We start from the raw sequence: 115,343 nt of genomic DNA, 5'->3' as shown, positions 1-115,343 counted from the left end.
CTCTGTGGATAGCTATTATAACAGCAAAGGTAGTGTGAATAGAATGAGCATAAAAAAAGAACTAAAGTAGAAAATTTTACTTTAGCTCAATTGCACTTATAACGATTATATTAACATTTCTTGTAATTCTGCCCACTCATCCATGACTTGTTCTAATTTTTGTTCGGCTATTTCTTTTTCAATTGCTAAATCATTTGCTTTTTCTGGATTAGAATAGACATCAGGCTGTGTGAGTTGTTCGTTTATATTGTTTATTTCTTGTTCGTATATTTCAATATTTGTTTCACATTGTTCTATTTTACGTTCAACTTGACGTTGCTCTCGTTTTTGTTGTTTTTGGTCAACGTAATTATGATTTTGTGATGCACTTACTTCTGTTTTTGTAGGGTTATCCAATTCTCTTTTCGCTTGAATTGCTGCTTTTTCTTCTAATTTTTCAATGTAATACTGATAATCACCTAAATACATTGTCCCACCAGTAGTGTCCAAGTCATAAACTTTATTTGCAAGTTCGTTTATAAAATAGCGATCATGTGACACAAATAAGATTGTGCCTTTAAAATCTGACAACGCTTGTTCAAGCATCTCTTTAGAGTCTATGTCTAGATGGTTAGTTGGTTCATCTAAAATAAGCACATTATTGCGCTCTAGCATCAGTAGAGCAAGTTGAAGACGCGCTTTTTCTCCACCAGACAAGTCATTGATGATTTTTTTGACGTCATCTTGTACAAATAAGAAACGACCTAAGACAGCGCGAATATCTTTTTCATTCATTGTTGGATATTGGTCCCATAAATAATCAAGGATTGTTTTGTTTGATTTAAATTCAGCTTGTTTTTGATCGTAATAACCAACTTTTAAATTTGCACCTGTAGTAATTTCTCCACTGATCTTTTGTTGGAGACCGACGACTGTTTTGATTAAAGTAGACTTTCCAATACCATTAGGACCAATGATTGCAATATGGTCTCCTTTGGTGGCTTCGATATTAATGCCTTTTGTTATGGCTTCTTCATATCCAATTTCTAGATTTTTAATATGAAATACATCGTTTCCAGTATTTCTATCAAAATCGAATTGAATATTGGCGCTTTTAGCATCAATCATAGGTTTGTTAACTCTTTCCATTTTTTCCAACATTTTCCTTCGACTTTTTGCCATGCCCGTAGTTGAAGCACGAGCGATGTTTTTTTCTACGAATGTTTCAAGTTTTTTAATTTCAGCTTGTTGACTTTCATATTCTTGCATACGTTTTTCATAATATTTATCTCTTTGCGCTATGAATTGTCCATAGTTACCTACGTAATGTTGTACATCGCCGAGCGCAACGTCATAAATTTGATTGACAATTTTATCTAAGAAATATCTATCGTGACTAATAATAACGATAGCGCCTTTGAAATAATTAAGGTAACTTTCCAACCATTGAGTTGTTTCCATATCTAAATGGTTTGTAGGTTCATCAAGTAATAGCAAATCAGGTTCGCTAAGTAACATCTGGGCTAAAGATAACCTGGTCTTTTGACCGCCACTAAAATCATTAATAGGACGATTAAAATCCGCTTCACTAAAATTCAAACCGTGCAGTACAGTTTTAATTTTACTTTCATATTGGTAACCTTCTTGTTGTTCAAATTGATTAGATAAAGATTCATAGCGATCGATGTGTGTCTTATATGACTCAGTATCATATTCATCAGCATGTTGCGCTAACCAATCTGTCTCAAATTTCATTTCTGATTCTAATTTTTTCATACTTTCAAATGGTTTCGACATTTCATCAAAAACAGTTTGATTCGTATTTAAAGTCATTTGTTGTGTTAGATAACCAAGCTTGAGATTTTTGCTTTTTGAAACTTGACCGCTATCATATGTCTCGACGCCAGCAATGATTTTCATTAAAGTAGATTTTCCGGCACCATTACGTCCTACGATACCAATACGTTCACCAGTTTTAACTTCAAAATCTACATTATTAAAAATATCTTCTCCGTCGAATGATTTAGTTAAGTCATTGAGTTGTAATAATATCATCCAATTTGCACCTCTCTATTCATTATCATTCTACAGTATTCAACGCGTGGTTAAAACTATCATTGTTTATTTTTATTATTCAATAATGTATAATGTTGTAGTGATTATAAGATAAATCAGCAATAGATAATGAAATAGGGGGACATGATCTTGGCTAATCAAAGCGAAAAGATTCCTCGTGCCACATTGAAACGTTTACCGTTGTATTATAGATTCGTCAATACTTTGAAATCTAAAGGCATAGATAGAGTTAATTCAAAAACTATAAGTGAGGGCTTGAACATTGATTCTGCAACGATTCGTCGTGATTTTTCATATTTTGGTGAATTAGGCAAGAAAGGCTATGGCTATAATATAGATAGCTTATTACATTTTTTTAAAAATGAGATAAGTGAAAATGACGAGATAAAAATTGCAATTGTAGGTGTTGGGAATTTAGGGAAAGCATTATTAACATACAATTTCTCAATACATGATGAGATGACAATAACGGAAGCTTTTGATATACGAGATGAAATTATAGGGACGCAAATAGGGAAAGTAACAGTCAGTCCGTTTGATAAAATTACGGATATATTAGCACAAGAACATATTGATGTAGTGATTTTAACTACACCTGAAGAAGTAGCGCAAGACGTTGCTGACACTTTAGTAAAAACAGGTGTAAAAGGTATTTTAAACTTTACACCAAGTCGTGTTCTGACACCATCGGATGTTCAGGTACATCATATTGATTTAGGTATTGAATTACAATCTTTACTCTTCTTTATGAAAAATTATAGTAACAAATAAAGCGTATGAAAATAGGCTAGCTTTTTTATTTACACGAGACACACGTTAGGTGGTGAGTGTTTAAAAAAGCTAGTTTTTGTATTTAGTTATATGATTACTACCAACTACAGTTATTTTGACAATTAACACTTTATAAAATATGAGCAAACGGGCTTGATATTTAATGGAAAGTTTAATATGATAAATCATATTGATTTTATCGGGAAAGAGGTAATAATATGACGTGGTTAGTAATCAGTGGACTGATTGTTGGTGCGCTTTTAGGCTTTGTTATGCAAAGAACGCGATTTTGTTTAGTCGGTGGATTTAGAGATATGTACGTTCAAAAAAGCAATAAAATGTTTTATGCATTATTAATTGCAATTTCCGTACAAAGTATTGGGTTATTAATTTTAACATCAACAGGCTTAGTAGAAATTCCAGAATCTACGTATCCAATTATCGGAACAGTAATAGGTTCATTTATTTTTGGTATTGGTATTATTTTATCTGGAGGTTGTGCTACAGGTACGTGGTATAGAGCTGGAGAAGGTTTAATAGGAAGCTGGATGGCACTTATTGCTTATGGCTTCACTGCGGCGGCAACAAAATATGGTTTGTTGTTACCATTAATGAATGGTGTGAACAAACCAACAAATGTTAATGCAAGTATGTCACAAACGACTGGTATACCAACATGGATTTGGGTCGCGTTACTTACAATCATCACAATTCTTCTTGTTGTAAAAACGTTACGTAAACCAAAACCTAAATTTGCTATACCAAAATTAAAGCAAAAATATACAGGTATAAGACACTATTTATTCGAGAAAAAATATCACCCGTTTGTTGCAGCAATTGCTGTTGGGCTAATTGCATTACTCGCATGGCCTGTAAGTGAATCAACAGGTAGAATGTCTGGTCTTGGTATTACAACACCATCTGCAAATATAGTTCAATTCTTTGTAACTGGTGACTTGAAATTGATAGACTGGGGTGTATTCCTTGTTCTAGGTATATTCGTTGGTTCTTATATTGTCGCGAAAGGTGCTAAAGAATTCAAATGGAGAATGCCTGATAAAAAGACAATACGCAATAGCGTTATCGGTGGCGTATGTATGGGATTTGGCGCTTCTGTAGCTGGCGGTTGTTCAATAGGTAACGGTTTAGTAGAAACTGCGCCGATGTCATGGAAAGGTTGGATTGCACTTGCGTCTATGATTTTGGGAGCTTGGTTTATGAGTTACTTTATATTTATAAAACCTATGAAAAAAGCGCAACGCCAACAAGCTAGTGAAAATACGGTCTCAACACAAACTCAAACGACTTAAATATATTAGGGAGGAATTTAATTATGGTACATGAATTAGGTACGGTAGGAATGGTTTGTCCATTTCCACTAATAGAAGCACAAAAGAAAATGGAAACAATGGATAACGGTGAAGAATTGAAAATAGACTTTGACTGTACTCAGGCAACAGAGGCACTACCTAATTGGGCAGCTGAAAAAGGATATCGGATAACAAACTATGAACAATTAGATGATGCTTCTTGGACAATTACAATTCAAAAAGCTGAATAAATGAAAGATCAACCAACTTGCTATTATTAGGTTAAAACACCTAAGGTATCAGGTTGGTTTTTATTTTAAATAGTATTTAAAGCGATTGCAATATGATAGAATTAATCATATTGAGAATAGCTTATTGATGAGAGTGAGAGAATATGAAAAATATATCTGATATTGCAAAAATTGTCGGCGTATCGAAGAGTACAGTTTCAAGATATCTTAATAATGGCTCGGTAAGTTTAAAAACTAAGCAGAAGTTGGATAAAATTATTCAAGAAAATGATTACCAACCAAATCAGTTTGCACAAAGTCTACGAGCGCATAGAACCAATATGATAGGGGCAATCATACCTAGAATGAACTCTTACGCTGTAGATGAAACAATCAAAGGTGTGAAGACAGTTTGTGATGATTTGAACTATAGATTATTGCTAAATTATACAAATATCGATACAGAACTGGAAATTGATGCTCTAGAAACGTTTTATAGAAGTAAAGTCGATGGCATTATTTTAATGGCTACAGAAATTACAGATAGACATATGGAAGTGATTAATAAAATTGATGTTCCTGTTATCATTGTCGGTCAAGAACATAAGGACTTGCACAGTATCATTCATAATGATTTTCATGCAGGTTATATGGTAGGGGAGGCGCTCGGATTAAAGGGATTTAAAAGTATCCAATTTTTTGGAGTTACAGAAACTGATATAGCTGTTGGTATACATAGAAAAAAAGGCTTGATCAGTGGCTTAGCGAAATATAATGTCAAACCACATATTTCGCAAACCTCATTTAATTACAATGAAGCAATGATCGATGTATCAAAAATATTGCAAGCTCAAGCTAATTATGACGCAGTTGTGGGAGCCACAGATTCTATCGCATTAGCTGCACATAAAGTGATCTCAGAAGATGCTACGCAAAATGAGGACAAGTTTATCGTAGGCTTTGGTGGTGATCCAGTTACGGAAATTGTCTCGCCTTCAATTCATACAGTTAATTATCATTTTGAATTTGCTGGTGAAGTAGCAATGAGTAAACTCAATCAACTGATTCAACATCAATCAATAGAGCAACGTATCATTATTGATGTGAGTCTTTCATTTAAAAATTGAGTGAAGCATGATATTATATAATGAAATGTAATGGAACCGGTACCATTATGTAAAATAAAGTTTGAATATTGATAGTAGGAGGAACACAGTAATGGCTGAGTGGACAAGAGATGAACGTTATCAAAGATATGAAGACGTTGATCAGCAAACATTAGATGATTTAACACTTCAAGTTAATCAATCTAAGTATAGACAAACGTTTCATTTACAACCTAAAACAGGATTATTAAACGATCCTAACGGACTGATATATTACGATGGAACTTATTATATATCACATCAATGGTTTCCGTTAGGACCTGTTCATGGTTTGAAATATTGGTATACATATACAAGTAAAGATTTAGTACATTTTGAAGATATGGGCGCATCATTAAAGCCAGATACGAAAGATGATAGCCATGGCGTTTATAGTGGTAGTGCATTTGAATATAATAACCATATGTATTATATGTACACTGCAAATCATCGTGATGAGGATTGGAATAGAATTTCCACTCAACATATTGCAAAAGTAAATGCACAAGGTGAAGTTAAAAAGTTTCCTAAAGCCGTCATTGCTGAACCGCCATTTGGCTATACTCAGCATTTCAGAGATCCTAAAGTATTTTCAAATGATGGTATCTATTATGCTGTCATTGGAGCTCAAAATGAACAAGGTCAAGGTAGAGTGATTCAATATCGTTCAACGGATATTGTGAATTGGGAATTTCAAGGCGAAGTTCATACGAATCTAGATTCATTTGGTTATATGTGGGAATGTCCGGATTACTTTAATTTGGATGGATATGACATGTTGTTATTTTGTCCACAAGGTATTGATGAAGAAGGTGAACGCTTTAAAAATATCTATCAATCAGGGTATATTATGGGACAATACGACATTGATAATTTAACAATGAATCATGGCGACTTTTTTGAACTTGACCACGGATTTGATTTTTATGCGCCACAAACATTTATAGATGAACATGGACAGCGGGTATTAATTGGTCGGATGGGGTTGCCGGAAATTAATTATCCATCTGATGTTGACGGATGGGCACATTGTCTAACTATTCCACGTGTACTATCGATTGAAGCAGGTAATTTAAAACAACGACCTGCAAAATCCCTTGAACAATTAAGAACAAATAAAGAAACAGCACTAGGATATGCGAATAAATTCACGAGACAATTGTATCCATATGAAGGAAGACAATATGAATTGATTATCGATATTTTAGAAAACGATTCAACTGAAGTATATTTTGAAGTGCGTACGTCTAAAACACAAACAACACTGATTACTTATAATAAGAAAGAACAAAAGTTAACGTTAGATCGTAGTGAAAGTGGTTTGTTACCAGACCCAGTCGACAGTACAACAAGAACAACCTATCTGGATACGCCATTGACACAGTTACAATTATTTATAGATACATCGAGTGTCGAAATATTCTGCAACGATGGTGAACGTGTCATGACTTCTAGAATTTTTACAGATGATGAAGCTACAGGAATTAAAACATCAACAGAATCTGGTCAAGTATATTTAAAATTCACAAAATATGATTTAAAGGATGAGGAAGTATGAAACGACTACTTGCTATAGGTGAAGCGTTAATCGATTTTATACCTAATACGACAGACTCTAAATTAAAAGATGTTGAAGGGTTTTCGCGCCAAGTGGGAGGCGCACCCTGTAACGTTGCATGTACGACCACTAAATTAGGTGGCAAAGCTGAAATGATTACTCAATTAGGGAATGATGCATTTGGTGATTTAATAGTTGAAACGTTAGAAAATTTAGATGTCGGTACACAGTATTTAAAACGTACAGACGAGGCTAATACGGCATTAGCTTTTGTAAGCTTAACCAAAGACGGTGAAAGAGACTTTTCCTTTTATCGTAAACCTTCTGCTGATATGCTGTACCAAACTGAAGCAGTAGCAGGAATTGATGTAATGGAAAACGATGTGCTACATTTTTGTTCGGTGGATTTAGTAGAAAGTCCTATGAAATATGCACACAAAGCATTGATTGATAAAGTTAAAGTAGCAGGGGGAACAGTTGTATTTGATCCCAATGTTCGCTTGCCATTGTGGGATAGTGAAGATGCATGTAAAGAAGCAATACAATCATTTATTCCGTTAGCAAATATTGTTAAAATTTCTGATGAAGAATTGACGTTTGTTACAGGTCAGAGTGACGAAGCACAAGCAATTCAATGGTTATTTCAAGGTGATGTAGAAGCGGTTATTTATACTAAAGGTGCTTGCCGGAGCTATGATATATTTGAAGGACGGTACAGTTATTACGCATCAAGGGTTTAAAGTACAGCCGATTGATACGACAGGTGCCGGAGATGCTTTTATTGGAGCTTTGATTAGTAGAATCGTAACCTCGAATACAAATGATATAAATCAATTGTTGAAAAATGAAGGTCAAAGTATTTTAGAATTTAGTAATTATGTAGCGACAATGGTTACTACAAAATATGGCGCTATAGAGAGTATTCCAAATTTAAGTGAAGTAAATAAAGCGTTAACTAAACAGTAAAAAAAAGACTTAGCATAATTTGCTAAGTCTCAGAGTGTCGACAAAGTCTCCGACTTTGTTGGCACTTTTTTGTGCACGCTTTCCGCGGGCACAGCCTCAGCCTGTAGTCTTCGGCTAGTGCTTTTCCCGCAGGAGTCGGCACAAATTACTGCCATTTTTTAAACAAAAATAATATAATATATTTAAATTAAACAGTGGTGGTGTTTGTAATGTTGAATAAATCAATCGATAAAAGAGATCAATATGAAATGATTTCAATATCGGAATTAGTTCCTAGTAATCACTTATTACGTAGAGTAGATAGTATATTAGGTTTAAATTTCATTTATGAACTTGTCGAAGACAAGTATTGTCTTGATAATGGAAGACCATCAATTGATCCTGTAATTTTAGTTAAGATATTACTTATTCAAAGATTATTTGGAATAAAGTCAATGAGACAAACGATAAAAGAAATAGAAACGAACGTAGCTTACCGTTGGTATTTAGGTTATAGCTTTTTAGATAAAGTACCTCATTTCGGTACATTTAGTAAAAACTATACACGTCGTTTTCATGATACAGATTTATTTGAACAAATATTTGAAAGAATTCTTAAAATCGCAATCAAATATAATTTAATAGATCATTCATCTTTATTCATTGATTCAACACATATAAAGGCAAACGCAAATAAAAATAAATATATAACTGAATTAGTGAAAAAAGATTCTCTTCATTTCCAAGAAGAATTAGATAATGAAATTAATGAACAAAGATTATCTCAAGGAAAAAAGCCTATAAAAAAGAAAAAGAAGGAGGAATACAAAAGTAAAAAAGTAAGTACGACTGATCCAGACTCTGGTTACTATGTAAAAGGAGAACGCGAAAAACAATTTGCTTATAGCTTACATGCTTGCGTAGATAGAAACGGCTTTATCATCGATAAACACGTGACACCTGGTAATGTTCATGATAGTACACAACTCAAAACAATGATTGAAAGATTAGAAGTGAAAAATATGTTGCCCATCACATTAGCTGTTGATTCTGGATATAAAACACCTTTTAACGCGCATTACTTACTTGAAAAAACGATTATCCCAACAATGCCTTACACGAGACCTAAAGGAAAACCAGGTTATTTTAGAACTAAGGATTTCATCTACGATGAATACTATGATAATTATATTTGTCCTAACGATGAAACATTGATATTTAAACGAACAATGCCAACAGGTCACAGATTGTATGTATCCAACCCTAATAAATGCCGTCATTATCCTTTGTTAAATCAATGTACAGAGAGTAAAGATGCTATCAAACAAATAAGACGACACGTATGGCAAAATGATTTAGATATAGTTGAAGATTTGAGATTTGTTGATACTATAAAAACTCAATATAAATTGCGAAGCCAAACAATTGAAAGAAGATTTGGAGATGCAAAAGAGCAAGCATGGTATGAGATGGACACGATATAGAGGTATCAAAAAAGTTTCCATGGATACCACGCTGATTTGTGCTCGCCATGAATCTTAAGAAAATGGCAATGTGGCTCATAAAAGGGCCAGAAATGGTCTGAAAGACCACTTTTTTATTTTTAAAAATAAGTTATATTTATAAAAAATAAACCAAATGCTTTTACAGCAAATGGTTTGTCTACGTTCTGAGACTTAGCATAATTTGCTAAGTCTTTTTATTATATTTTTTTAACATTTCTTACTGAAGCAAAGCAATGTTCTTGGTTTTTGAAATATACAATGCGAGATTTTGAGTCAATAGATTCAATGTTATGTCTGTTAACAACGAAACTGTTATGACATCTAAAAAATCTGTCATCGAGCTGATTAAGTTCTTTAAGATTACCATAGAATTCAATTTGTCTATTGTCTAAGTGCGCAATCAATCGATGAGATTTAGAAGAGGACTCAAAAAACATAACATCATCATATTGGACATATACCGAATTACTTCCACGTTTTAATTCAATTGTTTCGACAGTGCGTTCTTTAGAAAGTAATTTTAACCTAGATTCTGAAGTTTCTAAACAATCAATGATTCTAGACTTTAATTCATCTGGGTCATCTTTAAAAATAAAGTCCATCGTCGCTACTTTATAAACAAAAGTAAGGTATGTAAGCTCGCTATGACTTGTAACAAAAATGATATTACCTACAGGATCGTGCTTACGAATTTCACTGGCAAGCTTGATACCGTTAATGTCAGCTTCCAATTGTATATCTAAAAAGTAACATCCTATATCACTTAAATCTTTTGAACGTTCTAAAACTTCATAAGGATCGGCAGTTGCAATTTCAATTTCCATCGGCTTCTCTTCAATCATGATGTAGTTGTTGATAATTGAAATCATATTCTCACGTTGTCTTTCATCATCTTCACATATGAATATTTTCATATCTTCACACCCTTATGAATCAGTATTTAATATTTCTACTTTTTGAATAAAATAGTTATTATCAATCGTTGTATCTAATAAAACATTAGAAGTCGTATCAGTCAATTCTTTTAATGTTGAAAGTCCGAGTCCACGATTTTTACCTTTTGTAGAGAAATTCTCTTGGAATAGGGTATGTACTCGAGGCATATCAGTATCACATTTATTCATAACTATAAACATCACTGAATCATCTTCATTTTTGATAAAAGCAATTCGAATCAGTGGGTCCTCCACTATTTTTTCAGAAGCTTCAATTGCATTATCAAGTAAAATGCCAATAACTCTACTCAAATTAATAATAGGCATTTCGATTTTTTCGATTATTTCAGGTACTTCTATGCTAATTCTAATATTTTTTTCTTGAGCTTGTAAAATTTTTGTTGTTAATAATCCTTTGATTTCACGAACCTTTAGATTTTCAATACCATTAATTTTAATGGCGTTCATTTGCATACTGTCTTGCATAGGTAAAATCTCTTCATGGAAGTATTGATCTAAACCTTTCATATCATTTTCTCTAATAAAATCCGACATCGTTGATAATATATTGACGTAGTCATGTCTGAATTTACGCATTTCATGATTAATTTTTTCTATTTGTAAAGTGTACTTATAGTAATTCTCGATTTCACGCATATTACGTTTGTACTGAATTTGACGAATAATACTAAAAGAAATCGTAACGATAAGTACAGCTATCGTAATGATTAATACGGCATACATTACGACTAAAAATTTTATATCTCCAAAAGAAAGAACACGATCAGGTAAATAAAAATAAATTAATAACAATACGGTCAATAGAAAAACACAAACAATGATTAAATAGATTTTATTTAATGATAAACCAGAAGTGGTTAATAGTTTAAAAAGAAATCTACCAAGTATTGAAAAAACAATTATTATAGAAACGAAAATTACATAGTATATTAAATTAAATATATAATTCCCTGAAATTAAATCTTGCAAGGATGTTGCTAACCAAATTGAAAGAAAGTTGGCCATATAAAGGATGAAAAAGCTAACAAGTACAGATACAACACCCATGAAGCGATTTTTAAAATACATAAAGACAACACTTGCTAACAATAAAAATAACATCGATTTTGTGTCAAAATAAAAGAATAAAATGGTTGAAGGGATTATAATCCCAATAATGGTAATATAATCCCTCAAAGTATAAGTTACATTTGTTAAAATTTTAATAATTATGAAAAGCAAAAATGCTTGAAATATTGATAACATTATTGTGTTTAAAATAGCCATACTCTACACACTCTCTAGGACAATTATTCGTATAAATCTGTAATTTCTTTAGGTACTTCCGTCTCATCAAAATATCCATAACAAGGTCTTGCCCCACCTACTGCACCTAGTACTGTGAAAAACTTCGCGATTATACTAAAAATAGATTCAAAGATATGCATAATTAAACATCCTCCTTAGGGAAAAATATAGGTAGTTGAGCGATAGCAATCAAAATAATGCCTAAAAGTACTAATTGTTGATAAGGCTCACTGAAAAACATTGATATTACTACTAATAATAAAGTTACAATGACTGTCTTTATTTTTTTACCTTTTACTAATCGTTGTGGTATAGGCTGCTTTTTCGTAGCAAGCAGGTGCGTATATCATTAATATAATGAAACCAATTATTGCTAATGGATACATAATTAATGAAGACACTCCAATATACCCGATTAGCCAAGGTAGTAAAACAAATAAAGATAAATTCTGCACATGACATGCAAAAGAAGATTTTGCATGTGCACCGTGTGCATATTGCCTAATTAAAAAGTACGATAAATGGACAGTTAGTGTGTAAAAAAAGAGTTGGAAAAGGATTGAAACGCCATAAGTTATAATTGTTTTAGTTATATTGCCTACAAATACTTGCATACCTAAACGCATCTTTAAATAATCAATATGTTCTAAGTTGTTACGTTGTTGTAGATATTTAGCAAAACGGTCAATTTTGCTATCTATAGACTTTAACATTGGGCTTCTCTCCTCAGACGTATTATACAATTTTAATTAAGTTTTATGCGTCTTATTGCTTAACTGTATATTTTGTGTTCCTAACTGTTGCTAATCTTTATCTCTTTAATTTTAACATAAAAAAGTGAACATTTAGGAATGAAATATGACGAGTTAGGGATTTTTTAACGAATAAGCTCAAAATCATGGTTAAATGTACTTGTATCACAAAGAAGTGATAGCATTTTACAAATCATTTAATCAATTTTTGTTTGAATTTTGATTTGAATGATGAAGTTAATTAAGCTTTTGAGCAGGAGCTTAATTGACACGCTGATATTGTAACTGTACTTTCTTCGTATAGTTGTTATAGTTACAAAAATTAGTTATCGTTTTTCAATTTTAATACAAACAAGAGGAGGCTGATGTAGTGACAAAAGATATCTCAGCAGCAATTAGTGATTTCGTAAAATAGTACTTACTGAGTACACAACGCGCTTATTAATTTAAGCATTCCCAATTTAGATTTGCAGAACCTTCCCAGTCTCGAATCTAATATTATTTTAACATTGTCTATAACAGAGACAATTTAAAGTATTAACATGTAAGCTATCGTAAACATCATTCAATTTATCATTAAAATCGGTAAATTCACTAATTTTTTTCATAATTAATAACATCCCCAAAAATAGATAGAGAAATAACTGTAAAAACATTCCCTTAATAATAAGTTACAAAAACCGTGAGCCCCTCCCAAGCTCACGGTTTTTATTATGAAATCATTTATATAGATGTGGTCTTAAATTTTTGAATACTGGAATAGTATTGCGTTGATTCGTTACTTCATCTAAATCAATGTCACAAGTTAAATGATCTGGTTTTTCTTTTAATTCTGCTATAACTTCACCATTAGGGTTAATCACGATAGAATGACCTGCATATTCAGTCTTGCCATCATCTCCACAAGCATTACAACCAACTACAAATATATCATTTTCAATGGCACGCGCTTTTAAGAGGGCAGTCCAATGATTCAATCTTACCGCTGGCCATTGTGCAACATAAAAAGCGATTTGTGCATCTTTACGCGCTGGATAGCGAAGTAATTCAGGAAAGCGTAAATCGTAACAAGTAATATGTGCAACTTTAGCTCCATCTGATAGAGTGAAGGGTTCTGGAACTGCATTACCGGGTGTTAAAAATGAAGGTTCATCCAACATCGGCACAAGATGTACCTTGTCATAACTGTTTATTAAATAACCATTTTTTGAAACGGCAAAAGCAGTATTGTAGATGTTATCTTTCATACTATTTGAAACAGAACCTGCAATTACATCAACTTTATATTGGATTGCTAATTTTGATATAAACTCAAAACTTCTTGATAATTGATTATCAGCAAGTTCTTTTAGTTGAGGTAGGGCATAACCGTTGTTCCACATTTCCGGTAAAACTACGATATCTGTCTCTGCTGTCACATACTCGGCAAACCAATTCGTAATTATTTCTTCATTTAATGCAACATTCGCTGGTTCCACTTTAAATTGAAAGATTTCTATATTCATCTCGATCGCCCCTTAAATTGTTGTTAGCATAAATATACTAGATATATTCAGAAAATTCAAAATTGCGGGCAGTTTTCAATGAAGTTACAAAATGCGTACGTGAGAAGTGTGCATACTCAAAATCGAAATATTTAAATAAAAAAACCAATTCATTTTATGAACTGACCCCAAATTGTGGGAATAAAATAAAAACACTTTCGTTGAATTCATACTAAAATGAATTTATACGGAGGTGTTTTTCTATGAAAAGAGTTACTTATTCACTAGAAACCAAAAATAAAGCTATTGAAATGAAAATTGAGGGATATAGTGCAAAAGAAATTATGAATACATTAAACATTAGAAATAGATCACAAGTGAAAACTTGGTGGAAATGGTACCAAAATGGTGAACATTATAGATTTCATCAACAAGTTGGAAAACAATATTCCTACGGAAAGGGATTAGAAGAACTTTCAGAAATTGAACAATTAAAAATAGAAAATAAAAGAAAAAACGCAGAATTAGAAATTTTAAAAAAGTACAAGGAATTGGAAAGGGAGTGTCGCCCAAAATAATAATACAAGTGGTTGAAGCATTAGAATCAAAATATACAGTTTAAATGATATTAGAGGTATTTAACATACCCAAATCTACCTATTATCGCCGGAAATGTAAAAAACATGAAACAAATTCGGAATTAGAAGCAATTAAATCGATTTGTCATAAGCACAAATATACCTATGGTTATAGGAAAGTGACTGCTGAATTAAATAAATTTAGTAAGGAAAAAATTAATCACAAGAAAGTGCAAAGGCTTATGCAAGAAAACGAATTGAATTGTAGGGTTAAACCTAAAAAATCTAAAAAACCAGGTAATCCATTTTATAAAATAGGCAATTTGTTACAGAGGAATTTTAATGCAAATCGTCCATTAGAAGTACTTGTAACAGATATTACTTATTTACCTTTCGGTAATACAATGTTGTATCTATCGTCAATTATGGATGTCTATAACGGGGAAATAGTTGCTTATACTATAGATAATCATCAGAATCAAAATTTAGTAAACGAGACTTTGAACCAATTAGAAATTCCAGATAGTTGTATACTTCATAGCGATCAAGGAAGTGTTTACACATCGTATGAATATTATAAATTATGCGAAGAAAAAAGCATTACCAGAAGCATGTCCCGTAAGGGAACGCCAGCTGATAATGCCCCGATTGAATGTTTCCATTCCTCGCTAAAGTGTGAAACATTCTACTTAAACAAAGAGCTCAAGAGCTCTAATAACATTGTAATAGATATTGTCGAAAATTACATTGAAAACTATAATAAAGTTAGAATTCAACAAAAACTAGGCTACTTATCTCCTATAGAGTTCAGGAAATTAGCATCCTAGAAAATAGTGTTTTTATTAAGTTCCCATTTTAAGGGTTCAGTGCCGTTCAGTGCCTTAAACGAATTGGTTTTTATAAATTGGAAAGGGTTGATACCCTAAGCGCATGTATTATTGTTAATGTTTAAAAAATCCAACAAACTATTTTCTTACTAAGAAGCGTTTGCTTACATCATGAAATTCTTTTTCTCCGGCTTCATCACGCACGTTACCAAAAGGCATTTGAGCTACAAGATTCCAAGTAGCAGGAATATCGAACGCTTCAGTTACTGCTACGTCTACAAGTGGATTATAATGTTGTAATGATGCGCCAATACCTTTAGTACCTAATGCAGTCCAAATTGCAAATTGGTGCATTGCATTTGTTTGGTTTGACCAAATGGCAAAGTTCTCAGCATAGTTAGGCATTTGATTTTGCAATCCTTCGACAACTTCTTGATCTTCAAAGTATAGGATTGTACCATATGAATGTTTGAAGTTATCAATTTTGTCTGAAGTTGCTTGGAATTCACGATCAGGACCCATTGATTTTTTTAATTCTTCTTTTGTTATATCCCAAAATTTATTATGATTATCGCTTAATAACAATACAATACGAGTTGATTGAGCATTAAATGAAGATGGAACATGTTTAATTGCATGTTCAATGATACCTTCTACCTCTTTATCAGATATTGAAATTTCTTTTTCTAAACTATATATTGTACGTCTTGATTCTACTGCATTTTGAAATACATCAAGTGTATCTTCTTTTTTACTAAAAAGTCCCATTCGGAAAACTCCTTCACATTAATTTATTTTATATATCTAGTATAATAATTATACCTTTATTTGTAAATAGCTTTTTACAATTAATTTCAAATAGATTAATTTCTTCTTTCAAAAGCCTGATTTTAATGAAAAATAGTACGATTTCTAATATACTGATAAGGAATATAAGAAAATTTATTTGGAGGTGAGATTATGAAAAATTATATTTCACATAAATTTATTGTATCTAGCTTTGCAATTGCACTAAGTGCTACATTAATTTCTAAACCGACACAAGGGGCAGAGACAGGACTAGATGAATACAATAAGAATACGACTATGAATAATACTGATTTAGACCATAAGCGTATCAATGCATCAGATATAGATGGGAATGTGCAAAATAGCACTAAGCCAGTAAATAATTCAGGTGAGAATGAAATACCTTCAAATTCTGATCAAACTGATAATAAAACCAGTAGTGATGCTATAACGACTTCATCATCCGAACAACCAAATAGCAATGATTCAGACAATAGTGATTCAGACACTACTACTAATCCAGATAAGTCAGAGGAAGACAATCAATCATCAGATTCAAACAATACAGGAGATAGTGACAACGGAACTGAAGAGAAGCCATCATCGGAACAACCAAATGATAGTAACTCTAACAATAGTGATTCAGACGATGCTACTGAGCCAGATAAGTCAGAGGAAGACAATCAATCATCAGATTCAAACAATACAGGAGATAGTGACAACGGAACTGAAGAGAAGCCATCATCGGAACAACCAAATGATAGTAACTCTAACAATAGTGATTCAGACGATGCTACTGAGCCAGATAAGTCAGAGGAAGATGATCAATCATCGGGTTCAAACAATACAGGGGATAGTGACAACGATTCAGGAGAGAAACCTAAACCAGAACAGCCGAGTGAGGACGGAGACGATAATTCAACAGAACCATCAAACCCTGATAACCCACAAGGTGGCGGAGATGACTCAGAAGAGAAGCCTAAACCAGAACAGCCAAGTGAGGACGGAGACGATAATTCAACAGAACCGACAAACCCGAATAACCCACAAGGTGGCGGAGATGACTCAGAAGAGAAGCCAAAACCTGAACATCCAGGAGAAAGTGGCGAAGATAATTCAACAGAACCATCAAACCCTGATAACCCACAAGGTGGTGGAGATGACTCAGAAGAAACACCTAAACCAGAACAACCAAGTGAAGGTGGAGACGATAATTCAACAGAACCGTCAAATCCTGATAAACCACAAAATGATGGGGGAAGTTCAACAGAAACACCTAAACCAGAACAACCGAGTGAAGGCGGAGGAGATAACAATACCACAGAACCCCCGAAGCCTAATAAACCACTGCGCCCCAACATATCATCTGGATCAAATCATTATAACCAGGGTAGTAAAAATAATACATCAGACAGTTCAGTGAATCATTCAAACTCAGGAAGTTCTCAAAATGAACACACATCTTCAAACTTATATAATGGTAAGAATCAAAATGCAAATAAGCAATATGCACAATCAAATGAAAATATAGCAGGCAGTAACAATAATGTTGTGACTTATGGAGATTTGAGAACAGAGAAAAAAAGTCAAAATTCAAATCAAGGTGACAGCAGATTAGTTAATAGATTTAATCAAATGTCTCCAGGTTCTTTTAAATATAATCCTTTTATTTTGAACCAAGTTAAACAGCTTAATAATAATGTTGATAGTGTATCTGACAAAGATATTACTTCTATTGTAAGACGTCAAAGTTTTTCAGATAATGCGTTTTTAAATGAGTTACAAAAGGGAACAAATTATTTTAAATTTCAATATTTTAATCCATTAAAATCAAGAGATTACTATAAAAATTTAGATAAACAAGTTTTGGCATTGATTACTGGAGAAATAGGTTCTATGCCTGACTTAAAAACGCCAGAAAACAAAAGTGCCGCATCTGGTAAATACGAATATCATTCAAGTAGTGATGAAGAATCGACGCGTACAAACGACAAGAAATCGAAAGACACAATTGATATTAAATTCGAACGGACATTGTTTGCTTTAATCACTGCAATAACGATAATATTTATAGGTGTAGTGGTAGGATATTTCGTTTATCGCAGAAACAAAAACGAAAATGAATAGCTTTTGACATTTAACGTGTCATAGACAAATAAAAAATGGAAGGACTCATGTAATAAACATTGAGTTCTTCCATTTATTTTATATAACTTAAAATTTAATTAAAACATAAAATTAAATATAAATGATGCAGATTCTTGTAGTTCTTTTATTTTTTCAGGACCAAAGTAAATTTGTACAATAGCGACAAAGCCATTTTGCATTATGTGTACTAAGATAGGTACCCATATACGTTTTGTATATACATACAATGCTGAGAAAATAAAGCCCATACCAAAATAGATGATAAAGAATGATGGATCTGCATGTGCGACACTAAAGATAATTGAACTTACAATTCCGGCAATGAGAAATTTAAAAGTTTTATTACCTTTTAATATGTTGTATAACTCACCAAATATTACTTTTCTAAATACGAATTCTTCTAGTATAGGTCCTACAACTGAAATTAATATGATAAACATCGGGATTTCTTGTGCTATTTTCATCAATCTTTCCGTATTAGGGCTAGATTGAGGTGCGCCGAATACATACATATTTATCATTCCCGCAATGACTTGATAAATCATAACAATCATATAACCTACGATTGCCCAAAGGATAACATATCTTTTCTTTTCTTTAGGTTGTAACTCTAGTTGTGTAGGATTGGCAATGAAAAAGTTTATTAGTATGATTAGGAAAGCAACTATAATAAACAAAATTACCTGTGAATAAATATTAGCAAAGAGGATTTCTTTGCCACTTAAATTGTTAAATAAGCCAGCCATTTGTAAGAAAATCGGACCAAACTGTGCAAGGCCATAAATAACTAATGTCAAAATGGACACCCATATACGAGACATAATGAACCTCCAAAAATTAGAATATACTCTATTTTATCGTAAAATAGCTTTTCACACAAAATTTAGTGTAATGGTTTTAACTTGAAATATTGACCAACTTTGATTATTATAGAAAGTGTATTAGCACTCACAATGATTAAGTGCTAAAAATTTTAGTATTTTAAGGAGGAACAATCAATGTTAAAGCCATTAGGTAACCGAGTAATTATTCAAAAAACAGAACAAGAGCAAACAACTAAAAGTGGTATCGTTTTAACTGATAGCGCTAAAGAGAAATCAAATGAAGGTACGATAATTGCAGTAGGTGCAGGACGTATTTTAAAAGATGGTTCTCGAGTTGCTCCTGAAGTGAATGAAGGCGACAATGTTGTTTTCCAACAATTTGCTGGAACTGAAGTTAAGCGTGGAGACGACACATACTTAATCGTTAGCGAAGACGATATATTAGCAGTAATAGAAGAATAATCAAAATTAAAACTAAAAAATATACAAATAATACGAACATCATGGAGGTAAAGTAATATGGCGAAAGATTTAAAATTTTCCGAAGACGCACGTCAATCTATGTTGAGAGGTGTAGATAAATTAGCTAACGCCGTGAAAGTTACAATTGGACCAAAAGGGCGTAATGTTGTATTAGATAAAGAATATACATCACCATTAATCACAAATGACGGTGTTACGATTGCAAAAGAAATTGAATTAGAAGATCCATATGAAAATATGGGAGCGAAATTAGTACAAGAAGTTGCCAACAAAACGAATGAAATCGCAGGTGACGGAACAACTACAGCTACAGTATTAGCTCAAGCAATGATACAAGAAGGTTTGAAAAACGTAACAAGTGGTGCAAATCCTGTAGGTTTACGTCAAGGTATCGATAAAGCTGTAGACGTAGCTATTGACGCATTACAAGAAATTTCTCAAAACGTTGATAATAAAAATGAAATTGCGCAAGTTGGATCTATTTCAGCAACTGATGAAGAAATTGGTAAATATATTTCAGAAGCTATGGAAAAAGTAGGTAACGACGGTGTAATTACAATTGAAGAATCAAGTGGTTTTAATACTGAACTTGAAGTCGTTGAAGGTATGCAATTTGATCGTGGTTACCAATCTCCATATATGGTAACTGATTCAGATAAAATGGTTGCAGAACTTGAAAAACCATACATTTTAATTACAGATAAAAAGATTTCATCTTTCCAAGATATTCTGCCATTATTAGAACAAGTTGTTCAATCTAACAGACCTATCCTAATCGTAGCAGATGATGTAGAAGGTGACGCATTAACAAATATCGTATTAAACCGTATGCGCGGTACATTTACTGCAGTTGCAGTTAAAGCACCTGGATTCGGAGATCGTCGTAAAGCGATGCTAGAAGATTTAGCTATCTTAACAGGCGCACAAGTGATTACTGATGACTTAGGCTTAGATTTAAAAGATGCAACAATTGACATGTTAGGTACTTCAAGCAAAGCAGAAATCACTAAAGATAATACAACAGTGGTTGATGGTAATGGAGACCAAAATAATATTGATGCACGTGTAAGCCAAATTAAATCTCAAATTGAAGAGACGGACTCTGAATTTGATAAAGAGAAATTACAAGAACGCTTAGCTAAATTAGCCGGAGGCGTAGCTGTAATTAAAGTTGGTGCTCGCAAGTGAAACAGAATTAAAAGAACGTAAATTACGTATTGAAGATGCTTTGAACTCTACTAGAGCCGCTGTTGAAGAAGGTATTGTAGCCGGTGGTGGTACAGCATTCATGAATATTTATGACAAAGTTTCTAAAATTGAAGCTGAAGGCGATATTGCAACAGGCATCAATATTGTGTTAAAAGCATTAGAATCTCCAGTTCGTCAAATTGCAGAAAACGCTGGGTTAGAAGGTTCGATTATTGTTGAAAGACTTAAAAATGCTGATGTAGGTATTGGTTTCAATGCCGCTACAAATGAATGGGTGAATATGCTGGATGCTCGGTATCGTAGATCCAACTAAAGTTACACGTTCAGCTTTACAACATGCGGCAAGTGTAGCGACTATGTTCTTAACAACTGAAGCGGTTGTTGCGCATATCCCTGAAGAAAGCAGTAATGATGCACAAGCGGTATGGGCGGCATGCCAGGTATGATGTAATAGATTATAAACTTTAAAATTAAAGTTTATAAAAGAGCGTATTTAAATAATATTTATAAGACGTCTTTCGTTAAGTTACTTAACTTAGTGGAAGGCGTCTTTTTTATGATGAATGATCTATAGTTTGATATACATATCTATAGAGACTATATTGTAACCAAGGAGGAATTTATTATGTTAAAAGATATCAATGAAATTGTTGTCCCAGATAGTAAAATAATCCAAGAAGCACAAGAAGTAGTCCATGAATATGGTAATAAGTTAATATGGAACCATTCGAATAGAGTATATTTATTTGGCGAAGTTAAAGGCATGCAAGATCATTTGAAATATGATAAAGAACTTTTATATATGTGTTCGCTCTTTCATGATTTAGGATTAACAAACCAATATAGTAGTGATGATCTGAGATTTGAAGTAGACGGCGCAAATGCAGTTCGCCAATTTTTAGATACACACAATTATAATGACCAAGATTTACAACTTGCTTGGGATTCAATAGCATTACATACGACGATAGGTGTGGCTGAGCATAAAGAGAATAATGTTGCATTATTATATCATGGTGTTGGTATGGATGTTATGAGTGACAATTGGGACCAGTATTCAGATGAAATTAGAAAAGCAATCGTAAATAAATTTCCTCGTGGTAATTTTAAAAAAGATGTATTAACAGCTTTTTATGAAGGCTTTAAACATAAACCTGAAACAACGTTTGGCAATATTAAATCTGATGTTGTGAAATATTTTGAGCCTGAATATCCTCAAAATAATTTTTGCTCTTGTGTCCTACGTTCAAAGTGGGATGATTAAAAGCACACGATACGTTAGTAATATTTAATCATTAAATCCTAAAGTATAAAAAATTGAATTTGAAAGCAATCTATAGCATTATTTAACATGTATAATTAAAAAAGTTATGGATATAAATGGATTAAGTGAGTAAAAACAACTTATTGAGGGTAGAGAAAGTAAGCATAAATATTATTCGCTACTTATAATTATTATTTATGTGAAGCTTTTTTAAGAAAGGGAGATTAACTATGACAAAAAAATCAGTGTACGATGTGATTGATACAGGTATTAATTATTTAATATCAGACTATGACAAATGGAACATTGAAAGTATATTAGATAATGAAAGTGAACTCTTCCCTAATACGTTACATTGGCAATATGGTCATGTGTTAACTATTTTTGAATCTGCATTATCTTTAAGTGAGCAAAATGAAGTAGATATTCAAAAATATACACGCTTATTTGGTTATGGATCTAATCCAGCTGATTGGGGCGACGAAGAAATCCCAAGTGTGGATGAAATTATCAAAAATTTAAAAACGTTGCCTGAGCGTGCAAAAAAATTAACAGACCAACAATTAGAAGTTGAATTAACTGAAACAATTGCTGGTTGTAGTACGTTAGATGAGTTGTTAATTTTAAATGCAATTCATGTACCACTACATGCTGGTAAAATTGAAGAAATGGCACGTGTATTGAAACAGCAACGTTAATATAAATAAAAAGGATGAAATCACCATTACATGTGATTTCATCCTTTTTATTATTTAATTTAATTTTTTAGGTCTTCAATTGCTTTAGCGATAGAATCAAATACATATGGAATGTCATCTTTTTCTACACAACTGAAAGCAATACGAATGTCTGTTGCATTAAGGGCAATGATGCCAATAGAGTATTTAGTAATTAAGTGTTGGCGTAACTGTTCTGGGTCCACATCTTTAACTTGTAATGCCATAAAATAGCCTGAGTTAAAATCATAAGCCTGCCAGTATGATGCGTATTTTTCATCATATACAACAGATTTCGTTACTTCATATCTAGCTTGTAACGTGTCGATATTGTGTTGAATTTCCTTATCAAAAGTTTCGTGATTTTCGAGCACGTATTTAACTGCACTTTGCGAAGGTAATGGACCACTTGAAATGTTGCTTCGAATTAATCCTTTGATTTTAGCTTCTAATACTTGTTTTGTTGTATCGTTTCCGACACCGAAACTGATGAAACCTACACGTAATCCCCATGCGAAAAATTCTTTTGTTGCGCCATCTAAACGAATTGGTAATAAGTTGTCTAAATGTAAATTTGTTAATGCTGTGAATAATGACTGTGTATAAACATCTTCATAAAAGAGTCCGTAGTATGCATCATCAACTAAAGCAATGACGTTTGTGCCACGTTCTGCTAATGATTTTATTGCAGAGACAATAGTATGAACTTCATCTTTTGTTGGTGTATAACCAGTTGGGTTATTTGGATAATTTAATATTAAGATGATTTTGTCTTTATTATAATTTTCTAGCGTATTAACTAAATTTTCTGTTGTAAAATGTCCAGCTTCGTCAAAAATATCATAGGTTTCAATTTCAGCACTATGTCTTGTACTATAAACGAGTTTATAGTTGCCCCAATTATGGGTTGGAAGTAAGAGTGTATCACCACTATCGACGAACATGTCACCGACTAATGATAAGCCATGTGTTAAAGCATTCGTAAGGATAGGTCTTGTCATGTCTTTTGCATCTAAATCTGGATTTTCTTTTAATGTTTTTTGTTGCCATAAATCACGAAGAGATTCTAAACCTTGTGGCGGGGCATAAGGAAAGATTTCATCGGGTTCTAAATGAGCGAAGATATCATTTAAAGTATTTGCGTACATCTTGCTATCTTTATATGTTGCCATTCCTATCGTGGCATTATATTGTGTGGATTTTGCTTCCGCGGATTGGGATAATATACCTTTCGGGTAATACATTAATTTTCCTAGGTCGGAAAGCATGTCTGCAACTTCTGGATTTGATTTAGATAATTGTTCGTTTAAATCTAAAGCTAAAGGATTCATAGTTGGTCAACCTCTCTTTACTTTTTCAATGATAACCTTATATTATCTTGAAATAGCTTAAAATTAAAGTCTTGTGACTGTTTTAGACAGAAAATTTCAAAATTTAACTATTTATACGAACATACGTTCTGTTTTATGTTAGAATACGGATAGGCCATCAAAAATCCTACATGGCACTTTTTTCTGTGGGAGGTGTAGTATGATAGCGTGGTGGCAAGAAATGATTGCAACTTTATTAACAGGTAGCTTACTTGTTGTATTCCGTGTTTGGTTAGAGAATAAATGGAAAGACAAATAGGTGGCCTTACACAAAAAACCCCCAAGCCTGATGACGCAGACTTGGGGTTGTGTAGTATAATCCGTGGATACAATTACAATTTTATCATCATAGGTAATAGACTGCAAACAATATATTTAAATATAAATCATAAAAAACAGATACATAAGTATCAAGAATTTTTTTGAAATAAATTGCTTTTAGAAATTAATGCCAAAGTTTGGTACAATGATATTGTTTGAGGTGAAGAGAGTGAAACATTTAACCAAAATATTTGTCATAATGGCAATGATATTACTCGTTGTAGGCTATTATTTACAGGCCATAGGTCATGAAGATTCTGGTGTTAAATTATTAATTGCCGCAATTATGTTTATGATTTGCGCTTTTATTGATCGTAATAATAAGCGTAAGAAAAAAGATAAACAAAATAAGTAACATTGTTAAAACAAGCTATAAGTGAGATGAAGCGATATGCAAAATCTTAGTTATAGCTTTTTTATGTTAACTCGTCCCTTTTAATGAGTAATTATATGGGTGTTTGAATAAATTTATACTTTACAAGTGTGTATACATTGTATATAGTGTGTATATACAGTTGTAAGGGAGGACGTCCATGAAAATACTTTTGAAAAATAGTGGTGAACAGCCAATCTATGAACAGATTAAGCAACAAATCAAAGAAAATATTTTAAAAGGATACGTTGCTCCTGGTGAACACTTACCTTCGATGAGGGAATTAGCACATGATTTGAGCGTTAGCGTTATAACTACAAAGCGCGCATATGAAGATTTAGAAAAAGATGGTTTTGTCTTTACTATTAGAGGTAAGGGTACATATGTGAAAGAGCAAGATAGTTCAATTTTAAAAGAAAAACAGTTCATGGTGATTGAAACAATGGCTAAATCAATAAGCAAAGAAGCAAAAACTATAGGCATGCCACTTTCAGAATTACAAGAAATCTTAGAAATGATTTTTGAGGAGGACGATGAATGAACGCAATCGAATTAAATGCTGTAAATTATCAGTATAAAGAATTCAAGTTAAATGATATTAGTTTTCGTGTTCCTCAAGGATTTATAACTGGATTTATTGGTGCAAATGGTGTGGGTAAAACGACCATTATTAGAATGATTATGGATTTAATTGAGCCTGATGGCGGAGATGTTTTAATCTTTAACCAAAAAATGAAAGCACGCCCTGAAGCTATTAAAAATAAAATTGGTTTCGTTTATTCCGAATTGTACCTCAATGATAAATGGAATATCCAAAAAATTGAACAGTATGTTTCACCATTTTATAGTACATGGGACCATCAGTTATTTACATATTATCTTGAAAAATTTGATTTACCTTATAAGCGGAAGATCAAAACATTCTCAACTGGTATGAAGATGAAGTTGTCTATTGCTATTGCTTTTAGCCATCATGCTGAATTATTTATTTTAGATGAGCCAACATCAGGGTTAGATCCAATCGTTCGAAACGAAGTTTTGGATGTAATTCAAAAAGAACTCATTGATGAAAAGAAAACAGTATTTATTTCCACTCATATCATTTCTGATTTAGAAAAAATCGCTGATTACTTAGTGTATTTAAAAGATGGTGAAATTGTACTGAATCAATTTTTGGATGACATTTTGAATAGATTCAAAGTAGTTAAAGGTGACATGCAGCAATTGGATGAAGAATTAATTCAATTAACACACTATATAGAAGAAAACAAAACTGGATATATCGCACTTACAGAACATGCTAATATATTTAATGAAATTTTTGGAAACAAGGTTGCAATAACTAAGCCAACGATTGAAGATTTAATGGTTTACCTTGAAAAAGGAACCCAGAAGACTGAACAAAAAAATTATGAGACTTAACAACTGGGGGCATTAGATGAAAAATTTACTTATTAGAAATTTAAAATTACGTAAATGGACAATCGTAATATATGCAATCTTATTATTGTTTTCCCCACTGCAATTAATCATAATACCTAATAGTATTTTTACTAATGCGTTATATTCTGCAGTTGCGATGATATTACTTTTTGTTTCTATACTAGATTCTGGACATGTTTTTCGTTTTAATAGTAAGCTTGGGCACAGAATGGCTTATGACTTTTTTGGAAGTTTACCAGTTTCTAAAAAGTCATTATTGAATGCTAATTATTTAACAGTTATTATTTTTACATTAGTTGGGGCGACAATATTATCTTTATATACAATGCCGAATTCTCATGTATCAACAAGTAATATTGATTTTAATATTTCAATGCCATTCTCATACATTGCAGTAAATTTCTTTGCAGTACCTATAGCTTTCAAAAAATATACAGAACAAAAATCTGATTACATTTCTTATATCATTTATTTACTTACGATGGTTATTTTAATACCTGTCATAATCGTGCTACTTGTAGTTGGAATATGTACATTATTTAATTATAGTCTGGGTATATTAAATTATTTTGAAACTATTTTTAACTATGGATTTTTAACTTTAAGTATTTTTTGCTTTGTAGCTAGCTACATCATTCAATATAAAAAATTAATTTAATAATAAAAGGAGGCGCATTTATGGAATTAAAAGATATAACAAAAACGTATGGCAATAACAATGTTTTAGATCATATTAATTTTGATTTTGGACAAAGCCAAATTGTAGGTTTAATTGGTAAAAATGGTGTCGGTAAAACAACATTAATGAAAGTCATGAACGGAAATATTATCAAATACAAAGGGGAGGTAAAGATAGGTAATAAAGACAATATCGGTTACCTTATTGAACATCCTAAATTGTATGATAATAAATCAGGTTTATATAATTTGAAATTATTTGCCAATGTATTAGGTAAGGGGTTTGATAAAAAATATGCAAATCAAATCATTGATGCCTTTGGTATGAGACCTTATGTGAAGAAAAAAGTTAAAAAGTATTCAATGGGAATGAAACAAAAGCTAGCCATTGCTCGTTTCATTAATGAACAAACCCAAGTACCTTATTTTAGATGAGCCAACAAATGGTATGGACCCTGACGGATCAATTGATGTATTGAAAACAATTCAATCACTTGTGCAAGAACTGGATATGAAAATTTTGATTTCTAGTCATAAACTTGAGGATATTGAATTAATTTGCGATAGAGCAGTATTTTTACGTGATGGTAATTTTGTTCAAGATGTTGATATGAAAGAAGGGGCACCAACGGATTCTACAGTTTTAATCATAGAACAAAATAATTTCAATAATGCTTTAGAATATTTAAATGAAAATTTCGATGTGATTCAATCTAAGAGAGAAAATGGAGAAATCATTATTAAAGCACAATCAAGTTATCAAAAAGTACTTAAAGGTTTATCCAATATCGATATTTTCCCTGAATTTATTGAAACACGCAAGAGTTCTTTACGTGATACTTACTTCAATATTAATCAGAAAGGTGGCCAATAATGAATAGTTTACAACTCGTGAAATATGACATTTATAGCATTATTAGAAGCCCATTAACGTATTTAGCATTACTCTTAACAATACTTCCGTTAATTGGATTTACAGTTTTATTTGTTCAAGCAATCTGATAAAATAGACGGCAATATGCTACTTTCTATTGGTAGTTGGTTCTTTTCTATCATGGGCTTACTATTTGTAATCAAGACAATCACCCGTGATATTTCACAAGGTACAATTCAATTATATATGAATAAAACATCAAGTCGTGTGGGTTATGTTATCGCAAAAGTGATTTCAATTATACTAATCGCCATAATTATTACAGCAATACTTGTTGGTTTTGTATTAATCGTAGAACAAATTGTTGATGGTAAAAATATAGAAGTTGATAAAATCTTTGAATTACTTTGGTTCTTCATTCTATTCCATTTATTCTTTGGATTATTATTATATTTATTTTCATTAGTTGTACCAAAAACAGCATTAATCTTTACTCTAGGTATATTCTTAATATTACTTGTTCCTTTTGCGGAACCATTTATACCTATGATTCCTAAATTTGGTGACAATATTCAAGATGCCTTGAAATATATTCCATTTAGTTACTTAACTTCTAAAACGACAACTGGTGATTACACATTCTCTAATTGGCAGTGGTTTATTACTTCAAGATCGATTGTAGTATTATTCGTAGTTAATATATTCTATGTATCTAAAAAAGATATTTAAAATAAAGATAACCGAAGATTGAGTCATAAAAAAGAGACGTATGAATTAACGGTTATAACACCTTAATTCATACGTCTTTTATTAATTTATAATTAGTTTATCTAAAATTGAATCATAAACATATTTCCACATTTGTGAGTCTGTTTTAAAGCGATTAGAAATAATTGCATATGATTCAGACGATTTATCTTCAAATGTAGGATCATCTTTTGCGGGAAGTTTGGAACGCGTTTCCTCTACAAAATGTTGAACTTGTCTTGCACGAGGCCCCCAAACTGTTTGCTGTTCAAAATCATCATTTAAAAATACAAATATAGGTATAGATCTCGCAGTACCATTTGTTAAGTATTGATCGATTAAGTCAGTGTTTTCATCACGATGAAAGACACGAGCTTCTATATTTAATCTTTCACTAATATGTTTAAGAATAGGCACGTTCATCATAGCATCTCCACACCAATCTTCAGTGATAACTAGAACTTTGCTATAGTTTGATGCTTTAATTTTTTCAAGACGACTATCATCCTCTGGTGCTGAGAATGAATGATATATTGATAGTAAATTCTCTTTGTTTTCAGTCATAGCTTCAATATATTGATCAAGCGGTTGACTGTTTTTGAAATAAGTTTCTAAACTTGTCATAATAGTTCCCCCTTTAATTGATTAGATATTATTATATCAATATTTTAATATGAAAGAAAATTATTAATACATATAAAAGTAATATGTTTTAAGATTTCTTCAGGGATGAAAGTGACAAATACCTATGCTATATTTAATAAGTAAAGTAGAGCGTGGTGACAACATTGAAAATACATAGACTACATAAGCGTTTTATATTTTTTGCGTGTATAACAATAGCTACTGTGACAGTATTATTAGTTAATTATATAAAGCAAGAACACTCGACCGATTTATCAAAACTATCCATTGATCGTGTCAAAATAGGGTCTGAAATTAATATTAGTGAATACGTTGAAAAAGATGAAGTCATTTTAAAAAGACATCGTCTTTATTCAAAAAGAGAGCATCCTAATTTAATCTTCAAAGTGAATAAAAAGGATTCTCAACTTAAAGGTATAACCTTAACTGGCGATACTAGAGTGCAAACTAATTTTAATGGAACGATCAATAATAATGTTGGAGAAGTTACACAGACACTAGGAACACATTATAAACAAAAAAAGTTGCGCAAAGGCTTTAATGCTATAATATATAAAGATAAGAAAAATCAAATAAAGTTATTTATTATTTATAAACATGATAAAATAAAGAAAATTGAAATACACAAGATATAAAAATTAAAAATGACATTCCTATAGGGCATGTCATTTTTGATTTTACATATACGTTTTGCTTCGAAACTTAAGTTTGAATGGCGGTAGATATTTTGGATAAAATCACTTTTTTAAATGAATTAGAGCAAGAATTAGATAAATTACCAAGAAGTGAACGCGATAAAGTGATGTATGAATATGAGGAATATTTTTTTGATCAAGAAAGTGAAGGGAAAAATGAATATCAAATCATTGGAGCGCTTGAATCTCCTAAAAAGATAGGCAAAGAGCTTATGGCGAGAAATGCGATTGTGTCTGCGGAGTTTCGTCCTAATATAAATACAATCGTGAGAGCAATTATGGCATCTCTGGGTATGGGAATATTATCATTAATCATTATTTTAATCCCTATGATATTTGTTGGCATTTTCATGTTTGTACTATTACTTGTTGCATTATTTTTCGCACTTAGTCCGCTATTATTGATTATCAACGGCATAATTAATGATAATTTTAGTTTTGCTATAAGTAACTATTTATTTGCCATTTCGTATACAGGATTAGGTCTTTTATTATTTGTCATTATTGCAAAATTTGCTCAATTTGTTTATCGAGTGATTTTAAAATACTTACGTTGGAATATTAAAACAATTAAAGGAAGTGCAGTCGAATGAAGAAGTTATTTTTTAGCGGCTTAACATTATTTATCGTGTGCTTTCTTTTAGCTTGTGTCGCTTGGTTTGGATTTGAAAAACAAAACAACCAACTCAATTCTGTGAATAAAGAAGTTAATGATAAAGATATAGAAAATTTAAACCTAGATAGCCAAAATAGTAAGGTTCAGGTTAAGCAAGGTGACAAATTTTCAGTGACCTATAAAGGGAAAAAGAATATTGATATTACGAATAAAAACAAGACACTACATGTTCATGAGACTGATAATACAGAAGATCATTATGGATTGAATTTTAATCCGTTTAGACAGTTTGATGATGAGATGGTAGTGACTGTGCCAGATAAAAAACTAAATCATTTAGATGTATCTAGTAAGACGAATATTATAAATATTGATAGTATCAATGCAAAAGATGCACATATTTCAATGAAGGCTACTGGCGGAGCACGTGTGTTTTTAAGTGATGTAGTGTTAGACAAACTGTATTATAGAGGTGTGAGTTCACCGCTTGATATAAAGCATAGCCAAATTACTAATGCGAATATTAAAACGAAACAGGCGAGTATAACGAGTAAAAAATCATTGATTGAAAAGTCGGTGCTGTTAGCTGACCACGGCAAAATTGATTTGAGTCGAATGGATATTGCATCACATTTTAGAGCCTCTACACAATATGGTGATATTTTCATGTCATATGATGATGACCCTCAAGATACATTGCTAAAATTGAATCCATCTGATGGGACTTCTAAAGTTATCAACAACAATTTTAAAGATAATAAAGTAGGGGCAGGAAAGCATATTTTAGAGTTCTATACGGATCATGGGGACATTTATATAAATTAACTCTATGTTGACATGAATAGAGAAAGCCAGGAAGTACATTTAATTAAGTACTTTCTGGCTCTTTTTATAATATAAATGATTTAAAATGACAAATATTAATAAGTGGCAAAGGTTAAATCAGTGTCAAGATGCCCGTTAATTGAAGTAATATCTAATGATTCGCCATCGAGCCATTTGCCAAAGTCTATTATGGTAGGGGCTTTATTTTCACCTAAAGTGATATGTGCTGTTAATGATTGAGGTTCATACATACTTGTATGAATTGTCCCAGACCAACTTTTAAATAATTTACTATAAATTTCATATTCCGGATTATTGAATAAATTAAATGCGCTCATTTTATCTAGTGATGCGGGTTCTTTTTTAAGGAGTCGATTTAATCGTTCTTTAGATTCTTTTGTGAAATTTCTATTTTCATGTGTTAATAATTTGAAATGATTCGTACAAGTACGATCGTAACGAACATCAACGGAGCGAGGAGAAACTTCGATAATCGCATGATTCAAATGTTTGTCCATGACAATGTAACTAAATGAGCTTCTATGGGGAAGTTCTTTTAGTAATTGTATGGCCTCAGGTACATCTTTACAATATTGTAATATAAGCCTGCCGACCATATAGCAGACGAAACCATCACCTGGGTGCTTTCTGTGCATGAAGTTGTAGCCCATGGATAGACCAGATTCATTCATACCATCCATTCTCCCTGTTACACGTGATGTAGGGCCTATTTGCGCTAATCCGCCATCAGTAGGTTGGAACAATAAGTAACGACCATCATAAGTTGCAGGGTGATAATCATAATTTCGCACCATATAGTCCTGACCTAAAAAGACCGTACAGCCACTGTTTTTCAATGGTGTGAATCGATAGTGTGCAAAGTTAAGAATCATTTGGCGGGTAGGCAGATTAAGTACTTCTTGCATGCCTCTAATTTCTTCCCAAATTTGCGGGGCGTACGTTTGGAAAATGTCATATGTTTCTTTGATATGGATATCAAAGCGGGGCATACGTTTTTTCCATTCTTTCTCTCTGTTTTTGAGTAAGGGGGTTTGTTGCATCCACTGTGCTGTTTGTACACCTAAATCAAAGTGTGAACCTCGATGTGTTAAGATGTCTGATTTTACTGATTGCATAGTTTAAAACTCCTATTTATGTGTGTAATCTTACAAAAATGTAACTTCATTGTAACGCTTTGTTAATTGCATTACGTATGACCAGTAGTTATGCTTGAGTTAACATCAAGGGACGATCAGATAGACAAATTCAATGAGGTGATTATTATGTCAAATTATTATGATGCTTTCAAAGATGCAGTCTCCACTTGGTGGGGTCAATAAGATGAGAATAACTAACATTGAATTGGCTAATATTTAACGATATTAGCCCTTTTTTTACTTATAATAATAATAAATATAACATCTATCTTTATTCTGATGAGAAGAAAATGTTAAAATAAATAAGACATATTGACTAAAATTTATTGATTTTGCATTACTCCAATAATATCATAAATCCATTTTTTAATATTTAGATTAAAGAAATGAAAAGTGGGTATATATTTATTGATGCTTTCAAGTATGCTATCATTATTGATAGATATGTTAATAATTTATTGAGGTGAATCAGAATGTGTAATTTTATTAAAGGTTTATTTAAATTTGTATTAGGTACAATTCTTACTGTGTCATTAGCAACAGGTGTTGGTGCAGTAGTTTTCGCTTATATCTTTAAAAAAGACTTCGAAGATATTGAAAGTAAAACAAAAGAAATTGTTTCAGATATTGAAACGAATAATTAAGTTATTAATAGAACACTTTAGAGTGTTCCCATACTGTCGACAAAGCCTTTAGGCTTTCGTTGGCAGTATTTTTTTAGCCACCGTTCAACGAAGTTGTTACGGTGGCTTATGCAGTCGAGAAGACTGCGAACAATAAATCCGTTCAACGAAGTTGTTACGGTGGCTTATGCAGTCGAGAAGACTGCGAACTGTAAACTTGCGCCGCAAGTATAGAAAAGCGGTTAACTATTGTCTTGAGTTATTCTAGTTATATCAAATAATGAAAGTTGAATTGTTTCATGTGTATAGATTGGATAACCTTCTAAAAACATATGAGTCATATCTATATTTTTAATTTTTATATGAGCCGTTTCCAACCAACCTCGCTTGATAATATTCAATATAAATATAGGAATCTGTATGTAACGCTTGATGAAGCTGTAAATTTAATTCATTTAATTGATCGTCGGATAATATAGGACGGTCAATTTTATTTTGATCTACTAAATATTGTTGAATTGTTTCGAATTGTTCTGGCAAAGTAGCAAATGGCGCCCATTTAACCATGCCACGACCTTGCGGGATATTGGCATTAAGAAATTCTCTTGGTATATTTCTATAGTCATTTTCATTTTGGTATTTTTCCGGAATCATAAAATCACCTCAACATAATAATAGAACATACGTTCGTGTAATTGCAAGAAGTTTTTCCTTATTTTAAATTAATAAAGCATGAAAAATTTAATTGTACTTTGATAGAAAGTGGTAATAATCATTATATTGTCATTTAGTATAGATATTTATTAAAATGAAACTATAACAATATGGAGGGGTTTACATGACGACAACAGGTTATATTGGTACGTATACAAAAAAAGAGGGCAAAGGCGTTTATCGTTTTGAATTAGATGAACAAACTGGAAGCGTAACAGAAGTTGAAACAGGATATGAATTAGAAGCATCAACTTATGTAAATCAACATAATTCATTTTTATATGCTGTAACACGTGAAGGAGATAATTGCGGTGTTGCAAGTCTTAAAATAGAAGAAGATGGTAAACTCAGTTTAATTAATAAATGCCTCGCATCTACAAAGGGTAGCGGCTGTTATGTAGATGTGTCACCAGACGGAAAGTTTGTTTTTGAGTCTGTTTATGGTGCTCGGATTAGCGCGCTTATATGAAGCGAATCCTGAAACAGGTGAAATCATACGTTTGATTCAAGAGTTAGAGCACAATTATCCAACTGGACCACATGAAAGACAAGATCAGCCACATGTGCATTTTATCAGTACAACACCAGATGAAAAATATGTAGTTGCAATCGATTTAGGTACAGATAAAATAGTAACATACGAATTTAATGATCATGGTTTTAGTGAACATGCGGTGAGTGATTTTGAACCAGGGGACGGACCAAGACATATTACTTTTCATGAAAATGGGAAGTTTGCTTATGTTGTCCATGAGTTATCAAATGTCGTAAGTACAGTAAAATATGAGGATGGAAAATTCACCGAAATCCAACGACATTCAACAATTCCAGAAAATTTTGAAGGTGATACAAAATTAGCAGCAGTAAGACAGTCACACGATCAAAAATTCTTATACATCACGAATAGAGGCCACGATAGTATTGCTATTTTTAAAGTAAGCGATGATGGTTCAACGATTTCATTTGTTGATATTGTATCAAGTGGTGGTGAATTCCCACGTGATTTCAACATTACTGACTCAGACGATTTCTTAGTTTGTGCACACCAAGAAGGTGACTATACATTGACGGTTTTCAAACGTGATAAAATTACGGGAGAATTAGAAAAAGTTGATCATCATGAATCAGCACCAGAGGGCGTTTGTGTACAATTTTTAAAATAAAGACAACTGAAAAAATTAAAAAATCACCTAGTATGGATAATACATTGCCATACTAGGTGATTTTCTATTTGTTGAAAAATGTTTTGATGTATTTAAATTTCCCTTTGTATGGTGGGAATATGAGACTTGATTCAAGCCTTGTAGATTTAAATACATAAGATTTATCGTGACTAAACGTGTCAAAACTATATTTACCATGATATTGTCCAATACCCGATGCCCCGACACCACCAAAAGGTAAGTTTGGATTTGCGAGGTGCATCAACGTATCATTAATCGCACCGCCACCAAATGAAATTTCATGAAGTACACGTTCTGTTGCATTTTCATCTTCGCTAAATAAATATAAGCTGAGTGGTTTAGGTTTAGTACGTATTAAATCAATCGCTTCATCAAAATCATCATACGGAATGATTGGTAAAATAGGGCCGAAAATCTCATCTTCCATTATTTTAGCATCGAAAGTAATACCATCTAAAATGGTTGGAGCGATGTATTTATCGTCTGCATCAGATTGACCACCAAATGCAATTTCTGTTTTATGAACATTTAATAAATGGTCTAAACGATCGAAATGTTTTTGATTAATGATACGACCGAAATCTGGGCTATCTTGTATAGATTTACCATAAAATTCAGTGATTGTATTTTTGAGTGCCGCGATGAGTTGGCTTTTGACTTTTCGGTTAACTAAAATATAGTCTGGCGACACACAAGTTTGACCAGCGTTCGTAAATTTCCCGAAACAAATGCGTTCACTCGCTACTTTGATATTTGCTGACTCATCTACAATCGCAGGAGATTTACCTCCTAATTCTAAAGTAACGGGTGTTAAGTTTTCGCTAGCCGCACGATAGACAATACGCCCTACTTTTTCGCTGCCAGTGAAAAAGACATAATCAAAAGGTAAATGTATAAGTGATTGTGTAGTCTCTGCGTCGCCTTGGCATACACTAATATATTCAGTGTTGAATACATCTTCAATAATTTGTTGTACTATATCTGCAACGTGTGGTGTAAATTCTGACGGTTTAAGTATAGCTGTATTTCCGGCCGCTATTGCGCCAATTAATGGTTCAATAAGTAATTGGAAAGGATAATTAAAAGGTCCGATAATTAAGACAGTACCATAAGGCTCTTTCATGATATAACTTTTAGTAGGGAATAAGTAAAGGGGCGTGTTCACTTGTTTTCTTTTCGCCCAATTTTTAAGCTCTTTGCGTGCTGACTTAATGCTTTTTAAAGTGAATCCAATCTCGGTTGCATAAGCTTCCACTTTGTTTTTTCCTAAATCTTGTTGAAGTGCGTCGAGTAATTCATTTTCATGATTTTTAATACTTTTACCCAACAGTTTGAGTTGTTTTTTTCTAAACTTAAGATCTTTGGTTTCGTGAGTATTAAAATATTGTTTACTATTATGGAAAGTTTGCTCTATTGAATTCAAATGATATTCCTCCTAGTATGAGATGTCGCTATGCTTATGGAAATGGATAAAAAACTGGAACATATTTACTATGTTCCAGAATACTGAGTGGTTAGGTGTTTAGTTTCTTTGTCCACTCAGTGTTTATCATATATATTAAACGACTTCGTTTAAAGCTTCTGTAATTTGTGGTACAACTTGTTTTTTACGTGAAACTACACCAGGTAAGAATGCAGTATTGTTTTCAAGTTCAACATTGAAAGCTTTACCTACTTTGTCTGTTTCAGGTCCCACTACTAAAATCTTAGAATCACTATTAATGATGTCAGTCACGACTAATACAAATAAATCATATTTTTCATTTGCACTTGTTTCTAACATAGCTTGTGTTAATTCTTCTTGACGTGCAAAGACTTCATCAATATCCACAGTATTAACTTGTCCGATATGAGTTGAATAATCTCCCATGTTGAAAGATTTTGCATCCATAGATAAGATATCTGAAATTGATTTGTCTGTTGTAGAAGCACCTGCTTTTAACATATCTAAACCGTAAGATTCTAAGTCAACATTGGCGATCGCTTTCAATGCTTCTGCAGCTTGTACATCTTCTTCAGTACATGTAGGTGATTTGAATAATAAACTATCTGAGATAATTGCAGAAATCATCAAGCCAGCAATTTCAGGTTTAATTTCAAAGCCGCGTTCTTTATACATTTTGTATAAAATTGTTGCTGTACAGCCAACTGGTTCAGCACGGTAATATAAAGGCGCCGCAGTTTCAAAATTTGAAATTCTGTGGTGATCTACGACATGTTGAATTGTAGCGTCAGCAATTGAATCTGCGCTTTGTTGGAATTCATTATGGTCAACTAAAATAACATTTTGATCAGCTAGATTATCGTTAAGTAATTCTGGCGCTTCTACTTTGAAATGATCTAAAGCAAATTGCGTCTCAGGGCCTATTTCGCCTAAACGGTAAGACGCAGCCTCCGAATTACCTGTTTGTTGTTCAAAATCTGCCATGATGATGGCAGATGCAATAGCATCTGTATCTGGATTTTTATGTCCGAAAATATAAGTTTTTGCCATATCTAAATTCTCCTTATTTATATAGTTAATGTTATTTTATCATGAGTTTGCATAGTTATTCTACTTCAGCACCTAAGGAATTTTTAAAATGATCTAAAGCCCAATCATGGCCCGTTGGATTAAATGAAGCAACGCCTTTATGTGAAATACTAATGGAATAACCTAAATTATAGGCAGTAATCGCTGTATGTAATACACAAATGTCGGTACATACACCAACAATTTCTAAATGTGTTACATTTCTTTCTCGTAGCAAAATATCTAACGAAGTACCACAAAAAGCATCATAACGTGTTTTATCTAAAAAATGTATGTGATCATTAAATAATATATTTTGATAGATATCATTTACTTTACCGTAAAGTTCTCTCCCAGATGTTCCTAGAATATTGTGAGGAGGGAAGAGCTTATTCTCAGGATGATAACTATTTTCTTCAAAATGTAAATCCATCATAAAGAAAATGTTCTGTTGTTTTTTATTATATGCTTCAATTCTTTCCACAATATAATGTTCAATTTGTTGGCCTGGAATGCCACAAGTCATTTTTCCATTATCTGCAACAAAATCATTTGAATAATCCACTACAATAAGTGCACTTTTTTTCATAATTTGCGAACACTCCTAATATTAAAGATAATAAGTATTATATACTAAGTAGATAAATCAATAAAGCTACAACAAGCGCGTTTGAAAATACTCAATTAAGTTTATTATAAAGTATTGAGAAAGAGAGGGATTGTCCTATGATGATTAATGCAAAGCAATTTGGATTAAAAGGTGAAAGTAAAAGCGCAGATACACGAGCAATGCAACGTGCATTGAATTATGCAAAAAAACATCCTTCGACAACGATATATGTACCTAAAGGTGAATTTCATATACGCAAGTCATTGGTTATTTATGAGTCTACAACATTGTTGCTAGATGAAGGCGCAGTCCTTAAAAGATGTGGGAAAGATGCATTACTCAAAAATGGTAGAAGGTTTAAACCTTATCATGGTTATAACGGCAATAGCCATATTTATATTGCAGGAGGAACATTTGATATGAACGGCTATGCTTTCCCATATAATAATACAGCAATGTGTATGGGACATGCCCAAGATATTCAAATCGTCGATGTGACCTTTAAAGACATTATAGGTGGCCATGGGCTGGATGCATGTGGAGTTAATGGATTATATATAAATAATTGTAAATTTTTAGGATTCAATGATAGTGATGGGACAAGAACGTTTTCAGAAGCAATTCAGTTAGATATTCAAGTACCAGGTGCTTTTCCTAAATTTGGGACGACAGACGGAACGATTACAAAAAATGTAATAATAGAAAATTGTTATTTTGGCAATTCAAATACGCCTACGATGCAGTCATGGAACAGGGCGATTGGTTCTCATGCAAGTCGTTATAATCAATTTTATCAAAATATTCATATTCGTTTTAATACATTTGAAGAGATAAAGCAATATGCACTAACACCTTTAAAATATAAAGATACGTATATTCATCATAATATTTTTAAAAACTGTGCTTGGTGGTGTTCGTTTTTTAGCAGTTAAAGATGGTAAAAATGCAAAAGATTTAAAAGGGAAACAAAGATCAACTCAAGCTGGGAGTAATTTAAATATTTATCAAAATAAATTTGTTGGAGCGATGGAGAAATATGCAGTTCGGATTCAAAGTTATAATAATATAAAACATAAAAATATACTTATTGCTCAAAATGAATTTGATGAATGGCCGCCCAAAATGTATTTGAAGGACACTAAGAATTTATTTTTATCTTATGATGATAAAATTTAAAATATTGTTAAGTTTAATTAAACATGATTACAATGCTACGTTGACACCATAAAGACTTTATATGTAAGCGGTTTAGCATTGATATTTCATTAGGATTATATTATGTTATAAACTAAGAAATGTTATGAATATTCAGAAAAGTAACTTTAGAGGGGGACGAATATGAACGATTTGAAAAAAGGGGATATGAGAAGGTCACATTATTTAATGTTTTTTTCTAACAAGAAAGAAAAGAAGTCTTATAACAGTGGACAATTAATAGGTTTAATATTGGGGCCACTATTATTTGTTTTAACATTACTATTTTTACAGCCTGAAGGTTTATCAACTAAAGGTATATTTGTTTTAGCAACAACACTTTGGATTGCAACGTGGTGGATTACTGAAGCCATTCCGATTGCGGCAACGAGTTTATTACCATTAATACTGATGCCAATTGGACATGTTTTAAGTCCAGAAGAAGTTTCAGCGCAATATGGTAATGATATTATCTTCTTATTCCTTGGGGGATTCATTTTAGCTATTGCCATGGAAAGATGGAATTTACATACCCGGGTTGCTCTAACAATTATCAATACATTAGGGACAAGTACAGGAAAGATTTTGCTAGGATTCATGATTGCGACTGGTTTTTTATCCATGTTTGTATCGAACACTGCCGCTGTTATGATTATGATTCCGATTGGTCTAGCAATTATTAAAGAAGCCAATGAATTAAAAAGTAAAGATACTAAAGATTCAAGTATTACTAAGTTTGAACAATCTTTAGTATTAGCAATTGGTTATGCTTGGTACAGTCGGTGGTCTTGGAACCTTAATTGGGACGCCGCCTTTAATTATATTAAAGGGACAATATCAATCTGCATTTGGTGAAGAAATTAGTTTTGCTAAATGGATGATTATTGGTGTGCCAACAGTTATTGTCTTATTGTTCATAATTTGGGCATACATAAGATATATAGCTTTTAGACATGATATGAAAGAATTACCAGGTGGAAAAGCGTTAATTAAAAGGAAACTAAACGAATTAGGTAAGATGAAATATGAAGAAAAAGTAGTTTTAATTGTGTTCATGCTTGCCAGTTTCTTATGGATAAGTAGAGAATTTTTATTGAAAAATTGGACATACACCTCAGAAATAGCAGATGGGACCATAGCCATGTTTATCGCAGTCTTACTATTTTTAATTCCTGCGAAGAACAAAGCACAACATAAACGTATTATAGATTGGGACGTGGCTAAAGATTTACCGTGGGGCGTACTGATACTCTTCGGTGGAGGGCTTGCGTTAGCGAAAGGGATAGCATCAAGTGGATTAGCAGTATGGCTTGGCGATCAGTTGAAATTGATAGAAGGTGTGAGTCCTTTAATTATTGTAATAGTCATTACCGTATTTGTACTATTCTTAACTGAAATCACATCAAATACTGCAACTGCAACGATGATTTTACCAATTCTTGCAACGTTATCTGTTGCTGTAAATGTTCATCCATTATTACTAATGGTGCCTGCAGCTATGGCGGCAAACTGTGCATACATGCTTCCAGTAGGTACGCCACCGAATGCAATTGTATTTGGTACAGGACGTATTAGTATTAAAAAGATGGCATCTGTCGGCTTTTGGGCCAACATAATAAGCATTGTAGTTATTGTACTCGTTGTTTACTTCCTAGTACCACCAGTATTAGGTATAGATGTAACCAAACCATTGCCACTTAAATAATTATATAGATAAATAAAACCCTCCATTTCTAAATAATGAATGGAGGGTTTTTGGTTTGTCTAATGGATTTACGTAAAAATAAAATTAACTTAATTTATTGAATGAACCAATAATTGAAACTTGGAAGTCTAATGTGTTTAAAATTTTAATAACTTTGGCCAAATCTTCATTGATTGGTGTGTCCGCTTGCACAAAAAAGTGATACATTCCAAGTTGTGTTTTTAAAGGTCTAGATTCAATCCAAGACAAGTTAATATTAAATAAAACAAAAGTATTTAATATGCTTGCTAATAAACCAGGCTTGTCAAATTGAGGCGTGATGAGTAATAATGTATCGCTCGCATCTTCTACATCCTCGATACTACTCGGTTGGTTACTCACGACTAAAAAGCGCGTTACATTATGTGGAAAGTCTTGTATGTTTTCCGCAATAGGTGAATAGCCGTATGCTTCGCCACTACCTAAAGGTGCAATGGCACCAACGTGATTAGTTATTTTTTCCAAACTTTTAATCGTACTGTCTACATAGTCATACGTGAAGCCTTGCTTTTGTATGTACTGGCTCGTTTGACTAATCGCAGTGCGCAATAGAATAAACTTTTGAGATATCATTTACTGTAGCATCTTGAGAACCATACAACGCGAATTGAATGTCTAAATGAAGTTCACCTTGCGCAAAAATATTTTGTTGCGTTAATGCATCTGCGACAATATTAATCGTCCCTTCAATTGAATTCTCAATTGGTACTACGGCGATACTGTTATCATCGTTAGAAACAGCTTGTACAACTTCGTACAGGTTAGATTTGGCTTCAAAATCCATTTCAGATTCTGATTTATATTGTTTTGTTGCTAAGTATGAAAATGTCCCTTTTGGGCCTAAATAATAAAGTTTCATGTGACGTTACCCCTTGTTCATATGTGTAAGGATAGAGTTTTAATGGAATGGACAACCCTTAGATGTTGATTGCTTATAAAAGAAATTAGGCTCTCGAATTTCATTCTTATAACCATGATGATAATTTGACACCAATGTTGGAGATAACGAAGGTGCTAACCATGACCATTTACCAGTAACATCTCTTCCTTCTTTTGTTTCCTTCTTTTCAAATCGTTCGAACTGTTTAGAAGCAGTCAAATGATCAACAATAGAGACGCCTTCATTTTTAAAGGAATGATATACTGCATCATTCAATTCAACAAGTGCACGATCTTTATTGAAAGAATTATTCTTAAGTGTATCAAATTCAAATGCATCTGCAACACTTTCTAGCAAATTATAACGATAGCTATCTGTAAAATTACGAACAGCAATCTCATTTACCATATACCAACCGTTGAATGGTGCTGTGGGATATGTAACGCCGCCAATTTTCAAATCCATACTTGATATGATAGGAACGGCATACCATTTTAAACCGAGTTGTTTTAACTTTGGATAGCGGTCATGGGCTATAGGAACTTCTTTTATTAATTCCGGGTTATAAACATGATACTTTAAATTACCTTCAGGCATTTTATAAATTAAAGGTAAGACATCAAAGTGAGTATGTTCTCCTTTCCATCCAAGATGTTCAGCAAGTTGCGTTATACTTCGTTCGGCAGGGTCACCTTGATCTGAATAACCGGCATATCTGATGAGTTGATTATTATAAATTTGGGGTGGCTGATGCTGTGAAAAGATAGTGATATAAGGTTTGATTTTCCCATTATTTGTTGCAGTTGTTATGTGATTTTCAATTGTAGCTATAAATTCATCTTCAGTTTGAATATCTCTTGCGTCTGCTACAGTTAATGAATTCCAGAAAAATCGACCAATACAACGATTCGAATTCCTCCAGGCCAATTTAGCACCATAAGTAAGTTCTTCAACTGTATGTTCATACGTGCCATTTGTTTGAATAGCAATTTCAATTTCTTTAATTCTATCTAATGTAGCATGTTCATCGTAACTTAATTCTTTATGCATTGTTTTAATAAATGATTTAGCTTCATTTAACATATAAACACCTCACTTAGTATTATAAGTGATTACAGTTAATTTTTAATTATAAAAATATAAATGTCACTACTTTGTCGTTAGTAATGTCACACTTTTATCAAAATTTAAAATAATGAACATTAGCAATCTGAAAATGTTGCACGAATGCTATTAAATAGGATGGTATTTCAGGTGCTAACAACGTTTCTTTTATGCTAAACTAATAGAAAAGCTGATTGGAGAGATTTTTGTGTACCAATACGAAGACGATACATTAGTATTGCATAATGATTTATATCAAATAAATATGGCTGAAAGTTATTGGAATGATGGTATTCATGAACGATTAGCAGTCTTTGATTTGTATTTTAGAAATATGCCATTCGACAGTGGCTATGCGGTTTTTAATGGATTAAAGCGTGTGATTGAATATGTAAATCAATTTCATTTTTCAGAATCAGATATAGAATATTTAAAATCTATTGGCTATCAAGAGGATTTCTTGAGTTATTTAAAAGACTTGAAATTTACAGGTAATATTCGCTCAATGCATGAAGGTGAGCTTTGTTTTGGCAATGAACCATTAATGCGAGTAGAAGCACCATTGATACAAGCTCAATTAATAGAAACGATGCTATTAAATATAGTAAATTTCCATACTTTGATTACAACAAAGGCAAGTCGTATTCGACAAGTTGCGCCGGATGATATGTTAATGGAATTTGGTACACGCCGTGCGCAAGAAGCGGACGCAGCCTTATGGGGAGCTAGAGCCTCGTACATTGGTGGCTTCAATTCTACAAGTAATGTAAGAGCAGGAAAGTTATTTGGCATTCCAGTATCTGGTACACACGCACATGCAATGGTACAAACTTATGGTGATGAATATATTGCTTTTAAAAAATACGCCGAGCGCCATAAGGACTGTGTGTTTTTAGTAGATACATTCCATACGCTAAAATCTGGTGTTCCAACAGCAATTAAAGTTGCAAAAGAATTAGGAGACAAAATTAATTTTGTAGGTATTCGATTAGATTCAGGAGATATTGCTTACCTTTCTAAAGAAGCGCGACGCATGTTAGATGAAGCTGGATTTACAGATGCAAAAATTATTGCTTCAAATGATTTAGATGAACAGACAATCACTAGTTTGAAATCCCAAGGTGCAAGAGTTGATTCATGGGGTGTAGGTACTAAATTAATTACAGGCTATGATCAACCAACACTTGGTGCAGTTTACAAACTCGTTGCTGTAGAAGATAGTACAGGCGCATATGTTGATCGTATTAAACTCTCAAATAATGCAGAAAAAGTAACAACGCCAGGCAAGAAAAAAGTATACCGTATCATTAATAAAAAAACGAACAAAGCTGAAGGGGACTATATTACATTGGATCATGAAGATCCATATGAAACGACGCCGCTTAAACTTTTCCATCCTGTCCATACCTACAAAATGAAATTTATAAAATCATTTATAGCGAAAGATTTACATCATGATATTTATAAAGACGGTAAATTAGTATATGATTTACCAAGTGAACAAGAAGCACAAACTTATTTGAAAGAAAATCTCACCTATCTATGGGATGAAAATAAGCGTCATCTTAACCCACAAGAATATCCTATAGATTTAAGCACAGCATGTTGGGAAAATAAACATAAACGTATATTTGAAGTCGCAGAACATGTGAAGGAGATGGAAGAAAATGAGTAATTTACAAGAAATCATTGTTAAAGAAATGAATGTCCAACCAATGATTGACAGTGAACAAGAAGCGCGTAGCATTATTCAATTTATTAAAAGTTATGTACAATCTCACTCTTTTATCCAATCTTTAGTGCTAGGTATTTCAGGTGGCCAAGATTCCACTTTAGCTGGTAAACTATGTCAAATTGCGGTTAATGAATTAAAAGAAGAAAAAATTCATTGCCAATTTATTGCTGTTAAATTACCATATGGTGAACAAAAGGATGCAGTCGAAGTTGAAGATGCTTTGAAGTTCATACAACCAGATGAAGTAGTAACGGTCAATATTAAATCAGCTGTAAATCAAAGCGTGCAGTCACTAAAAGATGCGGGCATTCTACTTACTGATTTTCAAAAGGGAAATGAAAAAGCACGTGAACGTATGAAAGCACAATTTTCAATTGCCGCAAACAAACAAGGTATAGTGATTGGTACAGATCATTCGGCTGAAAGTGTAACTGGTTTTTATACGAAATATGGTGATGGTGCTCGCTGATATTGCACCACTATTTGGTTTGAATAAACGCCAAGGTAGACAATTATTAAAGTATTTAAAAGCGCCTAAGCATTTATATGAAAAAGTACCTACTGCAGATTTAGAAGAAGACAAACCACAGTTACCAGATGAAGAGGCATTAGGTGTGAGTTATGATCACATAGATGATTATTTAGAGGGAAAATCAGTACCAGATGATGCACAAGAAGTTATTGAACATCATTATGTTAAGAGTGTGCATAAAAGAGAACTAGCTTATACAAGACACACATGGCCCAAAAATTAACTGTTACAACAGAAAATTTTTAGTGACAAAATATAAACTTACTGATAGAATTACTTGAATTTAATGTAACAGAAAGGAAAATGGACATGTCAGTGATAACATCTACGCCATGGTTAATGGTTTTAGCCATTTTTATAATCAACGTTGCTTATGTAACGTGTCTAACGATGAGAACGATATTAACCCTTAAAGGTTATCGCTATGTAGCCGCAATCGTGAGCTTCTTGGAAGTTCTTGTATATGTTATTGGTTTAGGTATGGTAATGTCTAGTTTGGATCAAATCCAAAATGTGCTTGCATACGCCTTTGGTTTTTCAATAGGTATTATTGTAGGTATGAAGATTGAAGAAAAACTAGCACTTGGATATACAGTAGTCAATGTAACTTCATCTGCGTATGAGTTAGACTTACCAAGACAATTAAGAGATTTAGGGTATGGCGTAACACATAATACTGCATACGGCCGAGATGGCAAACGCTTGATTTTACAAATTCTTACACCGAGACGTTTTGAAGCTAAATTAATCGAGACGATTAAACAAATTGATGAAAAAGCATTTATGGTCGCATACGAACCACGTACGATTCATGGTGGGTTCTGGGCGAAAGGTGTTAAAAGTAAAAAACTTAAACAATATGATACGGATGAAGTTGAAAGCATATGAAAAAACAACAAAAATTCAAAGTCGAAGAACACGAGTCAATTCAAGATTGTTTGGGTCGCATGCGTGAAGCTGGTTATACACCAGTTAAACGTTTTGAAAAGCCCGTTTACAAAGAAAATAAAGATGGCGGCGTAGAGGTACTAAAACAAGAAATTGAGTTCGTAGGCAAATTACAAGAATGATAAGTATGGGAGTCTGATACATGTATTTATGTTTCGGGCTCTTTTTTAATACTTTGATTCTAAATAATTTCTATAGTAGGCTTAAAAGGCTTATACATTTCAAAGTAATTCTGGTAAACTAGTATTGAAAAGAACAAACACGAACTTTAAAGTGGAAACGAACTTAAATGTACATGTTTTGAGGTTTGTGAACTAAAACTTATGTAAGATAGGAGCTAATTTCAATGATTGAACGCTATTCTAGAGAAGAAATGTCTAATATTTGGACTGATCAAAATCGCTATGAAGCTTGGTTGGAAGTAGAGATACTTGCTTGTGAAGCTTGGAGTAAACTAGGTGATATACCTGAGGCAGACGTCAAAAAAATACGTGAAAACGCCAAGGTTGATGTTGAACGTGCACAGGAAATTGAACAAGAAACACGTCATGATGTAGTCGCATTTACAAGACAAGTTTCTGAAACACTTGGTGAAGAACGTAAGTGGGTTCATTATGGTTTAACTTCAACTGATGTAGTAGATACTGCGTTAAGTTATGTGATTAAACAGGCAAACGACATTATTGAAAAAGATTTAGAAAGATTTATTGAAGTATTAGCGAAAAAAGCAAAAGATTACAAATATACATTAATGATGGGTCGTACACATGGCGTGCATGCTGAGCCAACAACATTTGGTGTTAAAATGGCGCTTTGGTATACAGAAATGCAACGTAATTTAGAACGTTTTAAACGTGTGAGAGAAGAAATTGAAGTTGGAAAAATGAGTGGTGCAGTAGGTACTTTTGCTAACATACCACCTGAAATAGAAGCACATGTGTGTGAAAATTTAGGTCTAGATGCGGCTCCGGTATCAACGCAAACGCTACAACGTGATCGTCATGCTTATTATATTGCGACACTTGCGCTTATCGGTACTTCAATGGAGAAATTTGCCGTGGAAATACGTAATTTACAAAAAACTGAGACACGTGAAGTAGAAGAAGCATTTGCTAAAGGACAAAAAGGTTCATCAGCAATGCCACACAAACGTAACCCAATTGGTTCTGAAAATATTACAGGTATTGCACGTGTAATAAGAGGTTATGTAACAACAGCTTATGAAAATGTGCCATTATGGCATGAACGAGATATTTCTCATTCTTCAGCTGAACGTATTATGCTTCCAGATGTTACGATTGCATTAGATTACGGGTTGAATCGTTTTACAAATATTGTTGATAGACTGACAGTATTTGAAGATAATATGCTTGAAAATATTGATAAAACATTTGGTTTAATTTACTCACAACGTGTATTGTTAGCGTTAATTAATAAAGGTTTGGCACGTGAAGAAGCATATGATAAAGTACAACCTAAGGCTATGGAGTCGTGGGAAACTAAAACACCATTTAGAACTTTAATTGAACAAGACAGTTCAATTACAACATTATTATCTGAAGCAGACTTAGATGAATGTTTCGATCCAAAACACCATTTAAACCAAGTTGACACTATTTTTGAAAGAGTCTGGTTTAGAATAACCAGGAATAATTGAATTTTTCAAGGGAAATCGTTACACTTTAATGTATTAGTACGTTAAACTGAGATTAAATTGAAAGATACAGGGGTTGTTTTGAATGCAAATAGAAAAATTAAGAGGAAAAGCATTAGATGAATTGTTCGATGCAGTTTTGACACTTGAAAATAGAGAAGAATGTTATGAATTCTTTGATGATTTATGTACTGTTAATGAAATACAGTCATTGTCACAACGATTACAAGTCGCAAAAATGATTAAACAAGGTTTCACTTATGCGACAATTGAACAAGAATCTGGTGCATCGACTGCAACAATTTCTCGTGTGAAAAGATCATTGCAATGGGGTAATGATGCTTATACTATGATTCTAGACCGCATGAATATTGAAACGGCTGATTAGATAATTTTATATAAGAAGTAAGGTTAACACATGAAGTTAATCCTAGCTGTCGATAGAGTATGATACTTTGTCGGCAGCTTCTTTATGTTTTGTAAAGTGATAGAATGGTAATTGAGACATATCAACTGCATCATTGTTATATGTGTTTTGTGAAAATATTGTTATATGTACATATGTTGGAGGGGAGATAATTGTGTTTAAGAAGTGGATAATTGTAATTGCGACTTTATTATTTATCAGTATTGTCATACGAATGTCTTTTATTATAACTTCTAATCATCAACAACCTGTGCATTCAGATATCGTCGAATCTAAAAATGCATTACCTATTATTGATGAAAGTCAAGGCGTGACGAAAGTGAATGGGCATGTCATTGTCAACAAAACATACCAATTACCGAAACGTTATAAACCTGGCGAAAATAAAAAAGCCAGACGTAAATTAAATGAAATGCTAGATAAAGCTGAACAAAAAGAATTAGATTTAAAATATATTAGTGGCTATAGAAGTTATGAAGATCAACAAAAAGTAGTGAAATCATATGTTGAAAATGATGGGGAAAAAGTTGCGAAACAATATACTGCTAAACCGGGCCATTCAGAACATCAAACAGGATTAGCATTTGATGTAGGTACACAAAGACCACTTGAAGATTTCCACGATGATTTTGAACATACAAAAGAAGCGCACTGGTTAGCTCAAAACGCTGCTAAATATGGCTTTATTATTAGGTATCCTAAAGGGCAATCAAATCAAACAGGCTATGCATATGAGGCATGGCATTTGCGATATGTAGGGTCTGAATTAGCTAGAATTATAGACAACCAAGATACAAACTTAGAAAGTTATTACCAGTTGAATTAAATCATTACCGTAAAAAGGAAACTAAATTGTAAAAATCATCTCAGAAATATTGGGGTGGTTTTTTTCGACATCATTTTAGAACTCACAGACTAAAAATGATATAATCATATGTATGTTTAAAAAAGGAGTAACATATCATGCATGACATTAAAAAGTGGAAACATATTTTTAAATTAGACCCTGCAAAGTTAATATCTGACGAAGAATTAGAGGCAATTTGTTTATCTAACACAGACGCAATTATCATAGGTGGAACAGATGATGTTACTGAAGATAATGTTTTTCATTTAAAGCAACGTTTAAAGCAATATGCATTACCGATAGCATTGGAAATTTCAAATGTAGATAGCGTAATGCTTGGTTTCGATTTTTATTTCGTGCCTACTGTGTTAAACAGTTCAGATGTTAAATACCATAATGGCATGTTGTTAGATGCACTCAAGTCATTCGGACAAATAATTGATTTTGATGAAGTCATATTTGAAGGTTATGTCGTACTTAATCCTGATAGTAAAGTTGCGAAAGTGACGCAAGCAAATACAAACTTAACGGATGAAGATATTGAAGCTTATGCATTAATGATTAATGATATGTACAAATTACCAGTTATGTATATAGAATATAGTGGTACATATGGAGAAGTAGAAATAGTAAAAGCAACAGCAGATCAATTAACAGATACACAACTATTTTATGGTGGTGGTATTAGTGATTATAACGAGGCAAAACAAATGGCTTCAATCGCAGACACTATTATAGTTGGAGACATTATATATAAAGATATAGAAAAAGCATTAAAAACAGTTGAGATAAAGGAGTCACATAAATGAACGCATTAGTTAATAAGATGAATGAGGAACAAAGCCAAGCAGTACGTACAACAGAGGGGCCATTACTTATAATGGCAGGTGCAGGTTCAGGCAAAACACGTGTCTTAACACATCGTATAGCTTACTTGCTTGATGAGAAAGACGTGTCTCCATATAACGTATTAGCCATCACATTTACAAATAAAGCTGCTAAAGAGATGAAAGCACGTGTTGAGACCCTAGTTGGGGAACAAGCTCAAGTGCTATGGATGTCTACATTCCATTCTATGTGTGTGAGAATCCTTCGAAGAGATGCAGATAGAATTGGCATAGAACGCAATTTTACAATTATTGATCCAACTGACCAAAAATCTGTAATTAAAGATGTATTAAAAAATGAAAATATTGATAGCAAAAAGTTTGAACCTAGAATGTTTATAGGCGCTATTAGTAATTTAAAAAACGAATTAAAAACGCCGGAAGATGCACAAAAAGAAGCAAATGATTATCATGCACAAATGGTTGCTACTGTTTATAAAGGTTATCAACGTCAACTATCAAGAAACGAAGCACTAGATTTTGATGATTTGATTATGGTTACAATACGTCTATTTGAACGTGTGCCAGAAGTATTAGATTATTATCAAAATAAATTTCAGTATATTCATGTGGATGAGTATCAAGATACGAATAAAGCGCAATATACATTAGTTAAACTCCTTGCAAATAAATTTAAAAACCTTTGCGTTGTAGGTGACTCAGATCAATCTATTTACGGATGGCGTGGCGCAGATATACAAAACATCCTTTCTTTTGAAGAAGATTACCCAGAAGCAAAAACGGTTTTCCTAGAGCAAAACTATCGTTCTACAAAAAATATTTTGAATGCGGCTAATGAAGTGATTAAAAATAATTCAGAGCGTAAACCAAAAGGGTTATGGACGGGCAATACAGACGGCGATAAAATCCATTATTATGAAGCAACAACTGAACGAGATGAAGCGGAATATGTTGTACGCGAAATTATGAAACATCAGCGTAATGGAAAGAAATATAAAGATATGGCTATTTTATATCGTACGAATGCACAGTCACGAGTACTTGAAGAAACGTTTATGAAATCAAACCTCCCTTATACAATGGTTGGCGGTCAAAAATTCTATGATAGAAAAGAAATTAAAGATTTATTAAGTTATGTACGTATCATTGCTAACAGTAATGATGATATTAGCTTGCGTCGTGTAATAAATATTCCAAAACGTGGTATTGGACCAACTTCTGTAGATAAAATTCAAGCCTATGCAATACAAAATGATTTGAGTATGTTTGATGCATTAGCTGAAGTAGACTTTATTGGATTATCTAAAAAAGTAACACAAGAATGTATTAACTTTTATGATGTGATGCAAAACCTTATCAAACAACAAGAATTTCTTGAAATCACTGAAATTGTTGAAGAAGTGCTAGTTAAATCAGGTTATCGCGAGATGTTAGAACGTGAACAAACGTTAGAATCTAGAAGTAGACTTGAAAATATCGATGAGTTTATGTCTGTTCCAAAAGATTATGAAGAGAATACACCATTAGAAGAACAGTCATTAATTAACTTCTTAACGGATTTATCATTAGTTGCAGACATAGATGAAGCACAAATTGAAGATGGTATCACATTGATGACAATGCACTCTGCTAAAGGTCTAGAATTTCCGATTGTATTTATCATGGGCATGGAAGAGTCTTTATTCCCACACATTAGAGCAATTAAGAGCGATGATGAACATGAAATGCAAGAAGAGCGACGTATTTGTTATGTAGCTATCACACGTGCTGAAGAAACATTATATTTAACACATGCGACATCAAGAATGTTATTTGGACGACCACAATCCAATATGGCTTCTAGATTTTTAAGAGAAATACCTGAAGATCTATTGGAAAATGAAACTAAATCTAAAGCGAAAGCTAAAACACAAGGCAATAGCTTCCGTTCAGCAACAAAAGAACCAGCTAAAAGAGGTTATAGCCAACGTGCTACAGCTACTAAAAAAGCACAAGTGTCTTCTGATTGGAAAGTTGGAGACAAAGTTGTTCATAAATCATGGGGCGAAGGCATGGTTAGTAATGTAAAAGAAAAAAATGGTTCTGTAGAACTAGATATCATTTTTAAATCAGAAGGACCGAAACGCTTACTTGCACAATTTGCGCCAATTGAGAAAAAGGGGGAATAAAATGTGGCTGATTTACAATCACGCGTCGACGAATTGCATCAACGCTTAAATCGCTATAGTTATGAGTACTACGTTCAAGATAACCCATCAGTGCCAGACAGTGAATATGATAAATTGTTGCATGAGTTAATAGACATTGAAGAGACTCACCCAGAATATCGAACGTCTGACTCTCCAACAGTAAGAGTCGGCGGTTCTGCCCAATCAACTTTCGAGAAGGTAAGACATAATACCCCGATGCTCAGTTTAGGCAACGCGTTTAATGAAGAAGACTTAAGAAAATTCGATCAACGTATACGTGAACGTATCGGTGACGTAGAATACATGTGTGAATTAAAAATAGACGGCTTGGCAGTATCTTTGAAATATGAAAATGGCCGATTTGTACAAGGGTTAACACGTGGAGATGGTACTACAGGTGAGGATATTACGGAAAATTTAAAAACGATTCATGCGATTCCTTTGAAAATCAAGGAAGCTAGAACATTTGAAGTTCGTGGCGAAGCGTATATGCCTAGACAATCATTTTTTAATTTAAATGAAGCAAAAGCTAAGAATGATGAACAAGCGTTTGCGAATCCACGAAATGTCGCTGCAGGTTCACTTAGACAATTAGATTCAAAGCTTGCGCCTAAACGTAAACTAAGTGTTTTTCTTTATAGTGTTAATGACTTTACTCAATTTAATGCGAATACACAAAGTGAAGCATTAGATGAATTAGATGAGTTAGGCTTTAAAACGAACCAAGAACGTCAACGTGTACAAACAATTGATGATGTGATTGCATATATTGAACAGTGGACTGAAAAAAGAGAAGCATTACCTTATGATATTGATGGTATTGTAATTAAAGTGAATAAGGTAGAGCACCAAGAGGAGCTTGGTTTCACTCAAAAATCACCACGTTGGGCAATTGCGTATAAATTCCCAGCAGAAGAAGTAATTACAGATTTATTAGATATTGAATTAAGTATAGGTAGAACAGGTGTAGTCACACCTACAGCTATTCTTGAACCAGTTAAAGTTGCTCGGGACTACTGTTTCTCGCGCTTCTTTACATAACGAAGATTTGATTCATGACAAAGATATTAGAATTGGCGACAGTGTAGTAATTAAAAAAGCAGGGGATATTATACCTGAAGTCATTAAAAGTGTATTAGATAGACGTCCAGATAACGCGGAAGTTTATCATATGCCAACACATTGCCCAAGTTGTGAACATGAATTAGTACGCATAGAAGGCGAAGTTGCTTTACGCTGTATCAATCCTAAGTGCCAAGCACAACTTGTAGAAGGCATGATTCATTTTGTTTCTAGACAAGCAATGAATATCGACGGTTTAGGTACAAAAATCATTCAACAACTTTATGATAATGAAAAGATAAAAGACATTGCAGATATTTTCTACTTAACAAAAGAAGATTTGTTACCACTTGACCGCATGGGAGAGAAAAAAGTAGATAATTTAATCAATGCTATTGAAGTGTCTAAAAACAATTCGTTAGAACAGTTATTGTTTGGCTTAGGTATCAGACATCTTGGCGTAAAGGCAAGCCAAGTTATAGCTGAAAAATATGGCACAATGGATAAATTATTCGAAGTAACTGAAGAAGATTTTGTTGGTATTCATGACATCGGACACAAAGTAGCTCAATCTGTAGTCACGTATTTAGAAAATGAAGATATTCGTGCACTTATTAATAAATTAAAAGAAAAAAATGTTAATATGACATATAAAGGCATAAAGACAAGTGATTTAGAAGGCCACCCAGACTTTAAAGGCAAGACAATTGTACTTACTGGTAAGTTGTATCAAATGACTAGAAACGAAGCTTCAAAATGGTTAGAACTTCAAGGTGCAAAAGTTACGAGCAGTGTAACTAAAAGTACAGACTTAGTCATCGCCGGCGAGGATGCAGGCTCTAAATTAACAAAAGCTGAAAAATTTGGTACAGCAATATGGTCAGAAGAAGACTTTGTTCAGAAGCAAAATGAAATCGAGGGATAGAGGAGATAATGCATGAAACGGAAGGTTATACTATTCATCTCAGCAGTTTTTTTATTATCAGCATGTGGCAATGATGATGAGAAAAGCAAAGAACAATCTAATGAAAATGAACAACAACAGCAACAACAACAAGATTCTGGTTCTGTAAAAGATATAGCAACGGATAAAAATGTATCAGGCGACAATTACAGAACAATATTACCATTTAAAGAAAGTAAAGCACGCGGTGTATTACAAGAAAACATGGCAAATAGTTATAACGGTGAAGATTTCGAGAGTGGTCTATTAGATTTAAGTAAAGAAGTCTTTCCAACTGAAGATTATTTATATCAAGATGGCCAATATCTAGATAAAGATACGATTAACGCATATTTAGGACCTAAATATACTAAAGATGAAATCGATGATATGGATGAAGACGAACGTAAAGAGAAAAAAGCAAATGAGAATTTAGGATTAAATCCATCTCATAATGGTGAAACTGATCCTGAGAAAATTGCAGAAAATTCACCAAGCATATCTTTCTAATATTTTAGAACAAGATTTTTATAATAGTGGAGATACAAAAGGTAAAAAAATTAAAGGCATGACGATTGGTTTAGCGATGAACAGTACATATTATTACCAAAAGGAAAAAGATGGGGAGACCTATAGTAAGAAATTAGATGACAAAGAAATTAAAAAACAAGGTAAAAAAATGTCTGAAGAAATACTTACTAGATTACGTGAAAATAAAGAACTGAAAGATATTCCAATTCATTTTGCTGTTTATAAACAGTCCGGAGAAAACTCTATTATACCTGGTGAGTTTATCGCCGGTACAACAGTTGAAGGTGATAAAACACGTATTAATGAATGGAAAGATATTCAACAGAAAACTGCTTTATTACCATCTGGAGAAGCCGCAGAATTAGATGAAAGTTTAAACTCTGATTTCAAACAGTTTAATGATAATCTCCAAACATATTTTAATAATTTCACTCAAGCAGTAGGTACTGTTAAATTCGATAATAAAGAAGCTAAGCAATTATCTGTAGATGTACCAATTGATTATTATGGTAAAGCTGAAACCATAGGTATTACACAATATGTCACTGAGCAAGCAAGAAAATATTTCGATGATATAGATGAGTATGAAATTCACATTAAAGATGGTAATAACCCTAAAGCACTAATTAGTAAAACAAAAGAAGATAAAGAACCGCAAGTTCATATTTATAAAAACAACAACTAATTTTTACTCAGCCTTGTAAGGGTGGGAATACGAAATCAAATTTAAAGTTTGATTTCTATCCCGCTCTTTTTTGTTTTAAAATGTTCCGATTTTGAAATGCATGCTTGCCTGGGTATGGCTCGAGCCTGTAGTCTCTCGCTCACACTATTCCCCTAGGCGTCAGCCCTTTACAAAATCGGTTTATTACATGAATTTATACAAAAAACTTAAGAATAGCGAATTCGCCTTAACATATTTTTAAAACGCGATAGCTTATGTATTAGAATTATAATCTGATTCAATAGATAATATCATTGGAACTGTGATACTAGTCACTAACAATGAATGTTTAAAATTTGATTTCTGTGCCGCTCTGTTTGGTTTCAAAATTTTCTAGTTTTGAACGTGTATGCTTGTGTTTATTCGAACATGAATGGTTATACAAGCGTATTCATAATAGCGTCGAGATAAATGTTAAGTAATTTTATGACTTTACTCTATAGATACTAAGTATTAAACGCTTACAATTTTTCGGAGTATGTTCTATATTCATATAAATAATAGAATTATTATACATATAAAAGTGATGAATAGTTATCTACATCTTGAAAACCTAGCTATAAAAGGGTTGTGAAAACATATATTTTTTGGAAAAGTATAAAAATAAATCACTATAATTTACTGTTATTATCGAAAAGCTTAGATTTTTGGGCGGAATTTTGGTACAATTTTGTAATGAATGAGTAAAAAGGAGGCTTTTATTTAATGGCTAAAGTTACACGTGAAGAAGTAGAGCATATAGCAAATTTAGCTAGACTTGAAATTACTGAAGATGCAACTGCAGAGATGCAAGAAACATTAGAAAGTATTTTAAACTTTGCTAATCATATAGATACAGCAGATACAAGTGAAGTAGAACCAACATATCACGTATTAGATTTACAAAATGTATTACGTGAAGACAAAGCAGACGAGGGTATTCCTCAAGAGCTTGCATTAAAAAATGCTAAAGAGACGGAAGATGGACAATTTAAAGTCCCATCTATCATGAATGAGGAGGACGCTTAAGATGACCATCCGTTATGAATCTGTGGAAAATTTGATCAACTTAATAAAAAACAAAGAAATTAAGCCTTCACAAATTGTGAATGATATTTATGATGCAATCGAAGAAACTGATCCAACAATCAAATCGTTTCTTGCATTAGATAAAGAAAATGCAGTTAAACAAGCTCAGGAATTAGATGAATTACAAGCTAAAGACCAAATGGAAGGTAAACTTTTTGGTATTCCTATGGGTATTAAAGACAACATTATTACTGAAGGCGTTGAAACAACTTGCGCAAGTAAAATGTTAGAAGGATTTGTACCTATTTATGAATCAACAGTAATGAATAAATTACGAAATGAACAAGCAGTACTTATCGGTAAACTCAACTTAGATGAATTCGCTATGGGTGGTTCAACTGAAACTTCATACTTTAAAAAGACAGTTAACCCATTTGATCATACTGCAGTACCTGGAGGGTCATCAGGTGGTTCAGCAGCAGCTGTAGCAACAGGTTTAGTTCCTTTCAGTTTAGGTACTGATACTGGTGGTTCAATTCGTCAACCAGCGGCTTACTGTGGCATCGTAGGCATGAAACCTACATATGGTCGCGTATCACGTTTTGGATTAGTTGCGTTTGCATCATCATTAGACCAAATCGGACCACTTACACGTAATGTTAAAGATAATGCCTTGGTATTAGAAACAATTACTGGTTTAGATGAAAATGACTCTACAAGTGCGCCAGTTGAAGATTCAGATTTCACTACTGATATCGGTAAAGATATTCAAGGTCTAAAAGTTGCGTTACCAACAGAATACCTTGGTGAAGGTGTATCAGAAGATGTTAAAGCTTCTGTTAAACAAGCTGTTGAAACACTAAAAGAATTAGGTGCAACAGTTGAAGAAGTATCATTACCAAACACTAAATATGGTATCCCTTCTTATTACGTTATTGCTTCATCAGAAGCTTCATCAAACTTATCTCGTTTTGATGGTATTAGATATGGTTACCATTCACCTGAAGCGAACTCATTAGAAGAATTATACAAAATGTCTAGAAGTGAAGGTTTTGGTGACGAAGTTAAACGTCGTATCTTCTTAGGTACTTTTGCATTGAGTTCTGGTTATTATGATGCATTTTATAAAAAATCACAAAAAGTAAGAACATTGATTAAAAATGATTTTGACCGCATATTTGAAAATTACGATGTTATTGTAGGACCAACAACACCAACACCAGCGTTTAACATAGGTGAAGAAATTGATGATCCGCTTACAATGTATGCGAATGATTTATTAACAACACCAGTAAACTTAGCTGGATTACCAGGTATTTCTGTTCCTTGTGGTAAATCAAACGGACGTCCAATTGGTTTACAATTTATTGGAAAACCATTTGATGAGAAGACGTTATATCGTGTCGCTTACCAATATGAAACAAAATTCAATTTTCATAATGAATACGAAAAATTATAAGGAGTGGAAATCATGCATTTTGAAACAGTTATTGGACTAGAAGTCCATGTTGAGTTAAAAACAGAATCTAAAATGTTCTCTGCATCACCAAGACATTTTGGAGCAAAACCTAACTCAAACACAAGCGTAATTGATCTTGCATATCCTGGTGTGTTACCAGTTGTAAATAGACGCGCTGTTGATTGGGCTATGAGAGCTTCAATGGCAATCAATATGGATATTGCAACAGAATCTAAATTTGACCGTAAAAACTATTTCTATCCAGATAATCCAAAAGCATATCAAATTTCACAATTTGATCAGCCTATTGGTGAAAATGGTTATATTGATATTGAAGTTGATGGTAAGACAAAACGTATCGGCATTACACGTCTTCACATGGAAGAAGATGCTTGGTAAATCAACGCATAAAGATGGATACTCTTTAGTAGATTTAAACAGACAAGGTACACCATTGATTGAAATTGTTTCTGAACCAGACATTCGTTCACCAGAAGAAGCATATGCATACTTAGAAAAACTACGTTCTATTATTCAATATACTGGCGTATCTGACTGTAAGATGGAAGAAGGCTCACTACGTTGTGACGCTAACATCTCATTACGTCCATATGGCCAAGAAGAGTTTGGTACTAAAGCAGAGTTGAAAAACTTAAACTCATTTAGTTTTGTACGTAAAGGTCTTGAATATGAAGAAAAACGTCAAGAAGAAGAACTATTAAATGGTGGAGAAATCCTACAGGAAACACGTAGATATGATGAGTCAACTGGTAAAACAATTTTAATGCGTGTTAAAGAAGGCTCTGATGACTACCGTTACTTCCCAGAACCAGACATCGTACCTTTATATGTGGATGAAGCTTGGAAAGAGCGTGTACGTCAAACAATCCCAGAATTACCAGATGAAAGAAAAGAAAAATATGTGAACAACTTCGGCTTACCCGCTTATGATGCGCATGTATTAACACTTACAAAAGAAATGTCTGATTTCTTTGAAAGTGCTATTGCTGAAGGTGCAGATGCTAAATTAACTTCTAACTGGTTAATGGGCGGCGTGAATGAGTATCTTAATAAAAACCAAATTGATTTATTAGATACAAAATTAACACCTGAAAACTTAGCCGGAATGATTAAATTAATTGAAGATGGCACAATGAGCAGTAAAATCGCTAAAAAAGTGTTCCCAGAACTCGCTGAAAATGGTGGGGATGCGAAACAAATTATGGAAGATAAAGGCCTAGTTCAAATTTCTGATGAAGCTACACTTTTAAAATTTGTAAACGAAGCGTTAGACAATAATGAACAATCAGTTGAAGATTACAAAAATGGTAAAGGTAAAGCAATGGGCTTCTTAGTTGGTCAAATTATGAAAGCTTCAAAAGGCCAAGCCAATCCTCAATTAGTAAATCAATTGTTAAAACAAGAATTAGATAAAAGATAATTAAAAATGCGTTGGATTTTAGTGTAATGTGATGATTAAATAACGTATTACAACAATAGATATAGCAGAACCTGTAGAACGTTTTTGTCTACAGGTTCTTTTACTATTTATACGATATTATATATATTCTGTAAAATTTGGCCTAAATACTTTTATCATTTATCTAAATCATATAATATAGACATTGAGTATAAGAAGTCGAGGGATAAAATATGAGAAAACGAGCTAGAATCATTTATAATCCAACATCTGGAAAAGAATTGTTTAAACGTACCTTGCCAGATGTTTTAATTAAATTGGAAAAAGCAGGGTTTGAGACAAGTGCATATGCAACTGAAAAAGTTGGAGACGCAACTTCAGAAGCAGAACGCAGTTTAGAACAAAACTATGATGTATTAATTGTCGCTGGTGGTGACGGTACGCTTAATGAAGTCATAAATGGTATTGCAGAGCAGCCGAACAGACCTAATATAGGCATTATACCTATGGGGACAGTAAATGATTTTGGACGTGCACTACATTTGCCAAATGACATTATGAGTGCAATTGATGTGATTATAGAAGGCCATACAACAAGGGTTGATATAGGCAAGATGAATAGTCGTTATTTCATAAATTTAGCTGCCGGTGGTCAATTAACACAGGTTTCTTATGAGACGCCAAGTAAATTGAAATCCATCGTTGGACCGTTTGCCTATTATATAAAAGGTTTTGAAATGTTACCTCAAATGAAAGCTGTCGATATTCGTGTAGAATATGACGATGAAGTTTTTCAAGGGGAAGCATTATTGTTCTTATTAGGTTTAACGAATTCTATGGCTGGTTTTGAAAAATTAGTGCCAGATGCTAAGTTAGATGATGGTTATTTTACATTGATTATCGTTGAAAAAGCAAACCTTGCTGAATTAGGACATATAATGACCCTAGCTTCTAGAGGAGAACATACTAAGCATCCTAAGATACATTATAAGAAAGCCAAATCCATTAGCGTATCATCATTTGTAGATATGCAGTTAAACGTAGATGGTGAATATGGTGGTAAATTACCAGGCAATTTCTTGAATTTAAAACAACATATCGAAGTATTTACGCCAAGTGATATTAATAATGATGAAATAGTTGAACAATAAAAGTAGGTTTCGTATAATATTACAAAATCAATTTGAAGAACTTAAGTGTTTCAAGTTAAAATGAATAATCGAAAAAATTAAAGATACAGAATAAACTGAGAGGTTAGGTAAAGACATCAAATATCCTAACCTCTTTTAGTGTGGGGTGAAGTCATGGATGCAATTCAAAAAAATGAGGTCATAGAAGGTAAAGTTATAGATTTAACACATGAAGGACATGGTGTTGTTAAATTAGATCGCTATCCTATATTTGTACCAAATGCATTGATTAATGAAACAATAGAATTCAAAGTGATAAAAGTTAAGAAAAATTTTGCAATAGGTAAGCTAATTGAAATTAAAAAAGAGAGTGAAGAACGTGTAGAACCACCATGCGTTTATTACCATAAATGTGGTGGCTGTCAGCTACAACATATGACTTATCAAGCGCAATTGAATATGAAAAAAGAGCAAGTTGTCAATTTGTTCCACCGTAAAGCAGATTTTAAGGACACAATTATTCACGATACGATTGGTATGGATAATCCTTGGTTTTATCGTAATAAATCTCAAGTCCCAGTTGGTAAGAACAATGAAAATAAAGTGATTACAGGATTCTATCGTCAAAGAAGTCATGACATTATAGATATGGATGAATGTTTAATACAAGACAATATGCATCAAGATGTGCTGAATCAACTCAAATTATGGTTCAATGAATTAAATATCAGTATATATAATGAACGTAAAAAACAAGGCCTTATGCGTCATGTCGTAATTAGAACAGGACACCATTCTAGAGAACTGATGGTTGTATTTGTTACAAACGGCAAGAAATTCAAACAAAGTGATGTGCTTACAGAAAAATTAGTAGCAAGCATTTCCAGAAATAGTGAGCGTCAAACATAACGTGAATGATACACATTCGAATGTCATTATGGGTGAAACGTCATATACGCTATATGGTAAAGATGAAATTCAAGATACACTTTCAGATGTAACATTCAAAATCAGTGATCAATCTTTTTATCAAATCAATTCTATTCAAACTGAAAAATTATATCAACGTGCAATTGAGTATGCTGAACTTAAAGGTGAAGAAACAATACTAGATACTTATTGTGGTATAGGTACAATTGGATTATACATGGCACCGAAAGCGCAACATGTCTATGGTGTTGAAATTGTCCCAGAAGCAATTGCAGACGCTAAGCAAAATGCGACCTTAAACCAGTTCGAAAATACTACTTTTGTCTGTGGTAAAGCTGAAGAGGTTATTCTAAAATGGAAAGCACAAGGCATTAAACCAGATGTAGTAATGGTTGATCCACCTCGAAAAGGCTGTGACGAAACTTTCTTGGAAACACTTTTAGAATTGAACCCAAGAAAGATTGTCTATATTTCTTGCAATCCATCAACGCAACAACGTGATGCGCAAAAATTAGCACAACAATATAAATTAACACAAATTACGCCAGTAGATATGTTTCCACATACCACGCATGTTGAAACAGTAGCACAATTTGAAAGACGCTAAATTATAATATTTTATATTTAGGTGGCTTAACGTGAATATTGGATTTGTGTGAATTTAATTAATAAGCTGTTTACTAATTATTGCAAAATATTGCAGAACAAGTAAGTTTGTTAAAATTCAATTACAAGCAACTAACTTACTTGAAAAGCCCATCATTAGTGGTTACAATCGTTGTATAGTCTAGGTAATAACGATGACGATGACACGGAGGGTTGACACATGTTCAAGATTGATTTGTTCTCTAGCAAGAAAATGCTCGGAAGGTTTTATACTTTTTCAATTTACAATAGTGATGGTTAGTATATTATTATCTTATAAATTTGCTTATTCATTTACACACATTATAGAACAAAATATTATATTAAATTTAGTATACGGTATATTAGGATTTGCAGTTGTTTATTTCTTACATGAATTTATTCATAATATAATGTTCCGTTTGTTGTCAAAAGGCAATAAACCTACTTTCCAGATCCGCCAAGGTTTAATTACTACTCATATGCCAAATGTATATTTTAAAAAATGGCAATACATCACTATCATGTTAGCTCCCTTAGTCGTTATTACAACAGTGTTGATTATATTATTCTCATTTTTTGCATATTCATCTATGATATTTATAGCGAGTCTTCATATTGGATATTGTGTAATGGACATGTATTTCTTAACAGGCGCATTTAATAATAAAGTGCAATATATTGAAGATACAGAAGAAGGTATAATATTTTATTCAGAGAGTCCAGTGACACAAATACAGGCTCAGACAGAAGTGAAATAAACATAATTGAATTTATAAATTTTAATCTGAGTTAGTTGTTTACTTACAGAGAGATGTTGACGATTGTGTTCAGCAGTCGTTTGTTCTGATAAGAGATAACTGGCTCTTTTTTTGTGTTACTTGAGCAAATTATAAGAAAATACATATTTTAAAAGTTAAGATTGAACTAATATTAATCATTGTATCCAGACGATGAAGGAGGCGAGTGCATTGTCAGAAAGACGTATTATCCATATCGATATGGACTATTTTTTTGCGCAAGTAGAAATGAGAGATAATCCAAAGTTAAAAGGGAAGCCTGTGATTGTAGGTGGTAAAGCAAGCGGTAGGGGCGTAGTTTCAACAGCCTCATACGAAGCTAGAAAATATGGTGTACATTCTGCAATGCCCACTGCACAAGCACATAAGTTATGTCCAAATGGTTTTTATGTTACGCCAAGATTCGAAGCGTATAAAGCAGCTTCAGAAAAGATTATGAAGATATTTAAGAGTTATACTGATGTTGTAGAACCATTGTCATTAGATGAAGCTTATTTAGACATTACACATTTAGTTAGAGCAGATTTACCTGCATCAAGCATTGCTCAATATATACGTAAAGATATTTTTGAAGCAACACAACTGACTTCTTCTGCTGGTGTATCTTATAATAAATTTTTGGCTAAATTAGCGAGTGGAATGAATAAGCCGAATGGGTTAACAGTAATTGATTATCATAATGTACACGAGATATTAATGGGATTAGATATAGGCGATTTCCCTGGTGTAGGTAAAGCTTCCAAACAGAAAATGCATGATAACGCAATATACAATGGTAAAGATTTATACGAACAAAGTGAAAGAGAATTAATAAGACTTTTTGGTAAACGAGGACATGGGCTGTATAACAAAGCGAGGGGTATAGACTATAATCCTGTTAAATCAACAAGAATAAGGAAATCAGTTGGAACAGAGCGGACTTTTGCGACGGATATGAATGATGACGATCAAATATTACAAAAAATATGGGAATTGAGCCATAAAACAGCTGAACGTTTAGCTAAGTTACAAAAATCCGGTAAGACAGTTACAGTAAAAATAAAGACGCACAAATTTGAATCATTATCGAAACAACGAAGCTTAAGAGATCCTGTCAGAGATGAAACGGATATTTATAATATAGCTTATACTTTATATACAGAATTAAAAGATCCAGATGTGCCCATTAGGCTAGTAGGTGTAACGGTAGGTAATTTAGAAAAAGCATCTTATGAAAACATGACAATTTATGATTATATTTAAAAAAGTGAGTTCAAATTTGAAGCTAACTTCATTAATCTTTATCCTTTAAATCTTTGCCATAAATATTAAGCATACTATTTAAATCATCATAGTGTTTTAAAAGGCGAAATGTGATCATTGCACAAGCTTTCGCATCATTTAATGCATCATGATGACCATGAAAATCTAAATTATAATATTGCATCATATAATTTAAGCCGTAGCGATGGTTCTGTATTGTTCTTCTTGATAGTTGTAATGAACAGAAGTATTTCATATTTGGCGTATCACTACCTATAGCTTTAATACTTTCATGCAGGACACTCATATCAAAAGCAGCATTATGTGCGACAACTGGTAGGTCGTCAATGAATTGCATCATAAAAGGGTATACTTTTTTAAACGTGGGAGCGTCATAGACCTCATCTGGTTGTATACCATGTACAGCAATATTTTGTTGTGAAAAGTAATCGTTTGGATTAACTAATGTGTAAAATGATTCAGTGATTTGGTGATTAACAACTTTAACCATACCAACTGAACAGATACTTGTACGTTTACCATTAGCAGTTTCAAAATCAAGGGCAATAAATGCGTCAGAATTCATTAAGCAAGATTCCTTTCTCATGTGTGAATATGATATGACTTTATATAAATATGTGCTTAGAGTCAAGTTAATCAGACTTTAACAAGGCAAATTACAAGCGCATAATAAACATAAAAACTCATCCCAGATTTAAATTGGGATGAGTTTTTATTGAGACAATAAACTTAAGTTATAATATGAAGATTACTCTTCGTCAAATGAACGTGCGGCTAATTCTTTCTCGTATAGGTAAAGTGTATTGCTGTCATCACCGATACGTTTTAGGTAATCAAGGTGTGTTTCAAACATCGCTTCTTCTTCTACTTGTTCGTCTAAGAACCAATTCAAGAATGAAATAGTAGCATAATCTTTCGCTTGATTAGCTAAATCTGATAAATTATAAAATCTACGTGTAACATCTTGTTCTTGCGCTAAGCCATCTTGAAATGTTTCCAAGATACTTGAGAAATCTGATTTTGGGGCAGGAATCGTTGCAAATAAAGCGTGTTCTCCACGGTCATTGATATAATCATATATTTTTTTACCATGGAATCTTTCTTCTTTCGCTTGTTGAACATAGAAATTCGCAAAACCTTCGTATGATTCTTTGTCGCAAAAAGCGGCCATTGCCATATACGCATGTGCTCGCAAAATATTCATGATTCATTTGTTCATTTAATGCATTTAACAATTCTTTGTTTAACATAAGTAATAGCCTCCATGTATGTTTTTTTCAGTATAGCAAATCTATTCTCATTAGTAAATAATAATAATTATAATCTAGAAAAAAGACATGATTATTTCAATTGAGAATTGTTTGGAATACAACTTAATCATGTTATAATATTTGAGTGAAGAGTGAAGGAGGAAGTACATGAGACATTGGACTGCAACCCACTTAGCAAAATTGGCTAAGCAAGCAAGTAAAGCTGCTGGGAAAAAGGGCACAGACTTGCCAGGTCAAGTTGCTAGAAAAGTGGATAAAAATATTTTAAGAAAATTAGCATCACAAGTTGATGAAATTGTCTTTATAAGTGGCACAAATGGGAAAACAACCACTTCAAATTTAATTGGCCATACATTAAAAGTAAATGATGTCGACATCATACATAATAATGAAGGCGCAAATATGGCTGCGGGTATTACTTCAGCATTTATTTTGCAAATTAAACAAAGCACAAAAATTGCAGTCATTGAAATTGATGAAGGCTCGATTCCAAGAGTACTCAATGAAGTAACACCAACAATGATGGTGGTTACTAATTTCTTCCGTGATCAGATGGACCGTTTTGGGGAAATAGATATTATGGTAAATAATATTGCAAATGCGATTAATAATAAAGGGATTAAGTTATTGTTAAATGCAGATGATCCATTTGTCAGTAGATTGAAGATAGCTAGTGATACAGTTGTATATTATGGGATGAAAGCACATGCACATGAATTTGAACAAAGTACAATGAACGAGAGTCGCTATTGTCCAAATTGCGGTCGTTTATTACATTATGATTATATTCAATATAATCAAATTGGGCATTATCATTGTGAATGTGGATTTAAACGGGAGGATACTAAATACGAAGTGTCTGAATTTAATTTAAATCCATTCATTAATTTAAATGTAGGAACTGCTACTTTCAATATGAAAATCGCGGGAGACTTTAATGCTTATAATGCGATTGCGGCTTATACAGTGCTAAAAGAATTAGGACTCAATGATGAAGGTATAAAACGTGGATTTGAGACATATACGTCGAATAATGGACGTATGCAGTACTTTAAAAAAGACAGTAAAGAAGCAATGATTAACCTTGCCAAAAACCCTGCCGGAATGAATGCTAGCCTTTCTATAGGAGAACAACTAGAAGGTAGCAAAGTTTATGTCTTAGGATTGAATGATAATGCAACTGATGGTAGAGATACTTCTTGGATTTATGATGCTGATTTTGAAAAATTAGTAAAACAACAAATCGAAGCAATTATTGTTACAGGGCTACGTGCAGAAGAATTGCAGTTAAGGTTAAAGTTAGCAGGTGTAGAAGCACCAATCATTTTAGAAAGAGACATATATAAAGCGACAGCAAAAACGATGGACTATAAGGAAAGTTTTACAGTAGCTATTCCTAACTATACTTCTCTAGCACCTATGTTAGAACAATTAAATCACTCTTTTGAGGAGGACAAAGCTAGATGAATGAATTGACTGTTTATCATTTTATGCCTGATAAATTAAATTTATACAGTGATATTGGGAATATTATCGCGTTGAAACAACGTGCAAAATTGCGTGATATTAAATTGAATGTTGTAGATATAAATGAAACAGAGGGCGTTACTTTTGATCAATGTGATATTTTCTTTATCGGTGGCGGTAGTGATAGGGAACAAGCACTAGCTACTAAAGAATTAAGCAAAATCAAAACGACATTAAAAGAAGTAATTGAAGACGGCATGCCTGGTTTGACAATTTGTGGTGGTTATCAATTTTTAGGAAGTAAATATATTACGCCAGATGGTACTGAACTTGAAGGACTTAATATTTTAGACTTCTATACTGAGTCACAGAAAGAGCGTCTAACTGGAGATATTGTAATCGAGAGTGAAACGTTCGGTACAATCGTTGGTTTTGAAAATCATGGTGGTCGTACGTATCATCCATACGGCACTTTAGGTAATGTCACACATGGTTATGGTAATAATGATGAAGATGCTAAAGAAGGCATCCATTATAAAAATCTATTAGGGACTTATTTACATGGGCCTATTTTACCTAAGAATCATGAAGTGACTGATTACTTACTAGAAAAAGCATGTGAACGTAAAGGTATACCATTTACGCCTAAGCAGGTAAATAATACTGAAGAAGAAGCCGCCAAACAAGTAATCGTTAATCGTGTAACACAAAAACAGTAATAAGCAAAAAAATAAAGTGGCTGTTAGAAATCCTATTGGAAATCTGACAGTCACTTCTTTTATTTTTGAAAATCTTTTGAATTTCAATGCGTAAGACTTAACTACACAAGTGTTACGCAAAACGATGATCCAATATACGATAGATTAATAAAATTTCATAAATTAGGTGACTTTTTAATTGATTGTCATCAAATTCGTCTAATCCTTTAACAGAAGTTTTCAATAATGAAGCAGATTGTTGTTGACGCTCAAAAGATCCAGTAGTGTATATGTCATTAATACTTTGAGCAATACTTAAGATGGCTATTTTTTCTTCATTCGTAAATTGGATATGCGTGCCTTTAGGTAAATAGACTAAGTTTGATAAATGCGTAATAAATAATCTATTTGTATGTGTACGTGTTGTTAATGATTTTAAACGTATCCATTCTGAATCGTGATGTTTGTGATAGCTCAGCTCATCCTTTTGATAAGAAAGCAATGTCTCAACCTTTTGATTTAAATCTAACAATATATTTAATTGTTGGTAAGGCGCACCTTTAGTAAATTTGCCTAACAGTAACTGACGCATACGATGATGAAAGAGACCGTACATTTTAGACTCTACTTTATTTATTGAAGATTCAAGTTGGTCATAATATTTTGGTGGGAATACAACAAAGTTGACTAAACCAGCCGTAACCAGACCAATAATTGCAGTTAATAGTCTTGAGAAAAAGTTGAAGAAATAAGCATCATGTATACCGGGTATCATAGCCATTGCTGTTAATGTTGCAACTGTGGTTCCGGCTTGAAGTTTTAACTTAGTACAAAATATTATTGTAAATGTAGCACTAAAAGCATAGGCGAAAGCAAATTCGTCGCCAAAAATAAATGTAAAAATAACTGCAAAGAGTGCGCCAATTACCGTAGCCGGAAGTCTACGATATCCTTTTTTAATGATGCCTTCGCAGTGGGTTCAATTGTGACAATAGCAGTTAAAATTGCGAAAATAGGATTTAAATCTAATGCCAAACAAAAAAATGCGGTTAAAAAAGTAGCTAACCCAGTTTTAATTGTTCGTGCACCTATTAGTCCTTTATACCAATTGTTGCTCATAAAAAAACTCCTAGTCATGTTATGTATCAGAAGAGAATTAACACGAATTACAAAAGTAGCCATGTTATTCATATAATCAAAATGTTAAACTATACGTGTTCAAATATTCTAATTTATTATATCAAAAAAAGTCTGCTATAATAAGAAGGAATATAATTTACAAAAAGGAACGGGATAATATGATCGTAAAAACAGAAGAAGAATTAACAGCTTTAAAAGAAATTGGTTATATTTGTGCATTAATTAGAGATACTATGCAAGCAGAAACAAAGCCAGGTATCACAACAAAAGAGTTAGACGATATTGCAAAAGAGTTATTTGAAAAACATGGTGCACTTTCTGCTCCAATCCATGATGAAAAATTTCCAGGACAAACGTGTATCAGTGTTAATGAAGAAGTAGCACATGGTATTCCAGGCAAACGTAAAATACGCGAAGGTGATTTAGTTAATATCGATGTTTCAGCCTTGAAGAACGGCTATTACGCTGATACAGGCATCTCATTTGTAGTTGGTGAAGCGGACAACCCATTGAAACAAAAAGTCTGTGATGTAGCGTTAGAAGCATTTGATGCGGCTATGACAAGAGTTAAAGTAGGTGGGAAGTTAAGTCAAATCGGTAAAGCAGTTCATGCTACTGCACGTAAAAATGATTTAACAGTTATTAAAAACTTAACAGGTCATGGCGTAGGACAATCACTTCATGAAGCACCAAGTCACGTGATGAACTATTATGACCCTAAAGATAAAACTTTACTTAAAGAGGGTACAGTGATTGCAGTTGAACCATTTATTTCTTCAAAAGCAACATTTGTGACAGAAGGCAAAAATGAATGGGCATTTGAAACGAAAGATAAAAGTTTTGTTGCTCAAATTGAGCATACTGTCATCGTTACCAAAGATGGACCAGTGTTAACTACTAAAATAGATTAGATAGTGTTTCGGTCTAAAGTCCTAATATAAGATGGTTCCGGAGCCTATACCAATGGTTCCGGATATTCTTTATAATAGAGTTTAATCGATCATGAGGTGATTCTATGAATTATATTACGTCTTATTTAGAAAAGATGACAAAACACACATTTCGCACAAGCATAGTGGAGTACCAACGTTTTCTTGATAAAAAATTGAGAAGTGTTGAAATGTATATTAAATACTTAATTGAAAGAAAGGGTAATGTAGGCAGTTTAATTGATAGACTGACATTATCATTAGAAAATAAATATATTGATATGTTGGATAACGAGTACATTGATTGTGCCGAAGAAATAGAACATAAAGATATAGAGCAAATAAAATGTGAATTAAATGAAATGGAAGCAGACTACGCTCGTATTGAAACCGATTTATCACAACAAGCAACAGAGAGAGCTAATATTGAAACTGAGTGTGATCTAATCGAACGCATTAGTTTAGTCGCTTGAAGAAAGGTGGCGAAACATGACTCATAAATATATATCGACTGAGATGTTAATTGTTTTTACAACATTATTGATTATTGCCAATTTCTATTATATATTCTTTGAAAAAATTGGTTTCTTACTCGTGTTATTACTTGGCTGTATCCTAGCCTATGTAGGTTATTTGTATTTCCATAAAATACGGGGACTCTTATCATTTTGGATTGGTGCTTTGCTGATTGCATTCACTTTATTATCTAACAAATATACAATTATCATTTTATTTATCTTTTTAATAATGCTAATCATAAGATATATTATTTATAGATTTAAACCATTAAAAGTAGTCGCTACTGATGAAGCAATTGAATCTCCAAACTTCATTAAACAAAAATGGTTTGGTGAGCAACGTACACCAGTATATGTATACAAATGGGAAGACTTACAAGTGCAACATGGCATAGGTGATATTCATATCGATATGTCTAAAGTCGCTAATATTAAAGAAAACAATACTGTAGTGATACGACATATTATAGGAAAAGTTCAAATTATCGTACCTTTAAATTATAATATTATTTTAAACTTTACTGCCTTGTATGGGAATGCTTATGTTAATGAAACTTCTTATAAAGTTGAAAATAATAACATTAAAATCGTGGAAGAGACGAAAGAAGAAAACTATGCTGTAAACATTTATGTTTCGACGCTAATTGGCGATATTGAGGTGATTTATAAATGAATCACTACATAAGAGCAATAGGTTCCATGTTGATATTAGTTTATAGTACATTTTTTGCTCTATTTTTTATCGATAAAGTATTTGTAAACATAGTGTATTTTCAAGGTATGTTTTATACACAAATTTTTGGAATACCAGTTTTATTATTTTTAAATTTATTAGTTATTTTTCTCTGTATTATTGTAGGGTCGGTATTAGCATATAAAATAAATCAGCAAAATCATTGGTTACAGGACCAAATAGAACGTTCTATTGAAGGTCAAACAGTAGGTATTAATGACCAAAATATTGAATTGTATAATGAAACAATTGAATTATATCAAACGCTAGTTCCATTAAATCAAGAAGTACACAAATTACGTATGAAAACGCAAAATCTAACAAATGAATCATATAATATAAATGATGTGAAAGTTAAAAAGATTATAGAAGATGAACGACAAAGACTTGCACGTGAGTTACACGATTCAGTAAGTCAGCAATTATTTGCGACGAGTATGATGCTTTCAGCTATTAAAGAAACACAATTGGAAGCACCTTTAGATCAACAAATACCGTTATTAGAAAAAATGGTACAAGATTCTCAGTTAGAAATGAGAGCCTTACTATTACATTTAAGACCTATTGGATTAAAAGACAAATCGTTAGGTGAAGGTATTAAGGATTTAGTCGTTGATTTAAAGAAAAAAGTACCTATGAAAGTTGTACATGATATTGAAGAATTTGAAGTACCTAAAGGTATTGAAGATCATTTGTTCAGAATTACTCAAGAAGCTTTATCTAATACTTTGAGACATTCAAAAGGTACCAAAGTAACAATAGAATTGTTTAATATGGCAGATTACTTATTATTACGCATTCAAGACAATGGTAAAGGATTCAATGTTGATGATAAGGTAGAACAAAGTTATGGTTTAAAAAACATGCGAGAACGTGCGCTTGAAATTGGTGCGACGTTCCATATTGTTTCTTTGCCAGATTCAGGTACAAGAATTGAAGTAAAGGCACCATTAAATAAGGAGGATTCACATGACGATTAAAGTTTTATTTGTTGATGATCATGAAATGGTTCGAATTGGAATTTCTAGTTACTTATCTACACAGCCAGATATTGATATTGTAGGGGAAGGTCAGTCAGGAAAAGATGCGATTGAAAAGGCTCATCAATTAAATCCTGATTTAATCTTAATGGACCCGCTTATGGATGATATGGATGGTGTCGATGCTACTGAGCAAATAAAAAAAGACTTACCTCATATTAAAGTTGTGATGTTAACAAGTTACATTGAAGATAATGAAGTATATCGTGCTTTAGATTCTGGTGTAGACAGCTATATTTTGAAAACAACTAGTGCTAGCGATATAGCCGAGGCGATTCGTAAAACGTATAAAAATGAATCTGTATTTGAAGCTGAAGTGCTTGTGAAGATGAGAAATAGAATGAAACAACGTGCCGAATTATATGAAATGTTAACGGAACGAGAAATGGAAATTCTATTACTTATCGCAAAAGGTTACTCAAACCAAGAAATTGCGAGTGCATCACACATAACGATTAAAACAGTAAAAACACATGTAAGTAATATATTAAGTAAATTAGAAGTACAAGATAGAACACAAGCAGTTATTTATGCTTTCCAGCATAATTTAATACAGTAATATATTCTATTTTAAGTATTTCCAAAAGGCTAAAACCGAAACGTAGATGATAGACATTTACGTTTCGGTTTTAGCCTTTTTACGTGTTATAAAGCCATTCAATAGGATAGCTTTAAATTAGGAAGTGAAAATAGCTGATAGATATCATGATTTAGATACCTATCAGCTATTTAGCTAAGTTTATATTAAATTATATTTTTTTGTTGTCTGAGTCTGAAATATTATGATTGGAATCAGAATCAGTAGCATGAGTTGATTCATTTTCAGCATTAGTATCTGCTTCGCTTCCAACATGAGTTGATTCATTTTCTTCAATCTCAGCCATTGTATGTTCTTCTGGTGTTTTACCAGCGACTACTTTGCGTTGATGAATAATCGCATTGATTTCAGCCCCGATAATAATAATAAAGCCTGTAATGTATAACCATAGCATTAAAATAATGATACCGGCGATACTACCATATGTTTTAGAATAGTTAGCAAAGTTTGAAATGTATATACCAAATAAGAATGAGCCACCTAAAAATACAATCGTAGCGAATATTGCACCTGGTATTACTGATTTCATTTTAATTTTAACATTCGGCGCTAACGTATATAAAACCATAAACGCTATGAAAATAATGATTAATGGTAATACAACACGTACTAAATTAAAAATCCATTTGATTTGATCACCTAAACCAAGTGGGCCAAATAAAAGCGAACCGATTTGTTCTCCAAAGGTAGGTAATATCAGTGCGATAGGTAAGACGATAATCATAGCAAGTGTAAATAACACACTGAATAATTTAGAAACAACAAAGTTTCTGCTATCTTCAACGTCATATGCGACATTGAAAGAGTTCATAATTGCAGTCATACCGTTTGATGCAGACCACAGTGCTAAAATCAAACCTACAGATAATATACTACCACTAGCGTTCCCCATAATATCACCAATGATTGATGATACTTGTCCCGCATAATCTGAAGGGACGTGCTCTTTAATCATATCTCTTATCGTTGACTGTTCAACACCTACGACAGGTACTATTGATAGTAAGAATAGGAGCATAGGGAATAGTGACAACATGAAGTAATAAGATAATTGTGCAGATAAACCGGATGCATCATCTTTACCTATTCTATAAATGAGATAAGAGAAAAAATTAGGGTTTTTCGTATATTTTGCTGGTTTATTAATACGTGATACAAAGAATTCTTGATTGTCTTTCTTAGGTGATTTTGATTTGAATTCATTAGGTGTGATATAAGTACGATCACGCCCGATTTGTTCATCTTTTGTTTTCTTAGACTTCTTCTCTTCATTCTTTTTAGCTGAGTTTAGAAACTTTGAAGTTGTTTTCTCTTTTTTAGACATATCAAATCTCCTTATGTATTGATGTTTTCAGTATATTGTTTAATATACTTTAAAAGTTAAAGAAGGTAAATAACTGTTGATATTCTTTTTTTAAAAATTGTTTTTAAGTTTTTAAAATATCGCACATTACAAGTTATATACAAAAGACAATACCTAAACATGTAATATTAGGTATTGCCTTAATTTAATTATTTAAACATGCGGTATCAAAAATACAATACTATAAATCAATTAATTGTTTAAACGTTTATTTTTACGTTCAACGAATGTATTTTTCGCGTCTTTTAAAGAACGTTCTAATTCTGGATTATTACGGCGAATTTCTTCTACCACATCTTTCCAATATAATACTTCGTCTTTTACGTTGTTGATAGCTGAAGGTTTTTGAGAACGATTGCCTTCTTTTCTATCTTTAGTTGATTGTTTTAATGATTGGCGAGTTGATTTGTCTGCCAATGTTGCTTGCGCCTCCAATTACGGCACCTAATAGAATTCCTGGAATTAATTTATTTTGCATGATGTTTTACCCCTCTCTTAGATTTGCATCTTTAACTATAAAATCAATTAAGTTATCACAAGATGATTGTACCATTTTATAAACACCTTCGAAATTATTTGTATAATAAGGATCAGGTACGTCAGTCTCATTCATATCACTAAAGTCTAATAGCTTATACAATTGTCCTTTAATGCTAGAATTGATCTGTTTAATATTCTCTACATTACTTTGATCCATTGCAATGATATAATCAAAGTCATCATCAGCTTTAAATAGTTCACTGATCATGTTATCAAACGGTATATCATTTTTAGTGAGAATATCTTGCGTACCCTCATGAGGTGGCTGACCTAAGTTCCATTCACCTGTGCCTCTAGAGGTTACGTTTAAACCTGTTATCTTTCGATCTAGTAATCTTTGTCGCATTATAGCTTCTGCCATTGGCGAGCGACAAATATTGCCTAAACAAACGAATGCTACTGAAATCATGTGACTACCTCCAAATTATATAATGCTATTTCCCATTTTAAAGCTTTTTTAATCATTTCTAAAGCATTATTATGATAAAAGTTTTACAAGAAACGTAAATTTGATAAAATAAGTTGGTAAAAGGGGTGAACGAAGTGACAAATACTAACGAACAAATGATATTAGAAATAAGAGAACGTTTAAATCTTGTAAATCAAAGCTTGATTGATCCAGATAAATATGAAGAAGCAGATAAGCAAGAAATAAGCGAAATTCACGAATATGTAACATCAAAAGCGTCATTTACACCAAGTGAAGCAGTCGCAATTGCAGACGCACTTGGGCAAATACGCAAATAAAAGGAGTGTATAAAGATGACTCAATTACAAGAAAAATTAAAACAATACGCCGAACTTTTAGTTGGTGTAGGAATGAATGTTCAAGAAGGTCAGCCAGTATTTATTCGCTCAAGTGTTGATGCTATTGAATTAACACATTACATAGTAGAAGCCGCATATAAACGAGGCGCTTCTGATGTTAAAGTTGACTATAGCGACGATCGACTTTCTCGCTTAAAATTCGAATATGAAACCGTGGAACATTTTGAAAGTAATGAAGTGAAAGATTATGAAGTTGCTAAGCGTATGGATTATGTAAATAGAGGTGCTCGCAAATTTAGCACTTATAACACAAGATCCTGATTTATTAAATGGCATTGACCGTGATAAATTAGCTGCTTTCCAAAGACAGTATGCTACTGCATATAAAGGATATATGGAAGCAAGTCAGAAAAACCAATTTCCTTGGTGTGTGGCAGCCTATCCTTCAAAAGCTTGGGCAAGCCGTGTCTATCCAGAACTATCTGAAGAAGATGCCTACAACACATTCATTGATGAAGTATTAGATATCGTTCGCGTAGATGGTAATGATCCAGTCGCTAATTGGAAGGCTCATGTTGCTAATCTAAGTAAACATGCAGATAAGTTACAAAGTAAAAATTATAAAGCACTTCACTATATTTCTGAAGGTACAGATTTAGAAATTGGTTTGCCAGAAGGTCATATATGGGAAGATGCAACAAGTTATGCAAGTGGAGGCCAAGCCTTTGTAGCTAATATTCCAACTGAAGAAGTGTTCACTGCACCTCATAGGTTGAAAGTAAATGGCTATGTAACGAATAAATTACCATTAAGCCATAACGGTAATATTATAGATGGTTTTACATTAACTTTTAAAGATGGAGAAGTCATTGATTATAAAGCTGAAAAAGGTGAAGAGGTCTTACGTGATTTATTAAATACAGACGAAGGTGCTAAGCGATTAGGTGAAGTAGCATTAGTACCTGATGATTCACCTATTTCTAATCGCAATACTATCTTTTATAATACATTGTTCGATGAAAATGCATCTTGTCACATTGCATTGGGCTCAGCTTACGGTTTTAATGTAGAGGGTGGTACAGAAATGACTACAGATGAAAAGTTAGCTCAAGGGTTAAATGATTCACTTATTCATGTTGACTTTATGATTGGTAGTAAAGATTTAACAATTTATGGCATTACACAAGAGGATGAAAAAGAACCCGTCTTCGAAAATGGTAACTGGTCAAAATAGAGAGATATTATGGAGAAATCTGTGAAAGTGTTCTGAAGTAGTATTCTATTTTTCAGAGCACTCACTTTTTGTCTTATAAAAGAAAAGGAAATGATTAAATTATGGACAGACCTAAACGTAAATCGATGTCTGAAGCACGAAGTATTAAAGAGAGACAAGTTTTTCCACAAGAAACGAATCATCTGCAGACAATGTTTGGCGGTATGTTGATGGCGAACATTGATGAAATTTCTGCTATAACAGCAACGAAACATAGTAATTCACAAGTAGTAACAGCTTCAACTGATTCGGTAGACTTTTTAAAACCAATTAAAACAGGAGCTGTCGTTTCTTATGAAGCTATGGTCTCATATGCTGGAAAATCTTCAATGGAAGTCTGCGTTCAAATTATTATAGAAGATGTACTTAAAAATGAAAGACATTTAGCGGCGCTAAGTTTTTTAACATTTGTAGCACTCGGTGAAGATGGTAAGCCAATAGAAGTACCTCAAGTTTACCCAGAATCACAGACAGAAAAATGGTTCTATGATACAGCACCTGCTCGAGTTAAAAGAAGAAAAGAGCGTAGAGAAGAAAGTAAAAGTACGATTGAGTTCTTATCAAACGTGCAACAATTAGGATAAAAAATGGAAGGTACATATCGGATTAATTACAATCGATATGTACCTTTCGTTTTTTATATAGATGATTTTTAAAATGTCAGTGATTTGTTTTGACTTCTAACTAGTTAATAAAGCATTAGCGAAATACCACAAGACAAGGTTGTGACCGCGGAAAAGGTGTACAAAAAATCTGCTGACAAAGTTATAAACTTTATTAACACTCTGAGACACGACACTTAACATTTTATTATAATATTATTCTGATACTACCAAAAGTTGTTAATTCCATGTTAGGATAATAATATCTTATAAAAAGGGAGTCTCATTGAAAATGAATGAAAATCAAACAATTGATCAAATAAAAGAAAGATTAGAAAAGTTTATTGACGATATAGACCAAGTTAATCCAAACGAAGTAAAAGTGGAAGATATTGATGAGTGGATTGGTTTATTAGATCAATTAGAAGAAAAAGTCAAAACTGTATCAAACACATCTGAATAAACACAGATTGTCCATAAATTAGATTGAGCTATTGTATGTTTAACTTTTCTTGATTTCGTCTATATATAATGTAGAACGCAAATAGGAAAGGTGATTATACATGGCTAAAAAAGTAGCAATCATAGTAACAAATGAATTTGAAGATGTTGAATTAACAAGCCCACAAGAAGCAATAGAAGAAGCAGGGCATGAAACAGTAATTATTGGCGATACAGCGAATAGTGAAGTTGTTGGTAAACATGGTGCAAAAGCTACAGTAGAAGTTAGTATTGCAGATGCTAAGCCAGAGGATTACGATGGATTATTAATTCCAGGCGGATTTTCTCCAGATCATCTACGTGGTGACTCAGAAGGCAGATATGGTACATTTGCTAAGTATTTCACAAAAAATGATGTTCCAACATTTGCAATTTGCCACGGACCTCAAATTTTAATAGATACTGATGATTTAAATGGACGTACTTTAACTGCAGTGTTAAATGTCCGCAAAGATTTATCTAACGCGGGCGCACAAGTTGTAGACGAATCGGTAGTTGTAGATAAAAATATAGTTACGAGTCGTACACCTGATGACTTAGATGATTTTAATAGAGAAATTGCAAATCAGTTAAATGACTAATTGAAAATCATTAATGAACGCACGCTTTGGACATAAGTGTCCTTAATATATGACTGGAAAAACGTATGGTAATGATTATATCTTATAAGTTGAATTAAAGGTTCAACCTGTGAGATATAGTCTGATGCTATGGGTTTTTCCAGTTTTTTGTATTTTATAATGATAATTTTCGCGTTAGTATATATCTTATGGTCGTATAATGTTTAATAACTTAAACATATATGAAATATGCTTACAATGAAACTCTATGCGTAGCGTGACATACACCCTTGGACTGATATTTTCAATTTGGTGTAGATAAACATTTAAACTATTGATAAACTCACTTATAATGATATGAGAGCAACATAAAGGAGCTAGCGCATGAAAAGAAGCGATCGTTATAAGCAAACTAAAAAACAAACTAGTCAAAAAAACTCAAATATACCGCAGCATAATACCTATTTCCAACCGGTAAACAAACCACCAAAAAAGAAAAAAGGAAAAGGTTTGTTGATAAAGATATTAATACCTATCATCATTTTAATCGTCGCGTTTGTAGCTACAATGTACACATTTTCTTTAAGAGCAGATGTGGATGACTTGAGAAGTATTGAAGATAAAGAATCCTTCGTCTCTGTTTCAAATATGCCCGACTATACTAAGGGTGCATTTATAGCAATGGAGGACGAAAGATATTATAAACATAATGGATTTGATTTCAAAGGTACATCGCGTGCACTATTTTCAACAATAAGTGATAATAGCGTGCGGGGTGGGAGTACGATTACGCAACAAGTAGTGAAAAACTATTATTATGATAATGAACAATCACTAACAAGAAAAATTAAAGAATTATTTGTAGCACATCGCGCAGAAAAAACTTATGACAAAAATGAAATTTTAAGTTTTTATGTGAACAATATTTATTTTGGAAGTGACCAATATACTGTCGAGTCAGCAGCAAATCACTTTTTTGGCGTAACAACAGATAAAAACAATCCTAATTTACCTCAAATATCTGTATTACAAAGTGCAATTTTAGCAAGTAAGATTAATGCACCAAGCGTATACGATGTGAATAACATGTCGGATAATTATATCAATCGTGTAAAAATAGATTTAGAGAAAATGAAACAACAGGATTTTATTTCTAATGAACAGTATGAAAATGCAATCCAAGAACTCGGTGTGTAATAAGCTAAGAGAATAGAACATAAATAAAACATTGCACACGAGCTGTAAGGTGTTTAAAAACACATGTTTCAAGCTTTTAAAGAACTACTTCTTCATTTAAGAAGATGAGTAGTTCTTATGCAAGAGTTTCAGCTCTTGTATTCCTTTGCTAGGGAGCCTTGTGGGAGCGGAATACGAAATCAAATTTTGATTTCTATCTCGCTCCTTTTTTGATGTTATAATTTAAATATACATACATGGATTAATAGCAATTTTAAATATGCTATACACTATAATTCCATTCATAATCAATATAAGTTATTCTTATAAGTGGAGTGAATAATATGCCTAAAATAACAAAGATAGAAGTGCAAAAAAAGAATAAAGAACGTTTTAATCTATATTTAGATGATGAATTTGAAATGGGTATCGATATTGATACCTTTGTCTATTTTAATTTAAAAAAAGATCAAATTGTTGAAGCTAAAGATATGGAAGAAATTCAAAGCTATGAACAATACAGGCAAGCAGTTAACGCGGCTATTCAATATATTTCATATAGAAAAAGAACTGACCATGAAGTAATTAAACATCTTACAAAAAAAGAAATTTCTGAGTCAGTCATTGCTAAAGTCATAGATTACTGTCATGAGCAAAAGCTTATAGATCATAATGATTATGCGAATAGTTTAAAAAACACCATGATTTTAACGACAGATAAAGGTCCTGGAATATATAAACAAAAATTACGAGAAGTCGGCATTGAACAATTAATTATTGATGAATATAGCCAGATTTATGAACAGGAGCAATCTATGGAGGATATATTAAAAGTTGCAAATAAAATTTTGAAACAGAAAAAGGGGCCATTAGTAAAAAGAAAAGAGAAATTGACACAATCATTAATGCAAAAAGGCTACTCTTTTGAGAAAATTAAAGAAGTAATGGACGAAATGGATTTTTCTCAACCTGAAGAAGAATTAGATGAGTTATTACAAAACGAATTAGAAAAAGCATATAATAAATATTCAAGAAAATTTTCAGGTAGAAAATTAATTAACAAAACAATAGAAGCACTTATGAGAAAAGGTTATAAATATGATAAAATTAAAGCTAAATTAGAAGAGAGTGGAATAGTAGATGGAACAGAAGAAATTGAGTGAAATGAGTGAAATTGAATTACGTCATGAGATACAAGGTTATAAAGAGAAAATGCGTAAAGCAGAAATGAATGGCATTTTTAATGAATATGACGTATATGCAAGTAAAGTAATTATTGCAGAAAGCTATCTTATAGATAGAAATAAAGTAGAATTGGGTAAAATATATAAATTAAATGATGGCACAGAAAGCTATTTCAAAGTTGAACGGTTAAAAGGCGTTTTTGCGTGGGGCTTTAGAATTAAAAGTTCAGAACCTGAAGAGGGTTTACCGCTCGCATTATTAAAATTGTAGAAGGATGAAGATAGGATGGGTAGTTCAATTATATTAAAGTTACTAAATGTAACTCATTATTATAGAAATAAAAAATCATCTAAATGGTATTTACCATTTGGTTATGATGAAGAAGATATAGAATTGAATAATTTTAACCTCCATATCTATCAAGGTGAAGCTTTAGGAATAATAGGTGAAGCGGGTTCTTCTAAATCATTAATAGGGCGTTTATTAAGTGGTGAAATAAAACCCGACAAAGGAAAAGTCGTTAAGAAAAGAGACTTGTTTTTTGCTGATATTGAAGATAAATTATTGCAAGCATACTTCTGTAAATGATTTTGTGGCTAATGCAATCATGTTGTTTCAATATAAGACTTCGGATCATAAAGTAGAGCAAATTATAAAATATGCGCACCTTGAAGATAAAGCGGATGTTAAAGTTAGCCGATTAACTGATTCACAATATGCACAATTATTATTCGCATTAGCAAGAACTTCAAAAGCAAGCATTATAATTTTTAATCATATTTTACAATACTTAGATGAATCTTTTATCGAAAAAGCAATTGGACTTACAGAAGAATACATAAACCAAAATTTAACAATTGTGATAATCGATGATGATGTTCAACGTATAGCTCAGACGAGTAATTACATTGCCTGGGTCTCTCACGGCCAACTTAGAATGGAAGGCTCTTTAAATCAAGTCTTACCAGTATTTAAAGACCATGAGAAAGATAGATTGTCGTTGGAAGATGAGCAAGAGAAGGCGAATTTTGATGTTGATTGGAAAAAAGTAGAACAAGAACGCCGGAATTAACTTATAATTTCAAACGTATAGAAAGATATAATCATGTGAAACCACCTGTTGCATTCGTTAGATTTTGGACATGGCTTTCAGTATTTGTAGTGGGCTTATTATTTATGACAATTTTAATGTTTAATAATGTCGGGAAGTTACAGATTGGACAAAATATTGATCAAGCCTCAATACAAAACCAACATAAAGATCCTTATGAAGAAATGTTAGGATACGGTATCGTATTAGATGAATCTATTACTGTGGAAGATATGGACAATGGAAATAAACAAAAAATAAATCAGTATGGCTTTGTAACTATTACCGCTAAAAATAATAAGCATTATAGAATTGACGTAGACAATAGGCATTATAAGGTTGCTAAAAATAAATTGCGTTTCTTTGAACCTGCAGGTTTATATGAAGCACATAGTTCTAAATCATTAGCACCATACATGCATAATAACTATATTAATTTTTATGAATTTTTCAACAGTCATTTGCATAAAAAACATAGTACAGTAACAGAGGGACTTGTACCAGAAAATAATAAGGACAATCGTTTTGTAGTACCTATAGTACAACAACCTATCTCTATGATTTTTAATGACGAAAATAAACTCAAGGGCTTTACATTCCCTATTAAGAAGAAGGAAGAATTAAAAGATAAGTTTAATATTGAAAATAATTTCTGGATTACTAAATCTGGAGAGGGCTATTTCATGGCAGATTTAAAAAATAATAAATGGATATATATTGAATTGTAGGTGTAAAGAATGATTGATAGTATAATTAGTTTTTTTAAAAACATGCCATATCTTAGCAAACAAGCATATCATCGATTAAAATCACAATGGGTGTGGCTTGTTATACCCTTTTTATCAAGCTTGGCATTGCTATTCTTATTAATGCTAATATTTAAAATAAATGGCACCGAAGAACTAATTCAAGCTCGTGCCTATTTTAGATTAGCAGGATTAACAACTTTTGCTTATATTTGGATTGCTGTTTATCGAAGCTATAACACTTATAAAATTGATTACTTTACTAGTAAGTTATTTAACTTGAACCCAATATTTCAAAATGTTGTTATAGCAATCATTACGAGTATAACAATGTTTATAACTTTAGTTATTATGATATATGCTACACCTGTTAATATTGAAAGTTCTATAACTTCTACGTTTTATTATGTAGTAATGTCGATGCTATTCATGATACTCATATCGACAATATTAGGTCTTTCAGCTATTGTTCGTCGCAAAATTAACGGCATGTTTTACGTGATTTCATTAGTAATGTTTTTTATTGTTCCAATACTCTTTATACCAACAAGTAATACGTCACTGGTATCGCATATATTAATGTTAAATCCACTATATTACCTTATTGAAGGTATTTCACAATCTGTCGTGCTTGGGTGCTTTAAGTTTAAATAATATACCATATCATTTGTATTATATATTGTTTTTAGCAATACTTTGTGTAGTTATTTTTGCTAAATATCGAATAATGGCACACAGAAAATATTTATACGCAGTGCCGGATGAAACAATCGTTGCTCATTCAGATACAGATAAAGATGAAAATACGAATGAAGCAGATGATTTAAGCGAAAATAAATAAAGATTATTCACTATTAATTAAACTAAACGTAATAAAAGAACTGGAAAGGTTCGTTGATTGATAACGAACCTTTCCAGTTCTTATTGTATTTAGAGGTATTAAATTTTAAAAACGCGTTATTTTGCAAATAATTTTTTCTGTAATTTATCTTCGCTAAAGACCCGACCGATATATGAATGGTCGATATTCATTTCATCGTCTAAATGGGCAATAGCTACAAAAGAATAATGTCCATTTTTTAAATAACGTAAATCAATTAATCTGATTTCGGTTGTTTCATCATCTAACTTTCTAGCTTCCCAACGATAAATTGTTGAGAAGTTAAGGAATGTTTTAATATTTTTATCACCCTCGACATATTGCATTAAATCATCACTTGGAAATGGATGACGTTTTGATTTGTCACTAAATACAATGTTTCTACCAAAACTACGTCCCACATAATCATGTTCTTCAGTTTGTATTGCAACACGCCATTGCATGAAGCGAATTGTTGGAGCAACAAATACTTTTACTGGATTATGTTCTTGTTGAATTTGTTTTAGAGCTTGTTCTTTAATCACAGCTTGCATTCTAAAGCGAATGATATAATATATTACAAGAATAGCGATAATTGGGAAAAACACAAGATATGGATGAATCCCAACTAACCAAAGCAGTATTCCAATACACCACAAGACAAATATAATTGGATCAAACGTATTAATTACACTGAGTTGTATCCATTTGTTAGTAATAGGCCTTAGCGCTTGTGTACCATAAGAATTGAAAATATCTACAAACACATGTAGAAATACTGCAAGCTGAGCCCATAGCCAAACATGTGTTATATCAACGTTTTTGAAAAATGTAAAAATTAATAAAGTAATTAATAAAGGCCATAATATCGTAAAGGGTATTGAATGTGTGATACCTCTATGATTTGATATATAGGTAGCGTTATCTTTTAATTTAAAAACAGTGTCGCCATCAGGTATTAAAGAGCCAACTACTAATGTGGTAGCTGTGGCTACAAATGATCCTGCCATTGCCGGGTCTTGAGTAGCTAATGCTGTTAATCCGATACCCATGACAATGTGTGTGCCTGTATCCATAAGTATTCAACTCGTTTCATGTCAATAATATATATTCATTATAATCTAATATCATAAATAATAAAAATAACATACTAAAATTTATTTTGAAATTTTTAAGAATTACTAATAGAAAGAGATGTGTAAAATGTTTAATGAGTCAAAATTCAAGAATAATCTCGTTACATGGTTTGACGAACATCAACGTGAAATGCCTTGGAGAGAAACCTCTAATCCATATTATATATGGTTGAGTGAAGTGATGTTACAACAAACTCAAGTTAAAACCGTTATAGATTATTATCATAGATTCATCCATCGCTTTCCAACTATTTCTGAGTTAAGTCAAGCACATGAAGATGAAGTGCTCAAATATTGGGAAGGCTTAGGCTATTATAGTAGGGCACGTAATTTTCACACTGCAATAAAAGAAGTACATGACAGTCACCACGGTGTCGTGCCAGACGAACCGGAAACATTTGGAAAACTAAAAGGCGTAGGTCCTTATACACAAGCGACAGTTATGAGTATTGCTTTCGACAAACCCTTAGCAACTGTGGACGGGAACGTCTTTAGAGTATGGTCTCGACTAAACAATGATGAGAGAGATACGAAATTGCAATCAACACGTAAAGCATTTGAGAATGAATTACAACCATACGTTGAGCAAGATGCGGGTACATTTAACCAAGCAATGATGGAACTAGGTGCATTGATTTGTACACCGAAATCCCCGTTGTGTTTATTCTGTCCGGTTCAAGATCATTGTGAAGCATTTGAAAAAGGTACAGTTCAATCATTACCTGTAAAAACAACAAAAATTAAAAAGAAACATATAAAACAACATGTTTATCTACTTAAAAATGAAGATGATGCTTATTTAATTGAAAAACGTACACAAAAGTTATTAAATAATATGTGGGAATTTCCAATGTATGAAGCAGAGGAAGATAAGCATATTAACTCAGTATTGGGGACACAAGCGACATTTGATCAAGCGCCCGCATTTAAATTAAAACATCAATTTACACATATCACGTGGGATATTGAGGTATTTATGACTCAAGAAAATGTGCATAAAGATGACATCACCTTACCAGAGAATATGGTGTGGATGCAGTTAACAGAAAAAGAAGACTTTAATTTTCCTGTAAGTATGACAAAAATATATAATTTCATAACTAAACATTGTTAGATTCGGTGTTGTATCTTGAGTTATGTTATAATTCTATATGTGAAATTAAGAAAAGGTGGTGTGGAGCATGGTAAAAGAATCCATACCTAAAGAAGGTCAGACAATTAAGATTCAAAGTTATAAACATGATGGTAATATTCATCGTGTTTGGTCTGAAACTACTATATTAAAAGGTACGGAAGATGTTGTTATTGGTGGGAATGATCATACGCTCGTCACAGAAAGTGATAGTCGTACATGGATTACGAGAGAGCCTGCAATTGTATATTTTCATTCTGAATATTGGTTTAACGTGATATGTATGTTTAGAGAAGATGGCGTTTATTATTATTGTAATTTATCTTCACCATTTGTTTGTGATGAAGAAGCTTTAAAATATATCGATTATGATTTAGATATTAAAGTATATCCAAACGGTAAATATCATTTACTAGACGAAGATGAATACGAGCAAGCATATGAGACAAATGAATTATTCACCTGATATCGACGTTATTTTAAGAAGAAATGTAGATATTTTACAGCAATGGATTGAACAGAAGAAAGGTCCATTTGCTCCAGACTTCATTAAAGTTTGGCGAGAACGATACAAAAAAGTTAGAAATTATTAAGCAGATTTAATGTTTTTAATTTAATTATCATTTATAGTGATATGAATGTGAACAATACAAACAAGAAAAAATAAGTTTGCTATAAAATATTCGTATTCGCAAATGAAATTGTCAAACAACTTTAGATAATGCATAAATTAGCAGCCTAGTTGGACCATCAACATAGGCTGTTTCATTTGCAAATATAGTGTGGGGAGGAATCGTTTTATGATTCGCAGATATTTACAATTTGTTCGACCATATAAATGGCGAATCATTGCCACTATACTTGTAGGTATTCTAAAATTTGGTATTCCTATGCTGATTCCATTATTAATTAAATATGTCATTGATGATATTATCAATAATGGTGCTATAACAGTAGAAGAAAAAATCACAAAATTATTAGTTGCAATGGGTATAGCGGCGTTTATCTTTGTGATAGTAAGACCACCAATTGAGTTTTTAAGACAATATCTAGCACAGTGGACAAGTAACAAAATTTTATATGACATACGTAAAAAGCTTTATCATCATTTGCAAGCTTTGAGTTCAAGATTTTATGCGAATAACCAAGCAGGGCAGGTTATTTCAAGGGTTATTAATGATGTTGAGCAAACTAAAGACTTTATATTAACTGGTTTAATGAATATATGGCTCGACTGTATAACTATTATTATTGCATTGACTATTATGTTTTTCTTAGATGTTAAGTTAACTTTAGCCGCAATTATTATATTCCCTGTATATATTTTAACTGTGTATTTCTTCTTTGGTCGTTTGAGAAGTTTAACAAGAAAGAGATCACAAGCATTGGCAGAAGTACAAGGGTTCTTACATGAACGTGTACAAGGGATGTCAGTTATAAAAAGTTTTGCAATTGAAGATAATGAAGCAGGGAACTTTGATAAACATAACCAAAATTTCTTACAAAGAGCGTTTAATCATACACGTTGGAATGCTTATTCATTCTCAGCAATTAATACGGTTACAGATATTGGACCTTTAATCGTTATTGGTACAGGTGCATTCTTAGCAATCAATGGATCGATAACAGTAGGTACTTTAGGCTGCTTTCGTGGGCTATCTTGAACAACTATTTGGTCCTCTACGTAGATTAGTTTCCTCATTTACGACATTGACACAAAGTTTTGCGTCAATGGACCGTGTATTCCAACTTTTAGATGAGGATTACGACATCAAAAACAAAAAAGGTGCATTGCCAATAGAAATAAAACAAGGACACATCGAATTAAATAATGTTAATTTTAAATATGATCAAAATGAAGCAAATATCCTTAAAGATATTAATTTAGAAATTAATCAAGGTGAGACTGTGGCATTTGTTGGTATGAGTGGTGGAGGAAAATCTACTTTAATCAATTTAATACCTAGGTTCTATGATGTTACCGAAGGCGAAATAAAAATTGATGGTACAAATATCAAGTCATATTTAACAGGTAGCTTGAGAAGACAAATTGGCTTAGTTCAACAAGATAATATATTATTCTCGGATACGATTAAAGAAAATATATTATTAGGTAAACCAGATGCTTCAGATGAAGAAGTTATTAACGCCGCTAAAATGGCCAATGCGCATGATTTTATAATGGAACTATCTAAAGGTTACGATACAGAAGTGGGCGAAAGAGGGGTTAAACTCTCTGGTGGACAAAAACAACGTGTTTCTATTGCCCGCATCTTCCTAAATAATCCACCAATTATTATATTAGATGAGGCGACGAGCGCGCTTGATTTAGAAAGTGAATCTATTATTCAAGATGCCTTGAGTGTATTAAGTGCAAATCGTACAACACTTATTGTTGCACATAGATTATCTACTATCACACATGCTGATAAAATTGTTGTTGTAGAAAATGGTGAAATTGTTGAAAGTGGTTCACATTCAGCATTATTAGCTAAAAAAGGTGCATATGAACACCTATATAGTATTCAAAATTTATAGTCAGTAAATATTTAAAAGCGCATTGGGCATTTTAACGTATACCGAGTGCGCTTTTATCTTAAACGATTATGCTACTATTTTGATTACAACTATTATAAGAAATTTAAAAATACCCTTTGAGCAGATGAAAATTAAGCTCAAAGGGTATTTTATTTATAAATCGAAGTCTTCTTCTAGTATATCAATTTCATTATCATTTCGATGGTACGTGAAGAAACTAATACGCAGTCTATCTAAATGTTCTAAAATATAACGATATTCTTCGATTGCTGAAATAATTTGCATAATATTCGTATATGAGTACATTGATTGATAAGGATTTTGAATGATTTCTTTTTGAAATGCATCCATCAAATCTTTTTTCTGTGGGTTTGAAATCTGACTATCAAGTTGATCTACATCATACCGTGCCTTTTTTGAAAGACTGATGAAGATTTGTTCGTGATATGCAATCAATGTGTCTATCTCTAATTTAATCTGCAAAAGTAATTCGTTATTTAAATTATGAAGATCATTTTGATAACGATTCATTTTTCTCAACACTTCATACGCTCGCCGAGTACTACGGACTAATTCTTTAAAAAGAATTTTTTTCCTATTTTGTGCATACAGTTGCTTTTTAGTCCATGGTTTTTCTTCTGAATAATAACCCAAAGTTTCTTCGAGTTTATCAATACGGGTAACAATTAACCCTCTATCTTCTTTAATATGATGATACTCAGAGGTGTCATTTAAAACTAATTTAAACCATACAAAAATATCAGAACAGATATTTAATGAATTATAGTAAATTTTAGATTCAAATTTAGGTGGTAGAAATAAAAGGTTTACTGCTGAAGAACTAAGCACACCAACCATAACAAGTACAAATCTATAAAAGGCAGAAACATAAAAGTTACCAGTATGTTGTCCCATAATAATTAAAGCAGTTATACTTGCTAGCGTAGCAACATGTTCCAATTTGAAACGAAACAGGATTGCAATTAATAAAATTACTGTAACACCCATGATTACAATATTATTTCCAAATATCGTAACCATCACTACTGCTAAAACAGCACCAACAAGGTTACCTATTGCTCGTTCCCCAATTGTTTTTATTGAACGAAAAACACTTGGTTGCATTGCAATGACAGCACTGACTGCGGCAATGGCTTTTAAACCAGCTTCATCAGGTAATAGAGAAGCGATAAACAAAGCAAGTATAATTGCGATACCTGTTTTGAGAATACGGGCTCCTAATTTCAAATGTACCGCTCCTTAATATATTTAATAAAATAATGTTTATACTTGTTATACAACGATTGGGTGTAAAATTCAAGTTTATACCATTTGACTAAATGCATAATCTACCGCTTTTAATGTTGCATCAATGTCTTCGTCTGTATGTTCAGTAGTTAAAAACCAAGCTTCAAATTTAGAAGGCGCAAGATTAATACCTTGGTTTAGCATTAATTTAAAGAATTTAGCAAATGCGTCTCCATCAGTATTTTCAGCCTGAGCATAATTTTCTACTGTTTCATCTGTAAAATATAATGTTAGGGCACCATATACTCTATTTACTGTAGCAGTAATGTTATGTTTTTTAATTAATGAAAGTAAACCATCCTCTAAACGTTTACCTAATACATCTAATTTTTCATAAACGCCATCTTGCTCTAATACTTCTAGAAGTGCAATGCCGGCTTTCATGGATAGTGGGTTGCCCGCCATAGTGCCAGCTTGGTATGCAGGACCTAAAGGTGCTACTTGTTCCATAATATCTTGCTTTCCTCCATATCCCCCTATAGGTAAACCACCACCAACAATTTTACCGAAGGCTGTTAAATCAGGATATACATTATAAAGATCTTGTGCGCCACCGTAATGGAAACGGAATGCTGTAATGACTTCATCATATATAACTAAGCTTCCATTATTATGGGTAAGTTCGTTTACTTGTTCTAAGAAACCAGGTTTAGGTTTAACCATGCCAAAATTACCCACAATAGGTTCTACTAATACGGCAACAATATCTTCTCCCCAATAATCAATAGCTTCCTTATAAGCACCAATATCATTGAAAGGAACTGTGATGACTTCTTGAGCGACACTTTCAGGAACACCAAGCAGAATCAGGTGAACCTAGTTGAGAAGGCCCACTACCAGCGAGCAACTAAAACTAAATCAGAGTGACCGTGATACTGACCAGCAAATTTGATGATTTTAGTTCTTTTAGTATAAGCACGGGCGACACGGATTGTAGTCATAACTGATTCTGTACCCGAATTAACAAACCTAATCTTTTCTAATGAAGGCATAGCTTCACGTAATTTTTTAGCAAATTCAATTTCTAGTTCTGTAGGCGTACCATACAATACACCTTGTGCGACCTGTTCTTGAATTGCTTTAGTAATATGTGGATGTGCATGACCAGTAATAATAGGGCCATAAGCCTGTAAATAATCAATGTACTTGTTTCCATCTACATCAAACAAATATGCGCCCTGACCAGAGCGCATCATAACTGGTGCGCCACCGCCAACCGCCTTATATGAGCGAGAAGGTGAATTGACTCCCCCTAGAATATACTCGTTAGATAATTTTTGAAGTTTTTCACTTTCAGTAAATTTCATACATATCAACCTCTTTTAATTTAATAATTTCGTCTATTATCGTATCATAAAATTAAGAATAAAAAGGAATAGGGTGAGTTAAATGTTAAGAAAAGGCGATCAATTTCCATCATTTAAACTAGAAAATCAAAAAGGGGAGTTTATTTCTAATGAATCTATAAAAGGAAGTAAAGCTGTACTTTACTTTTATCCAAGAGATAATACACCTACATGTACTACTGAAGCATGTGATTTTAGAGATAATTTAGCAATCTTTAATGATTTAAATGCCAAAGTATATGGTATTAGTGGAGATACTAAAAAGAAACACGAAAATTTCAGCCAAAAACTAGATTTAAATTTTGACTTATTAGTGGACGAGAATTATGAGTTGTCAGAAGAAGTGGGCGTCTATCAATTGAAGAAATCATTTGGTAAAGAATCAATGGGGATTGTAAGAACTACATTTGTTATTGATGAAGATGGTATTATAATAGATGTAATCGAAAAAGTTAAAGTTAAAACACAAATGGATGAACTAAAAGAAATCTTGGGGTGAACATAGATGAAAGCTGTCAGTTTAAAAAGAATGGGAGATTTAGAATCTAAATTAATAGAAGCATATCCTACTGTCGATTTTGTATTTACAAAGGGTGTTTCTGAAATAGAAGAACAAGATAAAAAAGATTTAGATATAATATTCGGTTATGATGGTAAACTTAATCAATCGTTTTTAGAAAATTGTCCGAACCTTAAATGGATGGCATGGTATTCAACAGGTGTGAATAGTTTACCTTTAGATTATATTGATAAACAAAATATATTACTTACAAATGGTAAAGGTATACATGCAAAGCAAATGTCAGAATTTATTATAGCTTATATACTTGATGACTATAAAAAAATGAGAACTTCCTATATTAATCAACAAAATAGATATTATGATTCAAAACTTACGGGCTCAAGAGTGAGTGGGGAAACGATTCTATTTCTAGGTACAGGAAGTATCGCTCAATATACGGCTAATATTGCAAATGCAATGAACATGAAAATTATTGGTATCAATACAAATGGTCATTCAGTAGAGGGGTTTAGTAAGACCTTTGCATTAAATGAACTTTCTAATGCTTTAACCGAAGCGGACATAATTGTTAACACACTGCCTGAAACTGAGCAGACTATACATCTCATAACAAAAGCGCATTTTGAGTTAATGAATGAAACAGCATTGTTTATAAATGTAGGTAGAGGGACAATTGTTGATGAGAGTGTGTTAATTGAAGCTTTAAAAGAAAAGCAAATTAGACACGCATATATAGACGTGTTCGAAAAAGAGCCTTTAAATCCAAGTAATGAACTATATTCATTAGATAATATTACTATTACTGCTCATATCACAGGTAATGGTAAAGAAAATATGAGCGAGGTTACGGATATATTTATTAAAAATCTCAATCATTTTCTCAATAAGGAAGATTTAATTGAGAATGAAGTAGATCCTAAACAAGGCTATTAAAGACTTTTAAGTAATGAAGATTGACATTTCACACATCAAACAGTTATATTTATATTAAGTAATAATTATTCTTAAATAGAAAGATGGTGAGTGAAATGAGTGCAAAGATGGAAACAGTTGAACATCAACTAGAACATTCAATTGCGTCTTTAAGAAATAACGGTATTAGAATAACGCCTCAACGACAAGCAATATTGAAATTTTTAATTGCTTCAGAGACACATCCTACAGCCGATGAGATTTATCAAGCACTTTCACCTGATTTTCCAAATATAAGTGTTGCTACAATATATAATAATTTACGTGTCTTTAAAGATATTGGTATAGTAAAAGAATTACCATACGGAGATTCTTCGAGCCGTTTTGACTTCAGTACACATAATCATTATCACGTTATCTGTGATAATTGTGGAAAAATAGTGGATTTCCATTATCCACAACTTGATGAAGTAGAACAATTAGCGCAAGACGTAACAGACTTTAATGTAACGCATCACCGTATGGAAATATATGGGTTATGCAAAGACTGCCAAGATAAAAGAAACAGTCAATAGAAGAAAGAAAACATTATCTAATATCTTGTAATACTAATGATATAAGAAAAGGGAAAACTCATTTTTAAAACAAATGAGTTTTCCTTTTTCTTTGTTCTTACTTCTTTATATTGAATATGTTGAATGATACTAAACTAGAAAAGATGAGTTTATGCGATAGTGGCGGTATTACTGTTTGATAAGCATCCTAGTTCCTACTATATATAATAGAAGGTAAGACAACTCATTAAGTTAAGATGTATGCCGATATATTTACACTAAACTAACGTTTAATACATAAAAACAATAAATAGACATCACAAAGGTAAAATTTAACTAAAAAGATTGCTGAAAATGATTGACGGTTGTGAATAAACTTGATATTATAAAAAAGTCGTCGAAACAAGACACGTAGCAAAACAATCGATTCAACGAAGTTTTTACAAAGTGTAAATTTGACACTTGTTAAATTAGTTGAAAGGATATACAATATTAAATGTTGAGTTAAAAAACGCAACAAACTTAATAAATAAAAAAAGAAATTTATTATTGACTTAACAAAAACTTAATGTTATAATTATTTCTTGTAACGCATTAAAGCAGTAATGAACATTGAAAACTGAATTGCAATATGTCAACGTTAATTCCGAACGCAACATTAAATTGTTGGTTCAAACGTGTTAGAGATAACACACAAATTAGTATTTTATGAGCTAATCAAACATCATAATTCATTTATGGAGAGTTTGATCCTGGCTCAGGATGAACGCCGGCGGCGTGCCTAATACATGCAAGTCGAGCGAACGGATAAGGAGCTTGCTCCTTTGAAGTTAGCGGCGGACGGGTGAGTAACACGTGGGTAACCTACCTATAAGACTGGAATAACTTCGGGAAACCGGAGCTAATGCCGGATAACATTTGGAACCGCATGGTTCTAAAGTAAAAGATGGTTTTGCTATCACTTATAGATGGACCCGCGCCGTATTAGCTAGTTGGTAAGGTAACGGCTTACCAAGGCAACGATACGTAGCCGACCTGAGAGGGTGATCGGCCACACTGGAACTGAGACACGGTCCAGACTCCTACGGGAGGCAGCAGTAGGGAATCTTCCGCAATGGACGAAAGTCTGACGGAGCAACGCCGCGTGAGTGATGAAGGTTTTCGGATCGTAAAACTCTGTTATTAGGGAAGAACAAATGCGTAAGTAACTGTGCGCATCTTGACGGTACCTAATCAGAAAGCCACGGCTAACTACGTGCCAGCAGCCGCGGTAATACGTAGGTGGCAAGCGTTATCCGGAATTATTGGGCGTAAAGCGCGCGTAGGCGGTTTCTTAAGTCTGATGTGAAAGCCCACGGCTCAACCGTGGAGGGTCATTGGAAACTGGGAAACTTGAGTACAGAAGAGGAAAGTGGAATTCCATGTGTAGCGGTGAAATGCGCAGAGATATGGAGGAACACCAGTGGCGAAGGCGACTTTCTGGTCTGTAACTGACGCTGATGTGCGAAAGCGTGGGGATCAAACAGGATTAGATACCCTGGTAGTCCACGCCGTAAACGATGAGTGCTAAGTGTTAGGGGGTTTCCGCCCCTTAGTGCTGCGGCTAACGCATTAAGCACTCCGCCTGGGGAGTACGACCGCAAGGTTGAAACTCAAAGGAATTGACGGGGACCCGCACAAGCGGTGGAGCATGTGGTTTAATTCGAAGCAACGCGAAGAACCTTACCAAATCTTGACATCCTTTGAAAACTCTAGAGATAGAGCCTTCCCCTTCGGGGGACAAAGTGACAGGTGGTGCATGGTTGTCGTCAGCTCGTGTCGTGAGATGTTGGGTTAAGTCCCGCAACGAGCGCAACCCTTAAACTTAGTTGCCAGCATTTAGTTGGGCACTCTAGGTTGACTGCCGGTGACAAACCGGAGGAAGGTGGGGATGACGTCAAATCATCATGCCCCTTATGATTTGGGCTACACACGTGCTACAATGGACAATACAAAGGGCAGCTAAACCGCGAGGTCATGCAAATCCCATAAAGTTGTTCTCAGTTCGGATTGTAGTCTGCAACTCGACTACATGAAGCTGGAATCGCTAGTAATCGTAGATCAGCATGCTACGGTGAATACGTTCCCGGGTCTTGTACACACCGCCCGTCACACCACGAGAGTTTGTAACACCCGAAGCCGGTGGAGTAACCATTTATGGAGCTAGCCGTCGAAGGTGGGACAAATGATTGGGGTGAAGTCGTAACAAGGTAGCCGTATCGGAAGGTGCGGCTGGATCACCTCCTTTCTAAGGATATATTCGGAACATCTTCCTTGAGAAGATGAAGAGGAATGACATTGACATATTGCATTCAGTTTTGAATGCTCATTACGAGTATTCAACATCGAAATGGGCCTATAGCTCAGCTGGTTAGAGCGCACGCCTGATAAGCGTGAGGTCGGTGGTTCGAGTCCACTTAGGCCCACCATTTAGAATTTTATAAGCACTATGGGGGCTTAGCTCAGATGGGAGAGCGCCTGCTTTGCACGCAGGAGGTCAGCGGTTCGATCCCGCTAGTCTCCACCATAAAGAATTTAATTTGTACATTGAAAACTAGATATGTAAGTAAAATTTATGATTTTACCAAGCAAAACCGAGTGAATTAGAGTTTTAAAAAGCTTGAATTCAAAAAAATAGAAATAATCGCTAGTGTTCGAAAGAACACTCACAGATTAATAACATTTTAGGTCTTCAACCGATTTTTTTCGTGTTGAAAGTCGAAAAGATTAAGTTATTAAGGGCGCACGGTGGATGCCTTGGCACTAGAAGCCTACGAAGGACGTTACTAACGACGATATGCTTTGGGGAGCTGTAAGTAAGCTTTGATCCAGAGATTTCCGAATGGGGAAACCCAACACGAGTTATGTCGTGTTATCGATATGTGAATACATAGCATATCTGAAGGCAGACGCGGGGAACTGAAACATCTTAGTACCCGCGAGAAGAGAAAGAAAAATCGATTCCCTGAGTAGCGGCGAGCGAAACGGGAAGAGCCCAAACCAACGAGCTTGCTTGTTGGGGTTGTAGGACACTCTATACGGAGTTACAAAAGAACAAATTAGACGAATCATCTGGAAAGATGAATCAAAGAAGGTAATAATCCTGTAGTCGAAAGTTTGTTCACTCTTGAGTGGATCCTGAGTACGACGGAACACGAGAAATTCCGTCGGAATCCGGGAGGACCATCTCCCAAGGCTAAATACTCTCTAGTGACCGATAGTGAACCAGTACCGTGAGGGAAAGGTGAAAAGTACCCCGGAAGGGGAGTGAAATAGAACTTGAAACCGTGTGCTTACAAGTAGTCAGAGCCCGTTAATGGGTGATGGTGTGCCTTTTGTAGAATGAACCGGCGAGTTACGATTTGATGCAAGGTTAAGCAGTTAATGTGGAGCCGTAGCGAAAGCGAGTCTGAATAGGGCGTTGAGTATTTGGTCGTAGACCCGAAACCAGGTGATCTACCCATGACCAGGCTGAAGTTCAGGTAACACTGAATGGAGGGCCGAACCGACTTACGTTGAAAAGTGAGCGGATGAGTTGTGGGTAGCGGAGAAATTCCAATCGAACCTGGAGATAGCTGGTTCTCTCCGAAATAGCTTTAGGGCTAGCCTTAAGTAATGATTATTGGAGGTAGAGCACTGTTTGGACGAGGGGCCCTTATCGGGTTACCGAATTCAGACAAACTCCGAATGCCAATCAATTTTATCTTAGGAGTTAGAACGCGGGTGATAAGGTCCGTGTTCGAAAGGGAAACAGCCCAGACCACCGGCTAAGGTCCCAAAATATATGTTAAGTGGAAAAGGATGTGGCGTTGCCCAGACAACTAGTATGTTGGCTTAGAAGCAGCCATCATTTAAAGAGTGCGTAATAGCTCACTAGTCGAGTGACACTGCGCCGAAAATGTACCGGGGCTAAACATATTACCGAAGCTGTGGATTGTCCGTAAGGACAGTGGTAGGAGAGCGTTCTAAGGGCGTTGAAGCATGATCGCAAGGACATGTGGAGCGCTTAGAAGTGAGAATGCCGGTGTGAGTAGCGAAAGACGGGTGAGAATCCCGTCCACCGATTGACTAAGGTTTCCAGAGGAAGGCTCGTCCGCTCTGGGTTAGTCGGGTCCTAAGCTGAGGCCGATAGGCGTAGGCGATGGATAACAGGTTGATATTCCTGTACCACCAAATTTCGTTTTAAGCGATGGGGGGACGCAGTAGGATAGGCGAAGCGTACTATTGGATTGTACGTCCAAGCAATGAGACTGAGTGTTAGGCAAATCCGGCACTCTTAAGGTCAAGTTGTGATGGGGAGAGGAAATTGTTTCCTCGAGTCGTTGATTTCACACTGCCAAGAAAAGCCTCTAGCTAGAATTTTGGTGCCCGTACCGCAAACCGACACAGGTAGTCAAGATGAGAATTCTAAGGTGAGCGAGCGAACTCTCGTTAAGGAACTCGGCAAAATGACCCCGTAACTTCGGGAGAAGGGGTGCTCTTTAGGGTTAACGCCCAGGAGAGCCGCAGTGAATAGGCCCAAGCGACTGTTTATCAAAAACACAGGTCTCTGCTAAACCGTAAGGTGATGTATAGGGGCTGACGCCTGCCCGGTGCTCGGAAGGTTAAGAGGAGTGGTTAGCTTCGGCGAAGCTACGAATCGAAGCCCCAGTAAACGGCGGCCGTAACTATAACGGTCCTAAGGTAGCGAAATTCCTTGTCGGGTAAGTTCCGACCCGCACGAAAGGCGTAACGATTTGGGCACTGTCTCAACGAGAGACTCGGTGAAATCATAGTACCTGTGAAGATGCGGGTTACCCGCGACAGGACGGAAAGACCCCGTGGAGCTTTACTGTAGTCTGATATTGAAATTCGGTACAACTTGTACAGGATAGGTAGGAGCCTTTGAAACGTGAGCGCCAGCTTACGTCGAGGCGTTGGTGGGATACTACCCTTGCTGTGTTGGATTTCTAACCCGCACCATTTATCATGGTGGGAGACAGTGTCAGATGGACAGTTTGACTGGGGCGGTCGCCTCCTAAAGAGTAACGGAGGCGCTCAAAGGTTTCCTCAGAATGGTTGGAAATCATTCATAGAGTGTAAAGGCATAAGGAAGCTTGACTGCGAGACTTACAAGTCGAGCAGGGTCGAAAGACGGACTTAGTGATCCGGTGGTTCCGCATGGAAGGGCCATCGCTCAACGGATAAAAGCTACCCCGGGGATAACAGGCTTATCTCCCCCAAGAGTTCACATCGACGGGGAGGTTTGGCACCTCGATGTCGGCTCATCGCATCCTGGGGCTGTAGTCGGTCCCAAGGGTTGGGCTGTTCGCCCATTAAAGCGGTACGCGAGCTGGGTTCAGAACGTCGTGAGACAGTTCGGTCCCTATCCGTCGTGGGCGCAGGAAATTTGAGAGGAGCTGTCCTTAGTACGAGAGGACCGGGATGGACATACCTCTGGTGTACCAGTTGTCGTGCCAACGGCATCGCCGGGTAGCTATGTATGGACGGGATAAGTGCTGAAAGCATCTAAGCATGAAGCCCCCCTCAAGATGAGATTTCCCAACTTCGGTTATAAGATCCCTCAAAGATGATGAGGTTAATAGGTTCGAGGTGGAAGCATAGCGATATGTGGAGCTGACGAATACTAATCGATCGAAGACTTAATCAAATTTAAAAAGTGTTTTGTTTGGCATTATCAAATTTTACTTACTATCTAGTTTTGAATGTATAATTTTTATACAGTTCATTGTCTGGTGACAATGGCAAGGAGGTCACACCTGTTCCCATGCCGAACACAGTAGTTAAGTTCCTTAGCGCCGATGGTAGTCGGACTTACGTTCCGCAAGAGTAGGACGTTGCCAGGCAATTTTATACGGAGGATTAGCTCAGTCGGGAGAGCATCTGCCTTACAAGCAGAGGGTCGGCGGTTCGAACCCGTCATCCTCCACCATTTATTTTTTAATAGCCGGCCTAGCTCAACTGGTAGAGCAACTGACTTGTAATCAGTAGGTTGGGGGTTCAAGTCCTCTGGCCGGCACCATGTTTTGAGCCATTAGCTCAGTTGGTAGAGCATCTGACTTTTAATCAGAGGGTCAGTGGTTCGAGCCCACTATGGCTCACCATTATTTTAATATCGCGGGTGTGGCGGAACTGGCAGACGCACTAGACTTAGGATCTAGCGCCTCACGGCGTGGGGGTTCGACTCCCTTCACCCGCATATGCAGAAGTAGTTCAGCGGTAGAATACGACCTTGCCAAGGTCGGGGTCGCGGGTTCGAATCCCGTCTTCTGCTCCATTATTTTGCCGGGGTGGCGGAACTGGCAGACGCACAGGACTTAAAATCCTGCGGTGAGAGATCACCGTACCGGTTCGATTCCGGTTCTCGGCATTATCCCATGAAAATAGAATTATGCGCCCGTAGCTCAACTGGATAGAGTACTTGACTACGAATCAAGAGGTTACAGGTTCGACCCCTGTCGGGCGCACTATTTTACGGGAAGTAGCTCAGCTTGGTAGAGCACTTGGTTTGGGACCAAGGGGTCGCAGGTTCGAATCCTGTCTTCCCGATATCCTTAAAATAATATGGGGGCTTAGCTCAGATGGGAGAGCGCCTGCTTTGCACGCAGGAGGTCAGCGGTTCGATCCCGCTAGTCTCCACCATATATTTAAATGCAATCTAAATTACAACGGCGGCGTAGCTCAGCTGGCTAGAGCGTACGGTTCATACCCGTGAGGTCGGGGGTTCGATCCCCTCCACCGCCACTAATTATTAGTTGTAAATTATATTTAGGACCTTTAGCTCAGTTGGTTAGAGCTAACGGCTCATAACCGTTCGGTCGCAGGTTCGAATCCTGCAAGGTCCATATAATTTTTTGGAGGAATACCCAAGTTCGGCTGAAGGGATCGGTCTTGAAAACCGACAGGAGCTTAACAGCTCGCGGGGGTTCGAATCCCTCTTCCTCCGCCATTTTTATAATAATTGAATATAATTTATTTACCTAATATTTTTGGAGGAATACCCAAGCCCGGCTGAAGGGATCGGTCTTGAAAACCGACAGGGGCTTAACGGCCCGCGGGGGTTCGAATCCCTCTTCCTCCGCCATTAATATTATCACCGCGGGATGGAGCGGCGGTAGCTCGTCGGGCTCATAACCCGAAGGTCGGTGGTTCAAATCCGCCTCCCGCAATTTTTTATTTTAGGTCCCGTAGTGTAGCGGTTAACACGCCTGCCTGTCACGCAGGAGATCGTGGGTTCGAATCCCATCGGGACCGCCATTATTGTTATGGTTCAGTAGCTCAGTTGGTAGAGCAATGGATTGAAGCTCCATGTGTCGGCAGTTCGACTCTGTCCTGAATCATTTTAATGCAAGCCGGCCTAGCTCAACTGGTAGAGCAACTGACTTGTAATCAGTAGGTTGGGGGTTCAAGTCCTCTGGCCGGCACCATCTTTCGGGAGGGGTAGCGAAGTGGCTAAACGCGGCGGACTGTAAATCCGCTCCTTCGGGTTCGGCAGTTCGAATCTGCCCCCCTCCACCATATAACTTTAATTTAATAGGGGCATATTTCAACGGTAGAATACAGGTCTCCAAAACCTTTGATGTGGGTTCGATTCCTACTGCCCCTGCCATGGCGGTTGTGGTGAAGTGGTTAACACATCGGATTGTGGTTCCGACACTCGTGGGTTCGATCCCCACCATCCGCCCTTTGTATTTTTGGGCTATAGCCAAGCGGTAAGGCAACGGACTTTGACTCCGTCACTCGTTGGTTCGAATCCAGCTAGCCCAGTTTTTATTGGCGGCATAGCCAAGTGGTAAGGCAGAGGTCTGCAAAACCTCTATCACCGGTTCAAATCCGGTTGCCGCCTCCATCAATATGCGGGAGTAGTTCAATTCTTAGAACACGTTCCTTCCCGGAACGAGGTATAGGTGTAAGTCCTATCTTCCGCTCCATATTAATTTATATCCCATGCGGGAGTAGTTCAACTCTTAGAACACGTTCCTTCCCGGAACGAGGTATAGGTGTAAATCCTATCTTCCGCTCCATATTAATTTATATCCCATGCGGGAGTAGTTCAATTCTTAGAATACGTTCCTTCCCGGAACGAGGTATAGGTGTAAGTCCTATCTTCCGCTCCATATTTAATATTATTTGCATGCGGGAGTAGTTCAACTTTTAGAACACGTTCCTTCCCGGAATGAGGTATAGGTGTAAGTCCTATCTTCCGCTCCATCGATACTTCCACACTGGGAGTTTTTTATTTATTTAATTGGGCCGGCGTGGCGGAATTGGCAGACGCGCGGGACTCAAAATCCCGTTCCATTGATTTGGAGTGTCGGTTCGATCCCGACCGCCGGTATATATAACGTACTTAGATGTACATGTTAAGCAATCTCATAAGATGGGGTTGCTTTTTTATGTTTAAACTTAATTAACTGCTAATGCCTTTAATTATTTTACTTAATTGCTAAATATCACTTTATAAAACTATGTATGCAATATTAATATAATCAAAGTAAATATTGTAGTTTTTGGTAAAGTATAATATTATTAGTCTAATGTTATATTTGGAGGAAAATTCAATGGTTAAAACTAAAACAACCAAAACTAAAACAACTAAACCAAATGGAAAGCAATTTTTTGGTAATATCTTACAAGCTGTTGGCGCAGGGGTAGTTATTGCGTTAATACCTAATGCATTATTAGGTGAACTATTAAAGTTTTTTAAAGAAGGTAATGAGTTATTAGAAACAATATATCAATTAGTAGTTATGATTCAATCATTTATGGCTTTTATTATAGGTGTATTAGCTGCGCACCAATTTAAATTTAATGGTGCAGGTGCTACGATGATAGGTGTTTCTGCTATGTTAGGTAGTGGAGCTGTTAAAATTACTCCTGATGGATTTATACTAAATGGTATTGGTGATATTATTAATACTATTTTAGTTGTAATTATTGCTTGCTTTTTATACTTAATATTACAAAATAAATTAGGTTCATTAGAAATGATCTTGTTACCAGTTATTATTCCTGTAGTAAGTGGAATTATTGGTCTATATACATTAGGCTATGTATCTAATGTTACAAAAGGTTTAGGCCACGTAGTGCATTCATTTACTGAACTCAATCCATTATTGATGTCAGTATTAATATGTGTGACTTATTCGTTGCTGATGGTAACGCCAATATCGGTTGTAGCTATTGCAACAGCAATTAGCCTATCTGGACTAGGTAGTGGTGCGGCCAATATGGGAATTGTTGCGGCTTGTGTTACATTCTTATTTGGATCAATCAGAGTTAATGGTGCTTGGTGTGAATTTAGTATTAATTATTGGTGCGGCTAAGATGATGATACCTGTCTATTTCAGACATTTAATTATCGCGATACCTTTAACAATTAATGGTATTATAGGTGGCTTGATTGCTTACTTTATTGGGATTGAAGGTACACCGATGTCAGCTGGTTTTGGTTATACAGGACTTGTAGGACCAATTAATGCCTTTAACCGTATGTCTGGAGATCCAACAATGAATATCATATTGTTAATTTTTGGTTATTTCATTATTCCTTTTGTTGCAGCATTTTTTGTTCATGAGTTATGTAAAAAATTCATTGGTAGATATACTGATGAAATATACAGTTTTGAAATTCCTAAACAGTAATCTTAAGAGACCTAATATTTATTAGGTCTTTTTTTATACATAAATAATGCATATTTTGTAATTTTTAGAAAAAAACCTCTCTTATACATAGCTTTTATATAAAAAGTTATTGAATAATATTACGTTATTATGTATAATAATTAATTATATAGAGAGGGGCTAACCAAGATGAAACACATTATTAAACTATTTATGGTCTTTATTATATTTATTAGCGCCATAATTACATACATAAATCCTGATGCTCAGGCGACAGAAGAAGACCAATGGGATAAAATTAAGGAACGTGGAGAATTGAGAGTGGGTTTATCTGCAGATTATGCACCTTATGAGTTTGAACATAATGTGAATGGTAAATCTGAATATGCCGGTATTGATATTGATTTGGCAAAGAAAATTGCAAAGGACAATGATGTAAAGCTAAAAATTGTTAATATGCAATTTGATAGTTTGTTAGGAGCAATTAAAACTGGGAAAATCGATTTAATCATTTCTGGAATGACACCAACACCTGAACGTGAAAAAGAGGTAGATTTTTCAAATCCATATATGACGGTTGAACAAAAAATGATCGTTAAAAAGTCTGAAGCAGATAGATTTCAAAATATAGATGATTTTGCTAATCAAAAAATTGGTGTACAAAAACAAACACAACAAGAAAAAATTGCACAAACAGAAATTGAAAATGCACAAATACAATCTTTAACGAGAGTGCCTGAAGTAATCATGTCATTGAAGAGTGGCAAAATCAACGGGATGGTTATTGAAGGACCAGTTGCAGAAGCTTACTTGAAACAAAATGAAGATTTAGCATTTGCAGATGACGTGCAATTTAATGAAGGTACGAAACAAACAGCAATTGCAGTACCTAAAAATTCCCCTGAATTAATGGAAAGACTTAATGCTACTATTAAAGATGTTGAAGATAAAGGTTTACTAGCAGATTATAAAGCATCAGCTGCAGAAGCGATGAAAAAGGATGAAGGAAATTTCTTTACTAAATATGGAAACTTCTTTATAAAAGGTATTAAAAATACGATACTCATTTCAATTGTGGGAGTAGTGCTAGGGGCAGTGTTTGGCGCATTTATTGCATTATTAAAACTAAGTAAAGTTAGAGTTTTAAGATGGTTAGCTTCGGCTTATATTGAATTCTTAAGGGGCACACCATTGCTCGTGCAAGTATTTTTAGTTTATTTCGGCACAACTGCAGTATTAGGTTTAAATATCTCCGCATTAATTTGTGGTATGATCGCGCTTGTAATTAACTGTTCTGCATATATTGCTGAAATTATTAGAGCCGGTATAAATGCAGTAGACAAAGGACAAACTGAAGCCGCACGTAGTTTAGGATTATCTTATGGTCAGACTATGAAATCAGTTGTATTACCACAAGCGATTAAAAATATTTTGCCTGCTTTAGGTAATGAGTTTGTAACAGTGATTAAAGAATCTTCTATAGTATCTGTAATCGGTGTTAGTGAAATTATGTTTAATGCACAAGTAGTTCAAGGTGCTTCATTTGATCCGTTCACACCATTGATCATAGCAACTATACTGTATTTTATTCTCACATTTACATTATCTAGAATTATGTATTTCTTTGAAGGGAGATTGAAAGTTAGTGATTAATATTAAAAATTTATACAAGTCATTTGGTAAAAATGAAGTTTTAAAAGGCATTGATTTTACTGTAAACCAAGGCGAAGTTGTAGCTATCATAGGTCCTTCAGGTAGTGGGAAAAGTACCTTACTGCGTTGCATGAATCTACTAGAGACGCCAACAAGTGGCGAAGTTATATTTAAAGATAATAATTTAACGAGTAAAGATACAGAATTAGAAAAATTGCGTCAACAAATGGGAATGGTATTTCAAAATTTCAATTTATTTCCGCATAAAAAAGTAATAGATAACGTTATTTTAGCTCCTAGTTTATTAAAAAAAGGGAATCAAAATGACTTGAAAAAAGAGGCCCAGTTGTTATTAGAAAAAGTGGGTTTAGAGGATAAAGCTGATGCATATCCAGCACAATTATCTGGCGGTCAAAAGCAAAGGGTAGCAATTGCTAGAGCATTAGCAATGAACCCTGAAGTTCTATTGTTTGATGAACCTACATCAGCTCTAGATCCAGAGGTTGTAGGAGACGTATTGAAAGTTATGAAGGATCTAGCTAAAGAGGGTATGACAATGGTAGTTGTAACCCATGAAATGCACTTTGCTAGAGATGTAAGTGATAAAGTAGTATTTATGGCTGATGGTGTCATCGTCGAGTCTGGGACACCAGAAGAAGTCTTTGACCACCAACAACATGAAAGAACGAAAAACTTTTTATCAAGAGTTTTATAATTAATTAAAAATAAGACTAAGTTGGTAACATAGTATTGTTTAAAATCAATCTTATGTTATCGATTTGGTCTTTTATTTTATTATATTTAAATTATAATAAAAGTAATATAGCTAATACGCCAAAGCCATACGAATGTGTTAAACTGTACAATGTATGTTTTTAAGGTGGGGTGTAAGAAAATGGATTTAAACCAATTAAAACAAGATGTTATAGACTATGCCCATTCAATTGGTATTGATAGTATTGGTTTTACGACAGCTGATCCTTTCGATGAAATGAAGCAAAAGTTAGTGGATTATCATGCAAAAGGGTATGCATCTGGTTTTGAAGAATCTGATATAGAATTAAGAACAGAACCGAAATTAAATTTGCCAACAGCAAGATCTATTATTGCAATAGGCGTTGGCTATCCAAATAAATTAAAAGGTGCGCCTAAAAGTGTCCGCGGAGACAGAAGAGGTATGTTTGCTAGAGCTTCTTGGGGGCAAGATTATCATAGTATTATGAGGAAACGGTTAGATAAATTGGGTGAGTATTTAGAATCTAGAGTAGAAGACGTTGAAATTAAATCAATGGTAGATACTGGCGCATTGTCTGATCGTGCTGTAGCAGAACGTGCAGGACTTGGGTTTGTAGGAAGAAATGGCTTCGTCATCAATCCTGACCTTGGTACATGGACGTATTTAGGAGAGATGCTAGTTAGTATACCTTTTCCGCCTGATGACCCGTTAATCGATAGCTGTGGCGATTGTACGATTTGTGTCGATCGTTGTCCAACAGGAGCACTCGTTGGAGATGGACAGTTAAATAGTCAGAAATGTATTAGCTTTTTAACTCAGACGAAGGGTTATCTAGAAGATGAATATCGTTATAAAATTGGCAATCGTCTTTATGGATGTGATACCTGTCAACAAGTATGCCCGAAAAATAAAGGGATTAATACACAGCATGACGATATAGAATTAGAACCTGAAATTTTAAAACCAAGGCTCGTGCCTTTATTAAAAATGAGCAATAAAGAATTTAAAAATACTTATGGTCATTTAGCAGGGGCATGGAGAGGTAAGAAACCGATTCAACGTAATGCAATTATTGCTTTGGCACATTTTAAAGAAGAAACAGCAATACCTGAATTACAAGATGTTGCGTTAGATGATCCAAGACCTATGATTAGAGCTACAGCATATTGGGCGATAGGACAAATTCAAGGCGAGGTCGCTAGACCATTTATTGCACAACATTATGAAAATGAACTAGAAGAGGTTCAAATTGAAATGTTAAAAGGACTTGAAACGAGGAGCGAAAAATAGAATGACAAACCACATAGTACTATTTCAACCACAGATACCTGGTAATACAGGCAGTATTGCAAGAACATGTGCGGGCACATATACACATTTACACTTAATTAAGCCACTTGGTTTCAGTACAGATGATAAGATGCTAAAGCGTGCTTGGATTAGATTATTGGGAAACTGTTAATATCACTTATCATGAAAGTATTGAAGACTTTTTTGAAGCAACAGAGGGTACTTATTATTTATTAACTAAATTTGGTAAGAAAACATATTCAGATTTTGATTTTACTGATACTACTCACGATCACTTCTTTATTTTCGGACGTGAAACGACTGGATTACCTGACTGGGTGAAAGAGACATATCAAGAAACGGCGTTACGTATCCCAATGAATGATAATATTAGATCATTAAACTTATCTAATACAGCATCATTGCTCATTTACGAAGCGTTAAGACAACAAAGTTTTCCAGAATTACATTAATAAATGCGCTAAATGAATGAAAATAATGTGATAGATTTGTATAATAGAGATAAGTCTTATAACTTAGCATTTAATTAATCAAATTGGTACATTAGTAATGTTGTGGTTTATCTCCATTACATCAAGGGTATTAATAAAAATAATGCTAGAACGCGTCTTAATAAAAAAGAGGAGTGTAATTACTATGGCAATGAACTTTAAAGTTTTAGAAAACGAAAAAATTGTAGCTGAATATGCTGCAGATATATTAAGAAAACAATTTAACAACAATCCGACAACTATTGCAGGTGTACACCTTTCTAATGATAATTCACCAGTATTAGATGAATTAAAGAAAAATGTAGATAATCATCCTGTAGACTTTAGTCAAATTAACATTTTAGATTATGATGATAACAAATCTTATTTTGAAGCTTTAGGTGTGCCTGAAGGTCAAATTTATAATGTTTCATTTAATGAAGACACTGAATCATTTATTGGTGATAAAATTAAAACAAAAGAAAATAAAGGTAAATTGATTACACAAGTACTATCAATTGATACTAATGGTAAATTGAACGTAAGTGTAAAACAAGGTCTATTTTCAGCACGTGAAGTTATTTTAATTATCACTGGCGCTGACAAAAAAGAAGTTGTTCACAAATTATATGAAGAAAATGGTAAAACAAGCTTTGAACCTTCAGATTTAAAAGCGCATCGTATGGTGAATGTAGTTTTAGATGAAGCGGCAACAGAAGGGTTACCTGAAGATGTAAGACATTATTTCACAGCACGTTTTGCTTAATATATAAATGTGAGGTGATAGGTATGACAAACAAAAAAGATAATAAACATTTACAAAATGATGTACCTGAACCTGAAAATGAAATGGTCAGTGACTACGAAGATGTAGTAGAACTTGGTAAGGAAATGGAACAAATTTCCGAGAAAAATGATGAGGATAAGTTAGATAAATCTCATGATCCAGAAGTTCGTTCAGATTTAAATGATTAGTTTTAACATAGCTCTTTGGGGGATTTTTTATTCACAAAGGGCTATTTTTATGTCTATTAATAGCAAATGAGATTTTGGAAAAATGAAAATTAATCTGTTTTGATAGTCAAATACTGTGATAAATTATTTTCAATTTAAAAAGAAATGCCAAGTTAAAAGTGAATGTGTTATTATTAAATCATTATTGGATTTAAGGAGACTTATACATATGTTAAGTAAGTATTGGAAATACATTATGATTAGTGCTGTCATTGTTAATTTAATTTCTATTAAGGGTTTTCCTATGGCGATTGGTGCACTTTACTTACCCGTGTTATTTAAAGTTATAAAATTGCAGATAAATTTATCGCGTGGGCTTGTTGATCAAGTTAATGCTTCAACGTTCGTTAAAGGTAACCAAACTGGAATTATTATAAGTGTGATATGTTGTATTGTAATAACTGTATTGTTGTTTAAACCATTAGGAGATTTTTATAGTAGTTTAACTGGATTTTTAGGTACATTAGTTACGATTAGTCCTGTTACTATGGTTATCGGTGCGATTCTACTCATATTAACAGCTGTAGGTGTAATACAAGCGACAAAAGTACAATTCAACAAAATAAACATTACTAAAGAAAGCTAAATTGTATAGTTACTAGATGATTTATAAAAAAGTATAGTTTATATAAAATGCCGTAAAATCTTAATGATTTTGACGGTATTTTTTTGTGGAAAAGTGAAGGGTTCTAATTAATAAGGTAAAATAATAACTCATAAATTCAATTTAAAATAAAATAATATGTAAACGCTCTATAATACGATTGCCCCTTTAAAATAATTAATGCTATACTAAAGCTGAATAACGAATAATGAAGGGGAGAATTTGAAATGTCAGTTAGAATTGAACATGATACATTCGGTGAAATTGAAGTACCTGCAGAAAAATATTGGGGTGCTCAAACAGAAAGAAGTAAACGTAACTTTCCAGTAGGCAAAGAACAAATGCCAATTGAAGTTGTTTACGGATTTGCTCAGTTAAAAGAGGAGCAACATTAGCTAACAATGAATTAGGAAAACTATCGGACGCTAAAAAAGATGCCATTGTTTATGCTTGTGACCGTGTCATTAATAAAGAGCTAGATGAACATTTCCCATTAGTGGTTTGGCAAACAGGTAGTGGCACACAAAGTAATATGAACGTAAACGAAGTTGTGAGCTATGTAGCTAATGAATATTTAAAATCACAAGGCAGTGATGAAACGATACATCCTAATGATGACGTTAATAAATCACAAAGTTCAAATGATACTTTCCCAACAGCAATGCATGTGGCATTATACAATGAAGTAGAAACAAAACTTGAACCAGCTTTAAAAGCGTTACGTGATACTTTTAAAGAAAAAGAAGAACAATTTAACGATATTATAAAAATTGGCCGTACGCACTTACAAGATGCAACGCCTATTCGTTTAGGACAAGAAATTAGTGGGTGGCGTTTCATGCTTGATAAATGTGAAACTTTATTAGGTGAATCAAAAGCACACATCTTAAATTTAGCGATTGGTGGTACAGCTGTAGGTACAGGTATTAATGCGCATCCTGAATTTGGCGATAAAGTAGCTAAATTCATTTCGAAAAATACAGGTTATGCATTTGTTTCATCTGAAAATAAATTCCATGCATTAACAGCACACGACGAAGTGGTTCAATTACATGGTACTTTAAAAGCATTAGCAACTGACTTAATGAAAATTGCTAATGATATAAGATGGCTAGCATCAGGCCCGCGCGCAGGACTTGCTGAATTATCTATTCCTGAAAATGAACCTGGTTCATCTATAATGCCTGGGAAAGTGAACCCGACACAATGTGAAATGTTAACAATGGTAGCGGTACAAGTTATGGGTAACGATACAGCAGTCGGTATTGGAAGTTCTCAAGGTAACTTTGAACTTAACGTATATAAACCTGTCATCTTGCATAACACGTTGCAATCAATTTACTTATTAGCAGATGGCATGCAAACATTTAATGATAATTGTGCAGTTGGTATTGAGCCAATTCATGAAAATATAGATAATTATTTAAACCAATCATTAATGCTAGTGACTGCTTTAAATCCACATATTGGATATGAAAATGCTCGCAAGTATTGCTAAAAAAGCACACCGTGAAGGTCTTACATTAAAAGAATCTGCAATACAATCAGGTCATGTGACTGAAGAGCAATTCGAACAATGGATTAAACCTGAAGATATGGTTGAACCAAAATAAAAGATATTAAAAAGCCAACGCTTCTTTAAATAGAACGCGTTGGCTTTTTTGTATTATATTAATATGATTTAAACTTCATCGTCCATACTTACTGAAATCGTTTCTTGCGTAAGTGGATGGATAAATTCAATTTTATAACTATTTAATTGAAGCTGTCTTAATGTTGAATTACCATATAATGGATCACCAATTACTGGATGACCAATTTCAGCTAAGTGAACGCGAATTTGATGGGTTCTACCTGTATCTAATTTTAAATCTACTTCACTTACATCTTCTTTAATCATTTTAGAATTAATGATATGTGTAATTGCAGTTTGTCCAGTAGGTGACACTCTACGTTTATTAGAGTGGAATTTATCTTTGCCAATTGGCATATCGATCGTTTGTGGTTTGATAGGTAATAAACTGTGCACATTTGCTTTATAAATACGGTCAATTTCATTTTCTTCTAGCATACGATCTAGAATTTTTTTCATTAATGGATTTTTAGCAACAATCAATAAACCAACCGTTTCTTGGTCTAAGCGATGTATTGGCTCAACGTAATCACTTTTGACTGTATAGATAACATGATTCATTAGTGTATTACTTTCTTTTAAATCATTCGGGTGTGTTTTAACGCCTTTTGGCTTCATCACAACAGCGATATCGTCATCTTCGTAATAAATTTGAGCATAGCGATAACTTGGTAAATAGTTGCTTACTTCTTCTGGTGTAGGAATATAAGCTACGTCACCAGTATTTACTTTAGACATTAATGTTGCCGGTTCATCGTTAATTGTAATTAACTTAGACATATTTAAATTATGTAAGTCTTTTTTAGGTAAGTGCAATTGTTGAAAAATTTCTCTCAATGTTAATTGATTATATTTAATAGGGATTTCAAATTTCATAGTATCCTCCTTGATTATCATATATAATCATACCATAAACAACGTGTTAAAAATATTAGACATAGTAATTCTATGAAATTTATTTTATTGTTAATTAAATCATTTTAAAGGTTAATCGAAACTGTATTTTTCAATTAGTTTATGAGCCTGTATAATGTATGTAAAGTAATATTGTATAAAAGAATGGACTGGTTAAATGGAAAAACCGACTAGACTTGCTTTATTAAAAGAAATTGCAGAATTTTTAAATGTAGAAACAGAAACATATAGTATGATGCAAGGTGCATTGAAGTCTTTAATTCAAGGAAGTGAGTTTACAACAGGCTGGATTTTCTTTATTGATGATTCAGGTCAACATGAGCTTGTATCTCATATAGATTTACCAGGCGCATTAGCCAAACAAAATTGTAAATATATGTGTGAAGGCACGTGTTGGTGTGTTCAAGCTTATCAAAATAAGAAATTGACCAAAGCATCTAATATCATTAATTGTTCGCGTATCAACCTTGCAAACCGTGCATATCATGATGAAACAGATGGTGTCACGCATCATGCAACTGTACCGCTAAGGTCAGGGGATGAACAATTCGGACTATTAAATGTTGCTACACCACATACAACGCATTATAGTGAAGAAGATTTAGAAATGCTTGAGTCTGTAGCGTTTCAAATTGGCTCTGCAATCAAACGTATTTGGCTAACAGATCAAGAAAAAGAAGCAGCTCGTATAAGTGAACGAAATCGCTTAGCAAGGGACTTACATGATTCAGTGAATCAAATGCTTTTTTCTGTAAAATTAACAGCCCATGCGACTGAAGGAATTACTAATGAAGAAGTATCGCGCAAGGCTTTTCAAGTGATAGAACAAACAAGTCAACAAGCTGTTAACGAGATGCGAGCTTTGATTTGGCAATTAAAGCCAGTTGGACTAGAACAAGGTTTAGTTAACGCACTGAAAAAGTACAGTACGCTTTTACAACTTGAATTAACTGTTAAAGTAGATGGTCTGATCAATTTACCAAGTATAATTGAAGAAAATATTTATCGTATTATACAAGAAGCAATGAATAATACAAAAAAACATGGTGGTACAACACAAATAGATTTATCGTTGATTCAAAAAGATGGTTATCTAACTATTGATATAGTAGATCAAGGCAAAGGTTTTAATATTAATAAATCCAATCCACCAGACACTCATGGTTTAAGTAATATGAGACAACGTACAAAATTGATTAATGGTAAATTAGAAATAGATTCAACTCAAAATAAAGGCACTACAATTCATATAGCAGTTCCATTATAGTTTTTGAAAGGAAGTTTAACATGCATCGAATTATACTCGTAGATGATCATCATATCGTAAGACAAGGATTAGAATTCCTACTATCCACTGTTGACGATATAGATGTTATAGGAGGGTTTTCAGACGGTAAATCTTTCTTTGAATATTTAGAAACAAATGAATTACCTGATATTGTATTGTTAGATTTAGTTATGCCTGAAATGAATGGTATTGAAATTACAGAAAGAATGAAAAAGGCGTATCCAGAAGTGAAAATATTAGTCCTTACAAGTTATGTGGACGATGAACATGTAATTTCCGCTATTGATAAGGGTGCAGATGGATACGAGATGAAAGATGTAGAACCAGACCAATTAATAAAAACAATTAAGAAAGTACTTTCAGGTGAGAAAACGATACATCCTCAAGCGCAAAGTGTCATCGAAGCGGTGAGTAAAAAGCCACATTTTACTAATAAATTATCAAAGCGTGAATCAGAAGTATTGGCAGAGATGGCTAAAGGTAAAACAAATAAAGAAATTGCAGAAACACTGTTTGTTTCTGAGAAAACTATAAAAACACATGTCAGCCATATTTTCAATAAACTTCAAGTAACTGATCGCACACAAGCGACGATATATGCGATGCAAAACAATCTCATTTAAGATAGCGAAGGCATAGTATTGGAAGCGCATTCATTTTTTTGTAATTATTTTCAAATTTTACTTTTAATTATATAATATTACTATATAATACAGAGTAATAAACAATAGGGGGATAATGCAATGAAAACAAAAAACCTTTCAATGAAGATTGTCATAGCATTAATATTAGGTATTGCCATTGGTTCTATTTTTAATATGTTTGCACAATCTGCATTTGTAGTAAATGTTGATAAATACGTATTTAATGTTATTGGACAAATTTTCTTAAATTTAATATTTATGTTAGTAGTACCAGTAGTATTTGTATCAATCGTTTTAGGAGTAGTAGGGGTTGGGGACCCGAAACTACTAGGTGGTATAGGTTTAAAAACAATTACATTCTTTTTAGCAACTACAGCTTTAGCAATTACAATCGGTATAGCTTTAGCATTAATATTTAACCCAGGCGAAGGTAAGTCAGATTTATTAAATAGTGAAGATGTTTCTAGTTATCAAAAAACTTTAGATAAAGAAGAGGGCTCACAAAGTGTCTGCAGCCAGTCAATCGTTCGATCAAACTTTAATTAATCTATTTCCAAAGAATCCATTACAATCAATGACTGATGAAAATATGCTTCAAATTATTACATTTGCTATTTTTATTGGGGTCGGTATTATTATGGTCGGTTCTAAAGCACAAATGGTACATAAGTTTTTTGAACAAACCAATGAAGTACTCATGTATATCGTGACCATGATTATGAGTGTCTTTGCACCAATTGGTACATTTGGTTTAGTTGCACATGCCTTTACAGGAGCTGGTTTTGGTGCTATTAAACAATTAGGTATGTACTTCTTTATTGTACTGTTAGCACTCGCAATTCATTTCTTCGTGGTATACGGTTCAGCAGTTAAATTCATGGGAAAAACAAGCCCATTGAAATTCTTTAAAGCATTTATACCAGCGATTTCGCTTGGATTTAGTGCTTCGAGTTCAACAGCAACGTTACCAGTCTCACTAAGATGTACGAAGAAAATGGGAGTGAGACCTGAAATTGCATCCTTTGTCCAACCTTTAGGTGCGACAATCAATATGGATGGTACAGCAATTATGCAAGGGGTAGCAACAATCTTTATTGCTCAAATTTCAGGTGTGGATCTTTCATTTGGACAACTTATTACAGTAGTAGTAATTGCAGTCGTAGCATCCATTGGAACTGCGGGTGTCCCAGGTGTCGGCTTAATTATGTTAGCAATGGTATTAAATGCAGTTGGATTAGACCCAGCAACAATCGGTATTATTTTAGGTATAGATAGATTGTTAGATATGACAAGAACATCTGTAAATATTACTGGTGACGCGGCTTGTGCGTTGATTATTTCAAACGCAAGCAGACAGAAAAGATGCTAAAAAGGCTCAAGCATAAATAGTTAATAATATTTTAATAAAAAAGCCTCCCATTCAATTGTTTGAATGGGAGGCTTTTTGCATGTCAATTATAAATATGTATAACTATTAGTTTAGATGAGAGCAAAAATACTTAATTTCTATAGTAAGAATGATTCTCCTCTTTAATTTTATTAATGGAGTTGTAAAGTTCTACAAATCGTTTGCCATCTTTACGATTTACTTGGTCGAAGATCCATGATTCACCATCGTTATCTATTATGACAATGCGGAATGGAGAAAATGAAAACCCAAATTTAACATTTTTGACTTCATTAAAATGAAAAGCATCTTTATTTTCTGTTCCTTTAAGTGGTCCGCTTGCTTGAAACCGAATTTCATCATTTAGAAGTGTTAAAGTACCCGGAATTGTTTGAGCTGTAGAAACTTTCATAGCGGCGTATAGCGAAAACGCTGTATTGTGTGTCTGTATTGTCATAGCCGAGCCTCCAATTTTAGTGAAATTTTTCTTAGTATATCATTTTTTAATGTATGCAACAAATAAGAGATTAACTTAATATAAATTATAATTAAAAATTTAAATACAAACATAAAGTTTTTCGAAATATATTCATATAAAAACTTTAAAAATTCTGAATATTTTGTTAGTGTTATAACCAAGTTGCAAGGTAGTCAAAATAAGTTGCAACATTTTAAGGAGGAATTTTCTATATGGATACATTAAATTTTATGAAAAGTAAGGGGTTAGCAAGTTTAATGGTTGCTCGCTTTAATTATTTCGTTAGTAGGTGTCTTCAATAGTGCAAGTGCCGCAAGTATAGATAATCCGGTAGAAGTTAGCAAGAAAGATGAGAGTACAGTACATCTTAAATTAAAAGAAGGTATCAAGGGTACTCAAGCTGAAGATGGAGCGGTTACGCTTACTGATGAAGATGGAGAATCTAAAGAATTACCTACGGAAGTAGAAAAAGATGGAGAAACAGTTAAGATAAAATATACAGAAACTGACGATGGATATGATATGGAAGTTTTAAGTAAAGAGACAACACGTACACAAGCAGACTCAATGTAACAATTCTTTGTTTTAAAAAATTAAATGATTGATTCCTAAAAATTATTTTTTAAGAGAATAGAATATCAGTAATCATGATAAATTAAATCATTCAAACTAAAAAAGAGCCTTTATAGTTTCTTTCAGAGTGTCGACAAAGTCTCCGACTTTGTTGGCACTTTTTTGTGCACGCTTTCCGCGGGCACAGCCTCAGCCTGTAGTCTTCGGCTAGTGCTTTTCCCGCAGGAGTCGGCACGAATTAGTGGCATT

General features: G+C 33.6%; 81 protein-coding genes, 29 tRNA genes, 3 rRNA genes and 29 pseudogenes. 114 read left to right on the top strand and 28 right to left on the bottom strand.

Annotation, left to right across the window (positions count from 1 at the left end; translation table 11 throughout):
- Positions 1-105 precede the first annotated feature (105 nt).
- Complete coding sequence (locus tag ABLV95_RS07650; protein ID WP_460875283.1) at positions 106-2,034, bottom strand: ABC-F family ATP-binding cassette domain-containing protein; 1,929 nt, start codon at positions 2,032-2,034, stop codon at positions 106-108.
- Between the two features lie 144 nt (positions 2,035-2,178).
- Between ABLV95_RS07650 and ABLV95_RS07645 the strand changes: the two genes are divergently transcribed.
- The 7 genes and pseudogenes from ABLV95_RS07645 to ABLV95_RS07615 all read left to right on the top strand — a co-directional run bounded on the left by ABLV95_RS07645 (position 2,179) and on the right by ABLV95_RS07615 (position 9,599).
- Positions 2,179-2,826, top strand: coding sequence for a redox-sensing transcriptional repressor Rex (locus tag ABLV95_RS07645; RefSeq protein WP_460875281.1), 648 nt, complete (start codon positions 2,179-2,181; stop codon positions 2,824-2,826).
- 218 nt (positions 2,827-3,044) lie between these two features.
- Positions 3,045-4,136 carry a YeeE/YedE family protein gene (locus ABLV95_RS07640; protein WP_460875279.1) on the top strand — a complete coding sequence of 364 codons (1,092 nt, stop codon included), beginning with the start codon at positions 3,045-3,047 and terminating at the stop codon, positions 4,134-4,136.
- Positions 4,137-4,159: 23 nt separating this feature from the next.
- Positions 4,160-4,387, top strand: coding sequence for a sulfurtransferase TusA family protein (locus tag ABLV95_RS07635; RefSeq protein WP_427706899.1), 228 nt, complete (start codon positions 4,160-4,162; stop codon positions 4,385-4,387).
- 143 nt (positions 4,388-4,530) lie between these two features.
- Positions 4,531-5,493 carry a LacI family DNA-binding transcriptional regulator gene (locus ABLV95_RS07630; RefSeq protein WP_460875278.1) on the top strand — a complete coding sequence of 321 codons (963 nt, stop codon included), beginning with the start codon at positions 4,531-4,533 and terminating at the stop codon, positions 5,491-5,493.
- 91 nt (positions 5,494-5,584) lie between these two features.
- Positions 5,585-7,069, top strand: coding sequence for a sucrose-6-phosphate hydrolase (locus ABLV95_RS07625; protein ID WP_460875276.1), 1,485 nt, complete (start codon positions 5,585-5,587; stop codon positions 7,067-7,069).
- Positions 7,066-8,035: pseudogene (locus tag ABLV95_RS07620) on the top strand (carbohydrate kinase family protein). Before ABLV95_RS07625 ends, ABLV95_RS07620 begins: the two are co-directional and overlap by 4 nt.
- Before the next feature lie 209 nt (positions 8,036-8,244).
- A pseudogene (locus ABLV95_RS07615) lies at positions 8,245-9,599 on the top strand (IS1182 family transposase).
- 117 nt (positions 9,600-9,716) lie between these two features.
- Here the strand turns inward: ABLV95_RS07615 and agrA are convergent.
- From agrA to ABLV95_RS07590, 5 genes and pseudogenes are all read right to left on the bottom strand, one after another.
- A complete protein-coding gene (gene agrA, locus ABLV95_RS07610) occupies positions 9,717-10,433 on the bottom strand; it encodes a quorum-sensing response regulator AgrA (RefSeq protein WP_460875274.1) in 717 nt (238 codons plus the stop codon).
- Positions 10,434-10,445: 12 nt separating this feature from the next.
- Complete coding sequence (gene agrC, locus ABLV95_RS07605) at positions 10,446-11,741, bottom strand: quorum-sensing sensor histidine kinase AgrC (RefSeq protein ID WP_427706908.1); 1,296 nt, start codon at positions 11,739-11,741, stop codon at positions 10,446-10,448.
- 23 nt (positions 11,742-11,764) lie between these two features.
- The gene (agrD, locus tag ABLV95_RS07600) at positions 11,765-11,902 is read right to left on the bottom strand and encodes a cyclic lactone autoinducer peptide AgrD (protein ID WP_460875271.1); all 138 of its coding nucleotides are present in this window, start codon (positions 11,900-11,902) and stop codon (positions 11,765-11,767) included.
- Between the two features lie 2 nt (positions 11,903-11,904).
- Positions 11,905-12,475, bottom strand: a pseudogene (locus ABLV95_RS07595) (accessory gene regulator AgrB).
- Positions 12,476-13,233: 758 nt separating this feature from the next.
- Positions 13,234-14,019 (bottom strand): carbon-nitrogen family hydrolase, encoded by a 786-nt coding sequence (locus ABLV95_RS07590; protein WP_427706914.1) that lies wholly within the window; start codon positions 14,017-14,019, stop codon positions 13,234-13,236.
- Between the two features lie 242 nt (positions 14,020-14,261).
- On the opposite strand from ABLV95_RS07590, the pseudogene ABLV95_RS07585 reads away from it, so the two are divergent.
- Positions 14,262-15,403 (top strand): annotated as a pseudogene (locus ABLV95_RS07585) (IS3 family transposase).
- A 138-nt stretch (positions 15,404-15,541) separates the two neighbouring features.
- On the opposite strand, the gene ABLV95_RS07580 reads toward ABLV95_RS07585, so the two are convergent.
- Positions 15,542-16,171 (bottom strand): nitroreductase family protein, encoded by a 630-nt coding sequence (locus ABLV95_RS07580; RefSeq protein ID WP_046466289.1) that lies wholly within the window; start codon positions 16,169-16,171, stop codon positions 15,542-15,544.
- 192 nt (positions 16,172-16,363) lie between these two features.
- On the opposite strand from ABLV95_RS07580, the gene ABLV95_RS07575 reads away from it, so the two are divergent.
- The gene (locus ABLV95_RS07575) at positions 16,364-18,319 is read left to right on the top strand and encodes an SdrH family protein (RefSeq protein WP_427706916.1); all 1,956 of its coding nucleotides are present in this window, start codon (positions 16,364-16,366) and stop codon (positions 18,317-18,319) included.
- A 98-nt stretch (positions 18,320-18,417) separates the two neighbouring features.
- Here the strand turns inward: ABLV95_RS07575 and mroQ are convergent, their stop codons facing one another.
- Positions 18,418-19,161 carry an intramembrane glutamic endopeptidase MroQ gene (gene mroQ, locus ABLV95_RS07570; protein ID WP_460875269.1) on the bottom strand — a complete coding sequence of 248 codons (744 nt, stop codon included), beginning with the start codon at positions 19,159-19,161 and terminating at the stop codon, positions 18,418-18,420.
- A 177-nt stretch (positions 19,162-19,338) separates the two neighbouring features.
- Here mroQ and groES point away from each other — a divergent pair, with 177 nt between their 5' ends.
- The 4 genes and pseudogenes from groES (at position 19,339) to ABLV95_RS07550 (ending at position 22,818) form a co-directional block, all read left to right on the top strand.
- A complete protein-coding gene (gene groES / locus ABLV95_RS07565; protein WP_002507147.1) occupies positions 19,339-19,626 on the top strand; it encodes a co-chaperone GroES in 288 nt (95 codons plus the stop codon).
- 57 nt (positions 19,627-19,683) lie between these two features.
- Positions 19,684-21,307, top strand: a pseudogene (gene groL, locus ABLV95_RS07560) (chaperonin GroEL).
- Positions 21,308-21,481: 174 nt separating this feature from the next.
- Complete coding sequence (locus ABLV95_RS07555; protein WP_427706918.1) at positions 21,482-22,120, top strand: HD domain-containing protein; 639 nt, start codon at positions 21,482-21,484, stop codon at positions 22,118-22,120.
- Positions 22,121-22,350: 230 nt separating this feature from the next.
- Positions 22,351-22,818: a bacillithiol transferase BstA gene (locus ABLV95_RS07550; protein ID WP_069815043.1), complete on the top strand. Its 468-nt coding sequence runs from the start codon at positions 22,351-22,353 to the stop codon at positions 22,816-22,818.
- Positions 22,819-22,877: 59 nt separating this feature from the next.
- On the opposite strand, the gene ABLV95_RS07545 is transcribed toward ABLV95_RS07550, so the two are convergent.
- Positions 22,878-24,167 carry an aminotransferase class I/II-fold pyridoxal phosphate-dependent enzyme gene (locus ABLV95_RS07545; protein WP_427706920.1) on the bottom strand — a complete coding sequence of 430 codons (1,290 nt, stop codon included), beginning with the start codon at positions 24,165-24,167 and terminating at the stop codon, positions 22,878-22,880.
- A gap of 202 nt (positions 24,168-24,369) precedes the next feature.
- On the opposite strand from ABLV95_RS07545, the gene ABLV95_RS07540 reads away from it, so the two are divergent.
- The 7 genes and pseudogenes from ABLV95_RS07540 to pmtD all read left to right on the top strand — a co-directional run bounded on the left by ABLV95_RS07540 (position 24,370) and on the right by pmtD (position 28,624).
- A complete protein-coding gene (locus tag ABLV95_RS07540; RefSeq protein WP_230622036.1) occupies positions 24,370-24,465 on the top strand; it encodes a Trp-rich small protein in 96 nt (31 codons plus the stop codon).
- 231 nt (positions 24,466-24,696) lie between these two features.
- Positions 24,697-24,882, top strand: a complete 186-nt coding sequence (locus ABLV95_RS07535) for an SE1626 family protein (RefSeq protein ID WP_046466282.1) — start codon at positions 24,697-24,699, stop codon at positions 24,880-24,882.
- A 178-nt stretch (positions 24,883-25,060) separates the two neighbouring features.
- Positions 25,061-25,441, top strand: a complete 381-nt coding sequence (gene pmtR, locus ABLV95_RS07530) for a PSM export ABC transporter transcriptional regulator PmtR (protein WP_002507153.1) — start codon at positions 25,061-25,063, stop codon at positions 25,439-25,441.
- Positions 25,438-26,322, top strand: a complete 885-nt coding sequence (gene pmtA, locus ABLV95_RS07525) for a phenol-soluble modulin export ABC transporter ATP-binding protein PmtA (RefSeq protein WP_046466281.1) — start codon at positions 25,438-25,440, stop codon at positions 26,320-26,322. Before pmtR ends, pmtA begins: the two co-directional genes overlap by 4 nt.
- Positions 26,323-26,338: 16 nt before the next feature.
- A complete protein-coding gene (gene pmtB / locus ABLV95_RS07520) occupies positions 26,339-27,001 on the top strand; it encodes a phenol-soluble modulin export ABC transporter permease subunit PmtB (RefSeq protein ID WP_460872783.1) in 663 nt (220 codons plus the stop codon).
- A 20-nt stretch (positions 27,002-27,021) separates the two neighbouring features.
- Positions 27,022-27,895 (top strand): annotated as a pseudogene (gene pmtC, locus ABLV95_RS07515) (phenol-soluble modulin export ABC transporter ATP-binding protein PmtC).
- Positions 27,895-28,624: pseudogene (gene pmtD, locus ABLV95_RS07510) on the top strand (phenol-soluble modulin export ABC transporter permease subunit PmtD). Before pmtC ends, pmtD begins: the two co-directional pseudogenes overlap by 1 nt.
- Before the next feature lie 81 nt (positions 28,625-28,705).
- Here the strand turns inward: pmtD and ABLV95_RS07505 are convergent.
- Positions 28,706-29,266 carry a thioredoxin family protein gene (locus tag ABLV95_RS07505; RefSeq protein ID WP_046466277.1) on the bottom strand — a complete coding sequence of 187 codons (561 nt, stop codon included), beginning with the start codon at positions 29,264-29,266 and terminating at the stop codon, positions 28,706-28,708.
- A 164-nt stretch (positions 29,267-29,430) separates the two neighbouring features.
- Here ABLV95_RS07505 and ABLV95_RS07500 point away from each other — a divergent pair, with 164 nt between their 5' ends.
- The 3 genes from ABLV95_RS07500 to ABLV95_RS07490 all read left to right on the top strand — a co-directional run bounded on the left by ABLV95_RS07500 (position 29,431) and on the right by ABLV95_RS07490 (position 31,423).
- Positions 29,431-29,922, top strand: coding sequence for a hypothetical protein (locus ABLV95_RS07500; protein WP_427706922.1), 492 nt, complete (start codon positions 29,431-29,433; stop codon positions 29,920-29,922).
- Positions 29,923-30,014: 92 nt separating this feature from the next.
- Positions 30,015-30,575: an HAAS signaling domain-containing protein gene (locus ABLV95_RS07495; RefSeq protein ID WP_046466275.1), complete on the top strand. Its 561-nt coding sequence runs from the start codon at positions 30,015-30,017 to the stop codon at positions 30,573-30,575.
- Positions 30,572-31,423 carry a DUF4097 family beta strand repeat-containing protein gene (locus tag ABLV95_RS07490; protein WP_046466274.1) on the top strand — a complete coding sequence of 284 codons (852 nt, stop codon included), beginning with the start codon at positions 30,572-30,574 and terminating at the stop codon, positions 31,421-31,423. The genes ABLV95_RS07495 and ABLV95_RS07490 overlap by 4 nt, the downstream gene beginning before the upstream one ends.
- Before the next feature lie 95 nt (positions 31,424-31,518).
- Here the strand turns inward: ABLV95_RS07490 and ABLV95_RS07485 are convergent, their stop codons facing one another.
- Positions 31,519-32,559, bottom strand: coding sequence for a C45 family autoproteolytic acyltransferase/hydolase (locus ABLV95_RS07485; RefSeq protein ID WP_427706924.1), 1,041 nt, complete (start codon positions 32,557-32,559; stop codon positions 31,519-31,521).
- Between the two features lie 494 nt (positions 32,560-33,053).
- Here ABLV95_RS07485 and ABLV95_RS07480 point away from each other — a divergent pair, with 494 nt between their 5' ends.
- Positions 33,054-33,224: a hypothetical protein gene (locus tag ABLV95_RS07480; RefSeq protein WP_460875263.1), complete on the top strand. Its 171-nt coding sequence runs from the start codon at positions 33,054-33,056 to the stop codon at positions 33,222-33,224.
- A gap of 401 nt (positions 33,225-33,625) precedes the next feature.
- On the opposite strand, the pseudogene ABLV95_RS07475 reads toward ABLV95_RS07480, so the two are convergent.
- Positions 33,626-33,857 (bottom strand): annotated as a pseudogene (locus tag ABLV95_RS07475) (YolD-like family protein); the annotation flags it as partial.
- A gap of 184 nt (positions 33,858-34,041) precedes the next feature.
- Between ABLV95_RS07475 and ABLV95_RS07470 the strand changes: the two are divergent.
- Positions 34,042-35,080: pseudogene (locus ABLV95_RS07470) on the top strand (lactonase family protein).
- 64 nt (positions 35,081-35,144) lie between these two features.
- Here ABLV95_RS07470 and ABLV95_RS07465 read toward each other — a convergent pair.
- From ABLV95_RS07465 to ABLV95_RS07455, 3 genes are all read right to left on the bottom strand, one after another.
- Positions 35,145-36,524 (bottom strand): aldehyde dehydrogenase, encoded by a 1,380-nt coding sequence (locus ABLV95_RS07465; protein WP_427706928.1) that lies wholly within the window; start codon positions 36,522-36,524, stop codon positions 35,145-35,147.
- Between the two features lie 135 nt (positions 36,525-36,659).
- On the bottom strand, positions 36,660-37,595 hold the full coding sequence (locus ABLV95_RS07460) for a manganese-dependent inorganic pyrophosphatase (RefSeq protein WP_427706930.1): 936 nt from the start codon (positions 37,593-37,595) through the stop codon (positions 36,660-36,662).
- Between the two features lie 55 nt (positions 37,596-37,650).
- Positions 37,651-38,202 carry a cysteine hydrolase family protein gene (locus ABLV95_RS07455; protein ID WP_046466268.1) on the bottom strand — a complete coding sequence of 184 codons (552 nt, stop codon included), beginning with the start codon at positions 38,200-38,202 and terminating at the stop codon, positions 37,651-37,653.
- Between the two features lie 137 nt (positions 38,203-38,339).
- Here ABLV95_RS07455 and ABLV95_RS07450 point away from each other — a divergent pair.
- Together ABLV95_RS07450 and ABLV95_RS07445 are read left to right on the top strand one after the other, a co-directional pair.
- Positions 38,340-39,399, top strand: a pseudogene (locus tag ABLV95_RS07450) (glycosyl hydrolase family 28-related protein).
- A 162-nt stretch (positions 39,400-39,561) separates the two neighbouring features.
- A pseudogene (locus ABLV95_RS07445) lies at positions 39,562-41,122 on the top strand (SLC13 family permease).
- A gap of 84 nt (positions 41,123-41,206) precedes the next feature.
- Here the strand turns inward: ABLV95_RS07445 and ABLV95_RS07440 are convergent.
- A pseudogene (locus ABLV95_RS07440) lies at positions 41,207-42,020 on the bottom strand (prephenate dehydratase).
- A 39-nt stretch (positions 42,021-42,059) separates the two neighbouring features.
- Positions 42,060-43,124, bottom strand: coding sequence for a nitric oxide synthase oxygenase (locus ABLV95_RS07435; protein WP_427706936.1), 1,065 nt, complete (start codon positions 43,122-43,124; stop codon positions 42,060-42,062).
- A gap of 229 nt (positions 43,125-43,353) precedes the next feature.
- On the opposite strand from ABLV95_RS07435, the gene ABLV95_RS07430 reads away from it, so the two are divergent.
- The 18 genes and pseudogenes from ABLV95_RS07430 (at position 43,354) to dinB (ending at position 64,198) form a co-directional block, all read left to right on the top strand.
- On the top strand, positions 43,354-44,820 hold the full coding sequence (locus ABLV95_RS07430; protein WP_460875261.1) for a nicotinate phosphoribosyltransferase: 1,467 nt from the start codon (positions 43,354-43,356) through the stop codon (positions 44,818-44,820).
- Positions 44,813-45,635 (top strand): annotated as a pseudogene (nadE, locus tag ABLV95_RS07425) (ammonia-dependent NAD(+) synthetase). Before ABLV95_RS07430 ends, nadE begins: the two are co-directional and overlap by 8 nt.
- A gap of 86 nt (positions 45,636-45,721) precedes the next feature.
- Positions 45,722-46,300: a DUF2179 domain-containing protein gene (locus ABLV95_RS07420; RefSeq protein ID WP_046466261.1), complete on the top strand. Its 579-nt coding sequence runs from the start codon at positions 45,722-45,724 to the stop codon at positions 46,298-46,300.
- Positions 46,297-46,482: an NETI motif-containing protein gene (locus ABLV95_RS07415; protein WP_460872773.1), complete on the top strand. Its 186-nt coding sequence runs from the start codon at positions 46,297-46,299 to the stop codon at positions 46,480-46,482. Before ABLV95_RS07420 ends, ABLV95_RS07415 begins: the two co-directional genes overlap by 4 nt.
- Before the next feature lie 224 nt (positions 46,483-46,706).
- Positions 46,707-48,017, top strand: a complete 1,311-nt coding sequence (gene purB / locus ABLV95_RS07410) for an adenylosuccinate lyase (protein WP_460875258.1) — start codon at positions 46,707-46,709, stop codon at positions 48,015-48,017.
- Between the two features lie 82 nt (positions 48,018-48,099).
- Entirely contained in the window at positions 48,100-48,402 is a 303-nt protein-coding gene (locus ABLV95_RS07405) for a YerC/YecD family TrpR-related protein (RefSeq protein WP_046466259.1), read from the top strand.
- Positions 48,403-48,595: 193 nt separating this feature from the next.
- Positions 48,596-49,267 carry a M15 family metallopeptidase gene (locus ABLV95_RS07400; RefSeq protein ID WP_427706942.1) on the top strand — a complete coding sequence of 224 codons (672 nt, stop codon included), beginning with the start codon at positions 48,596-48,598 and terminating at the stop codon, positions 49,265-49,267.
- A gap of 137 nt (positions 49,268-49,404) precedes the next feature.
- Positions 49,405-50,097, top strand: coding sequence for a heptaprenylglyceryl phosphate synthase (locus ABLV95_RS07395; RefSeq protein WP_460875256.1), 693 nt, complete (start codon positions 49,405-49,407; stop codon positions 50,095-50,097).
- On the top strand, positions 50,094-52,304 hold the full coding sequence (gene pcrA, locus ABLV95_RS07390; protein ID WP_285324016.1) for a DNA helicase PcrA: 2,211 nt from the start codon (positions 50,094-50,096) through the stop codon (positions 52,302-52,304). The genes ABLV95_RS07395 and pcrA overlap by 4 nt, the downstream gene beginning before the upstream one ends.
- A 3-nt stretch (positions 52,305-52,307) precedes the next feature.
- Positions 52,308-54,312: pseudogene (gene ligA / locus ABLV95_RS07385) on the top strand (NAD-dependent DNA ligase LigA).
- 12 nt (positions 54,313-54,324) lie between these two features.
- Positions 54,325-55,546 (top strand): annotated as a pseudogene (locus tag ABLV95_RS07380) (CamS family sex pheromone protein).
- A gap of 744 nt (positions 55,547-56,290) precedes the next feature.
- Positions 56,291-56,593: an Asp-tRNA(Asn)/Glu-tRNA(Gln) amidotransferase subunit GatC gene (gatC, locus tag ABLV95_RS07375; RefSeq protein WP_046466253.1), complete on the top strand. Its 303-nt coding sequence runs from the start codon at positions 56,291-56,293 to the stop codon at positions 56,591-56,593.
- Between the two features lies 1 nt (position 56,594).
- Complete coding sequence (gatA, locus tag ABLV95_RS07370) at positions 56,595-58,052, top strand: Asp-tRNA(Asn)/Glu-tRNA(Gln) amidotransferase subunit GatA (RefSeq protein WP_460875254.1); 1,458 nt, start codon at positions 56,595-56,597, stop codon at positions 58,050-58,052.
- A gap of 12 nt (positions 58,053-58,064) precedes the next feature.
- A pseudogene (gatB, locus tag ABLV95_RS07365) lies at positions 58,065-59,493 on the top strand (Asp-tRNA(Asn)/Glu-tRNA(Gln) amidotransferase subunit GatB).
- A gap of 212 nt (positions 59,494-59,705) precedes the next feature.
- Positions 59,706-60,623: a diacylglycerol kinase gene (locus ABLV95_RS07360; protein ID WP_460876722.1), complete on the top strand. Its 918-nt coding sequence runs from the start codon at positions 59,706-59,708 to the stop codon at positions 60,621-60,623.
- Between the two features lie 153 nt (positions 60,624-60,776).
- Positions 60,777-62,139, top strand: a pseudogene (gene rlmD / locus ABLV95_RS07355) (23S rRNA (uracil(1939)-C(5))-methyltransferase RlmD).
- 292 nt (positions 62,140-62,431) lie between these two features.
- Positions 62,432-62,917 carry a DUF3267 domain-containing protein gene (locus ABLV95_RS07350; RefSeq protein ID WP_460876720.1) on the top strand — a complete coding sequence of 162 codons (486 nt, stop codon included), beginning with the start codon at positions 62,432-62,434 and terminating at the stop codon, positions 62,915-62,917.
- Between the two features lie 210 nt (positions 62,918-63,127).
- A complete protein-coding gene (gene dinB, locus ABLV95_RS07345; RefSeq protein WP_046466247.1) occupies positions 63,128-64,198 on the top strand; it encodes a DNA polymerase IV in 1,071 nt (356 codons plus the stop codon).
- A gap of 31 nt (positions 64,199-64,229) precedes the next feature.
- On the opposite strand, the gene ABLV95_RS07340 is transcribed toward dinB, so the two are convergent.
- Both ABLV95_RS07340 and ftnA read right to left on the bottom strand, forming a co-directional pair.
- The gene (locus ABLV95_RS07340; protein ID WP_046466246.1) at positions 64,230-64,784 is read right to left on the bottom strand and encodes a 3'-5' exonuclease; all 555 of its coding nucleotides are present in this window, start codon (positions 64,782-64,784) and stop codon (positions 64,230-64,232) included.
- A 183-nt stretch (positions 64,785-64,967) separates the two neighbouring features.
- Positions 64,968-65,469, bottom strand: a pseudogene (gene ftnA / locus ABLV95_RS07335) (H-type ferritin FtnA).
- Positions 65,470-65,637: 168 nt separating this feature from the next.
- Here ftnA and ABLV95_RS07330 point away from each other — a divergent pair.
- The gene (locus tag ABLV95_RS07330; protein ID WP_460876717.1) at positions 65,638-66,957 is read left to right on the top strand and encodes a MurT ligase domain-containing protein; all 1,320 of its coding nucleotides are present in this window, start codon (positions 65,638-65,640) and stop codon (positions 66,955-66,957) included.
- Positions 66,954-67,676 carry a lipid II isoglutaminyl synthase subunit GatD gene (locus ABLV95_RS07325; protein WP_427706953.1) on the top strand — a complete coding sequence of 241 codons (723 nt, stop codon included), beginning with the start codon at positions 66,954-66,956 and terminating at the stop codon, positions 67,674-67,676. The genes ABLV95_RS07330 and ABLV95_RS07325 overlap by 4 nt, the downstream gene beginning before the upstream one ends.
- A 112-nt stretch (positions 67,677-67,788) precedes the next feature.
- Here the strand turns inward: ABLV95_RS07325 and ABLV95_RS07320 are convergent.
- A pseudogene (locus ABLV95_RS07320) lies at positions 67,789-68,732 on the bottom strand (FUSC family protein).
- Here ABLV95_RS07320 and ABLV95_RS07315 point away from each other — a divergent pair.
- From ABLV95_RS07315 to ABLV95_RS07290, 6 genes are all read left to right on the top strand, one after another.
- Positions 68,641-68,850, top strand: coding sequence for a hypothetical protein (locus ABLV95_RS07315; protein ID WP_460876765.1), 210 nt, complete (start codon positions 68,641-68,643; stop codon positions 68,848-68,850). The pseudogene ABLV95_RS07320 and the gene ABLV95_RS07315 overlap by 92 nt on opposite strands.
- 103 nt (positions 68,851-68,953) lie before the next feature.
- Complete coding sequence (gene map / locus ABLV95_RS07310) at positions 68,954-69,706, top strand: type I methionyl aminopeptidase (protein WP_046466242.1); 753 nt, start codon at positions 68,954-68,956, stop codon at positions 69,704-69,706.
- A 104-nt stretch (positions 69,707-69,810) separates the two neighbouring features.
- Positions 69,811-70,197, top strand: a complete 387-nt coding sequence (locus ABLV95_RS07305) for a hypothetical protein (RefSeq protein ID WP_427706957.1) — start codon at positions 69,811-69,813, stop codon at positions 70,195-70,197.
- Positions 70,198-70,213: 16 nt separating this feature from the next.
- Positions 70,214-70,915, top strand: coding sequence for a cell wall-active antibiotics response protein LiaF (gene liaF / locus ABLV95_RS07300; RefSeq protein WP_460872768.1), 702 nt, complete (start codon positions 70,214-70,216; stop codon positions 70,913-70,915).
- On the top strand, positions 70,912-71,955 hold the full coding sequence (locus ABLV95_RS07295; protein WP_460876715.1) for a sensor histidine kinase: 1,044 nt from the start codon (positions 70,912-70,914) through the stop codon (positions 71,953-71,955). The genes liaF and ABLV95_RS07295 overlap by 4 nt, the downstream gene beginning before the upstream one ends.
- On the top strand, positions 71,945-72,574 hold the full coding sequence (locus tag ABLV95_RS07290; RefSeq protein WP_460876713.1) for a response regulator: 630 nt from the start codon (positions 71,945-71,947) through the stop codon (positions 72,572-72,574). Before ABLV95_RS07295 ends, ABLV95_RS07290 begins: the two co-directional genes overlap by 11 nt.
- Positions 72,575-72,764: 190 nt before the next feature.
- Here the strand turns inward: ABLV95_RS07290 and ABLV95_RS07285 are convergent, their stop codons facing one another.
- From ABLV95_RS07285 to ABLV95_RS07275, 3 genes and pseudogenes are all read right to left on the bottom strand, one after another.
- On the bottom strand, positions 72,765-73,937 hold the full coding sequence (locus tag ABLV95_RS07285) for a YihY/virulence factor BrkB family protein (RefSeq protein ID WP_427706959.1): 1,173 nt from the start codon (positions 73,935-73,937) through the stop codon (positions 72,765-72,767).
- A gap of 231 nt (positions 73,938-74,168) precedes the next feature.
- Positions 74,169-74,454 (bottom strand): annotated as a pseudogene (locus tag ABLV95_RS07280) (YtxH domain-containing protein).
- Positions 74,455-74,460: 6 nt separating this feature from the next.
- Positions 74,461-74,925, bottom strand: a complete 465-nt coding sequence (locus ABLV95_RS07275) for a low molecular weight protein-tyrosine-phosphatase (RefSeq protein ID WP_046466236.1) — start codon at positions 74,923-74,925, stop codon at positions 74,461-74,463.
- A 155-nt stretch (positions 74,926-75,080) separates the two neighbouring features.
- Between ABLV95_RS07275 and ABLV95_RS07270 the strand changes: the two genes are divergently transcribed.
- From ABLV95_RS07270 to ABLV95_RS07225, 10 genes and pseudogenes are all read left to right on the top strand, one after another.
- Positions 75,081-75,263 carry a DUF1128 family protein gene (locus tag ABLV95_RS07270; RefSeq protein WP_460876746.1) on the top strand — a complete coding sequence of 61 codons (183 nt, stop codon included), beginning with the start codon at positions 75,081-75,083 and terminating at the stop codon, positions 75,261-75,263.
- A 15-nt stretch (positions 75,264-75,278) separates the two neighbouring features.
- Positions 75,279-76,518 (top strand): annotated as a pseudogene (locus ABLV95_RS07265) (aminopeptidase).
- 101 nt (positions 76,519-76,619) lie between these two features.
- Positions 76,620-77,141: an acyl-CoA thioesterase gene (locus tag ABLV95_RS07260; protein WP_046466233.1), complete on the top strand. Its 522-nt coding sequence runs from the start codon at positions 76,620-76,622 to the stop codon at positions 77,139-77,141.
- A gap of 310 nt (positions 77,142-77,451) precedes the next feature.
- Positions 77,452-77,622 carry an SE1561 family protein gene (locus tag ABLV95_RS07255; RefSeq protein ID WP_002507213.1) on the top strand — a complete coding sequence of 57 codons (171 nt, stop codon included), beginning with the start codon at positions 77,452-77,454 and terminating at the stop codon, positions 77,620-77,622.
- Between the two features lie 100 nt (positions 77,623-77,722).
- Positions 77,723-78,241 (top strand): type 1 glutamine amidotransferase domain-containing protein, encoded by a 519-nt coding sequence (locus ABLV95_RS07250; RefSeq protein ID WP_285324040.1) that lies wholly within the window; start codon positions 77,723-77,725, stop codon positions 78,239-78,241.
- Between the two features lie 363 nt (positions 78,242-78,604).
- Entirely contained in the window at positions 78,605-79,417 is an 813-nt protein-coding gene (gene sgtB, locus ABLV95_RS07245; protein ID WP_460876710.1) for a monofunctional peptidoglycan glycosyltransferase SgtB, read from the top strand.
- 323 nt (positions 79,418-79,740) lie between these two features.
- Positions 79,741-80,559 carry a recombination regulator RecX gene (gene recX, locus ABLV95_RS07240; protein ID WP_460876708.1) on the top strand — a complete coding sequence of 273 codons (819 nt, stop codon included), beginning with the start codon at positions 79,741-79,743 and terminating at the stop codon, positions 80,557-80,559.
- Positions 80,537-80,851: a YfhH family protein gene (locus tag ABLV95_RS07235; RefSeq protein ID WP_427706967.1), complete on the top strand. Its 315-nt coding sequence runs from the start codon at positions 80,537-80,539 to the stop codon at positions 80,849-80,851. The genes recX and ABLV95_RS07235 overlap by 23 nt, the downstream gene beginning before the upstream one ends.
- 15 nt (positions 80,852-80,866) lie before the next feature.
- A pseudogene (locus tag ABLV95_RS07230) lies at positions 80,867-82,399 on the top strand (ATP-binding cassette domain-containing protein).
- Between the two features lie 9 nt (positions 82,400-82,408).
- A complete protein-coding gene (locus ABLV95_RS07225) occupies positions 82,409-83,071 on the top strand; it encodes a sugar ABC transporter permease (protein ID WP_460876706.1) in 663 nt (220 codons plus the stop codon).
- 303 nt (positions 83,072-83,374) lie between these two features.
- Here ABLV95_RS07225 and ABLV95_RS07220 read toward each other — a convergent pair whose 3' ends face one another.
- A complete protein-coding gene (locus ABLV95_RS07220; RefSeq protein ID WP_460872765.1) occupies positions 83,375-84,352 on the bottom strand; it encodes a metal-dependent hydrolase in 978 nt (325 codons plus the stop codon).
- 127 nt (positions 84,353-84,479) lie between these two features.
- Between ABLV95_RS07220 and mutY the strand changes: the two genes are divergently transcribed.
- The 3 genes and pseudogenes from mutY (at position 84,480) to ABLV95_RS07205 (ending at position 88,082) form a co-directional block, all read left to right on the top strand.
- Positions 84,480-85,526: an A/G-specific adenine glycosylase gene (gene mutY / locus ABLV95_RS07215; protein ID WP_460872764.1), complete on the top strand. Its 1,047-nt coding sequence runs from the start codon at positions 84,480-84,482 to the stop codon at positions 85,524-85,526.
- Between the two features lie 67 nt (positions 85,527-85,593).
- Positions 85,594-86,137, top strand: a pseudogene (locus ABLV95_RS07210) (DUF402 domain-containing protein).
- 207 nt (positions 86,138-86,344) lie between these two features.
- A pseudogene (locus tag ABLV95_RS07205) lies at positions 86,345-88,082 on the top strand (ABC transporter ATP-binding protein).
- A 153-nt stretch (positions 88,083-88,235) separates the two neighbouring features.
- Here the strand turns inward: ABLV95_RS07205 and ABLV95_RS07200 are convergent.
- Both ABLV95_RS07200 and ABLV95_RS07195 read right to left on the bottom strand, forming a co-directional pair.
- Positions 88,236-89,330, bottom strand: coding sequence for an FUSC family protein (locus ABLV95_RS07200; protein ID WP_002512520.1), 1,095 nt, complete (start codon positions 89,328-89,330; stop codon positions 88,236-88,238).
- 75 nt (positions 89,331-89,405) lie between these two features.
- Positions 89,406-90,697 (bottom strand): annotated as a pseudogene (locus tag ABLV95_RS07195) (glutamate-1-semialdehyde 2,1-aminomutase).
- An 82-nt stretch (positions 90,698-90,779) separates the two neighbouring features.
- On the opposite strand from ABLV95_RS07195, the gene ABLV95_RS07190 reads away from it, so the two are divergent.
- The 44 genes and pseudogenes from ABLV95_RS07190 to fumC all read left to right on the top strand — a co-directional run bounded on the left by ABLV95_RS07190 (position 90,780) and on the right by fumC (position 109,789).
- Positions 90,780-91,235 carry a peroxiredoxin gene (locus tag ABLV95_RS07190; RefSeq protein WP_285324051.1) on the top strand — a complete coding sequence of 152 codons (456 nt, stop codon included), beginning with the start codon at positions 90,780-90,782 and terminating at the stop codon, positions 91,233-91,235.
- Between the two features lie 6 nt (positions 91,236-91,241).
- Entirely contained in the window at positions 91,242-92,192 is a 951-nt protein-coding gene (locus ABLV95_RS07185; RefSeq protein WP_427706981.1) for a phosphoglycerate dehydrogenase, read from the top strand.
- Between the two features lie 95 nt (positions 92,193-92,287).
- Positions 92,288-92,746 (top strand): peroxide-responsive transcriptional repressor PerR, encoded by a 459-nt coding sequence (perR, locus tag ABLV95_RS07180; protein WP_460876704.1) that lies wholly within the window; start codon positions 92,288-92,290, stop codon positions 92,744-92,746.
- Between the two features lie 713 nt (positions 92,747-93,459).
- A 16S ribosomal RNA gene (locus ABLV95_RS07175) occupies positions 93,460-95,012 on the top strand.
- 104 nt (positions 95,013-95,116) lie between these two features.
- Positions 95,117-95,193 (top strand) — tRNA-Ile (locus tag ABLV95_RS07170).
- A 22-nt stretch (positions 95,194-95,215) separates the two neighbouring features.
- Positions 95,216-95,291: transfer RNA gene (locus ABLV95_RS07165), tRNA-Ala, on the top strand.
- A 198-nt stretch (positions 95,292-95,489) separates the two neighbouring features.
- A 23S ribosomal RNA gene (locus tag ABLV95_RS07160) occupies positions 95,490-98,414 on the top strand.
- Between the two features lie 81 nt (positions 98,415-98,495).
- Positions 98,496-98,610, top strand: a 5S ribosomal RNA gene (rrf, locus tag ABLV95_RS07155).
- Together the 16S, 23S and 5S rRNA genes with 29 tRNA genes alongside form the textbook arrangement of a ribosomal RNA operon.
- Positions 98,611-98,620: 10 nt before the next feature.
- Positions 98,621-98,696, top strand: a tRNA-Val gene (locus ABLV95_RS07150).
- Positions 98,697-98,710: 14 nt separating this feature from the next.
- Positions 98,711-98,786, top strand: a tRNA-Thr gene (locus ABLV95_RS07145).
- A gap of 6 nt (positions 98,787-98,792) precedes the next feature.
- Positions 98,793-98,868: transfer RNA gene (locus tag ABLV95_RS07140), tRNA-Lys, on the top strand.
- 13 nt (positions 98,869-98,881) lie between these two features.
- Positions 98,882-98,963, top strand: a tRNA-Leu gene (locus ABLV95_RS07135).
- A gap of 3 nt (positions 98,964-98,966) precedes the next feature.
- Positions 98,967-99,041: transfer RNA gene (locus ABLV95_RS07130), tRNA-Gly, on the top strand.
- Positions 99,042-99,048: 7 nt separating this feature from the next.
- Positions 99,049-99,134 (top strand) — tRNA-Leu (locus ABLV95_RS07125).
- A gap of 23 nt (positions 99,135-99,157) precedes the next feature.
- Positions 99,158-99,231: transfer RNA gene (locus ABLV95_RS07120), tRNA-Arg, on the top strand.
- Positions 99,232-99,239: 8 nt separating this feature from the next.
- Positions 99,240-99,313 (top strand) — tRNA-Pro (locus ABLV95_RS07115).
- A gap of 17 nt (positions 99,314-99,330) precedes the next feature.
- Positions 99,331-99,406 (top strand) — tRNA-Ala (locus ABLV95_RS07110).
- Positions 99,407-99,434: 28 nt separating this feature from the next.
- Positions 99,435-99,508, top strand: a tRNA-Met gene (locus ABLV95_RS07105).
- 27 nt (positions 99,509-99,535) lie between these two features.
- Positions 99,536-99,609 (top strand) — tRNA-Ile (locus ABLV95_RS07100).
- A gap of 11 nt (positions 99,610-99,620) precedes the next feature.
- Positions 99,621-99,713: transfer RNA gene (locus ABLV95_RS07095), tRNA-Ser, on the top strand.
- Positions 99,714-99,755: 42 nt separating this feature from the next.
- A tRNA-Ser gene (locus ABLV95_RS07090) sits at positions 99,756-99,848 on the top strand.
- Positions 99,849-99,861: 13 nt separating this feature from the next.
- A tRNA-Met gene (locus tag ABLV95_RS07085) sits at positions 99,862-99,933 on the top strand.
- A 12-nt stretch (positions 99,934-99,945) separates the two neighbouring features.
- Positions 99,946-100,021: transfer RNA gene (locus tag ABLV95_RS07080), tRNA-Asp, on the top strand.
- Positions 100,022-100,031: 10 nt separating this feature from the next.
- Positions 100,032-100,104 (top strand) — tRNA-Phe (locus ABLV95_RS07075).
- Positions 100,105-100,115: 11 nt separating this feature from the next.
- A tRNA-Thr gene (locus ABLV95_RS07070) sits at positions 100,116-100,191 on the top strand.
- 7 nt (positions 100,192-100,198) lie between these two features.
- A tRNA-Tyr gene (locus ABLV95_RS07065) sits at positions 100,199-100,282 on the top strand.
- Positions 100,283-100,299: 17 nt separating this feature from the next.
- Positions 100,300-100,373, top strand: a tRNA-Trp gene (locus tag ABLV95_RS07060).
- Between the two features lie 2 nt (positions 100,374-100,375).
- A tRNA-His gene (locus tag ABLV95_RS07055) sits at positions 100,376-100,448 on the top strand.
- Between the two features lie 11 nt (positions 100,449-100,459).
- Positions 100,460-100,531 (top strand) — tRNA-Gln (locus ABLV95_RS07050).
- 8 nt (positions 100,532-100,539) lie between these two features.
- Positions 100,540-100,613: transfer RNA gene (locus ABLV95_RS07045), tRNA-Cys, on the top strand.
- Positions 100,614-100,620: 7 nt separating this feature from the next.
- Positions 100,621-100,695 (top strand) — tRNA-Gly (locus ABLV95_RS07040).
- 18 nt (positions 100,696-100,713) lie between these two features.
- A tRNA-Gly gene (locus ABLV95_RS07035) sits at positions 100,714-100,788 on the top strand.
- Between the two features lie 18 nt (positions 100,789-100,806).
- Positions 100,807-100,881, top strand: a tRNA-Gly gene (locus ABLV95_RS07030).
- Positions 100,882-100,900: 19 nt separating this feature from the next.
- Positions 100,901-100,975 (top strand) — tRNA-Gly (locus ABLV95_RS07025).
- Positions 100,976-101,016: 41 nt separating this feature from the next.
- Positions 101,017-101,102 (top strand) — tRNA-Leu (locus ABLV95_RS07020).
- Between the two features lie 223 nt (positions 101,103-101,325).
- A pseudogene (locus ABLV95_RS07015) lies at positions 101,326-102,409 on the top strand (PTS transporter subunit IIC).
- A 168-nt stretch (positions 102,410-102,577) separates the two neighbouring features.
- On the top strand, positions 102,578-104,041 hold the full coding sequence (locus ABLV95_RS07010; protein WP_460876702.1) for an ABC transporter permease subunit: 1,464 nt from the start codon (positions 102,578-102,580) through the stop codon (positions 104,039-104,041).
- Positions 104,034-104,756 (top strand): amino acid ABC transporter ATP-binding protein, encoded by a 723-nt coding sequence (locus ABLV95_RS07005; protein WP_427706987.1) that lies wholly within the window; start codon positions 104,034-104,036, stop codon positions 104,754-104,756. Before ABLV95_RS07010 ends, ABLV95_RS07005 begins: the two co-directional genes overlap by 8 nt.
- A 180-nt stretch (positions 104,757-104,936) precedes the next feature.
- Complete coding sequence (gene queG, locus ABLV95_RS07000; protein WP_460872759.1) at positions 104,937-106,067, top strand: tRNA epoxyqueuosine(34) reductase QueG; 1,131 nt, start codon at positions 104,937-104,939, stop codon at positions 106,065-106,067.
- 1 nt (position 106,068) lies between these two features.
- A pseudogene (gene trmL, locus ABLV95_RS06995) lies at positions 106,069-106,540 on the top strand (tRNA (uridine(34)/cytosine(34)/5-carboxymethylaminomethyluridine(34)-2'-O)-methyltransferase TrmL).
- Between the two features lie 184 nt (positions 106,541-106,724).
- On the top strand, positions 106,725-107,324 hold the full coding sequence (locus ABLV95_RS06990; RefSeq protein WP_460872758.1) for a glucosamine-6-phosphate isomerase: 600 nt from the start codon (positions 106,725-106,727) through the stop codon (positions 107,322-107,324).
- A gap of 23 nt (positions 107,325-107,347) precedes the next feature.
- Positions 107,348-107,533 (top strand): SAS053 family DNA gyrase inhibitor, encoded by a 186-nt coding sequence (locus ABLV95_RS06985; protein ID WP_427706989.1) that lies wholly within the window; start codon positions 107,348-107,350, stop codon positions 107,531-107,533.
- Positions 107,534-107,741: 208 nt separating this feature from the next.
- Entirely contained in the window at positions 107,742-108,158 is a 417-nt protein-coding gene (locus tag ABLV95_RS06980; protein ID WP_460876699.1) for a hypothetical protein, read from the top strand.
- Positions 108,159-108,403: 245 nt separating this feature from the next.
- A pseudogene (gene fumC / locus ABLV95_RS06975) lies at positions 108,404-109,789 on the top strand (class II fumarate hydratase).
- Positions 109,790-109,857: 68 nt separating this feature from the next.
- Here fumC and ABLV95_RS06970 read toward each other — a convergent pair.
- A complete protein-coding gene (locus tag ABLV95_RS06970) occupies positions 109,858-110,685 on the bottom strand; it encodes an RluA family pseudouridine synthase (protein WP_046466323.1) in 828 nt (275 codons plus the stop codon).
- Positions 110,686-110,881: 196 nt separating this feature from the next.
- Here ABLV95_RS06970 and ABLV95_RS06965 point away from each other — a divergent pair, with 196 nt between their 5' ends.
- From ABLV95_RS06965 to ABLV95_RS06955, 3 genes and pseudogenes are all read left to right on the top strand, one after another.
- The gene (locus ABLV95_RS06965) at positions 110,882-111,991 is read left to right on the top strand and encodes a GAF domain-containing sensor histidine kinase (protein ID WP_460876697.1); all 1,110 of its coding nucleotides are present in this window, start codon (positions 110,882-110,884) and stop codon (positions 111,989-111,991) included.
- Positions 111,992-112,011: 20 nt separating this feature from the next.
- Positions 112,012-112,635 carry a response regulator gene (locus ABLV95_RS06960; RefSeq protein WP_460872755.1) on the top strand — a complete coding sequence of 208 codons (624 nt, stop codon included), beginning with the start codon at positions 112,012-112,014 and terminating at the stop codon, positions 112,633-112,635.
- Positions 112,636-112,755: 120 nt separating this feature from the next.
- A pseudogene (locus ABLV95_RS06955) lies at positions 112,756-114,025 on the top strand (dicarboxylate/amino acid:cation symporter).
- A gap of 130 nt (positions 114,026-114,155) precedes the next feature.
- Here ABLV95_RS06955 and ABLV95_RS06950 read toward each other — a convergent pair.
- Positions 114,156-114,500, bottom strand: a complete 345-nt coding sequence (locus ABLV95_RS06950) for a hypothetical protein (protein ID WP_427706996.1) — start codon at positions 114,498-114,500, stop codon at positions 114,156-114,158.
- Between the two features lie 282 nt (positions 114,501-114,782).
- On the opposite strand from ABLV95_RS06950, the gene ABLV95_RS06945 reads away from it, so the two are divergent.
- Entirely contained in the window at positions 114,783-115,094 is a 312-nt protein-coding gene (locus ABLV95_RS06945) for a hypothetical protein (protein WP_460876695.1), read from the top strand.
- The last annotated feature ends 249 nt before the right edge of the window (positions 115,095-115,343 follow it).

Origin of the sequence: Staphylococcus sp. Mo2-1, from assembly GCF_046721385.1 — a bacterium.
GTDB classification, from domain to species: domain Bacteria; phylum Bacillota; class Bacilli; order Staphylococcales; family Staphylococcaceae; genus Staphylococcus; species Staphylococcus equorum_A.
The sequence above is the reverse complement of the archived record's forward strand: the minus strand, read 5'-3'. Positions and strand labels throughout refer to the sequence as shown.

Coding starts and splice junctions, on each gene's coding strand:
- ABLV95_RS07650 (WP_460875283.1), bottom strand. CDS start 2,034: ATGATATTATTACAACTCAATGACTTAACTAAATCATTCGACGGAGAA.
- ABLV95_RS07645 (WP_460875281.1), top strand. CDS start 2,179: ATGATCTTGGCTAATCAAAGCGAAAAGATTCCTCGTGCCACATTGAAA.
- ABLV95_RS07640 (WP_460875279.1), top strand. CDS start 3,045: ATGACGTGGTTAGTAATCAGTGGACTGATTGTTGGTGCGCTTTTAGGC.
- ABLV95_RS07635 (WP_427706899.1), top strand. CDS start 4,160: ATGGTACATGAATTAGGTACGGTAGGAATGGTTTGTCCATTTCCACTA.
- ABLV95_RS07630 (WP_460875278.1), top strand. CDS start 4,531: ATGAAAAATATATCTGATATTGCAAAAATTGTCGGCGTATCGAAGAGT.
- ABLV95_RS07625 (WP_460875276.1), top strand. CDS start 5,585: ATGGCTGAGTGGACAAGAGATGAACGTTATCAAAGATATGAAGACGTT.
- agrA (WP_460875274.1), bottom strand. CDS start 10,433: ATGAAAATATTCATATGTGAAGATGATGAAAGACAACGTGAGAATATG.
- agrC (WP_427706908.1), bottom strand. CDS start 11,741: ATGGCTATTTTAAACACAATAATGTTATCAATATTTCAAGCATTTTTG.
- agrD (WP_460875271.1), bottom strand. CDS start 11,902: ATGCATATCTTTGAATCTATTTTTAGTATAATCGCGAAGTTTTTCACA.
- ABLV95_RS07590 (WP_427706914.1), bottom strand. CDS start 14,019: ATGAATATAGAAATCTTTCAATTTAAAGTGGAACCAGCGAATGTTGCA.
- ABLV95_RS07580 (WP_046466289.1), bottom strand. CDS start 16,171: ATGGGACTTTTTAGTAAAAAAGAAGATACACTTGATGTATTTCAAAAT.
- ABLV95_RS07575 (WP_427706916.1), top strand. CDS start 16,364: ATGAAAAATTATATTTCACATAAATTTATTGTATCTAGCTTTGCAATT.
- mroQ (WP_460875269.1), bottom strand. CDS start 19,161: ATGTCTCGTATATGGGTGTCCATTTTGACATTAGTTATTTATGGCCTT.
- groES (WP_002507147.1), top strand. CDS start 19,339: ATGTTAAAGCCATTAGGTAACCGAGTAATTATTCAAAAAACAGAACAA.
- ABLV95_RS07555 (WP_427706918.1), top strand. CDS start 21,482: ATGTTAAAAGATATCAATGAAATTGTTGTCCCAGATAGTAAAATAATC.
- ABLV95_RS07550 (WP_069815043.1), top strand. CDS start 22,351: ATGACAAAAAAATCAGTGTACGATGTGATTGATACAGGTATTAATTAT.
- ABLV95_RS07545 (WP_427706920.1), bottom strand. CDS start 24,167: ATGAATCCTTTAGCTTTAGATTTAAACGAACAATTATCTAAATCAAAT.
- pmtR (WP_002507153.1), top strand. CDS start 25,061: ATGAAAATACTTTTGAAAAATAGTGGTGAACAGCCAATCTATGAACAG.
- pmtA (WP_046466281.1), top strand. CDS start 25,438: ATGAACGCAATCGAATTAAATGCTGTAAATTATCAGTATAAAGAATTC.
- pmtB (WP_460872783.1), top strand. CDS start 26,339: ATGAAAAATTTACTTATTAGAAATTTAAAATTACGTAAATGGACAATC.
- ABLV95_RS07505 (WP_046466277.1), bottom strand. CDS start 29,266: ATGACAAGTTTAGAAACTTATTTCAAAAACAGTCAACCGCTTGATCAA.
- ABLV95_RS07490 (WP_046466274.1), top strand. CDS start 30,572: ATGAAGAAGTTATTTTTTAGCGGCTTAACATTATTTATCGTGTGCTTT.
- ABLV95_RS07485 (WP_427706924.1), bottom strand. CDS start 32,559: ATGCAATCAGTAAAATCAGACATCTTAACACATCGAGGTTCACACTTT.
- ABLV95_RS07480 (WP_460875263.1), top strand. CDS start 33,054: ATGTGTAATTTTATTAAAGGTTTATTTAAATTTGTATTAGGTACAATT.
- ABLV95_RS07460 (WP_427706930.1), bottom strand. CDS start 37,595: ATGGCAAAAACTTATATTTTCGGACATAAAAATCCAGATACAGATGCT.
- ABLV95_RS07455 (WP_046466268.1), bottom strand. CDS start 38,202: ATGAAAAAAAGTGCACTTATTGTAGTGGATTATTCAAATGATTTTGTT.
- ABLV95_RS07435 (WP_427706936.1), bottom strand. CDS start 43,124: ATGTTAAATGAAGCTAAATCATTTATTAAAACAATGCATAAAGAATTA.
- ABLV95_RS07420 (WP_046466261.1), top strand. CDS start 45,722: ATGTCAGTGATAACATCTACGCCATGGTTAATGGTTTTAGCCATTTTT.
- ABLV95_RS07415 (WP_460872773.1), top strand. CDS start 46,297: ATGAAAAAACAACAAAAATTCAAAGTCGAAGAACACGAGTCAATTCAA.
- purB (WP_460875258.1), top strand. CDS start 46,707: ATGATTGAACGCTATTCTAGAGAAGAAATGTCTAATATTTGGACTGAT.
- ABLV95_RS07405 (WP_046466259.1), top strand. CDS start 48,100: ATGCAAATAGAAAAATTAAGAGGAAAAGCATTAGATGAATTGTTCGAT.
- ABLV95_RS07395 (WP_460875256.1), top strand. CDS start 49,405: ATGCATGACATTAAAAAGTGGAAACATATTTTTAAATTAGACCCTGCA.
- pcrA (WP_285324016.1), top strand. CDS start 50,094: ATGAACGCATTAGTTAATAAGATGAATGAGGAACAAAGCCAAGCAGTA.
- gatC (WP_046466253.1), top strand. CDS start 56,291: ATGGCTAAAGTTACACGTGAAGAAGTAGAGCATATAGCAAATTTAGCT.
- gatA (WP_460875254.1), top strand. CDS start 56,595: ATGACCATCCGTTATGAATCTGTGGAAAATTTGATCAACTTAATAAAA.
- ABLV95_RS07360 (WP_460876722.1), top strand. CDS start 59,706: ATGAGAAAACGAGCTAGAATCATTTATAATCCAACATCTGGAAAAGAA.
- ABLV95_RS07350 (WP_460876720.1), top strand. CDS start 62,432: ATGGTTAGTATATTATTATCTTATAAATTTGCTTATTCATTTACACAC.
- ABLV95_RS07340 (WP_046466246.1), bottom strand. CDS start 64,784: ATGAATTCTGACGCATTTATTGCCCTTGATTTTGAAACTGCTAATGGT.
- ABLV95_RS07330 (WP_460876717.1), top strand. CDS start 65,638: ATGAGACATTGGACTGCAACCCACTTAGCAAAATTGGCTAAGCAAGCA.
- ABLV95_RS07325 (WP_427706953.1), top strand. CDS start 66,954: ATGAATGAATTGACTGTTTATCATTTTATGCCTGATAAATTAAATTTA.
- map (WP_046466242.1), top strand. CDS start 68,954: ATGATCGTAAAAACAGAAGAAGAATTAACAGCTTTAAAAGAAATTGGT.
- ABLV95_RS07305 (WP_427706957.1), top strand. CDS start 69,811: ATGAATTATATTACGTCTTATTTAGAAAAGATGACAAAACACACATTT.
- liaF (WP_460872768.1), top strand. CDS start 70,214: ATGACTCATAAATATATATCGACTGAGATGTTAATTGTTTTTACAACA.
- ABLV95_RS07295 (WP_460876715.1), top strand. CDS start 70,912: ATGAATCACTACATAAGAGCAATAGGTTCCATGTTGATATTAGTTTAT.
- ABLV95_RS07290 (WP_460876713.1), top strand. CDS start 71,945: ATGACGATTAAAGTTTTATTTGTTGATGATCATGAAATGGTTCGAATT.
- ABLV95_RS07285 (WP_427706959.1), bottom strand. CDS start 73,937: ATGTCTAAAAAAGAGAAAACAACTTCAAAGTTTCTAAACTCAGCTAAA.
- ABLV95_RS07275 (WP_046466236.1), bottom strand. CDS start 74,925: ATGATTTCAGTAGCATTCGTTTGTTTAGGCAATATTTGTCGCTCGCCA.
- ABLV95_RS07270 (WP_460876746.1), top strand. CDS start 75,081: ATGATATTAGAAATAAGAGAACGTTTAAATCTTGTAAATCAAAGCTTG.
- ABLV95_RS07260 (WP_046466233.1), top strand. CDS start 76,620: ATGGACAGACCTAAACGTAAATCGATGTCTGAAGCACGAAGTATTAAA.
- ABLV95_RS07255 (WP_002507213.1), top strand. CDS start 77,452: ATGAATGAAAATCAAACAATTGATCAAATAAAAGAAAGATTAGAAAAG.
- ABLV95_RS07250 (WP_285324040.1), top strand. CDS start 77,723: ATGGCTAAAAAAGTAGCAATCATAGTAACAAATGAATTTGAAGATGTT.
- sgtB (WP_460876710.1), top strand. CDS start 78,605: ATGAAAAGAAGCGATCGTTATAAGCAAACTAAAAAACAAACTAGTCAA.
- recX (WP_460876708.1), top strand. CDS start 79,741: ATGCCTAAAATAACAAAGATAGAAGTGCAAAAAAAGAATAAAGAACGT.
- ABLV95_RS07235 (WP_427706967.1), top strand. CDS start 80,537: ATGGAACAGAAGAAATTGAGTGAAATGAGTGAAATTGAATTACGTCAT.
- ABLV95_RS07225 (WP_460876706.1), top strand. CDS start 82,409: ATGATTGATAGTATAATTAGTTTTTTTAAAAACATGCCATATCTTAGC.
- ABLV95_RS07220 (WP_460872765.1), bottom strand. CDS start 84,352: ATGGATACAGGCACACACATTGTCATGGGTATCGGATTAACAGCATTA.
- mutY (WP_460872764.1), top strand. CDS start 84,480: ATGTTTAATGAGTCAAAATTCAAGAATAATCTCGTTACATGGTTTGAC.
- ABLV95_RS07190 (WP_285324051.1), top strand. CDS start 90,780: ATGTTAAGAAAAGGCGATCAATTTCCATCATTTAAACTAGAAAATCAA.
- ABLV95_RS07185 (WP_427706981.1), top strand. CDS start 91,242: ATGAAAGCTGTCAGTTTAAAAAGAATGGGAGATTTAGAATCTAAATTA.
- perR (WP_460876704.1), top strand. CDS start 92,288: ATGAGTGCAAAGATGGAAACAGTTGAACATCAACTAGAACATTCAATT.
- ABLV95_RS07010 (WP_460876702.1), top strand. CDS start 102,578: ATGAAACACATTATTAAACTATTTATGGTCTTTATTATATTTATTAGC.
- queG (WP_460872759.1), top strand. CDS start 104,937: ATGGATTTAAACCAATTAAAACAAGATGTTATAGACTATGCCCATTCA.
- ABLV95_RS06990 (WP_460872758.1), top strand. CDS start 106,725: ATGGCAATGAACTTTAAAGTTTTAGAAAACGAAAAAATTGTAGCTGAA.
- ABLV95_RS06985 (WP_427706989.1), top strand. CDS start 107,348: ATGACAAACAAAAAAGATAATAAACATTTACAAAATGATGTACCTGAA.
- ABLV95_RS06980 (WP_460876699.1), top strand. CDS start 107,742: ATGTTAAGTAAGTATTGGAAATACATTATGATTAGTGCTGTCATTGTT.
- ABLV95_RS06970 (WP_046466323.1), bottom strand. CDS start 110,685: ATGAAATTTGAAATCCCTATTAAATATAATCAATTAACATTGAGAGAA.
- ABLV95_RS06965 (WP_460876697.1), top strand. CDS start 110,882: ATGGAAAAACCGACTAGACTTGCTTTATTAAAAGAAATTGCAGAATTT.
- ABLV95_RS06960 (WP_460872755.1), top strand. CDS start 112,012: ATGCATCGAATTATACTCGTAGATGATCATCATATCGTAAGACAAGGA.
- ABLV95_RS06950 (WP_427706996.1), bottom strand. CDS start 114,500: ATGACAATACAGACACACAATACAGCGTTTTCGCTATACGCCGCTATG.